The 111,749-nt window shown below is 69.5% G+C and carries 106 protein-coding genes and 4 tRNA genes (2 of these 110 running past the window's edge); 67 read left to right on the forward strand and 43 right to left on the reverse strand.

Annotated elements, in window-relative coordinates:
• Together ACYVKI_RS07005 and ACYVKI_RS07010 are read left to right on the forward strand one after the other, a co-directional pair.
• A protein-coding gene (locus tag ACYVKI_RS07005; RefSeq protein ID WP_460689627.1) for a histidine kinase crosses the window boundary here: on the forward strand, positions 1 to 1,326 show its 3' portion. Its footprint begins 105 nt before the window's first position; only the last 1,326 of its 1,431 coding nucleotides appear in the window; the start codon falls outside the window, past its left edge; it ends in the stop codon at positions 1,324 to 1,326.
• Between the two features lie 63 nt (positions 1,327 to 1,389).
• Complete coding sequence (locus ACYVKI_RS07010) at positions 1,390 to 2,193, forward strand: LytR/AlgR family response regulator transcription factor (RefSeq protein WP_460689628.1); 804 nt, start codon at positions 1,390 to 1,392, stop codon at positions 2,191 to 2,193.
• Between the two features lie 21 nt (positions 2,194 to 2,214).
• Here ACYVKI_RS07010 and ACYVKI_RS07015 read toward each other — a convergent pair whose 3' ends face one another.
• Positions 2,215 to 2,886, reverse strand: coding sequence for an ArsR/SmtB family transcription factor (locus ACYVKI_RS07015; protein WP_460689629.1), 672 nt, complete (start codon positions 2,884 to 2,886; stop codon positions 2,215 to 2,217).
• A gap of 74 nt (positions 2,887 to 2,960) precedes the next feature.
• Here ACYVKI_RS07015 and ACYVKI_RS07020 point away from each other — a divergent pair, with 74 nt between their 5' ends.
• The gene (locus ACYVKI_RS07020; protein WP_460689630.1) at positions 2,961 to 4,544 is read left to right on the forward strand and encodes an MFS transporter; all 1,584 of its coding nucleotides are present in this window, start codon (positions 2,961 to 2,963) and stop codon (positions 4,542 to 4,544) included.
• 195 nt (positions 4,545 to 4,739) lie between these two features.
• Here ACYVKI_RS07020 and ACYVKI_RS07025 read toward each other — a convergent pair whose 3' ends face one another.
• The 6 genes from ACYVKI_RS07025 to ACYVKI_RS07050 all read right to left on the reverse strand — a co-directional run bounded on the left by ACYVKI_RS07025 (position 4,740) and on the right by ACYVKI_RS07050 (position 9,705).
• Complete coding sequence (locus ACYVKI_RS07025) at positions 4,740 to 5,363, reverse strand: methylated-DNA--[protein]-cysteine S-methyltransferase (protein ID WP_460689631.1); 624 nt, start codon at positions 5,361 to 5,363, stop codon at positions 4,740 to 4,742.
• Positions 5,360 to 6,991 carry a DNA-3-methyladenine glycosylase 2 family protein gene (locus ACYVKI_RS07030; RefSeq protein WP_460689632.1) on the reverse strand — a complete coding sequence of 544 codons (1,632 nt, stop codon included), beginning with the start codon at positions 6,989 to 6,991 and terminating at the stop codon, positions 5,360 to 5,362. The genes ACYVKI_RS07025 and ACYVKI_RS07030 overlap by 4 nt, the downstream gene beginning before the upstream one ends.
• Positions 6,992 to 7,098: 107 nt before the next feature.
• On the reverse strand, positions 7,099 to 7,749 hold the full coding sequence (locus ACYVKI_RS07035; protein ID WP_460689633.1) for a hypothetical protein: 651 nt from the start codon (positions 7,747 to 7,749) through the stop codon (positions 7,099 to 7,101).
• A 136-nt stretch (positions 7,750 to 7,885) separates the two neighbouring features.
• Positions 7,886 to 8,335 carry a PTS sugar transporter subunit IIA gene (locus tag ACYVKI_RS07040; RefSeq protein ID WP_460689634.1) on the reverse strand — a complete coding sequence of 150 codons (450 nt, stop codon included), beginning with the start codon at positions 8,333 to 8,335 and terminating at the stop codon, positions 7,886 to 7,888.
• Positions 8,332 to 8,580 (reverse strand): glucose PTS transporter subunit EIIB, encoded by a 249-nt coding sequence (locus ACYVKI_RS07045; protein ID WP_460689635.1) that lies wholly within the window; start codon positions 8,578 to 8,580, stop codon positions 8,332 to 8,334. The genes ACYVKI_RS07040 and ACYVKI_RS07045 overlap by 4 nt, the downstream gene beginning before the upstream one ends.
• A 66-nt stretch (positions 8,581 to 8,646) precedes the next feature.
• Positions 8,647 to 9,705 (reverse strand): SIS domain-containing protein, encoded by a 1,059-nt coding sequence (locus ACYVKI_RS07050; RefSeq protein WP_460689636.1) that lies wholly within the window; start codon positions 9,703 to 9,705, stop codon positions 8,647 to 8,649.
• Between the two features lie 142 nt (positions 9,706 to 9,847).
• Here ACYVKI_RS07050 and ACYVKI_RS07055 point away from each other — a divergent pair, with 142 nt between their 5' ends.
• The 4 genes from ACYVKI_RS07055 (at position 9,848) to ACYVKI_RS07070 (ending at position 14,054) form a co-directional block, all read left to right on the forward strand.
• Positions 9,848 to 10,618: a GntR family transcriptional regulator gene (locus ACYVKI_RS07055; RefSeq protein WP_460689637.1), complete on the forward strand. Its 771-nt coding sequence runs from the start codon at positions 9,848 to 9,850 to the stop codon at positions 10,616 to 10,618.
• Between the two features lie 67 nt (positions 10,619 to 10,685).
• Positions 10,686 to 11,957, forward strand: coding sequence for a PTS transporter subunit EIIC (locus ACYVKI_RS07060; RefSeq protein ID WP_460689638.1), 1,272 nt, complete (start codon positions 10,686 to 10,688; stop codon positions 11,955 to 11,957).
• Positions 11,954 to 13,099 carry an N-acetylglucosamine-6-phosphate deacetylase gene (nagA, locus tag ACYVKI_RS07065; protein WP_460689639.1) on the forward strand — a complete coding sequence of 382 codons (1,146 nt, stop codon included), beginning with the start codon at positions 11,954 to 11,956 and terminating at the stop codon, positions 13,097 to 13,099. Before ACYVKI_RS07060 ends, nagA begins: the two co-directional genes overlap by 4 nt.
• Before the next feature lie 121 nt (positions 13,100 to 13,220).
• Positions 13,221 to 14,054, forward strand: a complete 834-nt coding sequence (locus ACYVKI_RS07070; RefSeq protein WP_460689640.1) for an aldo/keto reductase — start codon at positions 13,221 to 13,223, stop codon at positions 14,052 to 14,054.
• A 74-nt stretch (positions 14,055 to 14,128) separates the two neighbouring features.
• Here the strand turns inward: ACYVKI_RS07070 and ACYVKI_RS07075 are convergent, their stop codons facing one another.
• Complete coding sequence (locus ACYVKI_RS07075; RefSeq protein WP_460689641.1) at positions 14,129 to 16,225, reverse strand: BCCT family transporter; 2,097 nt, start codon at positions 16,223 to 16,225, stop codon at positions 14,129 to 14,131.
• A gap of 339 nt (positions 16,226 to 16,564) precedes the next feature.
• Here ACYVKI_RS07075 and ACYVKI_RS07080 point away from each other — a divergent pair, with 339 nt between their 5' ends.
• The 6 genes from ACYVKI_RS07080 to ACYVKI_RS07105 all read left to right on the forward strand — a co-directional run bounded on the left by ACYVKI_RS07080 (position 16,565) and on the right by ACYVKI_RS07105 (position 22,721).
• Positions 16,565 to 18,214 carry a sodium-dependent transporter gene (locus tag ACYVKI_RS07080; protein WP_460689642.1) on the forward strand — a complete coding sequence of 550 codons (1,650 nt, stop codon included), beginning with the start codon at positions 16,565 to 16,567 and terminating at the stop codon, positions 18,212 to 18,214.
• Entirely contained in the window at positions 18,214 to 18,318 is a 105-nt protein-coding gene (locus tag ACYVKI_RS07085) for a methionine/alanine import family NSS transporter small subunit (protein ID WP_460689643.1), read from the forward strand. The genes ACYVKI_RS07080 and ACYVKI_RS07085 overlap by 1 nt, the downstream gene beginning before the upstream one ends.
• A 205-nt stretch (positions 18,319 to 18,523) precedes the next feature.
• Entirely contained in the window at positions 18,524 to 19,861 is a 1,338-nt protein-coding gene (locus tag ACYVKI_RS07090) for an endonuclease/exonuclease/phosphatase family protein (protein WP_460689644.1), read from the forward strand.
• A gap of 117 nt (positions 19,862 to 19,978) precedes the next feature.
• Positions 19,979 to 21,118 carry a hypothetical protein gene (locus tag ACYVKI_RS07095; protein WP_460689645.1) on the forward strand — a complete coding sequence of 380 codons (1,140 nt, stop codon included), beginning with the start codon at positions 19,979 to 19,981 and terminating at the stop codon, positions 21,116 to 21,118.
• A gap of 125 nt (positions 21,119 to 21,243) precedes the next feature.
• Positions 21,244 to 22,401, forward strand: coding sequence for a glycerophosphodiester phosphodiesterase family protein (locus ACYVKI_RS07100; protein WP_460689646.1), 1,158 nt, complete (start codon positions 21,244 to 21,246; stop codon positions 22,399 to 22,401).
• A complete protein-coding gene (locus tag ACYVKI_RS07105) occupies positions 22,398 to 22,721 on the forward strand; it encodes a thiamine-binding protein (RefSeq protein WP_460689647.1) in 324 nt (107 codons plus the stop codon). The genes ACYVKI_RS07100 and ACYVKI_RS07105 overlap by 4 nt, the downstream gene beginning before the upstream one ends.
• A 53-nt stretch (positions 22,722 to 22,774) precedes the next feature.
• Here ACYVKI_RS07105 and ACYVKI_RS07110 read toward each other — a convergent pair whose 3' ends face one another.
• The 4 genes from ACYVKI_RS07110 to ACYVKI_RS07125 all read right to left on the reverse strand — a co-directional run bounded on the left by ACYVKI_RS07110 (position 22,775) and on the right by ACYVKI_RS07125 (position 29,403).
• Positions 22,775 to 23,848 carry a universal stress protein gene (locus ACYVKI_RS07110; RefSeq protein WP_460689648.1) on the reverse strand — a complete coding sequence of 358 codons (1,074 nt, stop codon included), beginning with the start codon at positions 23,846 to 23,848 and terminating at the stop codon, positions 22,775 to 22,777.
• A 183-nt stretch (positions 23,849 to 24,031) separates the two neighbouring features.
• Positions 24,032 to 25,534 (reverse strand): NupC/NupG family nucleoside CNT transporter, encoded by a 1,503-nt coding sequence (locus ACYVKI_RS07115; RefSeq protein ID WP_460689649.1) that lies wholly within the window; start codon positions 25,532 to 25,534, stop codon positions 24,032 to 24,034.
• Between the two features lie 224 nt (positions 25,535 to 25,758).
• Positions 25,759 to 28,488, reverse strand: a complete 2,730-nt coding sequence (locus tag ACYVKI_RS07120; RefSeq protein ID WP_460689650.1) for a C40 family peptidase — start codon at positions 28,486 to 28,488, stop codon at positions 25,759 to 25,761.
• Between the two features lie 549 nt (positions 28,489 to 29,037).
• Positions 29,038 to 29,403, reverse strand: a complete 366-nt coding sequence (locus ACYVKI_RS07125) for a metallopeptidase family protein (protein WP_460689651.1) — start codon at positions 29,401 to 29,403, stop codon at positions 29,038 to 29,040.
• 156 nt (positions 29,404 to 29,559) lie between these two features.
• On the opposite strand from ACYVKI_RS07125, the gene ACYVKI_RS07130 reads away from it, so the two are divergent.
• From ACYVKI_RS07130 to ACYVKI_RS07145, 4 genes are all read left to right on the forward strand, one after another.
• Positions 29,560 to 29,632 (forward strand) — tRNA-Glu (locus ACYVKI_RS07130).
• Positions 29,633 to 29,716: 84 nt separating this feature from the next.
• Positions 29,717 to 29,790: transfer RNA gene (locus tag ACYVKI_RS07135), tRNA-Asp, on the forward strand.
• Between the two features lie 48 nt (positions 29,791 to 29,838).
• Positions 29,839 to 29,914: transfer RNA gene (locus ACYVKI_RS07140), tRNA-Phe, on the forward strand.
• Between the two features lie 335 nt (positions 29,915 to 30,249).
• Complete coding sequence (locus ACYVKI_RS07145) at positions 30,250 to 31,236, forward strand: DUF4282 domain-containing protein (RefSeq protein ID WP_460689652.1); 987 nt, start codon at positions 30,250 to 30,252, stop codon at positions 31,234 to 31,236.
• 132 nt (positions 31,237 to 31,368) lie between these two features.
• Here ACYVKI_RS07145 and ACYVKI_RS07150 read toward each other — a convergent pair whose 3' ends face one another.
• From ACYVKI_RS07150 to nadE, 3 genes are all read right to left on the reverse strand, one after another.
• Entirely contained in the window at positions 31,369 to 32,172 is an 804-nt protein-coding gene (locus ACYVKI_RS07150; protein WP_460689653.1) for an exodeoxyribonuclease III, read from the reverse strand.
• Between the two features lie 13 nt (positions 32,173 to 32,185).
• Entirely contained in the window at positions 32,186 to 32,464 is a 279-nt protein-coding gene (locus tag ACYVKI_RS07155) for a superinfection immunity protein (protein WP_460689654.1), read from the reverse strand.
• Between the two features lie 70 nt (positions 32,465 to 32,534).
• The gene (nadE, locus tag ACYVKI_RS07160) at positions 32,535 to 33,359 is read right to left on the reverse strand and encodes an ammonia-dependent NAD(+) synthetase (protein WP_460689655.1); all 825 of its coding nucleotides are present in this window, start codon (positions 33,357 to 33,359) and stop codon (positions 32,535 to 32,537) included.
• Between the two features lie 439 nt (positions 33,360 to 33,798).
• Between nadE and ACYVKI_RS07165 the strand changes: the two genes are divergently transcribed.
• A complete protein-coding gene (locus tag ACYVKI_RS07165; RefSeq protein ID WP_460689656.1) occupies positions 33,799 to 34,752 on the forward strand; it encodes an arsenic resistance protein in 954 nt (317 codons plus the stop codon).
• 84 nt (positions 34,753 to 34,836) lie between these two features.
• Here ACYVKI_RS07165 and ACYVKI_RS07170 read toward each other — a convergent pair whose 3' ends face one another.
• Together ACYVKI_RS07170 and ACYVKI_RS07175 are read right to left on the reverse strand one after the other, a co-directional pair.
• Complete coding sequence (locus ACYVKI_RS07170; RefSeq protein WP_460689657.1) at positions 34,837 to 35,079, reverse strand: TrkA C-terminal domain-containing protein; 243 nt, start codon at positions 35,077 to 35,079, stop codon at positions 34,837 to 34,839.
• A 20-nt stretch (positions 35,080 to 35,099) separates the two neighbouring features.
• Positions 35,100 to 35,966 (reverse strand): cation:proton antiporter domain-containing protein, encoded by an 867-nt coding sequence (locus ACYVKI_RS07175; protein WP_460689658.1) that lies wholly within the window; start codon positions 35,964 to 35,966, stop codon positions 35,100 to 35,102.
• A 61-nt stretch (positions 35,967 to 36,027) separates the two neighbouring features.
• Between ACYVKI_RS07175 and pyrE the strand changes: the two genes are divergently transcribed.
• Together pyrE and ACYVKI_RS07185 are read left to right on the forward strand one after the other, a co-directional pair.
• Positions 36,028 to 36,624: an orotate phosphoribosyltransferase gene (pyrE, locus tag ACYVKI_RS07180; RefSeq protein ID WP_460689659.1), complete on the forward strand. Its 597-nt coding sequence runs from the start codon at positions 36,028 to 36,030 to the stop codon at positions 36,622 to 36,624.
• Between the two features lie 110 nt (positions 36,625 to 36,734).
• Positions 36,735 to 38,405, forward strand: coding sequence for a dihydroxyacetone kinase subunit DhaK (locus ACYVKI_RS07185; RefSeq protein ID WP_460689660.1), 1,671 nt, complete (start codon positions 36,735 to 36,737; stop codon positions 38,403 to 38,405).
• Positions 38,406 to 38,564: 159 nt separating this feature from the next.
• Here the strand turns inward: ACYVKI_RS07185 and ACYVKI_RS07190 are convergent, their stop codons facing one another.
• Positions 38,565 to 38,915, reverse strand: a complete 351-nt coding sequence (locus tag ACYVKI_RS07190) for an ArsR/SmtB family transcription factor (protein ID WP_460689661.1) — start codon at positions 38,913 to 38,915, stop codon at positions 38,565 to 38,567.
• A 125-nt stretch (positions 38,916 to 39,040) separates the two neighbouring features.
• Here ACYVKI_RS07190 and ACYVKI_RS07195 point away from each other — a divergent pair, with 125 nt between their 5' ends.
• Positions 39,041 to 40,402 (forward strand): FAD-dependent oxidoreductase, encoded by a 1,362-nt coding sequence (locus ACYVKI_RS07195; RefSeq protein WP_460689662.1) that lies wholly within the window; start codon positions 39,041 to 39,043, stop codon positions 40,400 to 40,402.
• A gap of 188 nt (positions 40,403 to 40,590) precedes the next feature.
• Here the strand turns inward: ACYVKI_RS07195 and ACYVKI_RS07200 are convergent, their stop codons facing one another.
• Entirely contained in the window at positions 40,591 to 40,941 is a 351-nt protein-coding gene (locus ACYVKI_RS07200; RefSeq protein WP_460689663.1) for a MerR family transcriptional regulator, read from the reverse strand.
• 270 nt (positions 40,942 to 41,211) lie between these two features.
• Here ACYVKI_RS07200 and ACYVKI_RS07205 point away from each other — a divergent pair, with 270 nt between their 5' ends.
• Positions 41,212 to 42,006 carry a class I SAM-dependent methyltransferase gene (locus ACYVKI_RS07205; protein WP_460689664.1) on the forward strand — a complete coding sequence of 265 codons (795 nt, stop codon included), beginning with the start codon at positions 41,212 to 41,214 and terminating at the stop codon, positions 42,004 to 42,006.
• A gap of 49 nt (positions 42,007 to 42,055) precedes the next feature.
• On the opposite strand, the gene ACYVKI_RS07210 is transcribed toward ACYVKI_RS07205, so the two are convergent.
• A complete protein-coding gene (locus ACYVKI_RS07210) occupies positions 42,056 to 43,339 on the reverse strand; it encodes a MalY/PatB family protein (RefSeq protein ID WP_460689665.1) in 1,284 nt (427 codons plus the stop codon).
• Between the two features lie 59 nt (positions 43,340 to 43,398).
• Here ACYVKI_RS07210 and ACYVKI_RS07215 point away from each other — a divergent pair, with 59 nt between their 5' ends.
• From ACYVKI_RS07215 to ACYVKI_RS07225, 3 genes are all read left to right on the forward strand, one after another.
• Positions 43,399 to 44,055 (forward strand): TrmH family RNA methyltransferase, encoded by a 657-nt coding sequence (locus ACYVKI_RS07215; protein ID WP_460689666.1) that lies wholly within the window; start codon positions 43,399 to 43,401, stop codon positions 44,053 to 44,055.
• 119 nt (positions 44,056 to 44,174) lie between these two features.
• Complete coding sequence (locus ACYVKI_RS07220) at positions 44,175 to 44,786, forward strand: hypothetical protein (RefSeq protein ID WP_460689667.1); 612 nt, start codon at positions 44,175 to 44,177, stop codon at positions 44,784 to 44,786.
• 226 nt (positions 44,787 to 45,012) lie between these two features.
• Positions 45,013 to 46,500: a PepSY-associated TM helix domain-containing protein gene (locus ACYVKI_RS07225; protein WP_460689668.1), complete on the forward strand. Its 1,488-nt coding sequence runs from the start codon at positions 45,013 to 45,015 to the stop codon at positions 46,498 to 46,500.
• A gap of 2 nt (positions 46,501 to 46,502) precedes the next feature.
• Here ACYVKI_RS07225 and ACYVKI_RS07230 read toward each other — a convergent pair whose 3' ends face one another.
• Positions 46,503 to 46,739 (reverse strand): hypothetical protein, encoded by a 237-nt coding sequence (locus ACYVKI_RS07230; protein WP_460689669.1) that lies wholly within the window; start codon positions 46,737 to 46,739, stop codon positions 46,503 to 46,505.
• 12 nt (positions 46,740 to 46,751) lie between these two features.
• Positions 46,752 to 47,606, reverse strand: a complete 855-nt coding sequence (locus ACYVKI_RS07235) for a Cof-type HAD-IIB family hydrolase (RefSeq protein WP_460689670.1) — start codon at positions 47,604 to 47,606, stop codon at positions 46,752 to 46,754.
• Positions 47,607 to 47,873: 267 nt separating this feature from the next.
• On the opposite strand from ACYVKI_RS07235, the gene ACYVKI_RS07240 reads away from it, so the two are divergent.
• From ACYVKI_RS07240 to ACYVKI_RS07270, 7 genes are all read left to right on the forward strand, one after another.
• A tRNA-Ala gene (locus ACYVKI_RS07240) sits at positions 47,874 to 47,946 on the forward strand.
• A gap of 246 nt (positions 47,947 to 48,192) precedes the next feature.
• Positions 48,193 to 48,468, forward strand: a complete 276-nt coding sequence (locus ACYVKI_RS07245; protein WP_460689671.1) for a hypothetical protein — start codon at positions 48,193 to 48,195, stop codon at positions 48,466 to 48,468.
• Positions 48,431 to 49,747 carry a DUF6895 family protein gene (locus tag ACYVKI_RS07250; protein ID WP_460689672.1) on the forward strand — a complete coding sequence of 439 codons (1,317 nt, stop codon included), beginning with the start codon at positions 48,431 to 48,433 and terminating at the stop codon, positions 49,745 to 49,747. Before ACYVKI_RS07245 ends, ACYVKI_RS07250 begins: the two co-directional genes overlap by 38 nt.
• An 87-nt stretch (positions 49,748 to 49,834) precedes the next feature.
• Positions 49,835 to 51,484, forward strand: coding sequence for a S8 family serine peptidase (locus tag ACYVKI_RS07255; protein ID WP_460689673.1), 1,650 nt, complete (start codon positions 49,835 to 49,837; stop codon positions 51,482 to 51,484).
• Positions 51,481 to 52,134 (forward strand): RNA polymerase sigma factor, encoded by a 654-nt coding sequence (locus tag ACYVKI_RS07260; RefSeq protein ID WP_460689674.1) that lies wholly within the window; start codon positions 51,481 to 51,483, stop codon positions 52,132 to 52,134. The genes ACYVKI_RS07255 and ACYVKI_RS07260 overlap by 4 nt, the downstream gene beginning before the upstream one ends.
• Positions 52,131 to 52,718: a hypothetical protein gene (locus ACYVKI_RS07265; protein ID WP_460689675.1), complete on the forward strand. Its 588-nt coding sequence runs from the start codon at positions 52,131 to 52,133 to the stop codon at positions 52,716 to 52,718. Before ACYVKI_RS07260 ends, ACYVKI_RS07265 begins: the two co-directional genes overlap by 4 nt.
• 157 nt (positions 52,719 to 52,875) lie before the next feature.
• Positions 52,876 to 55,404: a CHAT domain-containing protein gene (locus tag ACYVKI_RS07270; RefSeq protein ID WP_460689676.1), complete on the forward strand. Its 2,529-nt coding sequence runs from the start codon at positions 52,876 to 52,878 to the stop codon at positions 55,402 to 55,404.
• Between the two features lie 54 nt (positions 55,405 to 55,458).
• Here the strand turns inward: ACYVKI_RS07270 and ACYVKI_RS07275 are convergent, their stop codons facing one another.
• The 3 genes from ACYVKI_RS07275 to ACYVKI_RS07285 form a co-directional block, all read right to left on the reverse strand.
• Positions 55,459 to 56,235, reverse strand: coding sequence for a Pr6Pr family membrane protein (locus ACYVKI_RS07275; protein WP_460689677.1), 777 nt, complete (start codon positions 56,233 to 56,235; stop codon positions 55,459 to 55,461).
• A gap of 181 nt (positions 56,236 to 56,416) precedes the next feature.
• On the reverse strand, positions 56,417 to 56,680 hold the full coding sequence (locus ACYVKI_RS07280; RefSeq protein ID WP_460689678.1) for a glutaredoxin domain-containing protein: 264 nt from the start codon (positions 56,678 to 56,680) through the stop codon (positions 56,417 to 56,419).
• Positions 56,681 to 56,984: 304 nt separating this feature from the next.
• Positions 56,985 to 57,731: a LysE family translocator gene (locus ACYVKI_RS07285; protein ID WP_460689679.1), complete on the reverse strand. Its 747-nt coding sequence runs from the start codon at positions 57,729 to 57,731 to the stop codon at positions 56,985 to 56,987.
• Positions 57,732 to 57,840: 109 nt separating this feature from the next.
• Between ACYVKI_RS07285 and ACYVKI_RS07290 the strand changes: the two genes are divergently transcribed.
• The 9 genes from ACYVKI_RS07290 to ACYVKI_RS07330 all read left to right on the forward strand — a co-directional run bounded on the left by ACYVKI_RS07290 (position 57,841) and on the right by ACYVKI_RS07330 (position 64,697).
• Complete coding sequence (locus tag ACYVKI_RS07290; RefSeq protein WP_460689680.1) at positions 57,841 to 58,752, forward strand: LysR family transcriptional regulator; 912 nt, start codon at positions 57,841 to 57,843, stop codon at positions 58,750 to 58,752.
• A 116-nt stretch (positions 58,753 to 58,868) separates the two neighbouring features.
• Positions 58,869 to 59,690, forward strand: coding sequence for an SDR family NAD(P)-dependent oxidoreductase (locus tag ACYVKI_RS07295; protein ID WP_460689681.1), 822 nt, complete (start codon positions 58,869 to 58,871; stop codon positions 59,688 to 59,690).
• Positions 59,668 to 60,243 carry an RNA polymerase sigma factor gene (locus ACYVKI_RS07300; protein WP_460689682.1) on the forward strand — a complete coding sequence of 192 codons (576 nt, stop codon included), beginning with the start codon at positions 59,668 to 59,670 and terminating at the stop codon, positions 60,241 to 60,243. Before ACYVKI_RS07295 ends, ACYVKI_RS07300 begins: the two co-directional genes overlap by 23 nt.
• Positions 60,240 to 60,956: a hypothetical protein gene (locus ACYVKI_RS07305; protein ID WP_460689683.1), complete on the forward strand. Its 717-nt coding sequence runs from the start codon at positions 60,240 to 60,242 to the stop codon at positions 60,954 to 60,956. Before ACYVKI_RS07300 ends, ACYVKI_RS07305 begins: the two co-directional genes overlap by 4 nt.
• 39 nt (positions 60,957 to 60,995) lie before the next feature.
• Positions 60,996 to 61,487, forward strand: a complete 492-nt coding sequence (locus ACYVKI_RS07310; protein ID WP_460689684.1) for a cupredoxin domain-containing protein — start codon at positions 60,996 to 60,998, stop codon at positions 61,485 to 61,487.
• Between the two features lie 342 nt (positions 61,488 to 61,829).
• The gene (locus tag ACYVKI_RS07315) at positions 61,830 to 62,363 is read left to right on the forward strand and encodes a hypothetical protein (protein WP_460689685.1); all 534 of its coding nucleotides are present in this window, start codon (positions 61,830 to 61,832) and stop codon (positions 62,361 to 62,363) included.
• Positions 62,364 to 62,820: 457 nt separating this feature from the next.
• On the forward strand, positions 62,821 to 63,594 hold the full coding sequence (locus ACYVKI_RS07320) for a hypothetical protein (RefSeq protein WP_460689686.1): 774 nt from the start codon (positions 62,821 to 62,823) through the stop codon (positions 63,592 to 63,594).
• Entirely contained in the window at positions 63,594 to 63,797 is a 204-nt protein-coding gene (locus tag ACYVKI_RS07325) for a hypothetical protein (RefSeq protein ID WP_460689687.1), read from the forward strand. The genes ACYVKI_RS07320 and ACYVKI_RS07325 overlap by 1 nt, the downstream gene beginning before the upstream one ends.
• A 573-nt stretch (positions 63,798 to 64,370) precedes the next feature.
• Positions 64,371 to 64,697 carry a hypothetical protein gene (locus tag ACYVKI_RS07330; RefSeq protein WP_460689688.1) on the forward strand — a complete coding sequence of 109 codons (327 nt, stop codon included), beginning with the start codon at positions 64,371 to 64,373 and terminating at the stop codon, positions 64,695 to 64,697.
• 134 nt (positions 64,698 to 64,831) lie between these two features.
• On the opposite strand, the gene ACYVKI_RS07335 is transcribed toward ACYVKI_RS07330, so the two are convergent.
• A complete protein-coding gene (locus tag ACYVKI_RS07335) occupies positions 64,832 to 65,425 on the reverse strand; it encodes a hypothetical protein (RefSeq protein WP_460689689.1) in 594 nt (197 codons plus the stop codon).
• A gap of 192 nt (positions 65,426 to 65,617) precedes the next feature.
• Between ACYVKI_RS07335 and ACYVKI_RS07340 the strand changes: the two genes are divergently transcribed.
• Positions 65,618 to 66,220: a TetR/AcrR family transcriptional regulator gene (locus ACYVKI_RS07340; protein ID WP_460689690.1), complete on the forward strand. Its 603-nt coding sequence runs from the start codon at positions 65,618 to 65,620 to the stop codon at positions 66,218 to 66,220.
• Positions 66,221 to 66,247: 27 nt separating this feature from the next.
• Here ACYVKI_RS07340 and ACYVKI_RS07345 read toward each other — a convergent pair whose 3' ends face one another.
• On the reverse strand, positions 66,248 to 66,910 hold the full coding sequence (locus ACYVKI_RS07345; RefSeq protein WP_460689691.1) for a class I SAM-dependent methyltransferase: 663 nt from the start codon (positions 66,908 to 66,910) through the stop codon (positions 66,248 to 66,250).
• A 158-nt stretch (positions 66,911 to 67,068) separates the two neighbouring features.
• Here ACYVKI_RS07345 and ACYVKI_RS07350 point away from each other — a divergent pair, with 158 nt between their 5' ends.
• The gene (locus tag ACYVKI_RS07350; RefSeq protein WP_460689692.1) at positions 67,069 to 67,878 is read left to right on the forward strand and encodes a class I SAM-dependent methyltransferase; all 810 of its coding nucleotides are present in this window, start codon (positions 67,069 to 67,071) and stop codon (positions 67,876 to 67,878) included.
• Positions 67,879 to 67,951: 73 nt separating this feature from the next.
• Positions 67,952 to 68,350 (forward strand): YciI family protein, encoded by a 399-nt coding sequence (locus ACYVKI_RS07355; protein WP_460689693.1) that lies wholly within the window; start codon positions 67,952 to 67,954, stop codon positions 68,348 to 68,350.
• Positions 68,351 to 68,360: 10 nt separating this feature from the next.
• Here the strand turns inward: ACYVKI_RS07355 and ACYVKI_RS07360 are convergent, their stop codons facing one another.
• Positions 68,361 to 68,621, reverse strand: a complete 261-nt coding sequence (locus ACYVKI_RS07360; RefSeq protein ID WP_460689694.1) for a hypothetical protein — start codon at positions 68,619 to 68,621, stop codon at positions 68,361 to 68,363.
• Positions 68,622 to 68,895: 274 nt separating this feature from the next.
• The gene (locus ACYVKI_RS07365) at positions 68,896 to 69,549 is read right to left on the reverse strand and encodes an NAD(P)-dependent oxidoreductase (protein ID WP_460689695.1); all 654 of its coding nucleotides are present in this window, start codon (positions 69,547 to 69,549) and stop codon (positions 68,896 to 68,898) included.
• Between the two features lie 112 nt (positions 69,550 to 69,661).
• On the opposite strand from ACYVKI_RS07365, the gene ACYVKI_RS07370 reads away from it, so the two are divergent.
• Entirely contained in the window at positions 69,662 to 70,540 is an 879-nt protein-coding gene (locus tag ACYVKI_RS07370) for a helix-turn-helix transcriptional regulator (protein ID WP_460689696.1), read from the forward strand.
• Between the two features lie 128 nt (positions 70,541 to 70,668).
• Complete coding sequence (locus ACYVKI_RS07375) at positions 70,669 to 73,107, forward strand: ATP-binding cassette domain-containing protein (RefSeq protein ID WP_460689697.1); 2,439 nt, start codon at positions 70,669 to 70,671, stop codon at positions 73,105 to 73,107.
• A gap of 104 nt (positions 73,108 to 73,211) precedes the next feature.
• Here the strand turns inward: ACYVKI_RS07375 and ACYVKI_RS07380 are convergent, their stop codons facing one another.
• The 3 genes from ACYVKI_RS07380 to ACYVKI_RS07390 are packed head-to-tail and all read right to left on the reverse strand — an operon-like array spanning position 73,212 to position 77,448.
• On the reverse strand, positions 73,212 to 74,180 hold the full coding sequence (locus ACYVKI_RS07380) for a C-terminal binding protein (RefSeq protein WP_460689698.1): 969 nt from the start codon (positions 74,178 to 74,180) through the stop codon (positions 73,212 to 73,214).
• Positions 74,177 to 75,955 (reverse strand): thiamine pyrophosphate-binding protein, encoded by a 1,779-nt coding sequence (locus ACYVKI_RS07385; protein WP_460689699.1) that lies wholly within the window; start codon positions 75,953 to 75,955, stop codon positions 74,177 to 74,179. Before ACYVKI_RS07385 ends, ACYVKI_RS07380 begins: the two co-directional genes overlap by 4 nt.
• Positions 75,952 to 77,448 carry a sodium:solute symporter family protein gene (locus ACYVKI_RS07390; protein ID WP_460689700.1) on the reverse strand — a complete coding sequence of 499 codons (1,497 nt, stop codon included), beginning with the start codon at positions 77,446 to 77,448 and terminating at the stop codon, positions 75,952 to 75,954. The genes ACYVKI_RS07385 and ACYVKI_RS07390 overlap by 4 nt, the downstream gene beginning before the upstream one ends.
• Before the next feature lie 142 nt (positions 77,449 to 77,590).
• On the opposite strand from ACYVKI_RS07390, the gene ACYVKI_RS07395 reads away from it, so the two are divergent.
• Together ACYVKI_RS07395 and ACYVKI_RS07400 are read left to right on the forward strand one after the other, a co-directional pair.
• A complete protein-coding gene (locus ACYVKI_RS07395; RefSeq protein ID WP_460689701.1) occupies positions 77,591 to 79,387 on the forward strand; it encodes a PucR family transcriptional regulator in 1,797 nt (598 codons plus the stop codon).
• 157 nt (positions 79,388 to 79,544) lie between these two features.
• Entirely contained in the window at positions 79,545 to 80,837 is a 1,293-nt protein-coding gene (locus tag ACYVKI_RS07400; protein WP_460689702.1) for an MFS transporter, read from the forward strand.
• Positions 80,838 to 80,933: 96 nt separating this feature from the next.
• On the opposite strand, the gene ACYVKI_RS07405 is transcribed toward ACYVKI_RS07400, so the two are convergent.
• Positions 80,934 to 81,383, reverse strand: coding sequence for an Lrp/AsnC family transcriptional regulator (locus ACYVKI_RS07405; RefSeq protein ID WP_460689703.1), 450 nt, complete (start codon positions 81,381 to 81,383; stop codon positions 80,934 to 80,936).
• An 80-nt stretch (positions 81,384 to 81,463) separates the two neighbouring features.
• On the opposite strand from ACYVKI_RS07405, the gene ACYVKI_RS07410 reads away from it, so the two are divergent.
• Both ACYVKI_RS07410 and ACYVKI_RS07415 read left to right on the forward strand, forming a co-directional pair.
• Positions 81,464 to 82,234 (forward strand): AzlC family ABC transporter permease, encoded by a 771-nt coding sequence (locus ACYVKI_RS07410; protein ID WP_460689704.1) that lies wholly within the window; start codon positions 81,464 to 81,466, stop codon positions 82,232 to 82,234.
• Entirely contained in the window at positions 82,227 to 82,553 is a 327-nt protein-coding gene (locus tag ACYVKI_RS07415) for a branched-chain amino acid transporter permease (RefSeq protein ID WP_460689705.1), read from the forward strand. Before ACYVKI_RS07410 ends, ACYVKI_RS07415 begins: the two co-directional genes overlap by 8 nt.
• 77 nt (positions 82,554 to 82,630) lie before the next feature.
• On the opposite strand, the gene ACYVKI_RS07420 is transcribed toward ACYVKI_RS07415, so the two are convergent.
• Positions 82,631 to 83,401, reverse strand: coding sequence for a GntR family transcriptional regulator (locus ACYVKI_RS07420; protein WP_460689706.1), 771 nt, complete (start codon positions 83,399 to 83,401; stop codon positions 82,631 to 82,633).
• Positions 83,402 to 83,606: 205 nt separating this feature from the next.
• On the opposite strand from ACYVKI_RS07420, the gene fbaA reads away from it, so the two are divergent.
• A complete protein-coding gene (fbaA, locus tag ACYVKI_RS07425; protein WP_460689707.1) occupies positions 83,607 to 84,629 on the forward strand; it encodes a class II fructose-bisphosphate aldolase in 1,023 nt (340 codons plus the stop codon).
• A gap of 107 nt (positions 84,630 to 84,736) precedes the next feature.
• Here fbaA and ACYVKI_RS07430 read toward each other — a convergent pair whose 3' ends face one another.
• On the reverse strand, positions 84,737 to 85,954 hold the full coding sequence (locus ACYVKI_RS07430; RefSeq protein ID WP_460689708.1) for a LysR family transcriptional regulator: 1,218 nt from the start codon (positions 85,952 to 85,954) through the stop codon (positions 84,737 to 84,739).
• 248 nt (positions 85,955 to 86,202) lie between these two features.
• Between ACYVKI_RS07430 and ACYVKI_RS07435 the strand changes: the two genes are divergently transcribed.
• The 6 genes from ACYVKI_RS07435 to phnE (ACYVKI_RS07460) all read left to right on the forward strand — a co-directional run bounded on the left by ACYVKI_RS07435 (position 86,203) and on the right by phnE (ACYVKI_RS07460) (position 92,025).
• Positions 86,203 to 87,048, forward strand: coding sequence for an aspartate/glutamate racemase family protein (locus tag ACYVKI_RS07435; RefSeq protein WP_460689709.1), 846 nt, complete (start codon positions 86,203 to 86,205; stop codon positions 87,046 to 87,048).
• Between the two features lie 10 nt (positions 87,049 to 87,058).
• On the forward strand, positions 87,059 to 87,940 hold the full coding sequence (locus ACYVKI_RS07440) for an HAD family hydrolase (RefSeq protein ID WP_460689710.1): 882 nt from the start codon (positions 87,059 to 87,061) through the stop codon (positions 87,938 to 87,940).
• 207 nt (positions 87,941 to 88,147) lie between these two features.
• Entirely contained in the window at positions 88,148 to 89,137 is a 990-nt protein-coding gene (phnD, locus tag ACYVKI_RS07445; RefSeq protein ID WP_460689711.1) for a phosphate/phosphite/phosphonate ABC transporter substrate-binding protein, read from the forward strand.
• A gap of 43 nt (positions 89,138 to 89,180) precedes the next feature.
• Complete coding sequence (gene phnC / locus ACYVKI_RS07450) at positions 89,181 to 90,032, forward strand: phosphonate ABC transporter ATP-binding protein (protein WP_460689712.1); 852 nt, start codon at positions 89,181 to 89,183, stop codon at positions 90,030 to 90,032.
• Positions 90,029 to 91,051, forward strand: coding sequence for a phosphonate ABC transporter, permease protein PhnE (gene phnE / locus ACYVKI_RS07455; protein WP_460689713.1), 1,023 nt, complete (start codon positions 90,029 to 90,031; stop codon positions 91,049 to 91,051). The genes phnC and phnE (ACYVKI_RS07455) overlap by 4 nt, the downstream gene beginning before the upstream one ends.
• A complete protein-coding gene (phnE, locus tag ACYVKI_RS07460) occupies positions 91,048 to 92,025 on the forward strand; it encodes a phosphonate ABC transporter, permease protein PhnE (RefSeq protein ID WP_460689714.1) in 978 nt (325 codons plus the stop codon). Before phnE (ACYVKI_RS07455) ends, phnE (ACYVKI_RS07460) begins: the two co-directional genes overlap by 4 nt.
• Positions 92,026 to 92,049: 24 nt before the next feature.
• Here the strand turns inward: phnE (ACYVKI_RS07460) and ACYVKI_RS07465 are convergent, their stop codons facing one another.
• From ACYVKI_RS07465 to ACYVKI_RS07475, 3 genes are read right to left on the reverse strand one after another with little or no spacing between them, the layout of a single operon-like run.
• The gene (locus tag ACYVKI_RS07465; protein ID WP_460689715.1) at positions 92,050 to 92,418 is read right to left on the reverse strand and encodes a hypothetical protein; all 369 of its coding nucleotides are present in this window, start codon (positions 92,416 to 92,418) and stop codon (positions 92,050 to 92,052) included.
• A complete protein-coding gene (locus tag ACYVKI_RS07470) occupies positions 92,409 to 93,200 on the reverse strand; it encodes an ABC transporter ATP-binding protein (RefSeq protein ID WP_460689716.1) in 792 nt (263 codons plus the stop codon). Before ACYVKI_RS07470 ends, ACYVKI_RS07465 begins: the two co-directional genes overlap by 10 nt.
• A 46-nt stretch (positions 93,201 to 93,246) precedes the next feature.
• Positions 93,247 to 94,329 (reverse strand): ABC transporter permease, encoded by a 1,083-nt coding sequence (locus tag ACYVKI_RS07475; RefSeq protein WP_460689717.1) that lies wholly within the window; start codon positions 94,327 to 94,329, stop codon positions 93,247 to 93,249.
• Positions 94,330 to 94,532: 203 nt separating this feature from the next.
• Between ACYVKI_RS07475 and ACYVKI_RS07480 the strand changes: the two genes are divergently transcribed.
• The 10 genes from ACYVKI_RS07480 to ACYVKI_RS07525 all read left to right on the forward strand — a co-directional run bounded on the left by ACYVKI_RS07480 (position 94,533) and on the right by ACYVKI_RS07525 (position 107,369).
• Positions 94,533 to 95,873, forward strand: coding sequence for a sensor histidine kinase (locus tag ACYVKI_RS07480; RefSeq protein WP_460689718.1), 1,341 nt, complete (start codon positions 94,533 to 94,535; stop codon positions 95,871 to 95,873).
• A gap of 8 nt (positions 95,874 to 95,881) precedes the next feature.
• Positions 95,882 to 96,562: a response regulator gene (locus tag ACYVKI_RS07485; RefSeq protein ID WP_460689743.1), complete on the forward strand. Its 681-nt coding sequence runs from the start codon at positions 95,882 to 95,884 to the stop codon at positions 96,560 to 96,562.
• A gap of 29 nt (positions 96,563 to 96,591) precedes the next feature.
• Positions 96,592 to 97,017, forward strand: coding sequence for a DUF3151 domain-containing protein (locus ACYVKI_RS07490; protein WP_460689719.1), 426 nt, complete (start codon positions 96,592 to 96,594; stop codon positions 97,015 to 97,017).
• Between the two features lie 378 nt (positions 97,018 to 97,395).
• Positions 97,396 to 98,781, forward strand: a complete 1,386-nt coding sequence (locus ACYVKI_RS07495) for a lipase family protein (protein ID WP_460689720.1) — start codon at positions 97,396 to 97,398, stop codon at positions 98,779 to 98,781.
• 72 nt (positions 98,782 to 98,853) lie between these two features.
• A complete protein-coding gene (locus tag ACYVKI_RS07500; protein WP_460689721.1) occupies positions 98,854 to 99,507 on the forward strand; it encodes a thymidine kinase in 654 nt (217 codons plus the stop codon).
• 80 nt (positions 99,508 to 99,587) lie between these two features.
• Positions 99,588 to 100,142 (forward strand): DUF421 domain-containing protein, encoded by a 555-nt coding sequence (locus ACYVKI_RS07505; RefSeq protein ID WP_460689722.1) that lies wholly within the window; start codon positions 99,588 to 99,590, stop codon positions 100,140 to 100,142.
• A 126-nt stretch (positions 100,143 to 100,268) separates the two neighbouring features.
• Complete coding sequence (locus ACYVKI_RS07510) at positions 100,269 to 101,555, forward strand: adenylosuccinate synthase (RefSeq protein WP_460689723.1); 1,287 nt, start codon at positions 100,269 to 100,271, stop codon at positions 101,553 to 101,555.
• Between the two features lie 656 nt (positions 101,556 to 102,211).
• Positions 102,212 to 105,352, forward strand: a complete 3,141-nt coding sequence (locus ACYVKI_RS07515; protein ID WP_460689724.1) for a choice-of-anchor G family protein — start codon at positions 102,212 to 102,214, stop codon at positions 105,350 to 105,352.
• Between the two features lie 122 nt (positions 105,353 to 105,474).
• Positions 105,475 to 106,284, forward strand: a complete 810-nt coding sequence (locus tag ACYVKI_RS07520) for a DUF5819 family protein (RefSeq protein WP_460689725.1) — start codon at positions 105,475 to 105,477, stop codon at positions 106,282 to 106,284.
• A complete protein-coding gene (locus tag ACYVKI_RS07525) occupies positions 106,281 to 107,369 on the forward strand; it encodes a hypothetical protein (protein WP_460689726.1) in 1,089 nt (362 codons plus the stop codon). Before ACYVKI_RS07520 ends, ACYVKI_RS07525 begins: the two co-directional genes overlap by 4 nt.
• Positions 107,370 to 107,687: 318 nt before the next feature.
• Here the strand turns inward: ACYVKI_RS07525 and ACYVKI_RS07530 are convergent, their stop codons facing one another.
• The 5 genes from ACYVKI_RS07530 to ACYVKI_RS07550 all read right to left on the reverse strand — a co-directional run.
• Complete coding sequence (locus tag ACYVKI_RS07530) at positions 107,688 to 108,158, reverse strand: hypothetical protein (RefSeq protein WP_460689727.1); 471 nt, start codon at positions 108,156 to 108,158, stop codon at positions 107,688 to 107,690.
• Positions 108,155 to 109,510 carry a S26 family signal peptidase gene (locus tag ACYVKI_RS07535; RefSeq protein WP_460689728.1) on the reverse strand — a complete coding sequence of 452 codons (1,356 nt, stop codon included), beginning with the start codon at positions 109,508 to 109,510 and terminating at the stop codon, positions 108,155 to 108,157. Before ACYVKI_RS07535 ends, ACYVKI_RS07530 begins: the two co-directional genes overlap by 4 nt.
• Positions 109,511 to 109,515: 5 nt before the next feature.
• Positions 109,516 to 110,154 (reverse strand): SipW-dependent-type signal peptide-containing protein, encoded by a 639-nt coding sequence (locus ACYVKI_RS07540; RefSeq protein ID WP_460689729.1) that lies wholly within the window; start codon positions 110,152 to 110,154, stop codon positions 109,516 to 109,518.
• Entirely contained in the window at positions 110,151 to 110,783 is a 633-nt protein-coding gene (locus tag ACYVKI_RS07545; RefSeq protein WP_460689730.1) for a SipW-dependent-type signal peptide-containing protein, read from the reverse strand. Before ACYVKI_RS07545 ends, ACYVKI_RS07540 begins: the two co-directional genes overlap by 4 nt.
• Before the next feature lie 183 nt (positions 110,784 to 110,966).
• Positions 110,967 to 111,749, reverse strand: the 3' portion of a protein-coding gene (locus ACYVKI_RS07550) for an ApeA N-terminal domain 1-containing protein (protein ID WP_460689731.1). Its footprint extends 540 nt past the window's final position; 783 of the gene's 1,323 nt are visible here — the last part of the coding sequence; the start codon falls outside the window, past its right edge; the stop codon is at positions 110,967 to 110,969.

Here is a 111,749-nt window from a genome sequence, read left to right on the forward strand (position 1 = left end):
ATCGGCGCGGGGACGGTGCTGACCGTGGCCGTCGTGCTGGGCTACCCCTCGGCGCTGCGCGGCCCGCGTCGGCGGGGCCGGGCAGGCCTGGGCCGGTTCGGCGGTGGACGGTCGATGCCCCGCGACGAGCGGGATCGGCTTGAGGCGGCTCGCGGAGTGCGGGATCTGGCCGCCGCCGGGCGTTCGGTGCCGCTGCGTTCGGGGCTGACCCCTGAAGCGGCCCGCCGCACCACCGAGCTGCTGCGCCCGATGCTCTCCGGGGACGCGATCGCCATCACGGACCGGGAGGACATCCTCGCCTTCGTCGGCCCGGGAGCTGACCACCATCGGGTCGGTGGGCAGATGCAGACCCGGGCGGCGGTGCGCGCCATCGAGAAGGGCCGCACCGTCGTGGTCCGGGATCGGGCCGGACTGGGCTGCCAGGTCCCCGACTGCCCGCTGCAGTCCGCGGTGATCGCACCGCTGGCCATCGGCTCGCGAGTGGTGGGCTCCCTGGGGGTGTTCCAGGCGCGGACTGAGGTCCCGCCCAAGCAGCTGGTGGAGGACATGGCCACCATGCTGTCCCTGCACCTGGAGCTCGCTGAGCTGGACCGGGAGCGCCGGCTGGCCACCCACGCCCGGCTGGACGCCCTGCGCGCCCAGATCAACCCGCACTTCCTGTTCAACATCCTCAACACCATCGCCTCCAAGGCCCGCACCCGTCCGGAGGAGGCCCGGGAGCTGCTGCTGCGGCTCTCCGAGTTCTTCCGCTACGCCGTCCGTCAGGAGGGGCACTTCGCGGAGTTCGCCCAGGAGTACTACTTCGTGCGCACCTACCTGTCCCTGGAGCAGGCCCGGTTCGGGGACCGGCTGCAGGTCCGTTACGACATCGACCCGCAGGTGCTGACCTCGCGGGTGCCCGTGCTGACCATCCAGCCGCTGGTGGAGAACGCGGTCAAGCACGGCATCGCGGACAAGAAGGAGGGCGGTACGGTGCGGCTGCGGGCCCGGGTGGACCCGCTGACCCGCACCACGCATATCCGGATCTCCGACGACGGCGCAGGGATGGATCCGCAGGTGATGGCCCGGCTGATGGGCCGTCGCGGCGAGACCGGTGACCAAGCGGGCGAGGATGCGGGCGAGCATGCGGGCGAGGATGCGGGCGAGCATGACTCTGGGGGTGCGGGCGCCCCGCCGGCCGGCCTGGGCTCCGCGGCCCATGCCGGCGTGGGGCTGCGCAACATCACGGAGCGGCTGCAGACCCTGTTCGGTGATCGCTATGACCTCTCCCTGTCGACCCCGCGCGGGGGTGGGACGGTGGTGGACCTGCGGGTGCCGCTGACCTGAGGTGCCGTCGTCGGGCTGTGGCCTGTCTCATGGGGGCCTGGCTTCCCGGCCTATACTGAACGGATGATGCCCCGCGCGCTGATCGTGGACGACGAAGCCCCCGCCCGTGAGGAGCTGCGGTATCTGCTCGAAGAGGTCGGGCGGGTGCAGGTGGTCGGGGAGGCCACCAATGGGGAAGAGGCGCTGGTGCTGCTGAACTCTTTGGACTACGACCTCGTCTTCCTGGACATTCGCATGCCGGGGCTCTCCGGCCTGGAGATCGCCGAGCAGCTGCGCGAGAGGCCGCACCGTCCCCAGGTCATCTTCACCACCGCCTACCCGGATCACGCCGTGGAGGCCTTCGACCTCGCCGCGGCCGACTATCTGGTCAAGCCCTTCGACTCCGCTCGCCTGCAGCGCGCGGTGGGGCGTGCGCTCTCCACCGGGGTGGAGCGCCCTCAGGAGGTCCAGTCGGGTCAGCGGCACGACGACGGCGCAGCCGCCTCCGGAGAGGCGGCGCGGCAGGCGGTCCGGGTGCGGGCCGCGGAGCCGGAGCCGCTGGTGCGCATCCCCGTGCAGAAGGACGGACGCACCATGCTGGTGGATGGGGACTCGATCGTCTATGCCTCTGCCGCCCGGGGGTACTCCTCGCTGAAGCTGGGCGATGAGCGGGTGCTGGTCTCCTTCTCGCTGAACGAGCTGGAGCGCCGCCTGCAGGGTCATTTCTTCCGGGTCCACCGCTCGTATCTGGTGAACCTGCGCTATGTGCGGGAGCTGGTCCCGGACTTCCGGGGCGCGCTGGTGCTGGTGATGAACGACCGCCAGCGTAGCCGGGTGGAGGTCTCCCGGCGGCATGCGCCCGAGCTGCGCCGTCGCCTCGGAGTATGAGGCGGCCGGCGCGTGAGGGTGTCAGGCCTCGGGCGAGGGCAGCGGCAGCACGCTGAGGTAGACCCGGGCGCGGCGCTCGTCGTCGCTCGCTCCTGAGGCCTTCACCCGTTCGGAGGCGGCGCCGGTGTGGCGTTCGATGACCTCCATCAGCTCGTCGCGCATCGCGCGCATCTCCTCTGCCGTCATCGTCGCGGTCGAGCTCGAGTCCACGGAGGCCTCGATCCAGTGTTCCGGCTCCTCGTCGATGTGGGTCATCCACCGGCGCAGGGTCTGGAGGCGCTCCTGCATCTGGTGCTGGATGACGGTCTGGGCCACCGGCATCTGGTGCGGGTCCTGGCGCACCAGTTCGGCCCGCAGGCTGAACCCGGAGGCCTTCCACCACCGCTCGCGCCCGGTGCCGCGCTCCGGATCCTCCTCCACCAGGCCGTGCTTCTCCAGCTGCCGCAGGTGATAGCTCGTCTGCCCGGTGCTCTCGTCCAGATGCTTGGCCAGCTGGGTGGCGGTGGCTGAACCCTGGTCGGACAGGTAGGAGTACATCGCCATCCGCAGTGGATGGGCGAAGGCCTTCATGGTCTTCGCGTCCATCTGCAGGTCTGCCTCGCCGGGCATCTTCTCCGGGGCCTGGTCGGGCGCGTGGGCAGAACTTTCCGGACTGTCCGAGTTTTTCGGGGCTGGGGTCTTGTGTTCGCTCATATGCAGAGATACCTTTGCATAGAAGGTGTTGCAGAGGAATCTCTGCAAATCTTTCTCGGCACCAGTCTACGGAGATGATCACCATGGCGCACACCACCACAGCGGAGCAGAGGCCCGACGACGGCGTCAACGAGGAGGTCACCTCCGGAACCGAACCTCTCGGCCGCCGGTTCCAGGCTCACTGGGGCAGCGTGGCGTTGGCGAATCTCGCCGACGGCGTCCTGATGACGGGAATTCCGCTGATCGCCGTCTCACTGACCCGGTCTCCGCAGGAGATCTCCCTGCTCTCGGCGCTGTTCTGGCTGCCCTGGCTGCTGTTCGGCCTGTTCGCCGGGGTGGTGATCGACCGCTCCGACCGCCGCAGGGTCCGGATCGTGGCACTGAGTCTGCGGGTCGCCGTCCTGACGGGTCTGATCGCGGTCGTCCTGGCCGGGGCGCTGCGCATCGAGGTGCTGATCCTCTTCATGGGTCTCTACGGAGCAACCCAGGTCTTCGCGGACCTGGCCGGGCGCACCATGGTCCCGCAGGTGGCGCCGCGCTCCCGGCTGGCTGCCGCCAACGGGCGCACCATGGCCGCCGAGGAGATCTTCAACGATTTCATCGGCCGCCCCGTGGCCGGGCTGCTCGTGGTGCTCGGTGCCGGCTGGCTGCTGGGCTTCTCCGCGGCGGTCTGCGCGGCGGCGGTGCTGCTGATCATCCTCGGGCTGCGTGGGGACTACCGTGCGGGACGCACCGGACAGCCACGGGCTGCGGAGGAACCGAAGGCTCCCGCCGAGGGGGACGAGTCGCCGTCGGACGCCGGACTGCATGCGGTCTTCGAGGGGCTGCGTCTGGTGTGGCGCCACCCAGTGCTGCGGCCGCTGGTGATCATGTCCTGCGCCGCCAACCTCGCCTCCACCGCGTTCATGTCCGTGTTCGTCCTCTGGGCAGTGGGGCAGGGGTCGGCCATCGGTCTCACCGAGTCGCAGTACCCGTTCTTCGCCGTGGCCAGTGCGGTGGGCGCCGTCACCGCGTCCTTCCTGGTGGAGCGGATGACGCGGCGCGCTCCCGAGGTGCCGCTGATGCTCGGCGCCTTCCTGGCCCAGGCGCCGATCATGCTGCTGCCGGTGATCCTCCCCCGCTTCGACGTCCTCCTGCTGGCCGGACTCCTGCAGGGCTTCCTGAGCATGACCGGCAACGTCATCGCCTTCACGCTGTTTCAGCGCCTGGTCAGCGGCGAAATGCTGGGCCGAATGACCGGGGCCATCACCACTGTCGGATTCGGCCTCATGCCGCTGGGCGCGGTGCTGGGCGGTTTCATCGGCGAGCACTTCGGCCTGCCGACGGTGTTCGTCGTCGCCGCCGCGCTGCTCGGAGCGGCCGTGGTCTGGGCCATGACGCAGGTGCGGCAGTCGATGGTGGAGGCCGCCGAGCAGCGAGTGCGCGATGCCGAGGACGGCGGAGACGACCGCGGCGACCAAGACAGGGGAGACGGGCCGGGCGTGAGCCCGGCGGCGGCCCACCAGACGCCCCCGTGCCATGCCTGCCGGACCTCACGGCGCAGGGCTCGGGACACGGCCCGGCAGACGGCACGGCTCCGTGATCGGCTCCGCGCGGAGGCCGAACGCGATGCCCGTCGCCACGACCTCGGCGGCGGCGTCGAATTCCGCTGGGCCTGACCCCGGACGTCTCAGTCTGGCCTTGTCTGGCCTTGGCCGAGGTCGTCCGGCTTGGCTCGTCCCTCGACTGGGGAGCGGTGTCCAGCTGAGGGCCCTTCGAGGCGGCTCAGCTGGGCACAGATCTCCCAGCCGAGAAGCCTCCCCCTGAGAAGCCTCCCCCTGAGAAGCCTCCAGTCGAGAAGCCCCGTTCGAGATTCACCCGGTCGCGGGGAACAGCGGGTGTTCCCCGCGCTCCAGGGCCAGCAGATGCTCCTTCCGGGGAACGCCCCCGCCGTAGCCGGTCATCGAGCCGTCGGCGCCGATCACTCGGTGGCAGGGCACGATGATCGAGAGCGGGTTGCGGCCGTTGGCCAGCCCCACCGCTCGCGAGGCACCGGGACTCCCCAGGTGCGTGGCCAGCTGTCCGTAGCTCCAGGTCTCCCCGTAGGGGATCTCCCGCAGCGCCGCCCACACCCGCTGCTGGAACGCGGTGCCCTCCGGCGCCAGGCGCAGGTCGAAGGTCCGGCGGTCGCCGGCGAAGTACTCGCCCAGCTGCTCGGCGGCGCGGCGCACGACGGCGGCGGCGTCCTCAAGGGCCACCGCCTCGCCCCAGCGTTCCGCGGTGGTGTGGCGGTGCTCGGCCATGGAGACGCCGGTCAGCGCCTCTCCGTCGGTCACCAGGGCCAGCGGACCCACCGGGGAGTCGATCATGCTGTGGGACAGCGAGCGCTGTGCGGTGGGTGAGCGTTGTGCAGCGTCTGAGGTCTGTGCCGCCCGCGGATGCTCCGTGGCGTGCGTCGCTGGCGGAGCCTCCGCGGCCTGCGGGGTCGTCCGGCTCATGGGCTGCTCTCCTTCGTGGGGGTCGAGGGCTTCGGCAGGCGGGCGACAGCGTGGTCGCTGCTCGCCCACAGCAGGGCGGTGGCGTAGGAGCGCCAGGGTCGCCAGGCCTCGGCGCGTGCGGTCAGCGGGCGCGGGTCACCGGGCAAACCGAGCGCCTCCGCGGCCACGCGGGTTCCCAGGTCGGTGGCGGGGAAGGCGTCCGGATCTCCCAGCCCGCGCAGCGCGATCATCTCCACGCTCCACGGGCCGATCCCGCGCAGAGAGGCCAGCTGGGTGCGGACGTCCGCCCAGGGCGCTCCGACGTCGAGACGCAGACGCCCGGAGGTCAGAGCCTCCGCCAGTCGCTGGAGGGTCTCGCGGCGCGACGCCGGCATGCCCGGCCAGGCCGCTTCCTGTGGGGCCGCGCCGCCGTCGTCGTCGGAGGAGGCGCTGGACCTCGCTGAGGTGAGGGCGGCGGCCGTGGGGAACAGATGGGTGGGGCCGTCGGGCAGACGCAGGGCATCGGGCAGCGGGTCGCCGACGGCTCGGGCGAGGCGGGCGCCCGTGGTACCGGCGGCGGCGGTGGAGACCTGCTGGCCCAGCACCACACGGAAGGCCAGCTCTTCCGGGTCGGTGGTGCCGGGCAGCCGACAGCCGGGGGTGCTGGCCACCAGCTCGGCGAGGACCGGATCGGCGCGCAGCGCCTCGTCGATGCCGACCGGATCCGCATCCAGGTCCAGCAGACGGCGGCAGCGCTGCACCGCCGAGGTCAGGTCCCGCAGATCGGTGAGCCGCAGCTCGGTGTCGATCCAGCCGCGCTCGCCGTCGTCCGGGGTCAGGGAGGCGACCCCGAGGCCATGCGGCAGACGCAGCGCTCGATGGAAGGTCCCGGAGGCGGGGGACCAGGTCTCCACCCCGGGCACGGCGGTGGCGATGAGGTGCCCGAACAGACTCGGCACGTGCAGCGGGGACCGGTAGGCCAGGCGCAGTCTCAGCTGATGCGGGGTGCCGCCGTCGTCCTGGGGTGCCCGGTCAGCGCCCTGCCCCGGTCCGGTGACGGCCACGGATCGTCCGTTCCGGCGGGCAGCTCGCAGCTGGCTGGGGGAGGCGGCGAAGACGGCGCGCACCGTCTCGTTGAAGGACCGCACCGAGGCGAACCCGGCGGCGAAGGCGATCTCGGTGAAGCTCAGCGCGGTGCCTTCGATGAGCGTCCGCGCGGTGGAGGCCCGCTGGGCCCGCGCCAGGGAGATCGGCCCGGCCCCGAGCTCGGCGCGGAGCAGCCGTTCCACCTGCCGGGCACTGTAGCCCAGGGAGGCGGAGAGTCCTTCCACACCGGAGCGGTCCACCTCGCCGTCGCCGATCAGCCGCATCGCGCGGGCGGTCGTGTCCTGGCGGATGTTCCACTCCGGCGACCCGGGGGAGGCCTCCGGACGGCAGCGGCGGCAGGCCCGGAATCCGGCGCGCTGGGCCGCGGCGGCGGTCGGGTGGAAGGTCAGGTGCTCGGCCTTCGGCGGCGGGGCCGGGCAGCTGGGTCGGCAGTAGATCCCCGTGCTGGTCACACCCACGTAGAGCCGCCCGTCAAAGCGGGCGTCGCGGGTGCGCACGGCCTTGATGCAGGCCTCGGCGTCGGGGAGCAGAGAGGTGGTCACGGCACCAGCATGCTCCGGTGAGGTCGTCGGCGCCAGCAGGAATCCGACATCGCTGTGACGACGACGTCATCGTGCTCCGTGCTGACTTGGTCTGGAGGGGCTGCTGGTCAGCGGGAGGAGCGCGGCGGCCGAGGAATGCCGCCGGGTCCCTGGGAGTCACTGGGCCCCTGCGCGTCGCCGTCGTCGCCGGTGCCGGTTCCGGGGGCTCCGCGCCGTCCAGCATCGCCCGCGAGCGGGTCCGGCATGGGCTTGGTGGCCTCGAGCTGCTCCTGCGACGCCGCGCCCTGGGCCGGTGCGCCCTGGGTGCCCGACCCCTTGCGCGATGAGCCCTGGGAGGCCGGAATGTCAGCTGCGGCGTCCGTGGGGCGGGCGTGCCGCCAGGCGCGGTGGGAGCCCAGCAGCACATAGGCCACCAGCAACACCAAGGCCAGCAGGCCGTCGATGATCAGTGTGGCCCAGGCGCCGGCGGCGGTCTCCAGCTGGCTCCAAGCCATCAGGGCCAGGCCGAGCTTGTGCAGGAACGCCAGTTCAAGCACCCCGGGGTAGCCGGTGGGACGCCAGGCCACCAGCGCAAACAGCCCCGCGAAGACCACCAGCCCGAATCCGCGCCACGCGTCATGCAGCAGATGCTCAGAGCCCGCATCTCCCAGCTGAGCGATGCTCGCCCCCGCGGCGGCGGCCGCGGCCAGGGCCGCCACGATCAGCAGGGCTCGTCCAGCGACAGCGCGCTTGGCCGCCGCATCCGGGGTCGTGGTCATCGCAGCTCCTCTGCTCAGTGCCTGCTCCTCTGCCCGTGCCCGACATCTCGCGGACATGGTCCATGACTGTCAGAGTAAGGCAGGCGCGGCCCGCTGACCAGGGGGTGCTGGTGCGCCGTGGGGGAGGACGGGCCGCTCAGCCGGTGACGACGAAGAGGTCGTCACCGGCAGAGACCTGCGCGGCCCCGGTCGGGGTGACGGAGTCGGCAGGCTGGTCCAGGGCCACGATCGGGATGATCGTGGAGATGCTCTCGCCGCTGATGTCCCCGGGGGTCCACCGCACCATGGGGTCGCCCTGGGCCACGTGGCCGCCCTGCTGGGCCAGGACCTCGAAGCCCTCTCCTTCGAGCCTGACGGTGTTGATCCCCAGGTGGACCAGGATGCCCACCCCGTCCTCGCCCTGGATGACGAAGGCGTGGGGGTGGATCTTGACGACCTTCCCCGCGACGGGCGCGCACACAGTGGTCTCCTCCGGTGCCGGGTCCAGCGCGAGGCCAGGCCCCACCATGGCGGAGGAGAACACCGGGTCCGGTACCTCTGCCAGCGGCAGCACCTGGCCGGGACAGGGAGCGACGACCCGGGTCACCGCAGGTCCTCGATGTCCTCGGCGATGGTGTCCGCTTCGGGCCCGACGACGACCTGCACGACATTGCCGCTGATCATCACGCCATGGGCGCCGGCGGCCTTGAGCGCGGCCTCGTTGACCTGGGAAGCGTCCTCGACCTCGGTGCGCAGCCGGGTGATGCAGGGTTCGAGGTCGATGATGTTGTCCGATCCTCCGAGTGCGGCGAGGATCTGCTCTGCACGGTCAGCCATGATGGGCTCCTTCACTGGGTGTTCTTCGTGGATAGGTGGGTGATTCTGCCGGTGTGTGGTGTGGAGACGGTGGGGCGGTGGTCAGGTGTCGGTCCGGGTGACTTTCGCCAGACCCTGGGGGGCGTCCGGGGCGAGCCCCAGGGAGCGGGAGAGCTGCTCGACGACGACCTGCATGGGGATGATGTTCACGAGTGGGGAGAGTGTCTCAGGAAGGTCTGCGCCCGGAACATGGATGCCGACTGCCTGCTGGAACGCCGCTGAGCCGCCGACGCCGATGACGGTCGCCCCGCGGTTGGAGAGGTCCTGGGCCAGCTGCACCATGGGTTCGCAGAGCGGGCCGTCGGCGGCGGCGTGGACGACGGCGACGACACCCTCCCCGACGGCGGCGATCGGGCCGTGGCGCAGGTCGGCATAGGAGTATCCGCGCACCGGGCGCAGGCAGGTCTCCTCGATCTTCAGGGCCGTCTCCAAGGCGGTGCCCATCAGCAGGCCGCGGCCGGTGACGACGGTGGTGGTGTGGCGTCGCAGGGTCTCGACGGCGTCGTCCACCCCGGCCCGGGCCTGGAGGATCTGGGCGGCCTGCTCGGGCACGCGGCGCAGCTGCTCCTCCAACGCGGTGGCGGCGACGACGTCGCCGCTGTGCCGCAGGGCGGCGACGCAGAGGGTGGTCATGCCGGCCAGCTGGGCGGTGTAGGACTTCGTGGCCGGCACGGCGAGCTCCTCGCCGGCCTGGGTGATCAGGGCGACGTCGGCCTCCTGCGCCAGCGGCGACTCGGACCCGTTGGTGATGGCGACGGTGGCAGCCCCGTGTTCGCGTCCCCAGCGCTGGGTGGCCACGATCTCCTCGGTGCGACCGGACTGCGAGGCACTGACCAGCACGGTGTCTCGGAGGTCGAGGTCCGCCCGGTAGTGGGTGGCGACGCTCGGGGAGGCGAGGCCGCCGAGGATCCCGGCCTGGGTCTCCAGGAGGTACCGGCCGTAGACGGCGGCGTTGTCGCTGGTGCCGCGGGCGGCGAAGAGCACGCGCCGCCGACCGGCGAAGAGCTCGCCCAGGGTGTCCGGGGCGGCCAGGAGTGCATCGATCGTGCGTCGGAGGGATTCGGGCTGTTCAGCGGTCTCCTGCGCCATCTGTGTGGTCATCTCCACCTGCTTTCGGGGCGGTCCGGCGTGGAGCACCGGAGCGGTTGTGGCGGCCTTGACAATGAGTGTGATGACCGCCATAGTCAACTGGTACGTACCAGACCGTATCAATCGCGGACCGAGTTGTCGAGAGGTGAATCACGTGGCTGAGCCAGAAGCCCGGACAGAGCAGGCCGTCATCACCGACGGTCCTGAGCCCAAGCACATCCAGCTCAGCGCGGTGCTCGCCCGGATGGCCTCGGAGGAGCTGGGTCCGGGTGTCATGATCCCCTCGGAGCGCGCGCTGATGGGCGCCTATGGGGTCTCGCGGGCGACGGTCCGCAAAGCCGTGGACACGCTCATCGTCGACGGGCTGCTGCGCCGGGTGCAGGGCAAGGGGACCTTCGTTGCGCAGTCGCGGCTGGAGAGTCGACTTCATCTGGCCTCCTTCACCCAGGACATGCGCCGGCGCGGACTTCGCCCCACCACGCGGCTGATCAGCTGCGAAGCGGTGGAGCCGCCTCCGGAAGCGGCGGCCTCCCTCGGCATGCAGGGGGAAGGTCCGCGTGGGAAGGTCTGGGCGCTGACCCGCGTACGATGCGCCGATGACGAGCCCATCGCGGTGGAGACCGGCTGGTATCCGGTCGCGCTCTTCCCGGACCTGGACCGGCGCAACCTGACCGGCTCGCTCTACGAGATCTTCTCCACCGACTACGGCATCGGCATCGACTCCGCTGAGCAGACCCTCTGGGGAGAGTCGGCCGACGGCCCCACGGCTCGGCTCCTCGATGCCGACCTCGCCACCCCGCTGCTGGTCTTCCGCCGCGTCTCCCGCGCGGTCGGCCGACCGGCGGAACATGTGGTCTCCCGTTATCGCGGGGACCGTTATCAGGTCCACATGAGTCTCAGCCGGGACGACATGTCGGCCTCCTGAGCTGCCCGACTCCACAGAGAACCACCCCACCACCACCGATTCACTCGCCCCCGGAAGGAGCACTCCGATGAGTTCGCCCGAAACCGCCGACGGCGGCCCCGAGACCACGAAGAGATCGAAGATGCCTACGATCAATCTCGCCCCAGTGCAGAAGTTCGGCCGCAGCCTGCTGCTGCCCATCGCCTCCCTGCCCGCCGCGGCATTGCTGCTGCGCCTGGGTCAGCCCGACCTCCTCGGTGCCGAGGGGCTGGGCTGGAACCAGGTCGCCACCGTCGTCGGCAGTGCCGGTGAGGCGCTCTTCGCCCACCTGCCGCTGCTCTTCGCCCTCGGTGTGGCCATCGGGATGGCCAAGAAGGCGGACGGCTCCACCGCGCTCGCCGCACTGATCGGTTACCTGGTCTACGACGCCGTCACCGGGGCGATGTCACCACTGATCCTCGGTGCCCCCGCAGAGGGCGAGGAGCAGGTGATGATCAACTTCCATGTGCTCGGCGGCATCATCATCGGTCTGGTCGCCGCCTGGCTGTGGCAGCGCTATTACCGCATCAAACTGCCTCCGTATCTGGCCTTCTTCGGGGGGAGGCGTTTCGTGCCGATCATCACCGCCCTGGCGGCGATCATCATCGGTGTGCTGATGAGCTTCATCTATCCGCTCTTCGACGCCGGCATCACGGCGCTGGGCGAGTGGGTCGCGGCCAACGCGGTGCTCGGCGGATTCGTCTACGGCATGATGAACCGCCTGCTCATCCCGCTGGGTCTGCACCACATCCTGAACAACCCGCCGTGGTTCATCCTCGGCTCCTACGAGACCGCCGACGGTTCGGTCGTCCACGGAGACATCGCACGGTTCCTCAGCGGGGATCCGACGGCCGGAGCCTTCATGACCGGCTTCTTCCCGATCATGATGTTCGCCCTTCCGGCCGCAGCGCTGGCGATCTACCACGCGGCACGCCCGTCGCAGAAGAAGGTCGTCGGAGGTCTGATGGGCGCTGGGGCGCTGACCGCCTTCCTGACCGGAGTGACCGAGCCGTTGGAGTTCAGCTTCATGTTCGTGGCGTTCCCGCTCTATGTGCTGCACGCCTTCCTGACCGGCACGGCCATGGCGCTGGTGAACTTCCTGGAGATCAAACTGGGCTTCGGATTCTCCGCCGGCCTGTTCGACTTCGTGCTGAACTGGAACATCGGCACCGACCCATGGATGCTGATCCCGATCGGTCTGGCCTATGCCGTCCTGTACTACGTGCTGTTCCGCGCGGTGATCAGGCTCTGGAACCTCAAGACGCCCGGCCGTGAGGACGAGGACGCCGAATCCACCCCCGCCTCGGAGCAGCGCGGATGACGCTGATCCACGCGACGGCGGCCCTGACCCCCGCCGGCGACATCTCCCCCTGGTGGCTCCGCCTCCAGGGGGAGGTGATCGTCGATGCGGGTCCGGGGGAGCCGCCTGAGTCTGCCGACCTGACCATCGCCGACGGGGTGCTGTCCCCGGGTTTTGTGGACGTCCACGTCCACGGCGGGGGAGGGGCCTCCTTCCTCGACGGTGCTGACGCCGCCCGGACGGCCCGTGCTGCCCACCTGCATCACGGGACGACCACGATGCTCGCCTCTCTGGTCACCGACCCGTACCCCGCCTTGTGGGAGTCCTTGGAGGGGCTTCGCCCCCTGGTCGACTCCGGCGAGCTGGCCGGGGTCCACCTGGAAGGGCCGTGGCTGAATCCCCGGCGACGGGGTGCCCACCGTCACGAGCATCTGCGGAGTCCGGATCTGCAGGTGCTGGGGGAGTTCCTCGCCTCCGGTCTGGTGCGGATGGTCACTCTCGCCCCGGAGCTGGACGGCGGGATGCAGGCCGTGGCACAGATCGTCGACGCCGGCGTCGTCGCCGCCGTGGGACACACGGAGGCCAGCTATGAGCAGACCGGCCAGGCGCTGGCGGGCGGAGCCAGCGTGGGGACGCACCTGTTCAACGCGATGCCGTCGCTGCATCACCGGACGCCCGGTCCGATCGCCGCCCTGCTCGAGGACCCCCGGGCGTGGGTGGAGCTGATCGCCGACGGGATCCACGTGCATCCCTCGGTGCTGCGGCTCGCCTTCACGGCGAAGCCGCAGGGCTGTGTGCTGGTCTCGGATGCGATGTCGGCGGCTGCGGCGGCGGACGGTCGGTACCGGCTCGGAGACCTGCAGGTCCAGGTCGACGACGGCGAGGCCCGGGTGGTCGAGGACTCCGGCGAGCTGGGCTCGATCGCGGGTTCCACGCTGACCGTCTCGGCCGCGGTGCGGCACACGGTGCAGGCTGCGGACATCCCGCTGGCGCAAGCGCTGGTCGCGGCCACGGCCCATCCGGCTCGGATGGTCGGGTTGGAGGGCGTGGGGGTGCTGGCCCCGGGCCATCGCGCGGATCTGGTGCTCCTCGACGACGATCTGCAGGTCACCGGGGTCATGGTCGAAGGGGCATGGCTCTCGGGCTCCGCGCCGCCGTCGTGACACCTTTGTTGCATCGATGCAAGAAGGCGATTGGGTGGTGGAATGGACAAGCCCTCGCTGTGGTTCGCACCTGTCGTGAGCGTTCTGGCTCGCCTGTGAACCCGTGAGAGAGAAGGAAGCGATGACTGCAGTACCCACTGTCACACTCCACGACGGCACGGAGATCCCGCAGTTCGGCTTCGGCGTCTGGCAGGTCCCCGCCGAGGACGCTGAGCGTGTGGTCTCGAAGGCCCTCGAAGTCGGCTACCGGCACATCGACACCGCCGCGATCTACGGCAACGAGGAGGGGGTCGGACGCGCCATCGCCGCCTCCGGGATCCCGCGTGACGAGCTCTACGTGACCACCAAGCTCTGGGTCTCCGACTTCGGCCGCGCCGAGGCGAAGGCCGCCATGGAGACCTCCCTGGAGAAGCTCGGCCTGGACCGTGTGGACCTGTACCTGACCCACTGGCCCGCGCCGGCCACCGACCAGTACCTGCGTGCCTGGGAGGGCCTGGAGGACATCGCCGACGCCGGTCTCTCCACCTCGATCGGTGTGTCCAACCACCTGGAGGAGCATCTGGACCGGATCGTGGCCCTGGGCGGCCGCACCCCCGTGGTCAACCAGATCGAGATCCACCCCTACCTGCAGCAGCGCGAGGTCGTGGCGGCGAACCAGAAGCACGGCATCGCCACCGAGTCCTGGAGCCCGCTGGCGCAGGGACAGGTCTTCGGCGAGGCCCCGGTGGTCGCCGCCGCCGAGGCCCACGGAGTGACCCCGGCACAGGTGGTCATCCGCTGGCACCTGCAGCAGGGCCGCATCCTGTTCCCGAAGTCCGTCACCGACGAGCGCATCGCCGCCAACTTCGACGTCTTCGGCTTCGCGCTGACCGACCCTGAGCTGGAGGCCATCGACGCCCTCGAGAAGGAGGGGCGCCTCGGCCCGAACCCGGCCGAGTTCACCCCCGGCTCCTGAGACGCAGACGCAGCAGGGCCCCGCCCGGATCACCGGACGGGGCCCTGCTGCGTTCTCAGAGGCTGCTCACTGCCTCACCGCTGGGGTGAGTCGTCCTCGCCGGCGGGGGCGTCGTCGCTGGTGGCGTCGTCGCCGTTGCCGACCACCTCGTCGTAGATGTGCTCGGACTCCTGCTCCCAGCCCTCGGCAGACTCGGCGAACTCAGGGGTGCTGAACTGCTCATGGCCGATCGGGTCGTGGTAGTACGCCTCCTCGTCCAGGTTGAGCGTGCCGGTCTCGGGGTTGACCGAGGTGGCGTGGGCCGGCACATCATGGAGGGCGAAGACCATCGAGTCGGTCGTCGTCGGGACGGACTCCTTGGTGCCGTGACCGGTCTTCGACGGGAGACCGGACAGCGTGGAGGAGGTGCCGCCGAAGAAGCCGGAGACGGCACGTCCCTGGCCGGCGAGCATCTTGCGCAGGTTCCGTTCGACGGCGGGGCCTTCCTCGGCCCCGGCGACCTCGCGGGCGGTGTCCACCATGGAGGCCGGGGAGGCCTGCGGACGGATCCTCACGTACCGCGGCGCCGTGGCGCCCTCATAGTGCAGCATGCGGACCATGCCGATCACGGCGAGCACCAGCACGATCGACAGCGGCGCGGCCGCGGCGATGGAGCTGACCTGCAGCACGCGCAGGGCGGCGCCGGCCGCCTCCCCGGCCGCGGCGATCAGGATGATGGCCGCAGCACCTTCGACCAGCGCCCAGAAGACTCGCGTCAGGCGCGGGGTCTCGGCGCGGCCGCCGTGGGAGAGGATGTCGACCACGAGCGAGCCGGAGTCGGAGGAGGTGATGAAGAAGAACGCGATCACCAGGATCGCCACCACAGCGGTCAGCGAGGCCAGCGGCAGCTGCTCGAGCAGGGTGAACAGCGCCGCCTCAGTGCCGATGCTGCCGTCCTCACCGACCATGATGCCTTCGGTCAGCTGGTAGTAGATGCCCGAGGAGCCGAAGATGCTGAACCAGATGATGCCGATGATGGTGGGGGCGAGCAGCACGCCGAAGACGAACTCACGGATGGTGCGGCCCCGGGAGATGCGCGCGATGAACATGCCCACGAAGGGTGCCCAGCTCATCCACCAGCCCCAGTAGTAGATGGTCCAGTCGGCGGACCAGGCGCCGCCGTCGCCGCCGGCGTAGGAGGCGGCGGTCTCGAACATCAGCTGCGGGAAGGCCCAGGCGTATTCACCGGTGTTGGCCACCAGCTGCTGCAGCAGGAACAGGGTCGGGCCGGCCAGCAGCACGAACAGGGCCAGGGCGGCGGCCATGGACATGTTGATGTTGGACAGCCACTTCAGTCCCTTGTGCACGCCGGTGATCACCGAGATCGTGGCGACGGCGGTGATGCCGACGATGAGCCAGGTCAGCAGTCCGACGTTGGACTCCGCCCAGCCCATGAACTCCAGGCCGGCGCCGATCTGCTGGACGCCGAGGCCCAAGGAGGTCACCACGCCGAAGACGGTGCCGACGATGGCGACGACGTCGATGATGTGGCCCACCCACGACTCGATGAGCTTGCGGCCGAACACCGGCTCCAGCAGCCAGCGGATCGACAGCGGACGGCCGCGGCGGAAGGTCATGTAGGCCAGGCCCAGTCCGACGACGACGTAGATCGCCCAGGCGTGCAGGCCCCAGTGGAACAGGGACTGGCCGATGGCGGTGCCGGAGAGTTCCGCCTGGGTGGCCATGATGGTCTCCCCGGCGGCGTCGACGCCGACCTCACCGCTGATGTCCGGAGGGGCCACCAGGTGCCAGAGGGGTTCGGCGACGCCCCAGAAGACGAGGCCGATGCCCATGCCTGCGGAGAAGAGCATGGTGAACCAGGAGACCAAAGAGAACTCCGGCGTCTCGTCGTCCCGGCCGAGGCGGATGTTGCCGGCTTTGGAGAGTCCGGCCCAGATGGCGAAGACCACGAAGCCGGTGACGATGGCGATGTACCACCATCCGATGCCGTTGACGATGGTGCTGTTCAGCGCCTCGAAGGCCTCGGCGCCGTGCTCGCGGCCGTACCACGTCGCAAAGATCAGCGCCCCGGCGATGATCAGGACCGCCGGGATGAACACTGGCTTGCTGAGACTTCGCCAGACGCTCGTCACCGACCAATCGTTCACTTTCGCTTCGGTGTGCGAAGCCATGAACTCCTCCTTGGTTGTGAATACCTAGAAAACGGCCCCCTGCGAGGGCTCGTCAGTCGTCCTCTCCGATCATGGCGCGCACAAGAAAACGACGGCGCAACCCTGCCTGCCGCCGAGCCTTCCGCACAGGATGCGGTCAGGTCAGCAGGTCGCAGCGGCGTCGGCGCCGTCGTGGTCATGACGCTGCTCATTCTCGAATTCCTGACGTTCATCCTCCATTAGGCCTTAAGCCATCGCTCCAGAGCAACCCGTCCGGCCCTGACTGGTGACTATAGTCCGGAACGTCTGTCAAGATAAGGGGATTATCCATCCATTTCTTCTTTCGTCAGGAGAGAGACCATGAGCAGCTCTGTCGGCTCGTCACATTCGGCCGGCGGCGTGAGGGTCCGGGAATCGTTTGCGGGCCGCAAGGCCTTCATCCTCACCGCCATCGGTTCGGCGGTCGGGTTGGGCAACATCTGGCGCTTTCCATACATCACGTATGAGAACGGCGGCGGTGCCTTCCTGATCCCCTATCTGATCGCCCTGCTGACCGCAGGCATCCCGATCCTGCTCTTCGACTACGCCGTGGGCCACAAATTCCGGGGGTCGCCACCGATGGCCTTCAAACGCCTCCATCCGGGGGCTGAGGTCATCGGCTGGTTCCAGGTGGGCATCTGCTTCCTGATCTCCATCTATTACGCGGCCATCATCGCCTGGGCGGCCAGCTACACCTGGTTCTCGCTCTCCCAGGCATGGGGCGATGATCCGGAGGGGTTCTTCTTCGCCGAGTACCTGCAGTACGACGGCGGCGGCGCTGAGGGTGCCGGGCTGTCGGTGGACTTCGTGGCGCAGGTGGGGTGGCCGCTGATCGCCGTCTGGGTGGCGCTGCTGGCCTGCCTGGCCGTCGGTGTGCGGCGGGGGATCGCGACGGTCTCGCTGATCGGCATGCCGGTGCTGTTCGTGATGTTCGCGATCCTGGTGGCCTATTCGCTGACCCTCGAGGGGGCCGCTGACGGCCTGAACGCCCTGTTCACCCCGGACTGGGGCGCGCTGACCGATGCCACGGTGTGGATCCAGGCCTACGGGCAGATCTTCTTCACGCTGTCGGTCGGCTTCGGCATCATGATCACCTACGCCTCCTATCTGAAGCGTCGGTCGAACTCGACAGGTTCCGGTCTGGTGGTCGGTTTCGCGAACTCCTCGTTCGAGATGCTCGCGGCGATCGGTGTCTTCGCGGCGCTGGGCTTCCTGGCCCTGGCGGCCAACACGGGTGTGGACGGAGTCGTCTCCTCGGGGCTGGGCCTGGCATTCGTGGCGTTCCCGACGATCATCTCTCAGGCCCCTGCCTCCGCGCTGGTGGGGGTGCTGTTCTTCGGTTCGCTGACCATCGCAGGCTTCACCTCGCAGATCTCGATCCTGGAGGTCGTGATCTCGGCGGTGAAGGACAAGACCGGCTGGTCGCGGCCCGTGACGGTCGCCGTCGTCGGAGGCGCCAGCGCGATCGCCTCGATCGTGCTGATCGGCGGGGTCTCCGGTGTGACCATCCTGGACACGGTGGACGCCTTCTCCAACAACATCGGCATCGTCGGCGGTGCCTTCGTCGCCGTGCTGCTGGTGGCCTGGGTGTTCCGGAAGATGGATGTGCTGGCCGCCGGGCTCAACGCCTACGGCTCCTTCAAGGTGGGCATCGTCTGGAAGGGACTGATCGGCGTCGTGCTGCCGGTCGTGTTGGGCGTGCTGCTCTACATGGACATCGACGACAAGATCACCGAAGGCTACGGCGGTTTCGACACCTGGGTGGTCGCGACCTTCGGCTGGGGCTCTCTGGCGCTGGTGATCGTGCTCTCGGTGGCGCTGACGCTGACGCCGTGGAGTGGGCAGTCTGCCATGCACGCGGAGGATCCTGAGATCGACGAGGACAACTACGACGAGCTGGTGGGGGCCGACGGCGCAGGACGCGCGGGCGAGACCGGCTCGGCATCTGACGCGGAAGGAGGGGGTCGGTGATGGACACTGCAGCGATCCTGATGATGCTCGTCGCGCTGATCACCGTCTGGGGCGGTCTGATCGCGGCGATCGTGCATCTGGTCAAGAACCCTGATCCCGAGTGAGATGAGGCCGCTGGGCCCTGATCAGCAGTGATGCAGAGCACGCACACCGGATCCTCGATGTGGGGCTGATCACGAATGCATCGACGTTACACCAAGGTCACAATCATGAATCGATTCAGGTCGGGAGGATCACACCTCAGTAACTGTTCACGATGTGACGGGATCTGGGTTGGTTAGTGCAGTGCCCGCGGCTACGGTGGTCACCATGCCCACAGGACCAGATCAGGCCGCGCCCGGGATCCGGCGCGCTCTGTCGATCGGCGCCACCGTCGGTCTGATGGGGGGACTCCTCCTCGGAGGAGCCGTGCCGGCGCAGGCGACGCATGATCCGGGCGGCGATGACGCGTCCGCCCCGGCGATGCCGTCGTATCCGGCGCCGGGACAGCCGATCCTCGTGCCGGAGCCGGCACAGTCCGGCGACGCTGAGGACACCACTGTGGAGAAGGCCGAGGGCGATCTGCGCGTCGCGACCCTGCGTGCGGGACTGACGGGAGACTCTGCCGAATCTGTGCTGGAGGCGCTGCGCGGGGGGATGAACGCGCCGGCCCGCGTCGTGGCCCGCACCGCGCACCTGAACTCCCCGGACGTCCTGGTCCTCACCGGGATCACCCACGATGCTGAGGGCAGGATCGCCGAGACGCTCAACGCCCGGTACCTGGCCACTGCAGGCCTCGACTTCCCCTACGTCTACACCGCGCCGACGAACTCCGGCATCGACTCGGGCACTGACCTCGACGGCGACGGACGCATCGGCGGCCCTGCCGATGCCCTCGGCTACGGCGAGTTCCCCGGTCAGTACGGAATGGCGATCTTCTCTGCGCACCCGATAGTCGAGGATGAGGTGCGCACCTTCCAGGACTTCCTCTGGAGCGACATGCCGGAGAACTCCTTGCCGGATGCCGGTTACACCGATCTCGACAAGTCGGTGCTGCGCCTGGCCTCGACCTCCCTGTGGGACGTCCCCGTGGAGGTCGGTGACGAGGGCGAGACCCTGCACATCATCGCCAACAGCCAGCCACCAGAGGAGGAAGCCCGCGGCTTCGACGTCGAACGGGCGACCGACGAGCGCCAGCTGATCGCGGACTACGTCTCCGCAGACTCGTCGGACGGCTGGTACATCTACGACGACGACGGCGAGACCGGTGGTCTGACACCGGGGTCCTCCTTCGTGATCGCCGGAGAGCCCGGCTCCGCCCCCGGCGAGAGTCGCCCGCTCGGCTCCCAGGAGGACCGCGAGTCCGAGGAGACGCCGTCTCTGCTGGACTCCCCGGCGGTGCAGGATCCGCTCCCCGAAGCTGTGACCGAGCAGTCGCTGAGCGCCCGCCCCGGCGAGGCGGACGCCACGGATGAGCATGCCACCCGTGCTGTCGACGGTGCCGAGGACCGTCGGGTCTCCCTGGTGCTGCCTGACGCCGACGCCGAGGTGACCGACAGCGGCATCTTCTGGCCGGGCGAGGGCGAGTTCGGCTTCAACCTGGTGGACCCCGAGGACGGCGCGTCACTGCGTGACCGCCTGGTCTGGGTGGACCTGGCGACCTCGTGACCGGATCCCGTTCCGTCAGGTGAATGCGTTAGTCTCACCAGAGGACCGCGTCTTTCCCGCTCCCTGCGTCGTCGCACCTCTGACGGCGGGGAGCCGCCGAACCCCCGGAGCTGCAGAATGCCCTCTCACTCGCTGATTCCCCGCGGCGGCGACGTCGACCGCCCGCTGCCCTCTCCGATCGCGCCGGCAGCCTCGTCCCGCACGGAGGGCCCGCAGGCCGCCCCACCTCGGCCGGCGCCGGCCCGAGGGGCGAAGCGGAGCCGTCGCAGCACGGGCGGGTCCTTGATGCGGGGGGCCGCAGCAGGATTCTTCGGCAGGCAGGCGCTCAGCCTGGTCTCCCGGCAGACCTTCGACGACGACGGTCGCCTCACCCCCGCCGCGGAGAGTTTCCTCACCCGTGCCGTCACCGTGCAGCGGCCGCTGGTCATGGCGAACCTGCGCCACCTGCGCAAGAACCATCCGACGTTGAACAACCGTCAGCTGGCCCGCCAGCTGGACAAGGAGTTCGTCCGGGTGATGACCGGAACCGGCGCGGCGATCGGTGCCACGGCGGCGATCCCGTCGGTCGGCACAGTGGCGTCGCTGGGACTCTCTGCCGCCGCCACCGGCGGATTCCTGGAGACCAGCGCCCTCTACGCCCAGTCCGTGGCCGAACTCTCCGGAGTCTCGACGGAGGATCCGGAACGCGCTCAGCTGCTGGTCATGGGCATCATGCTCGGGGAGGAGGGTCGGCAGCTGCTCGGGGAGCTCTCCGAGCAGGTGGACGGCCGTGGTCTCGGACCGTTCGCGACGTTGGTGCCGATGCGGGCCCTGTCGAGCTCCTCCAGTGTGGGCGGACTCGTGGTCGATCAGATCAAGCGGCAGTTCGTGAAGCGGTTCTTCATCCGGCAAGGCACCACGATGGTGGCCCGGGCGATCCCCTTCGGCATCGGCGCGGTGGTCGGGGGGGCCGCGAACCACGTGCTGGCCAAGCAGATCGTGCGCACTGCGCACCGGACGTTCGGTGAGCTCCCGGAGGACACCCCGCCAGCCGTGGTGGAGGACATGCGCCGCGCGTTGGACCGTGAGAAGCACCGGGCCGACCGTCGAGAGCGTCGCCTGAAGAAGAAGGAGCTGCGGGCGGAGCGCCGGTCGGCGCAGAAGGAGCACCGGGGAGATCGTGCGGAGCGCCGGCGTGAGCTGAAGCGGGAGCGCGCCCGTCGGCGCATCGATCGGGCCGAGAAGGACCTGCAGAAGGCCCAGGACGAGACGCGCTGAGAGGACGACCCCGAAGGCCCCGCAGGCGGATCGGCGGCCGACGTCGCCTGCTGTTCACCGGAACTGTCAGGGAGTCTTCCTCAGCGGGCCTTCTCCGGTTCTTCTGCGCGGAATAGGCTGAGAACGTGCATGGTGAGACGACCGATGAGAACAGGCCCGTCACGGGCATCGGCTCCGTCGGGCCGCAGCGCCGGATCGCACGCGCCCAGCCGGTAGGCCGACTCGCGGATCCGGTGCGGCACCACCTGCCCGCAGACCTGGATCTGACGCCCCCGGCGGGACCGATGCGCTCGGCGAAGGTCTATGCCCATCGGGGTTCCTCCGGGCTGTTCCCTGAGCACACCCGGGCCGCGTACATGCGAGCCCTGGACGAAGGTGCTGACGGGATCGAGATCGATGTGCAGCTGACCCGCGACGGCGAAGTCATCTGCTTCCATGACCCCCTGGTGGACCGCACCACGGACGGTCACGGTGCCGTCGCCGAGATGACGCTGGCCCAGATGCGCCGCCTGGACGTCCACTCCTGGAAGACCCCCCGGCTGCCTGGGGAGTACGGGCGTCCGGGTCAGCAGCTGATGACCCTCCAGGAGCTGCTGGAGCTGCTGATGGAGGCGGGGCGGGACCTCGGCCTCGCCATCGAGCTGAAGCACCCCTCGCCCTATGGACACCAGCTGGAGGAGAAGGTCCTGCAGGTCCTGCTGCGTCTCGGCTGGGATCCGGAGACGTCGCTTCTGCCGAGCCGCGGGGAGGCCACCGGGATCGGCCACCGGCCGCCGCACAGCCGACAGGCTCAGCACACCCAGCAGGCGCGGCACGTCCGGGCGCCGCAGGTGGAGGTCTCCTTCATGAGCTTCCACCCGGGCTCCCTGCTCCATCTGGCGGACATGGTCCCTGCCGAGAAGCTCTGCGCTCTGTTCGACCAGGTCACCGAGGCGCAGATGACCCGTCGGCTGCAGCATCTGCGCTTCTCCTTCGCCGTGAAGCCGGTGGTCTCCGCCCTCGTGCGCGGTGCCGTCCGGGACGCTGAGGCCCTGGTGTGGAACTCGCAGGTGGGCCTGGCCGGCCCGGGGATGCGCTATGTGAGGGAGCACCGGGCCGATGTCACCGCCTGGCTGGCCAGCGGCATGGGGCTGCGTGTATGGACAGTGGACGAGCTGGCCGACGTGGAGCTGCTGCTGGCCCTGGGTGTGCAGGAGATGACCACGAACTTCCCTGCCCGAGTCATCGCCGCGGTGAGCAGCCCTGGCCAGGAGGCGGGGCGAGTTCCTACCCTGGTGCCATGATCGTGGCATTCTCAGTCGCACCATCCGGCACTCCGCAACCTGGTCATGAGGGACAGGCCGGGGACGGCTCCGTCCACGAGGCGGTCGCCGCCGCCGTCGCGGTGGTCCGTGAGTCCGGGTTGCCGAATCGCACCAGCTCGATGTTCACCGAGATCGAGGGTGAATGGGATGAGGTCTTCGACGTCGTCAAGCGCGCCACTGAGGCCGTGGCGCCCTTCGGCAACCGCATCTCACTGGTGATCAAGGCGGACATCCGCCCTGGGCGCAGCGGGGAGCTCGACGGCAAGGTCGCCCGACTGGAGTCCGCACTCGAGGACTGAACGCCCGGGGTGGACCGAACGCCCAGGGTGCCCGCACCGTGGTGCGCGCTGCCTCATTCGCCGAGGACCGGGCCGAACTCCGGCCGGTCGGCCAGGCGCCGGTCCTTCTTCTCCGGGACCACCATCAGGGGTCCCTCCGCGTGGTGCAGCACCCCCTGGGAGGTGGAGCCGAGCAGCATGCCGGCGAAGCCTCCGCGGCCGCGGGTGCCCAGCACGGTCAGCTGGGCGTGGCGCGTCTCTTCGACGAGTACGTCCACTGCGGTGCCGTCGATGACCTCGGCGTCGATCGTCAGGTTCGGATAGTGGCTGTGCAGCCAGCGGCGTCCGGCGTCGAGCTTCTCCTTCAGTTCAGCGACGGCCCGGCCGTCCTCCACGTGGGTGGGGATCCACACCAGCGTGGCGCCGAGCGGGGGCAACGCGCAGACGATCCGCAGCGAGGTCCCCCGTTCGCTGGCTTCGCGGGCGGCGATCAGGGCGGCCACACGTCCGTAGTCGGAGCCGTCGACGCCGGCCGCTACGGGGCGGGTGTCCTCGCTGCGTGTCCCTTCCGAGGAGGCATCCTGCGTCGCCGTGCCCGGGGTGATGACCGGGATGGCGCCGGTGGCGGTGGTCACCGCATTCGACTCCTGGCAGGAGAACTTCAGCGGCACCACCACAGTGGGGCATTTGGCGTGGGCGGGCAGCGCCGCGGACACCGACCCCAGCAGGCGGCCCAGGAATCCTCCCCGGCCGCGGCTGCCGACCACCAGGACCTCGGCCTGCTGCGAGTAGTCCAGCAGCACCCCGGCGGGATCTCCGGACTCGATGGCATAGTCGACCTGACCGGGGTAGTCCCGCAGGAACTCCTTGGCCTGGTCGATGACCTTCTCCGAGCCTTGACGCAGCGCGGACTCGTCCATCAGCGCGTAGCCGCCGTCCATGGAGGAGGCCGCGAAGGCCGGCAGGGAATAGGCGGTGACGACGGTCAGAGGCAGCTGCCGACGGTTGGCTTCGGCCGCCGCCCAGTGGGCCGCTCGCAGAGACTGTTCGGAGCCGTCGACGCCGACGACGACGCCGCGCGGTCGAGGCCCGCCGGGCCCCTGGCCCGAGGTGCCCGGTCCGGGTTTCTGATCTGGTGCAACGTTCATCCTGACCTCCAAGCCACGTCGGATCCCGCGTGGGGTGACCCCATGGTACAGCCAAGGTATCGCACGGCACGAGAGATGGAACACCCCAGCTCACCGGCCGATCAGCCGGTGAGCTGGGGTATCCGTCGAGGTGATGTGTCGACCCCTGACCTCACGGGTGAGGCGGTGGGTTCACCCGGTGGATCAGAAGATCATCATCCCCACGATGGAGGCGCTCATCAGGTTGGCCAGAGTGCCGGCCAGCACGGCGCGCAGGCCCAGCTGGGCGATGTCCGAGCGGCGGTTCTTCGCGATGCCTCCGAGCCCGCCGAGCAGGATCGCCATGGAGCTGAAGTTCGCGAAACCGGTCAGGGCGAAGGTGATGACCGCCTGGGACTTCACGGAGAACGCCTCGGCCTGGGGAGCGAAGTCGGCGAAGGCGACGAACTCGTTGAGCACGAGCTTCTGGCCCAGGAACGAGCCGGCGGCCACAGCGTCCTCCCACGGCACGCCCACGGCCCACATCAGCGGAGCGAACACGTAGCCCATGATCTGCTCGAAGGTCAGGTCAGGGGCGCCGAACCAGCCGCCGACCTGACCGATGCCCAGGTTGATCAGCGCGATCAGTGAGATGAACGCCAGCAGCATGGCTCCGACGTTCGCGGCCAGCCGCAGGCCGTCGCCGGCGCCCCGGGCAGCCGCATCGATGACGTTGCGGGGCTTCTCCTCGGCGCCGGCGGCGGCAGCGGCCGGGTCGACGACCGAGCGTCCGGGGCGAGAGGTGTTCTCCTCGGACGCCCTCTGGTGCCCGGCGTCGCCCGAGGATGTCGTGTCGGCGGAGGACGAGCTCACTGCGTGGCCGCTGGGGGTGACGTCGTCGCCGGGTCGCTCCTCAGTCAGCGTGGTGGCGCCGCCGGTGGTGCCGCTGGCGGCGTCGTCGGCGGACTCAGCGCCGGCTGCGGCGGTCTCGCGGCCCTTGACGTACCGGGTGCCGCCCAGGGTGGCCTCGTCGCCGGCCTGGCGTTCGGACTTGCCGGCGTCGATCTCGTCGAATGAGCCGGCGGGGATGATGATCTTGGCCATCAGCAGCGCGCCGGGGGCGGCCATGAAGCTCGCAGCGATCAAGTACTCCAGGTTGGCTCCCATGCCCGCGTAGCCCACCAGCACGGAACCCGCCACAGTGGAGAGCCCGCCGACCATGACAGCGAAGAGTTCGGACTTGGTCATCCCCGCGATGTAGGGACGGATGACCAGCGGGGCCTCGGTCTGACCGACGAAGATGTTCGCTGCGGCGCTCATCGACTCGGCTCGGGAGGTGCCCAGCAGCTTCTGCAGCGCACCGCCGATGACGCGGACCACGAACTGAAGGATCTTCAGGTGGTAGAGCACCGCGGTCAGTGAGGCGAAGAAGATGATCACCGGCAGCACCGCCAACGCGAAGGAGAACATCCCCTCTCCGGCGAGGTCCCCGAAGAGGAAGTCGATGCCTTCCCCAGAGACGTCGATGACGCTCTGCACGACGCGGGTGGCGCCGCCCAGGGCGGCCTGGCCCCAGGGGAGGTAGAGCACGAAGACAGCGAAGAACACCTGGATGGCCAGGGCGATCGCGACCGTGCGGATGTTGATCTTGCGCCTGTCGACGGAGAACAGGATGGCGATGGCGAGCACCACGGTCATGCCCATGATGCCCCACAGGATATGGATCACGAGAGCCCTTCCTCTCAGATGCGGAGTGATGACGTGCGGCGGACCGTCGGGTTGTCCGCGGGCCGCAGGATCAGCGGGGGATTCCCCCGAACATCAGGGCAAGTATGCCCAATGAGTGAGTTCTGCGCCACACAGGGGCGGGGAGCCGACGACGACGGCGGGCCCGGCCGGATGGAGATCCGACCGGGCCCGCCGTCGTCACCGGACGTCGTGCCGGCGTGTGATCACCAGTAGCGCTTCGCCACCGGGTGCGGGTCCTGGTAGGCGTAGTACACCGAGGTGATGCTCAGCCCGGCCTGCGGGTTGCGGGCGTGGGCCACCTGACCGTTGCCGATGTAGATGGCGTTGTGCGTGGCGCGGCCGCCGTTGACCCAGAAGACGATGTCACCGGGCTGCAGGTTGTCCAGCGAGACCGACTGGCCGCCCTGGAACTGCTGGTGGGCCGTGCGGGGCAGCGAGATGCCCGCCTGAGCGAAGGAGGCCTGCATCAGCGAGGAGCAGTCCCAGGCCTTCGGGCCGGTGGCTCCGAGCACGTAGTGGGTGCCCGGCTCGTTGACCTTGCCGACCGCGAAGTTCACGGCGATCTGCGCGGCACTGGCGCTGCCGGCCGCAGCCGACTGGCTGCCGGAGCTTGAGCTCGAGGACCCGGAGCTCGACGTTCCGGAGCTCGAGGACCCGGAGCTCGAGGACCCGGTGCTCGGCGCCGGTTCAGGCTCCGGTTCCGGGGTGAGGCGGTTGACCTCGCGCTGCAGAGCGGCGTGGTCGATGACGCCGTTGCTGCCCACCAGGGAGGAGTCGCCCAGGATGGAGCGGAAGGTCTCCTGCACGCCGTCACCGCGGAGGTCGGCGAGCTGCTCGACCAGCGCGCGGGTGCCCGGCAGGTACTGCTCCAGGCGCGGCCCGGTGGGCTCAGCGGAGCTGCTGCTTGAGGAGTTCGACTCTGAGGAGCTGCTGCTCTGCTCGGGCTCGGGCTCGGGCTCCGGCTCGGGGGTGAGTTCGTTGACCCGGGCACGGAGGGCGTCGTGGTCGAGCAGGCCCGAGGAGTCGGTGAAGTCAGAGTCGCCGATGAGCTTCTCGAACATCGCGGCCGGGGACTCGTCCTCCAGGTCGGCCAGCTGCTCGACCAGCGTGCGGGTGCCGGGCAGGTACTGGTCCAGGGTCGGGCCGGAGGGCTGCGCGGAGCTGGAGGCGGAGCTGGTGTTCGAGCTGGAGCTCGAGGAGCTGTTGCTCTGCTCCGGCTCGGGCTCCGGCTCGGGGGTGAGTTCGTTGACCCGGGCGCGGAGGGCCGCGTGGTCGAGCAGGCCGTCCGAGTCGGTGAAGTCAGAGTCGGCGATGAGCTTCTCGAACATCGCGGCCGGGGACTCGTCCTCCAGCTCGGCGAGCTCCTTCACCAGGCCCTGTGTGCCCGGAAGGTAGTGGTCCAGGCGGTGGGCCTGCTGGGCTGGCTCCTCGGAGTCCTCTGTGGCGGAGGAACTCTGCTCCTCGTCCTCGTCGGACTCCTCCGGCTCAGGCTGCGGCTCGAGCTCGTAGACCCGGGCGTGGACGGCGGGGTGGTCGAGGATGCCGTTCTCGTCGAGGAAGTCCTCGTCGTCGATGAGCTGCTGGAACATGGACTCGGTGTCGGTGTCCTCCAGCTCGGCGAGGCGCTCCACCAGGTTCTGGGTGCCGGGCAGGTAGTCGGCCAGGCTGTGGACGCTGCCCGCGTCGGTCTGCTCCTCGTCCTGTGTGGCCTCGTCAGACTCGTCAGACTCGTCAGACTCGTCAGCCTCGTCCTCATCCTGTGTGGCTTCGTCCTCGGCGGGAGCCTCGTCCTGCTCCTGGTCATCCTCGGGCTCGGGCGCGTCCCCGGGGGAGAGCTCGTAGACCCGAGACTGCAGGGCCGCATGGTCGAGCAGTCCGTCCTCGTCGAGGAAGTCCTCGTCCTCGACGAGCTTCTGGAACATCGCTTCGACGTCGGTCTCCTCCAGCTCAGCCAGGCGCGCGACCATGTCGCGGGTGCTGGCGAGGTACTGGTCCAGACTGTGGGCCGGCACCGTGGCGTCCGCGGCGTCAGGGCCCTCAGGTTCGTCGGACGATGAAGCTTCCCCTTCTCCATCGTCCGACGAACCCTCGGGGGTCTCATCGTCGTCAGACTCCGCAGAGTCCTCTGACATCAGCCCGCGCAGGAGATCGATGTGGTACGCGATCTTCTGCGGGTCCACGTTGCCGTCGGCGTCGTGGAAGTCGGAGTTCGCCGTGATCTGGGCCCGCAGGATCGAGGCGTCCATGCCCTTGAGGTCTGCGAGCTCGTCGATGAGCTCCAGGGCGCGCTCGCCGACCTCGGTGACCTCAGAGCTGTTCTGCTCGCTGTTCCGCTCGGCAGTCTCGCGGGCTTCGGCGGCGGCGGTGGACTGCTGGGAGGCCTGGTCGGCCAGGGCCTCGGCCTCGGCGGCCTGCTGCTCGGCATCGGCGGCGTCGGATTCGGCCTGCTCCTCAAGCTGCTGCTCGGTGGCGGCGTCGGCGAGGGTGTTGTCGTCCTCGGCGAGAAGCACGTCCTCGGCGGTGGTCTCACCGGCCTGGTACTGGTCGGCGGCGCCGGAGTCGGCGGTGTCGGCGGCTTCGCGGGCAGCTTCAGCGGCCTCAGCCGCTTCGGCGGCCTGCTGCTCGGCCTCCAGGGCGTTCTGGTGCTCGATCTGCATGGCAGCCTCGAGCTCGAGTGCCCGCTGGCTGGCCTGGGAGAGCCGTTCGTTGATCTCCCCGATCATCTGATCGGTGGCCTGGGAGGATTCCTTGGCGCTGGAGATCTCCTTGGCCGAGGGGACTTCCGGAAGCTCAGTCACCACGACGGAGTCGGGGGATCCCTCGGCATTCTGATTCTGCTGATGGACGGAGCTGGCGGCGCGGTCAGCCAGCAGGTCGGGAAGCGTGGTCCCGACCAGCGCAGTCGTCACGACGGCGGCAGTCACAGCTGCCACGCCGAGATTGCGGCGGTTCTTCACGGTAGTTCCTCACTTGTTCCTCACGGACGCAGCGCCACGCGCTCGGGCCGGCCGCCGTCTGCGGACGCCTGTGCCTTCCGGGTGGCTGACTCGACCGAGGAGCTCGGCGGACCGCGACGGTGCGCAGGGCTCCCGCGATGGGAGGGTCCAGTCAGTGCCCAGGGGCTTCAGCGGCGACACCGGCGGTCCCCGGCTCCAGCTCCTCCGGCGGCCCTGTCAGGGGCTCCGGTCCGCTCGGGCGTGTCACCGCCGTCGTGGTGTGAGTGGGGCCGACAACCGTCAGAGATGGGAATCGCATGACGGCCATGTGGCGCTACAGCGCTCACGATAGTTGCGGTTTCGTCACCTTGGCAACAGGTCGTGTCGTTCCTGTGATGAAGCTGTGAGCCCTCGATCCCTGTCATATCAGGGATGTAGGGTCACAGAACGGTATCGCTCAACCTTCAAGTAGGTTGAAGGTTGAGCCTCCGTGACTTCCGCTTGACGTTGTGTTATGAGTCCCTGTGGAGGTGGAGGTGTCGCGGTTCAGCCCCATCCGAGGCGGTGCAGGGTGGCGTCATCGATGCCGAAGAAATGGGCCACCTCGTGCACGACCGTGATGGTCACCTGACGGGTGACCTCTTCGCGGGTCTCGCACATCTGCAGGATCGGCTCCTTGTAGAGGGTGATCCGGTCCGGCATGGACCACGGCTCGCCGCCGCGCTCGGTGAGCGGGATGCCTTCATAGAGGCCGAGCAGCACAGTGTCCGGATGTTCGCCCGGCTGCGGCTCATAGCGGTCCTCCACGAAGACGGCGACGTTGTCGAGCTTGTTCCGCAGGGCTTCCGGGATCATCTCCAGGGCGCGGGCCGCCGCGTCGTCGAAGTCCTCGTCGCTCATCTGAACCGGCATGCCCACCAGTTTAGAGGTGACCCCCTGTCGCCCGTCGATCGCTGGGGTGGGGAAGGGTCGGGCCCGAGAGGGATCCGGTCGCCTGGCTGGTGCTGGCGTGATTTGCTGGTGGTGACGATGAGCGCCTAGACTTTCAAGAGTCCACCACGGGATCGCGCCCCCATCGTCTAGCGGCCTAGGACACCGCCCTTTCACGGCGGCGGCACGGGTTCGAATCCCGTTGGGGGTACTGCTCAGCTTCGATTTGGAGCCGAGCGAGAAGCTCTGCTAGAGTTTCTAACCGTGCCAAGCGGCACGGACAACTGAAAAGCAAGGCCCAGTGGCGCAGTTGGTTAGCGCGCCACCCTGTCACGGTGGAGGTCGCGGGTTCAAGTCCCGTCTGGGTCGCTCCAAGCTCTCGCAAGAGCAGCTTGAGTCATCATGTGATGGCGCCCCGGCTCTGTAGCTCAGTTGGTAGAGCGTTCGACTGAAAATCGAAAGGTCACCGGATCGACGCCGGTCGGAGCCACCACTGAAGAAACCCCCGCTTCCAGCGGGGGTTTCTTCGTCTCTGCCCAGGTATCGTCCCAGCAGCCCGTTGCCCACGCCCTGTCAGATGGTCGGCGGGGAACCCGCAGAATCGGGGGCCAATAGGTCAGAAACGCCCCGCGGGCACACGTGCCCCTCAGCCGCTGAGGGGAAGCGCGGCCGAACGTGCGGGACGGCGGTGAATCGGCTGCAGCACACACCTTCACCGCCCGCTCCACTGACGCACGTCAGCCCACGGGGCGTCGGGATCATCGACTGCTGAGGACCCCCTCGTATAGGTTGAGAGGTGATGATGGACCGCAGACCTCAGGAGGCGTCATGACGCAGCAGCCCGGCCACCCCGGCCCTGGCCCGGACGACGAGCACACCCACGAGAACATGGACCAGTCTTCGGCTCAGAGCCCCGCGGACGGAACCGGCGCTGCGGAGGCCCAGCCCTTCCAGTCTGAGTCGGGGGGCGGCTTCCCGGGAGCGCAGGCACCGACCCCTGAGCCTTACTCGGACCCCCTCGCTGACGCCGCCTCCGGATCCTCCGCCCCCTCGGCCGGTGATCTCGGCCAGCCCTATGGTCAGCAGCCCGCCGCGCAGCAGGAGTGGGGCGCACCCCAGCAGGGTCAGTACGGCCACCCCGGGCAGGCGCAGGGCCCTGCTCAGGGATCCCACCCCGCCCACCAGCAGGACCCCGCCGGTTACCCGCAGGGCCAGCCAGGGCCGGAGAGCCACGGCGCGCACGAACAGCCGCCGCAGGGGTACTTCGCCCCGCAGCCCGCGGACTACTCCGCCCAGTCAGCAGGCTCGGCACAGCCAGCCTATGGGTACGGCCACCAGGACCCGTATGCCGCGCAGCAGGCGACCTACGGACACCCGGGTCAGCCCTACGGCGGCCAGGCCTATGGCCAGCAGTACGAGCAGCAGTATCAGCAGCAGTACGCCCAGCAGCCGCACCCCGGTGCCCCCGGTGGGCACTCGGCGGTCAACGCAGTGGAGGGCAAGGGCTTCCTGGGGGCGCTCTTCGACTTCACCTTCCAGAGCTTCGTCACGGTGAAGTTCGCCAAGTTCATCTACATCATCTTCCTGGCGTTCCTGGTGCTGGGGTGGCTGTTCGCCATCATCGCCGGGTTCGTCGCCGATCCGCTCGTCGGGGTGATCGCCTTGCTGCTTGGCTGGATTCCCGCGGCGATCTACCTGATCCTCATCCGTATCAGCCTGGAGTTCTTCATCGCGATGGTCCGCACCTCGCAGAACACCGCCGGGGTGCGGGTGGAGATCGAGGAGCTGCGCCACGAGCTGCGGCAGAACTCCTGACCCGGCTGCGCTGAGGTCGACGACGGCGCCCGCTCCTCCGTGTAGAGGAACGGGCGCCGTCGTCGCCTGCAGGATGTGGTCTGCAGCAGCGCGCAGAGCCGATCGGCAGAGACCCCTGAGGGTCCGGACTGGTCAGTTCAGGTCCACCACCACGGGGGCGTGGTCCGAGGCGCCCTTGCCCTTGCGTTCCTCGCGGTCGATGAAGGCGTGGCCCACACGCTCGGCCAGCGCCGGGGTTGCCAGTACGAAGTCGATGCGCATGCCCTCCTTCTTCGGGAAGCGCAGCTTCGTGTAGTCCCAGTAGGTGTACACGCCCGGGCCCGGGGTGTGGGGGCGGACGACGTCGGCGTAGCCGGCCTCCAGGAAGCCGCGGAACGCCTCACGCTCAGGCTCGGAGACATGGGTCAGCCCCTCGGCGCGGAAGTGGTCGATGTCCCAGACGTCGTCGTCCTGCGGGGCGATGTTCCAATCGCCCATCAGCGCCACCTGGGCCTGCGGGTCGTCAGCCAGCCATGTCTCGGCATGCTCACGCAGCTGCCGAAGCCACGCGAGCTTGTAGACCATGTGCTCGTCCTCCAGGGCGCGGCCGTTGGGGACGTAGAGGCTCCAGATGCGCACCCCGTCACAGGTGGCGGCGATCGCCCGCGCCTCCTGGACGGGGTCCTTGCCGCCCTTGCCGAAGGCGGGCTGGTCCGGGAAGGTCCGTTCGACGTCGGCCATCCCCACCCGAGAGGCGATGGCCACCCCGTTCCACTGGTTCAGCCCGAAATGGGCGACGTCATAGCCGTTGTGCTCGAAGACCTCCCAGGGGAAGTTGTCATCCTTGCACTTGGTCTCCTGGATGGCGAGGACGTCCACGTCCGTACGGTCCAGCCAGGCCTCCACCCGGTCAGCCCGGGCACGCATCGAGTTCACATTCCAGGTCGCGATTCTCACGGAGGTCACGCTATCAGCCGCGCCAGCTCCCCTGCGGCGGATGCGGAACGTGCTGGTGCTGGACGTAGACCTGAGCGGGCTGGGGCTTCGAGCCGCATGCCATCACCAGAGCCACCACCCACCCGATGAACGACCATCCGAGCAGCAGATTCACCAGGAATACCCCGCCCACGTTATGGCTGCGGATCATGGCGATGAGGGCTGGCAGGAAATAGACGGCCAGGGCGACGAGCCCGACGACGACGATGACGATGCCCACGATGGCGCCTTCGGCACCGTTCATCCCGAACATGGCTGCCTCTCTATGGTGCGGATGATGTGAGTCCAGGGTACTCGGGCGCCAGCGGCCTGTCTCAACGGGATCAGCTGCGCCACCAGGTGTCCTGGATGGTCACCGGAAGGGCGCGCTTGTGCCGGGTGGCCAGGTAGCGGCGCTCGATCTGTTCGGCGAACTCCGCGGAGACCTCCCGGCCCTCCAGATAGTCGTCGATGTCGTCGTAGCTCATGCCCAGCTCGGCCTCGTCCAGCTGCCCCGGGGTGTCATCGAGCAGGTCCGCCGTCGGCGCCTTGGACCACAGCTCCTCCGCCGCGCCCAGGTGCTCGAGGACCTGCCGGACCTGGCGCTTGTCCAAGGTGAACAGCGGCAGCACATCGGCGCCGCCGTCGCCGTGCTTGGTGAAGAACCCGGTGACGGACTCCGCGGCATGGTCGGTGCCGATGACCAGCCCTTCGTGCTCCCCGGCGATCGCATACTGGGCGGTCATCCGGATCCGAGCCTTCACGTTGCCGCGGTGGTAATCGGCCATGGGCGCTCCCAGCGCTTCGGTGTAGGCGGCGTCCAGGCCGGCTACCGCCTGCTCGATGTTCACAGTGTGCACGTGGTCGGGAGCGATGAACTCCACCGCGCGGGCGGCGTCGTCCTCATCATGCTGAACGCCATGGGGGAGCCGGACCGCATGGAACTGTGCCTCCTGCCCGTCAGCCCGCAGCCGTTCCACAGCCAGCTGGGCCAGCCTCCCGGCCAGGCTGGAATCCACCCCGCCGGAGATCCCCAGCACCAGGGACCGTCCCCGGGCGCTGAGCAGATAGTCGGCCAGGAACCTGACCCGGCGCTCGACCTCCTCCGCGGGGTCGATCTCCGGGCGCACCCCCATCTCGTCGATGATCGAACTCTGCAGCTCACGCATGCCGCCGAGTCTACCGAGCCGCGTGTCACAGGCATATGACGCCAGCAGGAGGTCTCCGGGGTGTCGGAGGGGCTCTTGAGGATGGTGCTCGAGGGCCGGCCCAGATCGCCGTGACCGCTGAGGGGAGGGGCCAACGCCCCGCCGTGGGGCGCCGGACGCGCCCAGGACGACACAGCCATCCTCGGCGTCTCGGCGACCTCTGCGATCCTGGTGCTGGTGGCTGTTCGCGGTGTGCTCGATGCCGAACGGAACGCTCCGAGCACGACCATCCGGACCCTCGGCGATTCCGTCCGGTGGGCCGTGGTCAGCATCACCCCCGACGGCCGCAGGGGCCACCACCGCGTGACCAGCCTGGGCCGGAGGATCGTGGCCAGAAGGCCCCGGCCGTTCCCCGGAGCGCCGAGGCGGACAGCGGCAGACCCCCAGGAGAGGACCTCGGATGACCAGGATCGAGCGCTTCCAGGGTCTCCTGATGGCCGCGGCTGCGCTGCTCGGGCTGGCCCTCGGCGCCAGCACGGACCTCGGACGCCTCGGCGAGCATCTCGTGCTGCCCGCTCTGCTGGTGATGCTCACCGCCGTCTTCTTCCAGCTCGACCTCGCCCAGGTCGGTGAGGTCCGCCGTGCCCGTGCCCTGGTCGCCGCGAGCCTGGTGCTGAACTATCTGGTCACCCCCGCGCTGGCTTGGGCCCTGGGCGCGGGGCTGCTCGGCGACCAGCCGGACCTGCGGATCGGCCTGCTGCTCCTGCTGGTGACCCCCTGCACCGACTGGTACCTGGTCTTCACCGCGATGGCTCGCGGCCACACCGGCCTCGCCGTCGCGCTGCTGCCGGTCAATCTGGTGCTGCAGGTGCTGCTGCTGCCCGTCTACATCCTGTTGCTCGGCGGCGACGCGGCCGCCGGGTCCACCTCGTCCCTGGTCGCCGCGGTGCTGATGGTCCTGGTGCTGCCGCTGAGCGTCGGCTGCGGACTGCGGGTTGTCGTCGACCGGTGCTGCGGCATCGCCTGGCGTCAGCGGCACCTCGATGCCTGGGCCTCCCGGCTGCAGATTCCGCTGCTGTGCCTGGCGGTGGTTGCCATGTTCGCCGGGCAGGCGGAGGCACTCCTGACCAGCGGCGCGGAGCTGCTCCTGCTGCTGCCGCCCCTGGCGATATGGTTCACACTGCTGCCGCTGTTGGCCACCGGAGCCGCCGTGGTGCTGCGGCTTCCCGGCTCCCACCGGGTCACCCTGACCATGGTGACAGTGGCGCGGAACTCGCCGCTGGCCCTGGCGGTGGCCGTCGGGGCGTTCCCGGACCGGCCGCTGATCGCCGTGGCGCTGATCATCGGGCCGTTGATCGAGCTGCCGCTGCTGGCCGTGCTGGCGCGCATCGTCAGAGAGCGCGACCCCCGCTGACGCTCACGCGTCGGTGCCCTGGCGGTGCTTGCGCTGATTGCGGCCTTCGCCCTGATGGCGGTCCGTGCCCTGCAGTCCACGGAATTACGCCTCCACTGTCGACCGGTGTTCGGCCGGGGCGACGACGAGCAGTTCGTCATGAAGCTCAAGAGCGGTGCGCCCATCGGGGACGAAGGCCGAGCCCGCGCGGATGACCAGCGAGATGTCGGCGCTCTCAGGCAGGTCCAGGTGCTTCAGCGGCAGGCCTTCGAGCGCACAGCGGCCGGTCAGCTTCACCTTCACGAGGTCGGCCCGCTGCTCATCCAGAGGGGCTGGCTCCAACGTCACCGCAGTGGCCGCCGTGTCGTCTATGAGCCCCAGGCGTCTGGCGACCCATGGCAGCGACGGCGCCTGGATGGCGGTGTAGGCGATGACGAAGACCAGCACGACGTCGGAGAGCCTGTCCGCGTCGTCCATATGGGCGGCCATCGGCACTGTTGCGATAATGATGGGGACCGCCCCGCCACCAGGCCCAGCAGGACGACGTCCCAGGTGATCCGGCTGGGGCTGGCGAGCATGCTCAGCATCACGAACAGTCCGATCTGGGCCAGCCACCCGGTTCCTTCGGCGAAGGCCTGGGTCGCGTGCCGGTGCGGCAGGCGGCCGTTGTCCAGGAACATGGCACAGATGTAGACGGCGGCGAACCCGGAGACGTTGATCTGGGTGGCGACGCCGTAGGACAGCACGGCCCAGGCCGGTGCGGCCACGGGATAGAGGCCGGCGGCCGGAAGAGCGAAGCGACGCAGCACGAACACGCCCAGTGCGCCCAGCGAGACGCCGAGCACGACGCCGCCCACCAGCTGCCCCAGGATCAGCAGCGCCAGGACCAGCGGCAGCCCCAGGGCGTAGTGGCCGATCACCGTCATCAGTCCGATGGTCACCAGGATCCCGACAGTGGCCAGCACGGCGGCGAAGCCGATGGTGGGGCGGATGCTCTCCCATCTGGTGCTCAGACCACCCTCGGCGAGGATCAGGGTGAGCGCCGCGTAGCCGAGCCCCTGGGCGATGACGGCGTCGTCGAACTCCAGCCCGAAGCCGGACTCGCCCAGGATGATCCCCGCCAGCAGGAACAGCAGCAGCGCAGGCAGTCCCAACCTCGTCCCCACTCGCACACCTCCGACGGCGACCAGCATCACCAGGGGTGCCACGAGCATGAACAGGTTGATCAGGTCCATGCTCTTCATTCTTTCGGGGGGGACTGACGCCGCCGAGGTCCGTCACCAGTAGGATGGCCCCATGATCTCCAGCACCACCGGCAGCAGCACGGATGTGTCCACTCCCAGCGCCGAGCGCCGTCGGCTCAAGCAGCTCATCAGCGAGCTCGCCGTCGTCCGCGGGACGGTGACCCTCTCCTCCGGCAAGGAGGCCGACTACTACATCGACCTGCGCCGCATCACCCTCCACCACGAGGCCTCCCGGCTGGTGGGCCGGGTCATGATGCGTCTGCTCGACGACGCGGGCATCGACTACGTCGCTGCCGGCGGCCTCACCATGGGTGCGGACCCGGTCGCCACCGCCATCATGCACGCCGCCGGTGAGCAGGGGCGCGCCGTCGACGCCTTCGTGGTGCGCAAGGCCCAGAAGTCCTATGGCATGGGTCGGCAGGTGGAGGGTCCGAACGTGGAGGGCCGGAAGGTCGTGGTATTGGAGGACACCTCCACCACCGGCGGCTCCGCGCTGACCGCCGTGGAGGGTGTGCGCCACGCCGGCGGCCTGGTGCAGGCGGTGGCAGTCATCGTGGACCGCGACACCGGCGCCCGGGAACACATTGAGGACACCGCCGGGGTGCCCTACCTCTTCGCCTACTCCAAGTCCGACCTCGGACTCGACTGACCGCCTCCCGACGACGCCCCGGCTGCGGCGGCTCGTGAACGGGCCGCGGCCCAGCTGCGACGCGCGGGAGGCATGAGGAACTGACGGACCACTCTGGATGGAGGAAGACCGTGGCCTTCTACAACTCCCGCGCGCACCTGGTGCCTGAGATGCTCTCCGGCCTGCTGTCCACCGCCGAGATCGATCGGCTCGGCACCTCGGACGGCACCGCAGCGCTCGTCCGCCGAGGGCATGATCCGCAGGCCGGCGTCGCGGTGATCAGCGGCGGCGGCTCCGGGCACGAGCCGGCCCATGCCGGATTCCTCGGCGAAGGCATGCTCACCGCCGCCGTTCCGGGCGCCCTGTTCGCCTCCCCGCCGGTCAGTGCCGTCCTGGAGGCGATCCGGGCGGTCACCGGTCCGTCCGGCTGCGTGCTGATCATCAAGAACTACACCGGCGACCGGCTCAACTTCGGACTGGCCGCCGAGCGGGCGCGCGAGGAGGGCCTGGACGTGCGCACCGTCCTGGTGGCCGACGACGTCTCCCTGCCGGAGATCGAGCAGCCCCGCGGGCTGGCCGGCACCGTGCTGGTGCACAAGGTCGCCGGACACCTGGCGGCCACCGGGGCCTCCGTGGAGCAGGTGGCGGAGGCCGCGCAACGGACCGCCGACGGTCTGCGCACCATCGGCTTGGCACTCACTCCGGCGACGCTGCCCGGCGAGGACGCTGAGCCCACCCGCGGGGCTGAACTGGGGCTGGGCATCCATAATGAGCCGGGCGCCCGAGAGGTCGACGTCGACGGCGCCGCCGGTGCAGTGCAGCAGGTGCTCGACGCCCTCGATGCCGACGAGGTCGTCCGCGCGGCTGAGAACGGGGTCGTCGCGGTCCTCAACGACCTGGGCGGCTGCTCCCCGCAGGAGGGTCTGGTGCTCACCCATGAACTGCTCGACCGGCTCGGCCGTGACGCCGTCACCCGCCTGCTGGGACCGGCTCGACTGATGACCTCCCTTGACATGCACGGCTTCTCCGTGACCCTGGCGCCGGCCAGCGAAGAGCTCGTCGCCGCGTTGGACGCCCCGACGACGGCGCCCGGCTGGGTGCGGCCCAGCAGGCCGTGCGCCCCGCGGAGGGCCCCCGGAGTGGGTGTGGCCACCGGTGAGATGGTCGCGGTGGCCGCCGAGTCCACGCCGCGCACCCAGGATGGGCGCCTCGAGGACGCCGTGGCAGCGGGATGCCGGGCGTTGGAGTCCGCGCAGCGCGAGCTCGATGACCTGGACCGCGCCGCCGGTGACGCCGACGCCGGCACCACGTTCGCCGCCGGTGCGCAGGCGGTGCGTGGGCTGGTCGAGTCCGGCGACCTCGGCTTCGCGGACCCGGCCGCTGCGATGCGTCGGATCGCCCGCACCTTGGAGACTGCGATGGGCGGCTCCTCCGGGGTGCTGCTGGCCATCCTCGCGACCGCCGCCGGACGCAGCCTGGAGTCGGAGGGCGAGCCGGACTGGTCCGGCGCGCTCGCCGAGGGCATCGCCGCGGTGCAGCACCACGGCGGCGCGGCCGAAGGGGACCGGACCATGCTCGATGCGCTGATCCCCGCCCAGCGGGCGCTCGCCGAGGGGAATGGAACTGTGGCTCCCGCGGCGGTGGCTCAGGCGGCCGAATCAGGGACCGAGGCGACGTCGAGCCTCACCGCGCGCGCCGGCCGGGCCGCCTATGTGCCGGACTCGGCCACCCAGGGCTCCCCGGATGCGGGGGCCGCCGCCGTCGCGCGGCTGGTCCGAGCGCTGGCAGATTCGCTCAGCTGACCGGAACCGGAAGAGTCCCAGCGAACCGAGTCCCGCCGAATCGAGAGGTCATTCCCCCGTGTTTCGCCCCTGACGTGACGCGCGTCAGCGAGGGGTAATGTGCCCGAAAGTGACTCCTCGAAGGTCAGGCTCGCCGGTGGGCACAGGTCGGAGGTGGGGTCACGCGGCTTCCTGGCGCCTGCGCAGCAGGGCGCCGAACTCATCCAGTGCAGGGCGCTGCACGGCGTAGTAGGCCCAGCGGCCGCGCTGGGTGCGGGCGAGCAGCCCGGCCTCGACGAGGATCTTCAGGTGGTGGGACACCGTGGGCTGGGACAGGCCCAGCGGTTCGGTGAGGTCGCAGACGCAGGCCTCGCCGTCGTCGGTGTGTTCGATCAGGGACAGCAGGCGCAGCCGGACGGGGTCTGCCACGGCTTTGAATACGGCCGCGAGGGGTTCCGCCTCCTCGGCGGTCAGTGGGCCCTGGAAGGTGGGCAGGCAGCACGCGCGGTCGGCCGGCGTCGAAGGACTCATGAAGCCATCGTAGCTCACGTATTGACGAATTTCGATGGGTAGTCCTAGAGTCTCTCGTATCGAAGCGTGTCTATGTACCCTGGTGCCGTGTCGGCTCCAGGTGACGCCGACCCTGAGGAGACCTCATGCAGCACATGACCAGCGCCGCTCCCTCCGCTGCGGACGCCCTGCCGGTCGCGGTCATCGGGGCCGGCCCTGTGGGCCTCGCCGCCGCGGCCCACCTGCTGGAGCACGGACTCGAACCGGTGATCCTGGAGTCCGGCGACGATGTCGGCGCGGCCATCCGGCAGTGGGGCCACATCCGACTGTTCTCGCCGTGGCGCTACGACCTCGACGCGGCCTCCACCCGACTGCTGGAGGCCGCCGGGTGGGAGTCGCCGCGGCCCACCGCACTGCCCCGGGGGCGGGAGATCGTGGAGGACTACCTCGAGCCGCTGGCCCAGGTGCCGGCCATCCGAGACCGTCTGCACACACGCTCCCGTGTGGTGGGAGTGACCCGCGGTTTCCGCGACAAGACCCATGTGCGGGCTCGTGAGGGAGAACCCTTCCTGCTGCGAGTGGAGCGTCGCACCGACGCCGGCCCGCAGATCGAGGAGCTCCGCGCCCGCGCCGTCATCGATGCCAGCGGCACCTGGAGCGCCCCCAACCCGCTCGGCGCGACCGGGCTGCCGGCGCTCGGCGAGGGCGCCCCCGCCGTCGTGCCGCATCTGACAGGGTCTCTGCCCGACGTGCTCGGTGCGCAGCGCCAGCGCTTCGCCGGCCGCCGCACGCTCGTGGTCGGTGCCGGGCACAGTGCGACCAACACGCTGCTGAACCTCGCCCAGCTCGTCCGGGAGGAGCCCGACACCGAGGTGCACTGGGCGATCCGCGGGCAGGATCCGGCTCGGACCTACGGCGGGCGCGACGCCGACGGGCTGCCGGCCCGCGGGATGCTCGGCACCCGGCTGCAGCGGGCGGTGGGGTCCGGCGCCGTCCAGCTGCACACGCAGGCATCGGTCTCTGCGCTGCGCCCGGCCGAGGATGGGGAGGCGAGCGGCGTCGTCGTCGCCTTCGGGGCCGACTCCTCAGCCCCTGGCCTCACGGTCGACACCGTGGTGGCGGCCACCGGATTCCGCCCCGAGCTGGACATGCTGCGCGAGCTTCGCCTGGAGCTCGACCCCGCCGTGGAGGCGCCGGTGCGCCTGGCGCCGCTCATCGACCCGGAGATCCACTCCTGCGGCATGGTCCCCGCCCACGGGGCCGACGTGCTGGCACACCCCGAGGACAGCTTCTTCCTGGCCGGCATGAAGTCCTACGGGCGGGCGCCGACATTCCTGCTGGCCACGGGCTACGAGCAGGTCCGTTCCATCGCCGCGCACCTGGCCGGCGACGACGCCGCCGCTCGCGACCTGGCCCTTCCGGCGACCGGCGTCTGCTCGGCGACGGCGCCCGAGCCGGAGCTGATCGGTGTCCCCACAGGAGTGTCGCACGGCCGTACCGCGAGCTGACGGGGGGGAGGTTCGGGCGCCGCCTCGCCGAGGAGTCACTTTCCCGTGCATCATCCCCGACGTGACGCGCTTCAGCTGGGGCAGAAGCACGGGAATGTGACTCCTCGACGCCGGGTCTGCGAGCCCGCGCGTCCGACGAGGCTCCGCCCGATCAGGCGGAGACCGGCCGGGGCCCTGGTCCCCGAGTCTCACCTCTGGCGCAGAGACTCCAGCAGCTCGTCGGCCTGACGCAGATTCCGGGCCAGCTTCTCCCGGCGTTCGGCGAGCTCCTCCTGCAGCGCCGTCAGCCGTTCTCTGGCCTGGTCGTCCCCGGGGGAGGCGGCGACGGCGTCGATGGCCTCCAACACGCGGGTGATCTCGTCGAGCGAATAGCCCAGCGGCTTCAAGGTTCTCGCCACGATGAGGCGTTCCAGATCGGTGGCGGTGTAGACCCGGAAGCCACCCTCGGTGCGGGAGGCCGGCAGGAGGCCGACGTCGTCGTAGTGGCGGATGGTGCGATGGGACAGGCCGGTCTTCTCCGCCAGCTCACCGATGTGCATCGTCGACGGTGCAGATGATCCCGTGCCGACAGCGGGCACCTCCGCCTGTGGTGCGCCATCTCGTGTCCTGCTGCGGTCATGCATCGGGATCCGTCTCCGTCCGGCCAACTGTCAGGTCCTGTCACGGCGTGCTCCTCGCCGGCCCGCCGGATGCACCGTGTGACGGGGCTTTCGAAGGTCCAGTCTAAGTGCCCCGACTCGTGGTGCCCGGGTCTCGTTCGGCATGCCGAACCGCTGACGTCGGCAGCGCGGGTCCCGTACTCTCGTGCCATGCCTGATCAGCCCGACGCCCTGTTCGCTGATCCGCGCCTGGCCGCGGTCTATGACGCGCTCGACCCGGACCGTGGAGACCTTGACGCGTATGAGGCCGCCGTCGCCGCACTGGAGGCCCAGCGGGTCCTGGACATCGGCTGCGGCACCGGAGTGCTGGCACACCGACTGGCCCACCGGGGGATGCAGGTGATCGGCCTGGACCCTGCCGCGGCGTCGATCGCGGTGGCGCGCAGCCGCCCCGGAGCCGCACGGGTGCAATGGGTGACCGGTACGGTGGCCGCCCTGGAGGCGGATGATCTGCCGGCAGAGGCCGCCGCGATGCTCCCGGTGGACGCCGTGACCATGAGCGCCAATGTCGCCCAGGTGTTCCTCGACGACGCGGAGTGGTCCGCGGTGCTGGCGGGAGCGCACCGTGCGATGCCTCCCGGAGGGCTGCTGGTCTTCGAGGCTCGTCGGCGTGAGGCCCGTGCCTGGGAGGCCTGGACTCCGGAGCAGACTCGCACCCGGGCTGATGTGCCGGGGGTGGGTGTGGTGGAGCGCTGGGTGGAGGTGGTCGACGTCGTCGGCGATGGGGAGCTGGTCACCTTCGATCAGCCCACGGTGTTCCTCGATGACGAGGCAGGCGCCCAGCTCGACGACGGCACCCGGTGGGAGTCCCGCTCCACTCTGCGGTTCCGCACCCGGGAGGAGCTCGAGGAATCGCTGAAGACGGCAGGCTTCACCGTGGACGTGCTGGACCTGGCGTACGCACCTGGCCGGGGATGGCTGTATCTGGCTCGGCGCCGCCCGTGATCGGTGACGGAGCGTCGCCCGGTCGGACCCGGACTCGACGCCGGGGTCCTCAGCTCAACGCCCGCCCGATGCGTGCCACCGCCTCGGTGAGGATCGCCTGCGACGTCGCCATGTTCAGCCGGGCGTGGCCGGCCCCGCCGTCGCCGAAGGGGTTTCCCGCGGTCAGCGCGACGCCGGCTCGGGCCAGCAGCGCCTTGGCGGGGCCGCGGATCGGTGACTCGGCGCCTGCGGCCGCGATGTCGTCCTCGGCCCCGGCCAGCGCGGTCGCCCGGAAGTCCAGCCAGGCCAGATAGGTGGCCTGCGGGGCGGTCCAGCGCACCTGCGGCGCACGCTCGGCCAGCAGCTCATCCAGCAGCGCCCGGTTGGTTCGCAGCCCCTCCAACAGCGCGTCCAACCACGGCTCCCCGTGGGCGAAGGCCGCGGTATGGGCCAGCACGCCCACGTGGCTGGGTCCGTGCGCGACGATGCCTGGCAGGCGTCGCAGGTCGGCGACGGCGTCGGGCCCGGCGATCATCACCGCGGCCTTCAGCCCGGCCAGGTTCCAGCCCTTCGAGGCGGACATCAGGCTGATGCCGCGGGGGTCCACGGTCAGGTATGGGGTGAACCGGGCCGGGGCGTCGCCGTCGTCGCCGTCGCCTGCGGCATCTCCGGGGCTCTGCGACGAGCCGAGGACCAGCGGGGCGTGGATCTCATCGGCGACCACCCGGAGTCCGTGCCGGTCGGCCGACTCTGCCAGCTGCTCCAGCTCAGCGCGGGTGTGCACCACCCCGGTGGGATTGTGTGGGTTCGACAGCAGGAACACCGGGGAGATCGAGGTCCGGGCCGCTTCGGCGAACGACTCCTCCAGCGCGGCGGGGTCGAGCCGTCCCGCCGGGTTCAGCGGGGTCTGCACCACGCGCCGGCCCGCCTCGGCGGGGTACTGGTAGAACGGCGGGTACACCGGGGAGGCGACGACGACGGCGTCGCCGGGTGCGCTGATCAGCTTCAGCGCCTCGGTGATCCCCCGCATCACGTCCGGGACCGTGCTGGTGTGTGCGACATCCAGGCTCCACCCCCAGCGGCGCTCGGCGAACCCGGCCAGCGCCTCCGCATAGCCGCGGCCGGCGGGGTATCCGGTGTCGCCGCGATCGATGATGCCGCGCAGCGCGTCGGCGATCGGTTGGGCCAGCGGCACGTCCATCTCCGCCACCCAGAGTGGGAGGACATCGTCGCCGAAGGCCTGCCATTTGGCGCTGCGCCGGCCGCGTAGGGCATCCAGGCTGAGCTGCTCCAGGGGGTTGGAGGTGGAGCGGGCGGGGCCCGACGAGGGCGGGGTGTCCGTGCTTTCGACCATGGCCCCGAGCCTACGCCTCAGCTCGGGGGCGAGGGAGGTGCTCCGGTAGCCTCGAGCGCATGGAGTCAGCGCGTGGTGCCCAGCAGGACGAGACCCTTTCCCCCTCGGAGCGGGAGGTCGGCGTCGGACCCTGGGAGGGGCGCTGGCCCGAGGGGGAGCACTGGGACCCGGAGCTGCTGCGTGACGGTGACCGGCGCAACGTGGTGGACCGGTACCGGTACTGGCGGCACGAGGCGATCGTCGCCGATCTGGACACCCGCCGACACGGATTCCACGTGGCCATCGAGAACTGGCAGCACGACTTCAACATCGGCACAGTGGTGCGCACGGCCAACGCCTTCCTGGCCGCTGAGGTGCACATCATCGGCCGACGCCGCTGGAACCGCCGGGGCGCGATGGTCACCGACCGGTACCAGCACGTCCGTCACCACGCCACCGTGGAGGAGTTCGTCGCCTGGGCGAAGAAGGAAGGGCTGCCGGTGCTGGGCGTGGACCTCTTCCCCGAGTCCGTGCCGCTGGAGACCTACGACCTGCCGCGGGAGTGCGTGATGGTCTTCGGGCAGGAGGGGCCGGGGCTGAGTGAGGCGATGCGCGCCGCCGCCGCCGCGACGCTGTCCATCGCCCAGTTCGGCTCCACTCGGTCCATCAATGCCGGCACCGCCGCCGGCATCGCGATGCACGCCTGGATCCGCCAGCACGCGCAGGTGGAGTCGTGAGTCACTGCGCGCTGAGACCCTGACATCATGAGATCCAGCGGTCATGCTTCGCAATGGTCTGACCTCTGTGATGTGATGGCATCGGTCACGTCGACGGGGAGGCACTGGTGGTGCATGCGGTGAGAGGCACGGGAGCCCACCGGCTCTCTGCGCGCCCGCTGCCCGCGCTACCCCGCCTGGCCCGTGGTTCAGGGGCCTCCCTGATCTCAGTGGGCGGAGCCGCCCTGGCCCATGTGGCCGCCGGGCATCATGCCCCGCATGGGGTGGTGGTCCTCCTCGCGCTCGCGGTGAGCACTCCGCTCGGCGTCGCTCTGACATCGGTGCGGCACAGCCGGGTGCGCCTGGCGGCGGCCGTGCTGCTGAGCCACGCAATGCTGCATGGCCTATACGCACTGTCCCCTGCCCACTCCACTCTCCTGGCCGCCGGGGAGCTGCAGACCAGCACCCACGGTACGGACGTCTCGGTGGTACCGGACGCGTCGATGGCTGTCGCTCATCTGCTGGCGGCCGTGATCACCTATGCGCTCCTGCGCCGAGGCGAGATCCTGGTGACCTCGCTGCGAGAGCTCCTGGACGTCGCGCGGGTGCTCCTGCTGGTCGTCGCCGCACCTCTCGTCCCGGTCAGAACGATGCGGCGCATGCCGCTCACCTTCGATCGTCCGCGGCTGGCGGATCAGTGGTCGGGCCGCAGCTCACGGACCCTGCGCGGTCCGCCGGCTCTGGCTGCCTGACGCGTCTACGGTGCCCAGCCAGCCGGCAGCATCAGCCTGTGAGTCCGCCTGACCGGGGTGCAAGCGCGTGTTGAACCGGACGTCCAGTCGGTGGTCCAGCTCGGGCGCCGGCTGATTGAGCAGTCCCCGCTCACCGTTGCGTTCACGTGCTGTGCCCTGAGGAGCCCCTGTCACGAGGCGGCCACAGGTCTGACTGACCCGATCGACTTTCTTCCTGGAGACAGACATGACCTTGACGACTGAGAACCCGGAGACGGCGCGTCCTCCGGTCGGTGCGACGCGCGGCTGGCTGCCAGCCATGCTGCGCCGCCTGCATTTCTACGCAGGGATCCTCGTAGGGCCGTTCATCCTGGTCGTCGCCGTGACCGGGGCGCTCTACGCCTTCTCGCCGCAGCTGGAACGGGCCGTCTACGCAGATCTGCTGGAGGCGCCGTCGTCGAGCGAGGAGCGGCTGCCCCTGGAGGACCAGGTGGACGCCGCCCAGGTGGCACGGGGAGGAGACGCCGTCCCGTCCGCCGTGCGTCCCGCTCCGGAGCTCGGTGATACGACGCGCGTCATGTTCGCAGCCGATGACGGAGCCGACGGGCATGAGGCCGAGCCCGTGGCGGTCTTCGTCGATCCCGCCACCGGGGAGGTGCTGGGAGAGGACCACGTCTATGGCACCAGCGGCTCGCTGCCGCTGCGCACGGACATCGCCCAGGCGCATCGGCATCTCTTCCTCGGCGACTGGGGACGGATCTACAGCGAACTGGCGGCATCCTGGCTCGCCGTCGTTGTGCTGGCCGGTGTGGGCCTGTGGGCGGTGCGGTGGCGGGCGCTCCGCGCCTCCCGCAGATCGAGGCGGGATCTCCTGCTGCCCGGTCGCACGGGCCCCGGGTACCGTCGGACCCGCTCCTGGCATGCCGCCCTGGGGATCTGGTTTGCGGCAGGTGGGCTGTTCCTGGCCGTCACAGGGATCACCTGGTCCACCTACGGCGGGGCCAATGTGGCCGATATGCGGCAGGCGCTCAGCTGGCAGACCCCCGCCGTGGAGACGGACCTCAGTGATGGCGCGCCCGCCGAGGACGAGCATGCGGGCCATGAGCACCACGGTGGTCACCACAGCACATCGGAGGAGGTCGACGTCGACCCGGCCGCCATCGATCATGTCCTCCACGCCGCTCAGGAGGCCGGATTCACCTCGACGCATGTGGAGATCACCCTCCCGACCGGGGCGGATCAGGCCTGGAGCATGGAGGACGTGTCCATGCGTCTGCCGGCTCCGGAGCTGCAGGCCGTGGCCGTGGACGCCGGGTCCATGGAGGTCATCGATGCGCTGCGCTTCGACGACTACCCGTTCGTCGCGCAGTTGGCCCAGTGGGGCATCTGGCTCCACATGGGGACGCTGTTCGGACTGCCGAATCAGCTCATGCTCTTCGCCCTGTCCCTCGGCCTGGTGGTGATGGTGATCTGGGGCTACCTCATGTGGTGGCAACGGCGCCCCCGGCATGGTGGGCGCGCCATGGGTCCGGCGCCTGCTCCCGGGGCGCTGCGCCGAGCTCCCTGGTGGGGCGTGGGCCTCACCGTCGGCTCAGCGGGGCTGGTGGCCTGGTTCCTGCCGGTGTTGGGGGTGAGCCTGGTGGCGTTCGTCCTCGGAGACGTGTGCTGGCAGGTGCACCGTCGTCGCCAGTCTCGCCGGGAGGAGGCCCCGACAGCGTCAGCGGTGCGGGATTGAGGTCAGCGGCGCGTGCGTGAGCGCAGGTGCGCGATCCGCAGCCCCGACGCGACGGCGAACAGCACACCGGCGGCCAACAGCACCGCTCCGAAGAACGGGCTCTGCGGCACCGTGAGTGCGCCGAGTGGGACGTCTCCGGAGACGAGGGCGAGCCCCAGCAGACTGAGCGCGACGGCGGCGAGCAGGCTCTGGAGAGCCTGCGTCTTCTGGCGGGCGTTCACGGACGTGGCAGGGCGCATCTGGTCCTGGCCTCAGCCCAGCGAACGGGCCCAACGGCTGAGGAACTCGGCGCCGGCGTCGTCATGGATGGCGCCGGTGTCCGAGGTCAGCACCGGGTGCGCGGTCTCCGGGATGCCGTCGGCGGGGCGGACGTCCACATGGCTGACCCGGTGGCCGTGCTCGTGCAGCCAGGAGGCCATCGCGTAGTCGGTGCGGGAGTCGCCCATCGTGTACCAGGCCTGCGGGCTGATGCCGCGCTCGCGGAGCAGCTCCAGGGCCCGGGCGGCGCCGAGGTCCTTGCCGACGCGCTCGTGCTCGATATCGGTGGAGATGATGGTCGGGTCGACGCGGACGTCACGGACCTGGTGCTTCTCCAGCAGGGCGGGGACGGCGGCGTCGAACTCCGGCTGGACCGCCAGGTAGTCCTCATTGGCGACGTCGGTGCGCTGCTCCAGGGAGATCATCGCCCGCTTGGTCTGGTCGAAGAACATGTGCCCGCTGAACCGCTCGGCCACCAGGGTGCGGACATCCTCGGCCAGGGCGGCGGGCAGGCGCAGCTCCTCGTCGAGGTGGATCTCGCCGAGGCCCTCCGGGGTGACCTCGGCCCAGACCGCGCCCTTCTCGCTGATGGTGAAGACCGGGGCGCCCGCGCGCAGGCCTGCCTCGCGCAGCGGCGGGGCCACCTGACGGGCGATGAAGTCGTCGGAGCGCCCGGTGTTGAAGATGACCGGGATGCCCCGGTTGGCCATGGCGGCCAGGTCGCGGCCGATGGAGGTGATCGCCACCGTCCGGGAGACCGGCGAGGCGATGGGGCCGTCCACATCCAGCAGCAGCCCGAAGGCAGGCTCGGCGACGACGGTGGGGGAGGGCGCGGGGGAGGCGGTCATCCCACCAGTATCAGGGATTCAGGCCGGCTCAGCAGTGGTGGTGCTCACGCCCCGGATGCAGGGACGCCGGTCGACGTCGTGTGACGGGGCTCGCTGAGCGCCGGTGACCAGCGACGACGGCGGGGAGAGGCGGTTCCCGGCGTCATCTGTCGGCCAGGAATTTCTGTGAGCGGCTCCGCGGTTATATCCTGGTGTAGCCGCGCGCGGCGATCTGCGGAGATGATCTGCAGAAGGGTCGGCGCGGGGAACAGGACAGAAACTGCATACGGGGCTATAGCTCAGCTGGTAGAGCGCGTCGTTCGCATCGACGAGGTCAGGGGTTCGACTCCCCTTAGCTCCACCCATGTGATGCGTCGCGAGATGAGTCACTGCAGACCCCCGGACCATCGGTCCGGGGGTCTTTCTCGTGTGTCGTCCACAGCTGTGCTTCGCGTCCTCGAGATCGCCGCGGCGTGCCACGGGTTGCCCAGGCTGCATGTCGCTCGAGAGAGATTCTTCGCACCGAGATGTATCACCGGCGCACGTCGGTGCTCCTTATGGGCAGATCCACAGGTCGTGGATCCTCGGCTACATCAAGGAGGCTGCCATGCCGGAGAACACTCCCCGCAGAGCGGGGGCGAAGGAACTGGAGGTTCTGCAGGCGCTGCGCAAGAACGGCGCTGTGAACTTCGAACGCATCGGAGAGATGGTCAAAGACATGCCGGACACGGTGCTCGACCCGGACGTCGTTTCCGGCGACTACATCGCCACCGGCTACTCGTCTGTCATCCACGTCTGGAAGACCGGCATCGAGCAGCTCGGTCTGGACGAGGCCGCCGACGTGCGTGATCTCTCTGACCGACTCCGCCGCCCCGGGCGCTGACGTCATGATTCACCCCACTCCGGGTGCCGACTGGCGGCGAGGCGAGCTCATCAGCCGCCTCGTCGCCACGTTGGACTTCGCCCAGCAGGCTTCCGCCCACCTGCTCACCGCCCCCGAGTCGGACACCACCGACGACGACGCCAGCCCGGCCTTCCTCCGTCGGGCGAAGTTCGTCTGCGAGACAGCCCTGCTGCTGCACCTCGCCTCCAAGGTCCCGAACCCGCCCAGACGCCTGACGAGTCGCATCGACGAACTCGCCACAGTCCTGGCGCCCCACGCCCGTGACGAGAAGACGGCGCTGTGGATGCGGCTGCGCCCCGCCATGGCCGCTGAGCTCGGTGTGGCTCACCTATGCCTCACCACCCTGGGCCACCCTGATCAGCGGTTCCATGAGGAGTACTGTGCCGCGCTGAGCAGCACCAGCGTCGGGCCTGCCGAGCGCATGGCGTGGAAGGACCTCGAGGCCGCCTGGCACCGCGAACTCGGCGCTCCTCTGCCGGAGCTCGACCTCGACGCGGCCACTCGCCGGACGGCCTACAACCAGGGACAGGACGTCATCTCCGCCTCGCGGGAGGCCTGCTACGCCGTCACACACGGGCTCATCTACGCCTCGGGATTCGGGGCGCACCGACCGGCCCTGGTCCGTGCTGAGCCCGAGCTGCTGGCCGACATCGACGCGATGACGGCACGTTGCCTCGACGAGGACGACTTCGATCTCGGGGCCGAAGTGCTGCTCACGTGGCCCCTGATCCGCGGCACCTGGTCGCCGACCGCGACGTTCTCACTGCGCGTGCTCGACCACGTCACCGAAGCGTTCGGGATCCTCCCCTCGATGACTCTGCGCAGCAGCACCTGCGCAGAGCTGGATCCGGCGGCACAGGCGAGGTATTACTTCCGCGAGAGCTACCACACCGAATATGTGTGGGGACTGCTGATGGCGGCGATCCTGCGCACAGCCCGTCCGGTGCCCCAGCGGCCAGCGCCGGCACCACCGGGACGGGGCGCGATCGCGGACCGTCTGATCGGCCTGCTGCCGCCGCGCAGCCCGGAACCCCAGTGGCTGGACGTCCTGGCGGCCACGGAACCGGACGAGCGCGGCGCGTTGGTTCCGCTGCTCGCCGACGTCGGGGTCCGTCGTGCGGTGCTTGCGAAGGACTTCGCCCGAGCCCACGAGATCGTGCTGACCTTCCTCGAGGCTGAGGCGCCGCCGACCTCGATGATCATCCAGGCCGGGGAGCTGCTCACCCGTTTGGCGCGCTCCGCAGACCTGGCCGCCTGAGGCCTCTCGAGCGCCGGGCGCCTCTGGACGGTCGGCACGCCCTCCACATAAGCTCATCACACCCGCCACGTGCGAGAGAAGGGTCCGATGATGGACACTCACGACAACCGTCGGCACATCTCCCCACCGCCGTTGCCGGCGCTGCCCCCATCCGAGCTCGCCCGCCACGGTGCCCGAGTCCTTGACCCCGACACGGCGGTACAGACGCCCGGCGCCCACCTCGGGACCACGGTCTACCTCGCGCGACGGCTTCTGGTCCGGGGCCTGCCCGGCGGGTCAGCGGACCGTGTCATCAAGACGCTGCAGACATGGAGCGACGAACGGGGCCTGCGCCTGTTCTGGAGGGCCGCGCCACGTCACGCCGAGGCTGCCGAGGCCTGGGACCGCAGGGACCGGGAGCGACTGGACGGCACCCTCCATACCGCGGTCGACATCACCCCGGTGGGCGACGAGCCTGCTTCCCCTCCGGACGCCTGGGACCTGCTCCAGCGGCTTCGTTACGACTTCCGTGACGACGTCGAGCTGATCAACCAGGTGGCGCTGGACCACCTGATGGCCGCTGGTGGCCCCGCCGGGGGAACGACATGGGGCGGCGTCGGCGGGATCTGGGGTGGCGTCGGTGGCATCTGGGGTGGCGTCGGTGGCATCTGGGGTGGCGTCGGCGGGATCTGGGGCGGTGTCGGCGGACCTGCCGGACCGGCTGGCGGCGGCAGCGGCCGGACCCCAGTGGTGTGGAGCGCCCCTGACCCGCGGCTCACAGCTTCTGCTGCACGACACGTGCCGGTGGTCGCTGTCCTGGACACCGGTGTCGGCACGCACCCGTGGTTCGCCTCCGAGGGTGAGGGCTTCAGCCGCTATCGCGGCCCCGGAGCCGATCCCCGCGTGCTCGCCCGCTTCGATGACCCTGAGGCTGAGTTCACCGGGGTCGTGAGCGACCCGCTCAACGGGCTGCTCGACCGACTGGCCGGTCACGGCACCTTCGTCGCGGGCGTCGTCCGACAACGGTGCGCCCAGGCCCACCTGCTGGACGTGCCGGTGATGGGCCCCGACGGCGTGGTGGCCGAAAGCGACGTGCTGCTCGCCCTGGGTGAGCTGCTGCGCCTGCACCTCCGCCGTGAGATCCCCGTCAGGGCGGAGACCGAGTCCGTCGAACAGGCGCTGGACGTCGTCAACCTGTCGATGGGCTACTACCACGAGAGTCCGGATGATCCTTCCGCCGCAGCGCCGCTGGCGGCGGTGCTGAGGTCCCTCGCAGACGCCGGCGTGGCCGTCGTCGCCGCGGCGGGCAACGGAGCCACCTCGACGCCGTTCTTCCCGGCGGGGCTGAGCGGGCGGCTGCCCGGCCCGCCACCGCTGGTCAGCGTCGGTGCCCTCAATCCCGACGACCGCACGGTCGCAGCGTTCTCCAACAACGGTGATTGGGTGACCGCCCATGCCCCGGGCGCGGGGGTGGTCAGCACCGTGCCGGTCACACTGACAGGAAGCCGTGGCCGATGGCTGGAGGTCGACCGTGACGATCCGCTGACCCGCGGCACCGCCGACCCGGATGACTTCGGGTCGGGCTTCGCCACGTGGAGCGGCACATCGTTCGCCGCACCATGGGTCGCCGGCGACATCGCGGCGGGGACCGCAGAATCCGGCAGCGTGGCGGACGCAGTGGAGAAGGTCCTCGCCGAACGACGGGCACACCATGCGGCCACCGGGCGGCGCACGGACCGAGAGGATGACCCGCAGTGACAGGCTCATCGAGCACCGCAGACGGGACCCACGCGGCCGATCCGACGCACACCGCCGGCCCGACCGGCACCGCCGGCGCTCCCAGTATGGCTCGGCGGACCGCCGCGGCGTTCGCGGGTTTCCGCGCCGGGGAGATGGACCGGATGGACGAGTTGGTCGAGACGGTCACCCCGCTGCTGTGGCACACAGCCCGCGCTCAGGGCCTGGACCAAGACACGGCGCGCGACGTGGTGCAGACGGCATGGCTCAGGCTGGTTGAGCACGCTGACCAGATCGACGACCCGCAGGCCGTCCTGGGCTGGCTGATCACCACCACCCGCCGGGAATCCTGGCGCTTGGTCCGTCACGACCGTCGGACGTCGGGCGAGGAGCTGCGCTCCGAGGAACGGCTGCCGGACCCCGCCCCGGACCCTGCCGAGAACGCGGTCCTGACCAACGAACAGCGCACACTCTGGGCCCACGTCACCCGACTCTCCGCACGATGCCGCACCCTGCTCCGCGTGATCGCCTTCAGCGACCGTCCGGACTACGCAACCATCGCCGACGCGCTGCAGATGCCCGTCGGCAGCATCGGCCCGACCCGGGGCCGCTGTCTGGCCAAGCTGCGTGCGGCCCTGCTGGCCGACCCGACCTGGGAGGGACGCTCATGAGCGCCGATGACATGGACCCCGACGGCTCGCTGGATGGGACCGACGACCGCATCCTCTCCGATCTCGCCGAGCTGTGGTCCGCAGCCGATCCCGTCCCCGAGGACCTCGCCCTGGAGATCAGGTTTCAGCTGAGCGTCCAGGCGCTGCGTGCCGAGGTCGCCGAGCTGCAGTACGGCGAGAGCCAGGCGGACCCCACGGCCGACGGCCCCGTCCTGGTCGGCGTCGACGCGTTCCGCGACGGTGCTCCGATCCGGACGGACACGCTGACCTTCAGCTGTGATCGCCTCAGCACGATGATCACGGTCACGCCGGTGAGCCCTGAGGGAGAGCCGCACGGCGCCGGGGCTGCCAGGGGCGCGGACCGCACCGGGGCTGCCGTCCGCATCGACGGATGGGTGACCGTGCCGGAGTGCAGGATCGAACTGCGGGTCCTCACCACAGATCGTTCGGGGGCCAGCGCGGTGCGCCACCTTCGGGCCGACGATGACGGCCGCTTCACCGTCGACGCTGTCCCGGTGGGCCCGGCCCAGCTGATCCTCCGGCACCGCGACGACACGGTCATCACGCCCTACTTCGACCTGTGAGCCCAGATCCGACCCACGGAGGGAGGCCACGATCAGCGAACCTCACCGCGGGTCGCCCGCGCGCTCCGGCCGACCCGCGCACGCCGACCCGCCGCGACCACCTGAGGACAGGAGGGGAGCCGACCCCGATCAGCTGATCGCTCTGGTGGACCAGGCCGTGACGGCCAACGCGGATGGGCGTCCGACGCGCGCAGAAGAGCTCATCGGTGAGGTGCTGAGCCGCATCGGACCCGGACCGGTGCCCGACGACCTCGTCACCGTCGCAGGGCGTGCCCGGGTCACCCTGGCCCTCACCCGGTTCGAGACCGGGCACCGTGAGGAGGCCTTCAGCCTGCTGGACGAGGCGGACCAGCTGGCGGACTCGCCCGGTGGGAGCGCGGTACGGGTCCTTGCGGCGATCCAGCGTGCGGGGCTGCAGGGGCGCCTCGGCGACTGGGCGGCCTCCCTGGCCACGATGGAGTCCCTCGGGGACTCCGCCGTCGAGGTGAGTCCTCGGGCGGCCGCCGTCGTCGCCCTCAACGCCGGACTCGCGCGTCAGTTCCTCGGCGATGTGGCGGGCAGCGCGGCGGACCTCGACCGGGCCGAACGTCTGGCGAGCCGACACGGGATCGACGATGTCGCCGCGGCGGCGCTGCATAATCGCGGCCGGTTGGAGTTCGTCCGCGGGCACCTGAGCCGGGCGTTGGAGCTCATGGGCCAGGCCCGTGAGCTCGCCGGCGTCCGCGCCGCGCAGGCCGATCTCGACCGAGCCCGTGTCCTGCTCGAGGCCGGCCTGCTCGATGCCGCCGGCGACCTCCTGGCCACCTGTGAGGCGATCGCCGAGGACGAGAACCTGGTGCACGATCTGGGAGAGATCACGATGGAGTTCGCCCGCCTGGCCATGCTGCAGGGCGACTACCCCCTGGCTCGCCGTCGAGCCGAACGAGCGCGGCAGATCTTCGTCGAGCACGACGAGTCGGCCTGGCGGACCCAGGCGGAGCTCCTGGCGACCGAGGCCGATCTGTCCACGGAGCTCCCCTCCGACGAGATCGCGCGCCGTGCCTCCGTTCTCGCTGACGGACCCGCGGAGGCCAGCGGGGTCGGCACGACGGCGGCGCTGCTGGCGGCCGAGGCGCACGCCCGCAGCGGCGCCCTCGAGGAGGCACGGAGGCGCCTTGCGGCAGTCCGTGCGCGCCGACTCAGTCTGCCGGACAGCCTGCATCGCCACCTGGTGCGAGTCATGATCGCCGCGGCCGAGGGTGACGCCGCCACCGTGCGGGGCAGCGTCCTGGCCGGCGTGGCGACACTGGGTCGCGAGCAGGGTCGTCGCTCCGGGCTCGACACCAGGACCGCGATGGCGCTCCACGGACGGCGGCTGCAGGCCCTGGACATCGACCTGGCGATGGAGTCGGGATCGCCGGCGAAGATCTTCGATGCCTGCGAGAGGTGGCGGGGAGTCTCCCATCGGCTGCCCAACGTCACTCCGGTCGCAGACTCCGAACTGGCGCAGCTGCTGACCAGACTGCGGCAGGCCCGCCTGGCGCTGCGCGAGGATCGAGGTCCTGCCGAGGCTCTCCGCGATCAGATCGAGCGCCTGGAGGAGCACATCCAGCGGCGCGATTGGGGCACTGACGCTCCTGACGTCCCGGCCGACGAGTGGACGATGGCGCCTGCGATCGACGTCACTGCGATTCGGCGACGGCTCGTCGCGCGACACAGCACGGGTCTGATGAGCCTGTTCGTCCACCGGGACCGGCTCCGGGCGGTCACGGTGACATGTGAGGGTGCATGGCTCACCGACCTTGCGGCGGTCGATGACGTGACCGGGCTGATGCGCCGCCTCACTGCAGACCTCCGGGATCTGGGCCGGGCGACCGACCCACGTCTCCGTTCGGCGATTCGCCGGGCCGTCGACGCGGCCCTGGCCGATCTGGGCAGGGTGCTCGCCCCGGCGTCGCCGAGCACGGCACGGGTCGTGGTGCTCCCCACTCGTCTTCTCGCCTCGCTGCCGTGGGGAATGTTGCCCCAGCTGAGCGGCCGGGTGGTGACGGTCGCCCCGTCTGCGACATTCTGGGCCGGACCGGCCGGCCGAACGGACCAGACGGACCAGACGGACCAGACGGTCCCGGTGGGCCAGGAGCGGCCGGGCGTGGAACCGCTGCAGGTCGCCGCGATGGCGGGCCCAGGCCTCTGCCGCGCCACCGAGGAGGTGGAGGCGGTGGGGCGGGCGTGGCCACGGGGCCGGACAATGATCGACCAGGAGGCAGACGGGGCGGCGATGATCGAGGCCCTGCAGCGCAGCCGGCTGGTCCACGTCGCCGCACATGGCACGCATCATGAGCAGAGCCCCCTGTTCTCCTCGATCCTTCTGGCGGACGGGCCGGTGTTCGCCCACGAGCTCCAGAGCTCCGGAATCGGCGCCCGACACATCGTGCTGTCGGCCTGCGACGTCGGACGGGCCGTGATCCGGCCGGGTGAGGAGCCCCTCGGGCTGACAGCGGCCCTGTTGGCCTGCGGGGTCGACTCAGTGATCGCTGCCGTCGCTCCGGTCCGGGACGAGACCTCGGCCGAGGCGATGGTGGCCTACCATCGGCAGCTGGCGCGCGGGACGGATGCCGCTGCTGCTCTGGCGGAGATCGGGGAGGCGCACCCGGAGTCTCGACTGTTCTGCGCCTACGGTCGAGACTGGTCCGCCCTGCCGGGGTGAGGGTGGTCCGGCACGCCTGGCCGACAGCCTCTGGCCCAGGGTGCGTCCCGTCCGTTACAGCCCGGGCCCGCGGCGTCCGCACCAGACGACGACGGCGCTGACCGCGATCATGGCCACCGCGATGCCGGCCAGGTGCAGGATCACGCCGGGGTAGCCGGCCACCGGGGCCAGGTCCGGGCTGCCCGGATCCATGAAGGGATACGGGTACCAGAAGGGGGCGCCGGTGGCCGGATCGGTGACCAGCGGGCCCCGGACCATCGTGTAGATCGCCCACAGCAGCGGGAACGCCACCATCACCCACAGGGAACGCCAGGGCAGCGCCCGACGACGCGGCCCCACCAGCAGGTCGGCGAAGACGAACAGGGGCACCACCAGGTGCAGCACTTCGTTCGACCACGGCGGGGGATCGCTGCCTGGAGGCAGCGGAAGATGCCGCAGCAGGGTGTTGTACACCGCCCCGGTGATCAGCACGCAGCTGGTGATGCAGGCCAGCCCCAGGGAGAGCGCCGGTGGGTCCACCTGGGAACCGCGCCGACGGATCAGCGGGCGCAGTCCGGCCCAGGAGAGGAACACCGCTGCGGCTGAGTTGGAGAGGATCGTGAAGTAGCTGAAGAAGTTCCCCACGGTGGCGCCCAGGGGCCGGCCGTGTTCGAGGGCGCCGTACCAGGCGGCGACGAACTGCGCGATCACCGCTGTGGCCGCGAGCACGCCGACGAGCACCCGCAGGGCGGACCAGAGGATCAGGCTCGGCGGCAGTCGGCGCAGGGCGATCTGCGGCCCGGTCGGTGCGTGCGCACCTCCGTGCTGGGTCATCTTCTCGGCCTCGGCCACCCGGTGACGTCCTTCCCCCTCGCCGCACCCCGCCGACGCCGTCAGGCTCACCGCCGGACGGCCGACGCACGGGTGGTCATCCGACCATGTATAGCGCATCAGCATCTCGTGGGCCAGGACTGAGGGCTCGCCGTGGGGCCGTCAGGGGAGGTCGCGCTCCGCGGCAGTCCGCTGCGACCGCTCAGATGATCTGCAGCTCCCGCAGCTTGGCGGCGACGTCGTCGTTGCTGGGCTCCACGTGGTGGGAACCGTCCGGGTAGGCCACCACGGGGATGTTGGTGCGCCCGGAGATCTCCCGGGCGACGTCGGCGGCTGCCACATCCTGCTCCAGGTCGATGTACTGGTAGGCGATGCCGAGGCCGTCCAGCTGCGCCTTGGTGCGGCGGCAGTCGCCGCACCACTGGGCGCCGAACATGCGGATCGTGGCGGGGGTCGTCTCGGTCATGGCGGGTCCTCTCGGGCGATGCGATCGGTGGGATGCTGTGCCGACGTCCACTGCTGCAGCGACGTCCACAGGGGGAACCATCGGCGCTGCAGGAGGATTCCCGGGGCGGACAAGGGGCCGAGCACAGTCGCTGTCCCTGTTCCCGGGATACGACGCCGCACTGGGGCGGGCGCGCGTCATGGCGGGACCTGGCCCCTGAAACAGGGACACGGAGTTCTCCTTCGTCGTCGGAGGCGACGTCCGCGCGCGGAGCAAGGGCTACCTGGCCGCCGCCCTGGCCGGTATTGAGGGCGGGGCCTGAGGCTCAGATCAGCTGAGGCAGAGCCGTGGCGACCATGTAGACGCCCAGCCCGCCCAGGACTGCCCCGCTGACGGCCTGGATGCCGTGGGTGACCGCCGGTCGGGCCAGCCAGCGACGGGCGGCGTCGGCCAGCACCACGACGGCCACCAGATAGAGGAAGATGCACAGCGCCACCGTCCCGCCCAGGGCGAAGGTCACCTGCGGCACGCTCATCTCGGCCGAGGTGAACTGCGGGAACAGGGCGATGAAGAACAGCCCGGTCTTCGGATTCGTCAGGCACGTGGTCACCCCGGCCAGCAGTGCGGTCCGGTTCCGGGTCCTGGGCGGCGCGGCGACGGCGACCGATCCTGACCGGCCGACGGCATCCTCGTCGTCGGTCCTGGCTGGCCCGGCGTCGAGCCTCGGCCCGTGGGCATGGACGGCAGACGTGATCGGAACGGAGCCGGCCGGACGGGACGCCCAGGCCGCCCGCGCGGCGCGCAGCGCCCGGGCGCCCAGGATGATCAGGTAGGTGCCGCCGAGCAGCGTGAGTCCGTAGAAGGCGGTGGTGGAGCTGTGCAGCGCGGCCGCCACGCCGGCCGCCGCCAGCCCGGCCCAGGCGAAGATCGCCACGGAGGAGCCGGTGGCGGCCAGCAGGCCGGGGCGACGGCCAGCCATGGCGTAGCGCAGCGCCAGGAAGGTGTCCGGGCCCGGCGTGACCGCCAGGATCGCGGCGACGCCGAGAAAGGCCAGGTAGCTGCTCAGGGTCACGATGTCTCCTCGGGGGCGAACGTCCAGCCTCACCATTCCATCTCCTCCCATCGTTAGGGACAAGCACGTGTTCTTGAACGATTGTTTGCCAGCACCGTATAGTCATGGCATGCAGAATCCACACCGTCTCCAGATGCTGGAGGCCGTGATCGCCAGCGGCTCCATCCACGCGGCCGCCCGGAACCTGAATTACTCGCCGGCGACCGTCAGCCAGCACATGAAGCAGCTGGCCCACGAGACCGGGCTGGAGCTGTTCACCCGGGAGGGCCGGGGTATCGTGCCCACCGAGGCGGCCCGGGAACTCGTCGCCCACTCCTCAGGGGTGCTCACCGAGCTGCGTCGGCTGGACCGCACCATCGCCGACCTGCGGGAGTCGCCGGTGGAGCACCTGGCGGTGGCGTGCTTCTCGTCGGCCGCTCAGGTCTGGCTTCCGGAGGTCATCGAGGCGGTCCGCACCCACCACCCGCAGGTCACGGTGGAGGTCAGCCTCAACGAGCCCTACGGCGGACACGGTCGCCGCCACGCCGACCTCGACATCCGCAACGAGCCTCTCGATGAGTCGCCGGAGCAGGGGGCTGGCCTGCACCTGGACGGCTACGAGCGGCATCCGCTGGCGGTGGACGACTTCTTCGTGGTGCTGCCCGCGGGACATCGATTGGCCGACCGCGAGGTCATTCCGCTGCAGGAGCTGCAGGACGAGCCCTGGATCGACCACGACATCTACGACAGCCCCACGGGCCGGATCATCAGCACCGCCTGCCGTGCGGCGGGGTTCGCGCCGGGGTATGTGGCGCGGCTGGATGATCATCACGCGGCGCTTGCGTTGGTCGAGGCCGGAATCGGACTCACGGTCCTGCCGCGGCTGGCGCTCACCGGCGTGGGGGAGAGGCTCCCGGTCCGGGCGCTGACCGCTCCGGAAGTCCGCCGACGCATCGTGGTGCACGCCCGGCGGGCTCCGCAGCCGCGTCCCGTGGTGCAGCGCGCGCTGCGGACGCTGATGGAGCTGTCCGCGCGTGTCTGAGGGCGGCCCGGGGTGCAGGAGTGAGCGGTGAGGGATGCGGCAGTCGACGACGCCGAAGCCTCGCGCGGCGGGGGCTCCACTGACTATCCTGCGAGCACACCGGAAGGACCAGCTTCGTGGCAGGCATCCTCATCACCGGGGCCGCCGACGGGCTCGGACGCATCGCCGCGGAGAATCTGCAGGCGGCCGGCCACGACCTCACAGTCCATGCCCGTCACCACGACCGTCTCGACTCCCTGCGGCCACTGGTGGACGAGGGCGCGTCCGCGGTCGTCGGGGACCTGGCCGAGGTGGACCAGGTCCGGGGCATCGTCGCGCAGGCGAAGGCGATCGGCGGCTTCGACGCGGTCATCCACAACGCCGGAGTCCTCCGCGGCGCGCACCTGCTGCCGGTCAATGTGGTGGCCCCGTACCTCCTCACGGCGCTGCTGCCCCGACCTCGACGGCTGATCCACCTCTCCAGCGGGCTGCATCACGGCGGCCACCCCACACTCGAGGGACTGGACTGGGCGGGGGCGGAGGAGACCGCCACCTATGCGGACTCCAAGCTGATGGTCACCGCCCTGACCGTCGTCGTCGACCGCCTGTGGTCGGAGACCGCCTCACACGCCGTGGACCTCGGTTGGGTACCCACTCGTATGGGCGGCGCCGCAGCCACCGGCGACCTCCAGGAGGGAGCTCGGACCCAGGAGTGGATGGCCGTCACCGACGACGCCGCCGCCGACGTCGGCGGGTACTGGCACCACCGGCGTCGCGAAGAGCCCCATGGCCCCGTCCACGACGATCAGTTCCAGGAGCAGCTGCTGGCTGCGCTGGCCGAGTACACCGGCGTCGAGCTGGGTCGAAACCGGGGCCCGCTGCAGGGCGATGCTGACCCGAACCATCTCGGGACGGCCGTGACTCGTACCATGGACTATGGAAGGGTTGTCCCGGGCTGACCGGGCAGATGACGCCGCCTTGTTGGCGGGCCTCGCAGTGGGCGACGCCGCTGCGGCCACGGCCTTCGTGCGCCGATTCCAGCGCGCCGTGTTCGGGATGGCGGTCAGCATCACCCGCGACCCGGCCCTCGCCGAGGACGTCAGCCAGGAGGTGTTCCTGCGTGCCTGGCGGGCGGCCGAGAGCTATGACCTGCGACGCTCCTCCGTGCTGACCTGGCTGTTGGCGATCTCCCGCAACGCCGCCATCGACGCCGTGCGTGCCCGACGTGCCACTCCTCTGGAGGACGAGGTCCTGGACCGGCTCGTGCACGACTCCTTGGACCCAGCGCCGGACCAGGAGGAGACGGTGCTCAATCAGATGGAGTCGGAGCGGGCTGTCCGCAGGTTGCACGGCCTCTCACCGCCCCAGGCGCGGGCGGTGGTGCTGGCAGTGTTCTGCGGATGCACCGCCGCTGAGGTCGCCGACCGGGAGTCGATCCCCCTCGGCACGGCCAAGACACGCATCCGGGACGGACTGCGTCGCCTGCGGGACCGAGAGGAGGCCGGGCCATGACCCAGACCCACCCCGATCCGCACCTGCTGGTGGACCTCGCGCTGGGCACCGGTGACGTCGAGTCCACGGCGTCTCTGATGGAGCACATGGCGCAGTGTCCGAGCTGCCGCCGTTCCGTCAACGAGCTCCTCGACGGTGTGGAGGCTGTCCTCCCGGCGGCGCCGCGCGCCGCCCCGGCACCGGGGCTGGAGTCACGGGTGCTGGCCAGCCTGGGGATGGAGCCGCCGTCTGGCGTGTCCGACTCTGACCTCCGGGGCCGGCGCCGCGGGCGGCTGAGAAGGGTCCTGCTGCCGGCCGCGGCCGCGGCGGCGGGCCTGGCCGCCGGGATGGGCATCACCTGGGGCGTGCTCACAGGACAGCCGCCGGCGGGCCCGGAGGATTCAGGGCGGACCCCCCTCGTCACCGCCGACGTCGAGCAGGACGTCGGGCACGACATCGAGCAGGACGTCGAACGGGGCGTCGAGCAGGTCGGGGAGGTCACGCGTGCCTACGGGGAATCGGGGGCGCTGCTGGTCATCGATGTGGTGGAGCCCTCGGAGAGTCCGACCGTCACCTGTCTGGTGCGGCTGGCCGACGGCACTGTGCAGGAGATCGGCGAGTGGCCGGTGGGCGCGGACGGCGGCACCTGGGTGGTCCCCGACGACGCTCCTGGTGTGGTGGAGGTCGTGCTCGTCGACCAGGACGGGCAGCGGTGGGCCTCCGCGCGCCTGTGACCGACCAATCCCTCTGCGGCTCCCAGACGTATCTCCGGTATGAGACCACACCTGAGGAGAACTCCTGCACAGCCCGGGATCCGCCGGGCGAACACGCCCCTGGCCGTCCTGGCCGCCGCGGGGCTTCTGCTGGTCGGCTGTCAGGGCGACGATCCGACCGATGATCAGGGCGCCGAGGAGGAGGCGGAGAGCCCCCGGACCGGCTACGGCGCCCCTCGGGAGACCGAAGACACCGACGCCGAGGAGGTCGAAGAAGCTGACGGTGAGGAAGCTGACAGCGAAGCAGGGACCCACCTGACCATCACCGACCATGAGTTCGACGTCCCGGAGCCCGTGGCGCCTGGGGCCGAGATCACTGTCACCAACCACGACAGCGATGCCCACACCGTCACCTCCGACGAGGTCGGGCTCTTCGACGTCGACGTGGGCCCTGGGGAGACCGTCTCCTTCGTCGCGCCCGAGGAACCGGGCGACTACGGCCTGCACTGCGTGCCTCATCCGTATATGACCGGCACGCTCGTCGTCGAGTGACCGGCCCTCCAACAGTCCTCTGACAGGCGCCACGGCGTCCTCGCGGCCACGTGGTGGACGTGCCCGTCTGTGCGGATCGCATGAAGTTCACGGACACCCCGCTCACGCCGGGGTGAGGCAGGCCGGTCCGCGACCTTCGGGCGGGCACCCATGTCATCATCCGTCAGGGCGTCAGGGTAGCGGCAGGGTCAGTGGTCGCCGTCGGGCGCCGGTGTCTCACCTCGGGAGAAGGTGTGCGGATCTCTGGTGACTCGGTATGTCCAGCTGGTAGAACGGTGAGCACAGCCTCCAGGTGAGGCTTCCGAACGATCACCGTTGCGGTGCGGCGAGAAAGAGGCTGAGGTGGCAGGCGATCCGGGACGGGTGACGGGGGACGCGGCGGATGCTGGGAGCAGCTCGCCCTTGCTGATTCCGGTGCGCCTCGACGTCGCGGTGAACGTCACTGATCGGGAGGGTCTGCAGACCCCGCACCCGGACCTCGCCTCCGCGCTGGCCGCTGTGCGACGCGGACATCATAGACGCCTGTCCCCGGTCATCGGGCTCGACGTTGAGCAGGGTGCTGCCGATGTCATCGAGCCTGGGTGCTGGACGCTCGAATACATCGAACCGGAGCGGTGCGAACGGCCGCCTCGTCAGGCGGTGGACTTCCTGCTCAACTGCACGGAGTGGACGCTGACGGTCCCGGGAGGGGCACCGCGCCGCATCGACGGGGCGGAGCTGCGTCAGGAACTCGCGGCAGTGATCCGTGCCGCGGGACGTCCTGCCGAGGTGGTCGGGGACCTGTTGGGCATCCGCCCCACGGTCTTCACCCTTGACGCGCAGGGGGCATGCGGTCCCCGCGCCTGCGGCGCTGGCGACGCGCATCCGGACCGCTGAGCCGCCGCAGACGGACGCGGAGGACGAAGGCGCGGCTGGGCATGGGGACGGGGAGCATCCGTCAGGTGCGGCCGACGTCGCCTCGAAGCCCACGCCTGCTGGTCACGGTGCCGCCGAGGGGGAACCTCCCCTGGATACCGGCGAGTGTGAAGTGCTCAGCCGCAGCGCGCGCCGCGCGCAGGACCGAGAACGGCGGAAACGACGCCGTCGGAGGGGCGCGGTACTGGGCGTGATAGGGGCGGTGCTCGTCGGCGTCGTCGCCTGGTACGCCGTAACGGGTGAGGACGACGCGGCGAGAGAAACTCCCGTGACGACGGGTCCGGACCTCGTGGACTCCAGGGCTGACCTCCGGGACGAGTGCCCCATGCGGCTGTGGGATCTTCCGCCATCGGAGGCCAGGTAGCTCTCCGAGTTCTCGGCAGGGGTCCTGAGCATCGATGAGGAGGGCGACGCACTGGTGCTGAGGGCAGGGCTGACCGGTGAGCAGGTGGCGGAGATCCAGCTGGACTCGGAGCTGCAGTGGACGACGGAGCTGCGGCTGCTGGGGGAGGCCGAGGACGCCGTCGACGCCGTGGGCGTTCGGACCGAGAACGCGTTCACAGTGGTGACCGCCGCAGGGGAGGAGCAGAGGTGGGAGATCCCCGAGGGCGCCGAGGTCACGGCGATGGGAGAGATGCCACTGCTGCACGACCAGAACGGTGTCCACCTGTTGGCCCTGGACTCGGAGGAGCCGGAGCTGCTGGAGGTCAACCCCGAACTGATCACTGGGGCGGCGGACCGGTCAGGGGTCGTCCAGGCCAGGCCCGGCGAGCCTGAGGTCGTCCGGATTCCATGGACAGATGACGAGGACTCGACGGCTCTGGCGGCTCCTGAGGAAGGTTTCGTATTCAGCAAGCACCTGGCGGTGGGGTATGGGTACGGGCTGTCCCATTGGGCGGCCGAGGAGCAGAGCTACTACATGGTCCATGATCTCGAGGAGGGCGTGGCCCACGCTGTCCTGGAGACGCCGACCCCGGCCGCCGAGGCACCGGCCTGGGACGGAGCCGACTTCAGCGTGGCGTTGGGGCCTGCGGCCGTGGTCGAGGCCGAGAGCGGGCGCCACCTCGTGCTCGACCAGCACGTGTATAGGGAGACTGACAGAGTGATCGGGGTGTCCCCCGGGGGGGGCATGTGGGTGCGGCAGCCGGATGGTTTGGTGGTGGCGCTCTCCCGAGACCGAGGGGATGCTTGATGATGCCTGTGAATCGGCCTGTCGGAGTGCGTGCAGGACTTGCAGCCGCCGTGGTGGTGGGCCTCAGTGCACCGCTGAGCGCGCTGCCGGCCCATGCGGAGGCCGAGGAGTCGGTCCGTGACGTGCCTGCGGAGGTCAGGTCCGACGCGGTGCCCGCGTCTGACCCACACGACTCTCTGGACACCTCCGAAGACTCCGAGTAGGACGACGCCAGGCCTGTCGAACCTGATGAGCGCCCGGCGGATCCCGAAGGTACCCCGGAAGAGCGCCCGGTGCAGCCGGAGGAGCGTCCGGCCGATCCACAACCTCGCCCTGACGAGTCAGGTGGGCAGCAGGATCAGCGGCCCGACAATGGTGCTCGAGACCGTGACGACGACCGACCAGGCCAGCCCGGCGGCTCAGATCAGTCAGACCGCTCGGGCCGTGCAGGACAGGACCGCATGATCGAGCGATCCAGCTCCGAGCCGAGGCCGAACGGCGCAGACACGGTTCAGGGGCGACCGGACGCCACTCCTGCCCCGACATCCGACCCGTCTCCGAGGGGATCAGAGGAGACGCCGGAGCCGGACTCGGCCAGCCCCGTCTCCGAAGAAGTCCAAGAGACCCAAGAGACCCAGGAGGCTGAGGGGACCGCCGACTCCGTTGAAGCTTCCGAGGGAACGGCGCGTGCCGAGACACCCCGCGCATCCGGGGGTGACGATGGTGAGCTCCCGGTGGCGCGCGGTGACGAGCCGGTGACCTTCGACGCCAGACCCGCTCCCCGGAATGACGGATCCGTGAACGCCTTGGACCGGGGGCCTCCCACGGCCCTTGAGGACCGCTTCCCTGGATCCCCGGCCGAGTCTTCGGAGATCCCCGATGCGGGCGCGGAGGCCCTGGAGCGCGGCGAGGGCGGGCAGTCACCGACCGCCGTCGAGACAGAGTCTGCGGCGTCTGCCGAGGAGGCTGACGCCACAGACGACGCCGAGGCCGGCGAGGCGCGCGCCATGGAACGGATCGCCGGAGTGCCCACAGGTGCATGGGCCACCGTGGGACTGTTCCTGCTCGGTGCTCTCGGCTGGACTCTGTACTTCTTCGGCTGGCGCCCCGGCCGCAGCAGCTGATGCTGTGCCGCCGTCGAGGATGACCTCGCGCGGGCATGACCCGAGAGGCCTGTCGGCCCTGTCGCAGCTCCTGAAATGAAGCAACGACAGGGCCGACATATGTCGTCGTCAGCTCAATGCGCTGAGGTGGGGATCTACTCGCCGGTGACGAAGAGGACCTGCTGGTCGGCGCCGCCCAGGCGCTGCGACGGAATCCCGTCGATGTCGTCCAGGGGGTGCTCCACTCCGGTGAAGTCGACCTCCTCGCCCACCTCGACGGTGCCGTGCTCCGGCGTCGTCACGGAGGGTGCCCCGTCGCGGAAGGAGAACTCCGCGTCCTCGTCGAACACCAGCACCTGGGGCTGACCGTCCTGAGCCAGCGCCATGTAGCCGCCCGGGCCGATGATCAGCTCGCCGGAGACGTCCACTGCGGGGCCCTCCGGAGCCTGGCCGGACACGAAGGCGTGCGGGCTCTCGCCGACGGTCTCCACCGACACGTCGGAGGCGCCGTCGGCCTCTGCCTCCTCGGCCTCAGCTTCGGCGTCATCCTCAGCGTCGTCTTCGGTGCTGGTCTCGTCCTCGGGGGTCTCGACCTGCGCGGTGTCCTCGTCACCGGGGGCGTCCACGGCGGCGTCGTCTTCGGCGGCGCATCCGGTGGCGAGCAGTGACAGCACCATGGCCCCGGCGGCCAACGCGCTGCGCGGGCCGGGGGTCGTGGTCGCGGGGGACAGGGGTGATCCTGTGGGCATGGGGTGAACCTTTCTCCGCGGCGCGGTGCGCGGGCTTCGACAGAAAGCTGGTGGGATGTGGGTCCCCGGGGGATCCGGTTCTTCCGGGCGGGGCGGGCGCCCAGCCCTCGGGTGCACATCCTGCCGTAATGGCACAACGTGCCATCATGGCAACGTGTGCACAGTGGTGGTGATTCCCGTACTCTGCTGGATGTGACCAGTTCCACCACCCTGACACAGCGTCGCATGGAATCCACCCGGCTGGACATCGCCCGCTCCGCGGCTCGGCTCTTCGCCGCCGACGGCGTCTCGGCGGTCACTGCCGAGAAGATCGCCGACGGTGCGGGGGTCTCCCTGCGCACCTTCTACCGGTACTTCCGGACCAAGGAGGAGTCGGTGGCGCCGCTGCTGAGCGTCGGGGCCGACCAGTGGCGCCAGGCCCTCGCGCACACGGGGCCAGGTGATCCGCGGACCGCCGTCCCGCAGGTCATCAGGAAGCTCCTGGACGTCGACGATGGCGCACCCGACTCTTCGCGGCGGATCATGCGAGGTCTGCTGCGTGCGGCCGCCGAGGACAGCGCCCTCCTGGCAGTCTGGGACCGCGTCAACCGCGATTCCGAGGCACGTCTCCAGGAGGTCATCACCGGCCTCGTGCCGGACGCGGATCCGCTGGCGGCGCGTCTGATGGCCGCAGCAGCCACCGACGCCGTGCGGATCGGCTTCGAGCACTGGGCCGCCGAGACCGGATGCTCCGAGCCGCCCGCCGAGCTTGCCGTGCGGGCCTTCGAGCAGCTGTCCCAGGGGATCCGCCTTTAGGGCTGACGCGCACCGGATCTCAGCGGCTCAGCTCAGCCGGGTGGCCCTGACGATCACGTCGTGCAGCGTGATGCTCTCCTCGGCGCGCACCATCGTTCGGCTGGCCTCCTCCGCGGCGTCGACCCGCCACGAGGGCCCGTCCAGCAGGGCGACGACGTCGGCGGCCCGCACCTGCGCCTCCTGCGGTGGGTTCCCCCGGTGCCCGGGGGTGTCATGGGAGTGAGCCTCGCCGTGGCCGTGCAGGTGGCCGATGATCAGCAGTGTGCCTCCCGGCGCCACCCAGCCGGAGACGCGTCGGTAGAAGTCCAGCTGCGGAATCGTGGGGTGCGCATAGTGGGTGGTCACGAGGTCGTAGGGCTGCTCCGGCGCCCACGCCGTCAGATCCGCGGCGACGAGCTCGACGCGCGGTTCCATGCCGCGGGCGCGCAGGATCCGCGCGGCTCGGTCCAGGGCGGTCCGGGAGATGTCGACGCCGGTGACTCGCCAGCCCTGCTCCGCGAGCCACGCGGCCTCGATCCCGTGGCCGCAGCCGGCGTCCAGGGCCCTCCCCGGTGACAGCGGCGAGACCTCGCGCACCAGATGGGGGTTCGGCTCCCCCGGGCCGGGGGCCTCGGCGGCCATGGACGGGCGCGTCTCCGGAAGGGCGTGATAGTGCTGTTCCCAATACTCGGCGTCGAATTGTCGTGTCACGCTCTCTCCGCTCTCTCCGCGTCCCCGTGGCCGGGGCGGTTCTCGTGCTCCCCGGCTCTCCGATGCTTCCGGTGGCTGCCGGGAACAACAACGCTCAGGTGGGTCCGATTCCACCCGACGGCCGCCCGGCAGGGACTCCCCAGTTGAGAATGGTTAGCATGAAGCGCATGGATCCTCGTGAGCGTGTCACGCGCGCCTTCTCCGACGCCGACTCGACCTCCGACTTCGACCGGCTGGGTGAGCACCTCTGGAGGCCCATCGGCGCCACCACGGTGGAGCTCTCCGCGCCTCAGGAGGGGGAGCGGGTGCTCGATGCGTGCTGCGGCAATGGGGCATCTGCGCTGCCAGCGGCACGGCGCGTGGGGCCCGACGGGCACGTCGACGCCGTCGACCTCTCCGCTCCGCTGCTGGCCGACCTCGAACGGCAGGCCGACGGCTGGGAGAACGTCACCGCCGCGGCCGCGGATGCGACGTCCTGGGGCGGGGACGGATATGACCTCGTGCAGTGCGTGCTGGGGGTCTTCTTCTTCCCGGACATGACCGCCGGCACCGAGCATCTGGTGACGAGGCTCCGTCCCGGCGGTCGCGCCGCCATCACCATCTGGCGGCGCGGCTCCATGGAGGCCGCCGGTCGCCACCTGGGGCAGGCGATCACGGCCGTGACAGGAGAGGAGCTCCCGCCTCGGCCGCCTCATCTCCTGGACGAGATCAACACTTCCGAGACCTTCGGCCCCTGGCTCGCGGATCGAGGGCTCCGCGACGTCGAGGTGACCGAGTCGGAGCTGCGCCTCCCGCTCTCTGCGGATCTCGCATGGCTGGTGATCACCGGCTCCGGCTTCGCCGGCATGCTGACTCATCTCAGTGAGGATCAGATCGAGCGGGTCCGCCAGGAGTACCTGGTGTCCCTGCAGGAAGCAGGGGCTGCTGAGCTTGAGGCGACCACGCTGATCGGCGTGGGGCGGGCGTGAGATGTTCCCTGGGGCCGGTGCTCCTCCTAGTGTCGAGGTCACGCGTGACCTCACGGCTGGAGAGAGGATGACGATGAAGTATCTGCTGATCAAACACTATCGGGGTGCCCCGGCCGCGGCGAACGACGTCCCCATGCGGGAGTGGACTCCCCAAGAGGTCTCCGACCACGTCGAGTTCATGGAGAGGCTGGCCGAGCGCCTCCAGGAGACAGGCGAATACGTCAACAGCCTCGCTCTGGCACCCGAAGGCACATGGGTCAGCTCCGATGAGCAGGGGGCGCCGGTGCTCGGTGACGAGCTGTCCGAGGAGAAGGATCTCATCGCCGGGTGGATGCTGATCGACGTGGCCGACGAGCGCCGCGCCCGGGAGGTCGCCGCGGAGCTGGCCCAAGCGCCTGGTGCGGGTGGCCGGCCCGTCAGGGAGTGGCTCGAGCTGCGGCCGGCCCTCGGAGCTGCCGACGACGACGGCTGATCTGTCCGCCTCAGCAGCTGATCTGCGCGCCCGGCCCGAGTGCCCAGCCCCAGGCGGCGATGCCGAGAGTCGTCGGCAGGGCGAGTCCCGCGGCGGCCAGCAGCTTGATCACCGCCATGCCCTTCAGCGTGCCGGTGCCGAACATGTCCACCCAGTGCTGATTCTTCCCGAGCGCCCGGTAACGCTGACACGGCAGTGTCAGCAGCGCGAGGCCGCCGGCCAGGAATCCCCCGGTGAGGAAGCCGGTGACGATCCACAGTGCGATCTCCATGAGGTGTCCCTTCGTCCGTGGCCCGGGGTGCGGGCCTCCACTCTGAGGACGAAGGACGTCGTGGATCTGTGACATCCGCCGGGATCGACGCGTCGCAGCGGCTGTGGCGGGGACCGGCAATGAGCTGATCCTCGCCACCGTGGACCCGACCGTCGTGGAGTCCACGCACCAGGTGTTGCCCGTGCTGGAGAACGGCGCCCACGGGGAGAGGGCCGTCGGCCTCAGATCCGGGGATCCTGTGCGCAGCTGACCCTCTCTCTGCTGGCGGACTCGGTCAGTGTGCCGCGTGGAACCGGCGATTCTCATGGGCAGGGCGATCGATCTCGTCGACCAGGGCGAGGGCATAGTCGGCCCCGCTGATCTGGGAGCGGCCCTCCGGATCCGTCAGGAGGACCTCGTCCGAGGTGCGGTACGCACCCGTCGACGGGATCTGCAGCTCAGCACCGAACATCGCCCCGGGGGAGAGATAGAACCAGCGCGTCCCTGAGGTGTCCTGCTGCAGCACCTGCAGGGCCTCCCGATGGGCCGTCGCCTCGGGAAGGTACTCGGGCGGGAAGTCGGCCGTCTCCAGCAGGAGCGGCCCGTCGGGACTGACGCGAAGGCCGCCGGCCCCTCCGACGACGGCGACGCGGCTTCCTCCGCGTGCGGCGGCCGGCAGCACGGTGCGCAGGTGATCGGACAGGCCGGGCTTCCCGGCCGCCGGCAGGGCGAAGACGATGACGTCATGGTCGGTGGCCAGCCGGGACACCAGCTCAGTGTCGGAGGCGGAGCCGGCGATGTGGCGGATCTGGCCCGCGACGTCGGTGGGGGTGGCCCGGTCCGATCCATTGCGGGACACGGTGGTGACGTGGTGGCCTCGGCGGGCGGCCTCCGCGGCGATATGTGAGCCTGCGTGGCCGGTGCCTCCGATGACGGCGATGTGAGCCATGGTTCTCCTGTCCGGGTCGGTGTCTCTAACTCTGTCTCTGGCTCTGACTCTGGTGAATCTACTCCTCAGGAGATGGGAGGTCCCGGTGATCAGCCGACATATCATGGTGAATATGGGACAGGATGCCATCGAAGACGTGGCCTACCGGCCTCCTGCAGGCCAGGAGGGCGAGGTGGAGGTCCACGCCGTCGGTGACCTGCCGCGACGTGCCGTCCCGGGCCTGTTCGCCCGGCCGCAGCGGATGGGATTCCACCAGCTGATGCTCGTCGAAGACGGCTCCGCCCGGCACATGGTGGATTTCGCCGAGCACCGCCTCGCGCCCGGGACGGTGCTCTGGGTCCGTCCGGGGCAGGTCCAACGGTGGGAGGACCCTGCTCTGCTGGAGGGGACGGTGCTGCTCTTCCCTGTGGGGCTCCTCGACCCTGACACGGCCAGGCTCACCTCCGCCGATGCCCCGGAAGGGCCCCACTGGTGGGCCGCGGAGGACATCGACCCTGCCCGTCTCGCCGCGTTCAGCACTGCGGTCAGCGACCTCGCCTCAGACAGCGCGATGTCTCATCCCCTCAGGCGCGCCGCCCTTCGGCAGATGCTCTCGGCCCTGCTGATCCAGCTGGTGTCCTGGCACCGCGGCGAGGAGAACTTCGCCGAGCTTCCGCCGGCGTTCCGGGATTTCCGGAGACTGGTGGAACGACGGTTCGCCGACTGGCATGACGTCGCCGACTATGCCGACGCGCTGGGCTGGTCGCCCCGGACACTGGCTCGGGCGTCTCGGCAGGCGCGCGGCGTCACCCCCAAGAAGATCATCGACGAGCGACTCCTGTTGGAGGCACGGCGGCTCCTCGTCCAGACGGACCTCCCAGTGCACAGCATCGGAGGCCGTATCGGTTTCGAGGACCCCAGCAACTTCACGGCATGGTTCCGGCGGCAGGCGGGACACACGCCCGGCGAGTTCCGTGCGGGACACGGCCACACGTCGAGGGCGGACCGATGAAGCCGTCCTGATGAAGCCGTCATGATGAAGCCGTCATGGGAGCACTACACTGCTGTGCACCTGCCCATGATCGCGCGCCACCGGTGTTCATCCGGTCCGCGCGCGACCGGTGCTCCCCAGGAGACCCCATGACGACGACGTCGCCCACCACCGCCCGCACCACCACGCCCGGCTCCCCGCCCGCCTCCCAAGGAGCTGACGCGCTTGCGCCGTCGGACACCCACGACATCATCCGGGTCACCGGAGCCCGGGAGAACAACCTCCGCGACGTCTCCGTGGAGATCCCCAAGCGGCGGCTGACGGTGTTCACCGGGGTCTCCGGATCCGGCAAGAGCTCCCTGGTCTTCGGTACCATCGCGGCCGAGTCCCGGCGGCTCATCAATGAGACCTACAGCGCCTTCCTGCAGGGGCTCATGCCCTCCCAGGGGCGACCCGACGTGGACCACCTGGAGGGGCTGACCACCGCGATCATCGTGGACCAGGAACGCATGGGTGCCAACCCGCGCTCCACCGTGGGGACCGCCACCGACGCGAACACGCTGCTGCGCATCCTGTTCAGCCGGCTCGGCGAGCCCCACATCGGCTCCCCGCAGGCGTTCTCCTTCAACGTGGCCTCCATCAGCGGCGCCGGAGCCGTGACCTTCGAGAAGGAGGGCAAGAAGGTCAAGGAACGCCGCGACTTCCAGATCACCGGCGGGATGTGCCCGCAGTGCGAGGGCCGCGGGCAGGTCAGCGACATCGACGTCACCCAGCTGGTGGATGAGACGAAGTCCCTCCACGACGGCGCCATCACCGTACCCGGGTACAAGGTCGGCGGCTGGTCGGTGAAGTTCTACACCGAGTCCGGCTTCTTCGACCCGGACAAGCCGATCCGCGACTACACCGATCAGGAGCGTCACGACCTCCTGCACCGGGAGCCGGAGAAGGTCAAGATCAACGGGATCAACATGACCTACCAGGGGCTGGTGCCTCAGGTGCGCAAATCCATGCTCTCGAAGGACCGTGAGGCCATGCAGCCCCATATCCGGGCCTTCGTGGACCGGGTGGTCACCTTCACCACCTGCCCGTCCTGCGAGGGCACGCGGCTCACCGAGGCCGCCCGATCCTCGACGATCGCCGGTCTGAGCATCGCCGATGCCTGCGCCCTGCAGATCTCGGACCTGGCCGCCTGGGTGCGCGGCCTCGATGAGCCCTCAGTGGCTCCGCTGCTGACCACCCTGGGGGAGACGCTGGACTCCTTCGTCGAGATCGGACTCGGCTATCTGAGCCTGGACCGTCCCGCCGGCACGCTCTCCGGCGGTGAGGCCCAGCGGACCAAGATGATCCGCCACCTAGGATCCGCCCTGACCGATGTCACCTACGTCTTCGACGAGCCCACCATCGGGCTGCACCCGCATGACATCGCCCGGATGAACGACCTGCTGCTGCGCCTGCGGGACAAGGGCAACACCGTCCTGGTGGTGGAGCACAAGCCGGAGACCATCGCGGTGGCCGACCACGTCGTGGACCTGGGGCCGCGGGCCGGATCTGCTGGCGGCGAGATCGTCTACACCGGCGACGTGGCGGGGCTGCGTGCCTCCGACACGCTCACCGGTCGTCACCTGGACGACCGCGCCCGGGTCAAGGAGTCGGTCCGGCAGCGGAACGGCGTGCTGGAGATCCGCGGAGCCGAGCAGAACAACCTGACTGGCGTCGACGTCGACGTCCCTACGGGGATCCTCACCGTGGTCACCGGGGTGGCCGGCTCCGGCAAGAGCTCCCTGATCCACGGGAACCTGGCTGGCCGGGAGGGCGTGGTCGTCGTCGATCAGGCGGGGATCACAGGCTCCCGACGCTCCAACCCGGCCACCTACACGGGACTGCTCGAGCCCATCCGGAAGGCGTTCGCCAAGGCCAACGGGGTCAGACCGGCGCTGTTCAGCGCCAACTCGGAGGGAGCCTGCCCCAGCTGCAAGGGCGCCGGGGTGGTGTTCACCGAGCTCGGAGTCATGGAGACGGTGGAGACCCCCTGCGAGGAGTGCGAGGGCCGCCGGTACCAGGCGGCGGTGCTGGAGTACACGCTGGGCGGGCGGAACATCAGCGAGGTGCTGCACCTCTCCGTGGATGAGGCGCTGGAGCATTTCAGCGACGGCGAGGCGCGGCTGCCGGCCGCGCAGAAGATCCTGCGGCGCCTGGCCGACGTCGGGCTCGGCTATCTGACCCTGGGGCAGCCGCTGAACTCGCTCTCCGGCGGTGAGCGGCAGCGGCTGAAGCTGGCGGTGCACATGGCCGACGACGGGGGCACCTACATCCTGGACGAGCCCACCACCGGTCTGCATCTGGCCGATGTGGAGCAGCTGCTGGGGCTGCTGGACCGGCTGGTGGACTCCGGGCGGAGTGTGATCGTCATCGAGCACCACCAGGCGGTCATGGCGCATGCGGACTGGATCATCGACCTCGGGCCCGGGGCGGGCCACGACGGCGGGCGGGTGGTCTTCGAAGGCACTCCGACGCAGCTGGTGGCCGCCGCCAGGGACGGCCAGGCCACTCTCACCGGTCAGCATCTGGCCGACTATGTGGGGGACTGACCATGGCTCAGCCGGTCTGAAGGAGGGTCCTCCGCCCCACATTCGGGAGGGGCGGACCTCCCGCGCACCGTCGGGGCCGAGTTGTCCGGCGGGTCCGGAACGGGTCACAGCACCGCGTGAGCAGGGAGCCTCCCGGAGGTGAGGTGCTCCAGCACAGTGCGTGCTGGCTGCACCGCATAGGCCTCCAGCGCCCGATCTGACCAGAACGCCGTATGCGGGGTGCACACCACCTGTGGGTGTGTGCGCAACGGCGACGCCGGCGACGGCGGCTCCCCGGGCAGGACGTCCAGACCGGCGCCGCGGAGGTGCCCGGAGTCGAGGGCGGCCCGCAGGGCGTCAGGGTCCACCAGCTCACCGCGGGAACAGTTGACCACAGTGGCTCCCGGCGGGAGCTGGGCCAGTCGACCGGCATCGAGCAGGTGGTGCGTCTGCGGTGTGAGCGGCGCGTGCAGGGAGAGCACGTCACTGCGGCACAGCAGCTGGTCCAGGCTGACCTGCTCGATCTCGGGGCAGCCGCGATGGGGGTCATGGGCGATCACCGCACCGACCAGAGGCCGCAGCAGCTGCGCCAGCCTCTGGGCGATGCGCCCGCATCCCAGCAGGCCGACGGTCAGCTCGCTGAACCGGCGAGGGACGCGCTCAGCCCCACCGGTGATGTCCGCAGTCCAGCCTCCTTCGGCGACGACCTGAGTGGCCGGCAGCAGCTGACGCTCCACAGCCAGCATGAGCGAGAGGCTGTGTGCGGCGACCTCGTCGGTGGAGGCGTCCACCAGGGGCACCACTGGGATGCCGCGGGATCGTGCCGCCGCAGAGTCGACCATGTCGAGTCCCGCACTCGTGGTCGCGATGATCGTCAGCCCCGGCAGCGCGTCCAGCAGGACGGCGTCGACGTCGGCGAAACCCACCACCAGGCCCTGCACGGACAGCCCCTCCGCAGCGATGGCGCGGGCGGCCTCCACCGGGCCCTCAGGCCCGGCGATGCGGCTCATCAGCCCCTGCTTCGCAAGAAGGGTGCGGGCCGGGGTCAGGTCGATGTCGGTCTGATCGGTGAAGAGCACCAGCGGGGCGCTCATGCGTCGCGCCGGTCATCGCGCCGGTCATCGAGCCGGTCCAGGTGTGTGGGGGCGAACAGCCCCAGCCGGGCGGGAACCACGACCACACGGGGACCACCGGCGGTCAGCGCCCGGGCCACCGCATCCGGCGCCTCGTCGGTGGTGGCCCGTTCCGCCGGGATCCCGAAGGAGGCGGCCAGCTCACAGAAGTCCGGGCGGGCCAGCTCGGTGGCCGTGGCGGTCCCGAAGGTGGACTCCATGTACTCCCGCAGGATGCCGTAGCCGCCGTCGTCGACGATCAGCCAGGTGACGTCCAGCTGGTGCTGGGCCAGGGCGGCGAGCTCGGCGATGCCGTAGAGCGCCCCGCCGTCCCCGGAGACGGCCAGCACGGCCGAGGGCTCACCACGCAGCCGGCGCGCGAAGGAGGCCCCGGCCGCGGCGGGAAGCGCGTGGCCCAGGCCGCCGGCGCCCTGCGCGGAGACGAAGCGTCCGCCCCGCGGGTCCCAGGCCGACCAGGCCCAGTACCCGGCGATGGTCATGTCCCAGAACGTGTCGGTGCCCTCCGGAGTCGCCTGGCGGAGCCCGGACAGCAGTGCCCGTTCGCTCTCGAGCCCCTGGCTGTCGAGCCGACGGGCCACGGTCGCCAGCAGGGCGGTGACGCGCTCTTCGGCCCGAGCCCGCCGCCCCGGGTCCGGCGCACCGGAGTGCTCGACGACGGCGGCCATCCCGGCCAGGGCTGCGGAGGCGTCGGCGTGGACGCCGAGCCCCGGGTGGTTGGCGGTGACCTTGCCGAGGTCGGCCTCCACGTGGATGATCCGGCCGCGGGGTGCGAAGGTGTGGTAGTTGCTGGAGAGCTCCCCGAGGCCGCTGCCGACCACCAGCAGCACGTCGGCGTCCTCCAGGAACTCGGTGGTGGCGATGTCCTCCATCCAGCTGCGCGCGTGGAGCGGATGATCCCAGGCCAGGGCCTCCTTGCCGCTGAACGTGGTGACCACCGGGGCCGGCAGCGCCTCGGCGAGACGGCGCAGCGCCTCACCGGCGTCGGTGCGGACCACCCCGCCGCCGGCCAGGATCACCGGGTTCTCCGCGCCGCGCAGCAGGTTCGCCGCCTGCCGGACCAGTTCATCGCGGGCAGGAGGGGCGGTCGGCGTCGCGGTCAGGTCCACCACCGGCGGCACCGAGGGCTTGGCCGTCTCCAGCAGGACGTCCTGCGGAATCTCCACCAGCACGGGCCCCTGGGGGGCGGAGGCCGCCGTCGTCCAGGCCTCGGCCAGGGCCGAGGGGATCTGGGAGATCCGCCGGACCGTGAAGGTGCTCTTCACGACCCCTCGGAACGACGCCGACTGATCCGGCAGCTCGTGGAGGTACCCGTGGCGCCCGCCGCCCAGGCCCGCGACCGGGACCTGGGCGCTGATCGCCAGCACCGGCACCGAGGACGCCGCCGACTCCTGCAGAGCGGCCAATGACGTCAGTGCACCCGGGCCCGTGGAGAGCAGCAGCGGTGCGGGCTTCCCCGTGACGCGGGCCAGACCGTCAGCCATGAACCCGGCGTTGTTCTCGACTCGGGCCGCCAGGCAGGGCAGCTCGGAGCGGCGCAGCGCGTCGAAGAGCCCCAGGGCGTGCTGACCGGGCAGCCCGACCACGCCCTCGGCCCCGAGTGCCTGCAGGGACTCGAGGACGACGTCGCCCCCGAGGCGAGTGCCCAGCGTGCCCAGAGTGCCGGGAGTGCCGGGAGTGCCGGGAGTGCCGGCGTCGTGGGCGGCCGCGGCGCCGTCGGGAAGGTCCAGGGAGGTCATCGGGTCGGTGCTCCTTCGTCATAGGGCGGAATCTCGCTCATCGTGGTGGTGTCGCTGCGGCTGAGCCGGCGGGTCCACTCCTGGTGGACCTCCTCGGGGGTGGGCGGGGTCAGCAGGCTGACCACCACATAGGTCACCAGGCTGGATCCGAGGCCCACGTAGATCGGCTCGTTGGCGAGGATGTCGGTGAGGGCCATCGTGACGATGACCGCCGCAGTGCCGACCACCATGGACCAGGTGGCGCCCTGCCGGGTCCCGCGGCGCCAGACCAGGCCGCCCAGGATGGCGATGAGCAGACCGCCGACCAGCACGTTGTAGGCCATAGCCAGTGCTCCGACCACGGTGCTGACCATGGTGGCCACGAGGATGACGGCGGCTCCCAGCAGCAGGGTGGCGCCGCGGTACCCTCGCACGTCCTCCTGGTCCCGCTCCTCGGTCGGATCCGGGGCGGCTCCGCGTTGCAGCAGGTGGCGGGCGTAGGGGATGAGGTCGGTGGTCAGCACGGTGGAGGCGGCGATCAGCGCCCCCGAGGCCGTGGACATCAGTGCCGCCAGGGCGGCGGCGAGGACGAGGCCGCGCAGACCGGTGGGCAGCGCGTCCTGGACGATGGTGGCGAAGGCCTCGTCCGGGTTGGGCAGGTCTGGCCAGATGGCGCGGGCGGACATGCCGATCACGGCACCGGCTATCCCGTAGACGATGCAGTACACCCCGGTCAGGCTGCCGCCGATCATGGCGATGCGCGGGGTGCGGGCGGTGAACACCCGCTGCCAGATGTCCTGGCCGATCAGCAGTCCGAGCGTGTAGGTGATGATGTAGGTAACGATGGTGGCGCCGCCGATCGCGGTGGGGGAGAAGAAGGAGTCTCCCACGCGTTCGCGGATCTCGGCGAAGCCGCCGGCATGGATGACCGCCACCGGGGCGAGCAGCAGCAGGATGCCGACCGTCTTGATCACGAACTGGATCACATCGGTCATCGTGATCGACCACATGCCGCCCAGGGTGGAGTAGATGACCACGACGCTGCCGCCGATGAGGATCCCCACCCAGTTCGGCACGCCCAGCAGCACGTGGAAGATGGTGGCGTAGGCCAGCGTGGAGGTCACCGCGAGCATGAACGTGTAGAGGAACATGACCGCGGCCGGGACGACGCGGGAGGACGGCCCGTAGCGCAGGTCCAGCATCTCCATCACGGTGTAGACGCGGAGCTTGACGATGTGCCGGGCGAACAGCGCAGAGAGCAGCAGGATCCCCAGCCCGATGGCGGTGACCAGCCACGCACCGGAGAGACCGAAGCTGTACCCCAGGCCGATGCCGCCTACGGTGGAGGCTCCGCCGAGCACGATGGCGGACATCGCCGCGGAGTACATGAACGTCCCCAGGCGGCGCCCGGCCACCAGGTAGTCGCTCTTGGTGGTGGACCGGCGCAGGCCCCACCAGCCCACGCCGAGGATGGCGGCGGTGTAGACGGCGATCACCGCGATGTCGAGGATCATGAGGGTGTCTCCTGCAGCGTCTTGTGGCTGTGCGTCGCCGGGAGGCCCCGGCGGCATGGTCATCGCCATGCTAGTGGGGCATCTCACACGAAGGTTCGGTTGAAAAATCCTGATGTGTCCACTGTCGAGATAGAATAACCTGATGGCGCCCTCGGAGGAGCTCCCCTACATCGAGCAGCTGCGGTCTGAGGAGCATCGACGCGGCCGCGCCACTGTGGAGCTGGGGAAGCTCCTCGAGGAGGAGGAGCTGCGCATCCGGTGCCTCCATCCGCAGGACCCTGGACGCATCCGGCGCATCCCGGTGGCCTCTGCGCCGGTGATCGAGCTGGAGGACCCTCGTCGCTATCTGGCCGGCGACGAGCTGCTGCTGGTCACCGGACTCGGGCTGCCGGATGACCCGGCGGGCATGGACCGGTATGTCTCTCGGCTGCGCCAGGGCGGCGTGGCAGGACTGCTCTTCGGGGTCATGCCCGTCCACGATGAGGTCCCCGCGGCGCTGACCGCGGCCTGCCGAGCCCACGATCTGCCGCTGCTCGCCCTTCCTGAGGACGTGCCGTTCATCCGGCTGACCGTGGCGCTGACGTCGTGGCTGGAGTCAGAGCGGGTGGCCCAGGCCGCCGCAGTGAGCCGCAGCGCGGTCTCCATGGTCACCTCCGCCTTCAGCTCACGGCCGGTCCGGCAGATCCTGGGGCAGTTGGCGGAGGCTACCGGCACAGGAGTGCAGCTGCGTGGACGACGCCTGATCGAGCAGGCCGGGGCACTTCCCCCGGGCGTGGGAGAGGAGCAGCTGGAGCGCGCCGCCCGGCCCGACGCGGGGCGGGAACGGCTCCGCTTCACCGCGCTGTCTGAGGGACCGTCCGCGCGGTCCCATGACGCTCCGCCGGGAGCGAGCCCTGAAGCGGTGCGTCTGCGGCTCCGCGGCCGGGGGTCGACGGCGGCGGCCTCGACGGTGATTCTGGTGGTGGCTGCGCGTCCGCTGACTCAGCACGACCTGACGCTTCTCATGCTGGCGGGCGACCTCCTGGAGCTGATCCTGCGGGCCCCCGGGCGCCGCAGTGCGGCGATCGATCAGCTCACGATGCGGCTCATCCTGCAGCACGGGCGGGCCACCACGGGCCTGACCGACACGGCCCCGGACGGTGCACGGCGCTCTCCCGGAGCCGTCGAGAGGACGGCGGAGGAGAGCGCGGAGCTCCTCCGTGAGGTGCTCGGCGTCGGTGCCGACGGCTGCGCCCATGCGGTGGTCGCCATGCCCCGCACCGCCCCGCCCGATGCTCGGCATGAGGCGGAGGACCGTGCCGAGGGTTCTGCGGGGAAGGGCCCGGCCCCTGTGGCTCTCGACGCGCCGGAGGAGCTGGCCTGGTGGTCCCACCTGGTCGCGGCGGAGCTGGCTGACCGGGACGGGCCCTGGCTGCGCGCCCTGGTGTCCACCCCGCCGAGCCGCAGGCGGCTGCGGCTCTGCGAGGACCAGGGGTGGGTGGTGGCGGTCAGCCGCGCCCGGCCCGTGGGGCAACTGGGCGTCGCGATGGATGAGGCGGTGGCGCTGGTGCCCGTGGCCCAGAGCCGCGGCGCCTCTGTCACCGCCACAGAGTTCATGGATGAGCCGTCCGAGGAGAGTGCGCTGGGCCGGTGGGCGGCCGCCATGCCGCAGGAGGCCCGGGAGGCGTTGGCGGCCAGGATGCTCGGCCCGCTGGAGTCCCTCGATGAGCGACGTCGTCGGGAATGTCTGGACGTGCTGCACTGCTGGCTGCTCCACCACGGACGATGGGACGGTGCCGCGCGGGAGTTGGGACTCCACCGCAACACCGTGCGGCGGGTGATCGGCACGGCCGCTCGTCTGCTGCCCGTGGATTTCGACGACGCCCGTCATCGGGCGGACCTGCTCGCAGCCTTGGACATCCTGGGCCGGGGGCGCGACGGCTCTGATCCCCGCAGCTGAAGGGGAGCATGCGATCCTGTAGAATGATCTGTCGGCCTGCGCGGGAATCACCGTCGGCCCGACTCTGAACCAGTCTGTGTATCTACCTGGCGGCGCTCATCGAGGAGCGCGCCAAGGCGGCACTGCTCCATGTGTGCGCTGCAGGAGGTGCGCGACGATGACGACTCTCGACTCTGACCGCCGGGACGGCCCCCAGGCTGATGCGCCCGGGCATGCGGCTCCGGCCTTTCCTCACGACGACGGTCCCAGTCTGCTCCGTGCGGCCGGTCCGTCCTATTTCCCGATCGCCCTGATCGCGCGGTTCCCCTACGCGATGATGGTGGTCGGGGTGCTCACCCTGGTCGTCTCCGTCCGTGGGTCACTGGGCCTGGGCGGTCTGACCTCAGCGATGGTGGGCCTGGGTACGGTGCTCTGCGCCCCGCTGGTCGGTGCCGCCGCCGACCGCTGGGGGCAGCGGCTCGTGGTGCTCTGCGCGGGGCTGGCCAGCACCGTCACGCTGCTGGCCATGGCCTGGGTGGCCTACTCCCCGCTGCCGGACTGGGCCGTGCTGGTCTCGGCCCTGCTGATCGGCGCGACCACCCCGCAGATCCCGCCGATGTCGAGGACGCGCCTGGTGGGGATCATCCTGCGGCGGCTTCCGGCGGCCCGGCAGAACCGCACTCTGAGCCGCACTATGGCCTACGAGTCCGCCGCCGATGAGATCACCTTCGTCTTCGGACCGATGATCGTGGGCCTGCTGGCCGCACTGGTCAGCCCGGCGGCCCCTGTGGTGGGGGCGGCCCTGCTGACCCTGGTCTTCGTCACTTCCTTCGCCCTGCATCGCAGCGTCCGGGAGGTGGCCCCGGCCCAGGGTGATCGTGAGCTGGTGGCCCCGGCGCGTGAGCTGTTCCGGCCGTCCCTGCTGACGGTGCTGGTGGGTGCGCTCGGCATCGGGCTGTTCTTCGGATCGGTGCTGACCTCGCTGACCTCCTTCATGTCCGACTCCGGCCACGGTGAGAGCGCCGGTCTGGTCTATGGGGTGATGGGAATCGGGTCAGCGGCCTTCGCACTCGGTGCCGGGCTGTTCCCCGAGCGTTTCTCGCTGCGGGCGCGCTGGATGGTCTTCGCCGGGCTGATGGTCGCCGGGACGCTCATGCTGCCGTTCGTCACCGGCCTCGGCGGGATGCTCACTGCGCTCGGACTGCTGGGCATCGGGCTGGGTCCCACTCTGGTGACGGTGTTCAGCCTGGTCTCGGCGCGCAGTCCGCGGGGGCGTGCGGCCACGGCGATGACGGTGGCGACCACCGGCATCGTGGTCGGCCAGTCGGCCTCCTCGGCGCTGGTGGGTCAGGTCGGTGAGCATCTGGGCACCGGCGCGGCGCTGCTGGCTCCCGTGGTCGCGGCCTCGGTGGTGCTGGGTGCCGGTGCGGTCAACTGGCGGCTGGCCGCCGCTGAACGCGTCGCCCGCTGACGCCTCCGCCCGCCGACGCCTCCGCCCGCCGACGCCTCCGTCCGTTGAGGCATCCTCTCGCAGGGCAGGGGTCCGGTGGGCAGATCCGCGCGGCAGTCATCGGCCGGGACGCAGAGACTTCAGGATCTTCATCGGGAAGCGGGAGTTGACGTTCGCGATGCCGGGGATGGCCATGACCTTCTCGGTGAGGAAACGTTCGTAGGCCTCGAGGCTCTCCACGGCGATGCGGACGTGGTAGTCGGGTGAGCCGAAGAGCCGATGGAGCTCCAGCACCTCGCCGAAGGACTCCATGGTCTCTTCGAACTCGACCACGACAGGCCGCCGAAAGCCCTCGAGGTCCACGTCCAGCAGCACCTCGAAGTTCCGGCCGACGGCGTCGGGGCTGATCTCGGCCCGGTAGCCGAGGATGACGCCGTCGTTCTCCAGGCGCTGCACCCGCCGCAGGCAGGGTCCCGGGGTGAGTCCGATCGTCTCGGCGAGCTCGACGTTCGAGATTCGGCCGTTCTTCTCCAGCTCTGTGATGATTGCGCGATCCAGGGCCTCCATAGGAGAAGTATTGCATGCTGGGTGCCTCATCGTAGAGCTTTGGTCACCATATTCTGGGTGATGCGTGGAATCATCGAGGCATGGATATTGTGGAGGACGAGAGGCAGGTGGCGAGTTCGGTCCGCTCCAGCGTGCGACGTCGCCAGCTCGCCCACGGCCTGCGCGGTTCCCTGGCGGTGGGGCTGGGCCTGTTCCCCCTCGGCGTCGCACTGGGCATGCTGGTGGTCCAGTCCGGACTGCCGTGGTGGGTGGCCCCGCTGCTCTCCGTGGTCGTCTTCACGGGTTCATTGGAGCTGCTGCTGGTCGGAATGATCGCTGCGGCGACGCCGCTGGGCACCATCGCGCTGACGACGCTGCTGGTGAACTTCCGCCATGCCTTCTACGCGGTGAGCTTTCCGCTGCGCGCCGTGCGCTCCCCGCTGGGGAAGATCTACGCCATGCATGCGTTGGTGGACGAGGCCTACGCGGTCACGGCGGCGGAGCCGAAGCGCTGGTCAGGGCGCAGTCTGCTGGCGCTGCAGATGGCCTGCCATGCCTATTGGGTCGGCGGCGGGCTGGTCGGCGTCGCGATGGCCCAGCTGATGCCGCACCCGATCGTGGGCCTGGAGTTCGCGCTCTGCGCCCTGTTCATCACGCTGACCCTGGACAGCTGCCGGACCCGGGGTGACGTTCCGGCACTGCTGCTGGGTGGCCTGAGCGTCGCACTGGCGCTGGTCCTTCTCCCGGAGCATGGGCTGCTGCTGGGGATGCTGGGACTGCTCCTCGGGTTGGGTGTGCGGCATCTGGTGCGACGGCGCCCCGGTCGGGCGATGGTCAGGGGCCGGCGCGGGCAGGAGGTCCTCCATGCCTGAGTCGAGCGACATCGTCGCGGCGGTGGGAGTGGTCTTCGTCGTCACGTTCGCGCTGCGTGCGTTGCCATTCGCCCTGCTGACTCCGTTGCGCGAATCGGCGGTGCTGGGGGACCTGGCGCAGTGGATGCCTGCCGGGGTGATGGTGATCCTTGCGGGGGTCACGCTGCAGAAGTCCGCGGGGCAGGCTCTGGAGCATCTGCCGCATGCCCTGATCGCCGGCGCGGTTACGGTGGGCGTGCATCTGGGGTGCCGGCGAAGCACGGTGCTGAGCGTGGCGGTGGGGACGGCGACGTTTGTCGGGCTCGTCGCCGTGTGCTGAGTCTGTGTGCCGGCCCGGGTCGTGGCCGGGTCGTGGCCGGGTCGTGGCCGGATCGCGGCCCGGTCGTGGCCGGGCCGTCAGGCGGGGGAGTCGGCGATCGGGTCCTCAGGGGTGCGGTCGGCCTCGCGGATGATGCCCAAGAGGTCTTCGGTGAGTCTGCGGAACCGCGCGGAGGCCGCCCGACGGGCGTCGTGTGCCGAGGCACGGTTCGGCGCCGCGTGGAGGGCGTCCAGGTGGTGGGCCACCTCCTCCAGGGCCTCCTCCCAGGTGGGCAGCAGGGGCTCCACCGGGTACTGCCGAAACATGCTCAGCGTGCGGCGCAGAGCGGGGACGGCGACCCGGATGAGTTCGGTGTGGCCGGTGGCGCGGAACAGCGTGGTGGCGAAGATCCGGTAGGCCGGCTCGGCCGACTGGCGGGTGTGTGAGCGGCATGCCTCGGCCATGCGGCGCGCCGCGGCAGAGACCTCGCCGACAGCGGGGCGAGGAGCCGCGGGTTTCGGCACGTCATCTGGGCTCAGCGGAAGCCGTTCCACAGCTGAGGTCAGAAACATGCCCAGGAGGTCGCTGAGTTCCTCGGCCTGCCGCTGGGTCAGGACGGCGACGCGGCGTCGCTTGTTGGGGAGCGCTTCGACCAGTCCTTCGGCCATCAATGTGGCCACAGATTCTCGCACCGGGGTGATGCTGACTCCGAGCCGGGCGGCCAGCTCAGCGTCTCGCAGAGGCGCCCCCGGGGGGAGCTCGCCGGAGAGGATCTCGTGGCGCAGCCGTTGTGCCACCGCTTCCCCTCGGGTGATCGGGGCCGTGAAACCCGTGTCAGAGGTCGATTCTTCCGGAGGGGGGTGTGCCATGCGCCTCACTCTATCCAGGTTTCGTGTGAGGTTGCTTGGTCGGCGACGCATCGGGACATGGTGCGGGATTCGAGCGGACGATTCTGTCGGGTCGTAAAGCGATAAACTCGGGTGTCTCATGGTGGCGGCCCTCTCGGGAGGCCTCTGCTCGCCGCTAGGATGGGGGAGAGACCTCTCCCGACACCCGACTCGAAGGAGTTCGCCTGTGGCCATCGCAACCCCGGACAAGTACAACGAGATGATCGACGCCGCCAAGTCTGGCGGCTACGCGTTCCCTGCGGTCAACGTGACCAGCTCCCAGACCCTGAACGCGGCGATCCGCGGGTTCGCCGAGGCGGAGTCAGACGGCATCATCCAGGTCTCCACCGGTGGTGCCGCCTACTGGTCCGGCGCCAGCATCAAGGACATGGTCACCGGCTCGCTGGGCTTCGCGGCGTTTGCCAAGCAGGTGGCGAAGAGCTATGGGGTGAACATCGCCCTGCACACCGACCACTGCCCGAAGGACAAGCTGGACAGCTTCGTGCTGCCGCTGCTGGAGGCTTCTGAGGCGGAGGTGAAGGCCGGGCGTGACCCGATCTTCAACTCCCACATGTGGGACGGCTCGGCCGAGACGCTGGAGGAGAACCTGCGCATCGCCGCCGAGCTGCTGCCGCGCTCGGCTGCCGCCCAGCAGATCCTCGAGGTCGAGATCGGCGCCGTCGGCGGTGAGGAGGACGGCGTGGAGAACGAGATCAACGAGAAGCTCTACTCCACCGTTGAGGATGCCGTCGCCACGATCGAGGCCCTGGGCCTGGGTGAGAAGGGGCGTTACATCACCGCGCTGACCTTCGGCAACGTGCACGGAGTGTACAAGCCGGGGAACGTGAAGCTGCGTCCGGAGATCCTCAAGGAGATCCAGGACGAGACGGCGAAGAAGTACGGCAAGGAGAGCCCCTTCGACCTGGTGTTCCATGGCGGTTCCGGCTCCACGGAGCAGGAGATCTCCGATGCGGTGAGCTACGGCGTCATCAAGATGAACATCGACACTGACACCCAGTACGCCTTCACCCGCCCGGTGGCGGGTCACATGTTCGCCAACTACGACGGTGTGCTGAAGATCGACGGCGAGGTCGGCAACAAGAAGACCTATGACCCGCGCGTCTGGGGCGCGAAGGCTGAGGAGTCGATGGCCGCCCGCATCGTGGAGGCTTCCCAGCGGCTGGGTTCGGCCGGCAAGTCCATCAAGTGAGGCGCTGAGCAGCGCTGAGCACAGCCGGGTCCGCCCGGCGTACGCCCGGGGGCCCGTCACGGTCATGGTGGCGGGCCCCCGGGCGTACGCGTCGGCAGGTGAGGGACTCAGAGTCGGCGGTGCAGCGCGGTGAGGAGCTCATCGAGGCGAGCGGTGCCGGTCCAGCTCTTGGGGTGGACGGCAGTGATCTCGCGCGGGGCCAGATCGGGGAGGTCGACGACGTCGATCCGGTCGGCGTAGCCGGCCGCGCCCGGGGTCCGCAGGGCCAGGCGGGGGATGAGAGCCACGCCGAGCCCATGGGCGACCAGGGCCTGGATAGCCTGCGGATCATCAGTCACGTGACGGATGCGGGGGGTGAATCCGGCGTCGTGACAGACCCGAGTCAGGTGTTGGGCGCATTGGGCGCATCCGGCCACCCAGGGGAGGTCGGCGGCGTCGGCCAGTTCGCGGACATCCCGGTCCAGCCCCCAACGTCGGGGCAGCACGAGGCGGTGCCGGTCCACGCCCAGCGGGACGGCGCGGTGTCCGGACGGGATGGGGTCGCCGGCTCCGTGGCGGAAGATCAGGGCGACGTCGACCCGGCCGCGGCGCAGCAGGTCCAGGGCCTCTGGTGGCTCGTGCTCCAGGACTTCGAACCCGCCGCCACCGCCGGAGGCGAGCTGTTCCAAGGATTCGGCCAGAGCTCCGCCGACCAGTGAGGGGAAAGCGGCCAGGCGCAGTGTCTGGTCTGTGCTGGGAACGGCAGATCGCAGGTCCTCGAGCGCGGCGCGGGCCTGGGTGCGGATGGCCTCGGCTCGGCTGAGCATGATCCTCCCGGAGGGGGTGGGGACCACGCCGCGGGTGGTCCGGGTGAGCAGGCGGGTGCCGAGCGAGCGTTCCAGGGTGGAGAGCTGCTGGGAGACCGCCGGCTGGGACCAGCCGAGTTCGGCGGCCGCGGCGCTGAGGCTGCCGGCGGCCACGGCGCGCTCGAAGAGCAGGAGCTTGCGCAGATCCAGCTGCTCCTCCTCCCCTCGGCGGGGCGGGACGACTGCGGCATCGGCGCCCGACCCCTCAGAGTCCGGGGTGTCCCACACGGGAAGACGGTCATAGTCCGGACTCGGATCTCTGCGCAGTGTGAGGGGGTCGAGCTCAGCGTCTGTGAACTGATCGTCGGGGTCACCGCCGGGGTCACCGCCGGGGTCACCGCCGGGGTCGCCGTCGGGGTCACCGCCGGGGTCGCCGCCGGGGCCGCTGTCGGCGTCGCCGTCGGGGGCATCATGTGGGGGCCGTCTGCTTCCTCTGGCTGCGTACAGATTCTCCTCGGCAGTCATCTCGGAGTCACTCATAAGCACAGCTTATGGCAGGGGGCATGAGGATCAGGACTTCTGCGCACAGATCATAGATTCCATGATGGTCAGTGCAGAAGGAGAGACCGTTGTGCGGACAGATCGGCCCGACAGTGCAGGCACGGTTCGCACGGTTGGCACGGTTGGCACGGTTGGAACGGTTCGCACCGTTCGCACGGTTCGTCCACCGGGAAGGCAGTCTCCGAGCCCGATCGCAGACGCGGTCTCCAGACCCAGAGAGGACTCTCATGAGGCACAGGATCGGACTGCTCGGCGGGATGAGCTGGCATTCCACAGAGCAGTACTACCGTGGGATCAACACTGCCGTCGCCGACGCGCGCGGTGGGCACTCCTCCGCCTCGCTGCTCATCGACTCGGTCGACTTCGCTGCGATTCGGGCCCTGCAGATCGAGGAGGACTGGGACGCCGCTGGTGAAGCCCTCGCCGACTCGGCCCGGCGTCTCGTCGCGGGCGGTGCTGACGCAGTGGCCATCGCCACGAACCTGATGCACAAGGTCGCCCCTGCCGTGGAGGCGGCCGTGGAGGTCCCGCTGCTGCACATCGCCGATGCGATCGCCCAGCAGGCCCGCCAACAGCTCCAGGGCCACCAGCGCCGCCCCCTGACCCTCGGCGTCCTCGGCACTGCGCCCACGATGCAGGACACCTTCTATCGCAGTCGGCTCGAGGCGCACGGCATCGACGTCATCATCCCTGACCCGGAGACCTGCTCCCTGCTGCATCGACGCATCTTCTCCGAGCTCACCCTCGGAGACTTCGCCGAGAGGACTCGGGCCGAGTTCATCACCGCGATGAGGGACCTGCGTGACCGTGGCGCCGAGGCCGTCGTGCTCGGCTGCACAGAGATCGGGATCCTCGTGCCGCCGGCCACTGCGCCGGTGCCCGCGCTGGACTCCGTGGACGCGCACGTGGCCGCGCTCAGCAGATTCTGCCTGACCGGCGAGATTCCCGCCGCGCCCGGTCCCCGGCACCCCGCCGAGGCTGCGGCTCCCGAGGAGACTGGATCCCCCGCCGAGGCTCTGGCCCCCGCCGAGGCCGCCCGCGCGCGCGGGTCCAGCGGTGTCCCTGAGAGCTAAGCTGGATCCTGTGACCACCACCAGCTCCGACCCCCGCACCCGCCTGCTGCTCCTCGACTTCGACGGCACCGTCTGCCTGGGCGACGATCCCGTCCTGTCCTATGCCGCCCGGGTGGACGCCACGCTCGCCGAGCGCGGTCAGCCGATCTGGGTGCATGATGCCGTCACCCGTGCCCTGGCCACCGATGATCTGCTCGTCGACGAGATCGCCTACGACGACGCCGGCGCGCCCCTCGGTGTGGAGCAGGAGGTGCGACGGCAGACCACGGCCGAGGAGGTCGCGCACAGCGCCCACCCCGTCTCCTGGCCGGTGCAGGACGGCTATCAGCTCGTCCAACTGCTCGCCCGGCAGGCGGGGCTCAGCGACGTGGAGGCCGGCAGGGCCTTCCTCGGAGGGCGCGAGGATCTGCGCGCTCGAGGTCTGACGTCCACCGACATCCAGGCCCCGGAGGGGCTTGCCGAGCTGCTGGACGAGGTCCGGAGGGCCGCCGTCGTCGTGCTGGTGACCAATGCGCCGGCAGGCGCCTTCGCCCCCTGGCTTGAGGCGCTCGACCTCGTCGGCGCCTTCGATGCCGTCATCAATGACGCCCGCAAGCCGTTGGGCATGCCGGATGCGCTGCGGCGGGCCTGCGCAGTGGAGAACCAGGAGTCCCCGATCGCCCCGGGCCAGGTGCTCTCGGTAGGAGACATCTGGCGCAATGACCTGGAGCCCGTGGGGGATCTCGGTGGGACCACCCTGCTGATCGATCGCTTCCACACCGGACTGGGGGACCCGGACCACCGCGTAGGGAGCTTCATCGAGGCCGCGCAGATCATCCGCACCTGGGCGCGTCAGGAGAACCGGGACAGTGGCTGGGGTGCGCAGACGCTGGCGCGCCCGACGTCGAGCTGACCTGGGCTGATGGCTACTCGGGAGTCATGAGACGTGTCTCACGTCTGCGAAATGGCATGGCTCACGTGGAGCGGCAGAGTGGGTGAACAGTGTGTGACGACTCCTCAAACCTCATTGTTATGGCTTGTGAGGGCCATCTGCGCACTCTAGAGTGTGACCAGAATCAGCCTCCTGCACCGTGATTGAAGAGGGAATCCGCTTATGCGCATGAAGACCACGTCCGCTGTCGCACTGGGAGGCGTGTTCGCGCTCGCCCTGGCCGGCTGCGTCGCCGACACCGATGATGACGGCGGTGCCGAGGAGGCCGGTGGTGAGGCACTCGTCCTCGGTCTGGTCCCCTCTCAGGACATGGACCAGCTCGTCGAGGACGCTGACGCGCTGGCCGAGCTGCTGGCCGAGGAGCTGGACCGCGAAGTGGAGCCCTACATCACCGACAACTACGCCGGGCTGGTCACCGCCATGCAGACCGGGCAGGCCGACATCGGCATGTTCGGCCCCATCGCCCTGGTCCAGGCGATCGACCAGGCCGGTGCCGAGGCCGTGCTGCAGTCGATCCGCTACGGCTCCGACACCTACGTGACCCAGTGGTTCACCAACGACCCGGACACCTATTGTCTGGATGAGCCCGTCATGGCCGAGACCGGCCAGGGTTACGAGATGCTCTTCTGCAACGGCACCGACGCCGCGACGGAGGGCCCCGTCGGCGAGGAAGCCCTGGAGCTCATCGAAGAAGGCGCGACGATCTCCTTCGTGGACGAAGGGTCCGCCTCCGGGTACTACTACCCGGCCACCCAGCTCGAGGTGCTCAACGGGTTCGACCCCTTCAGCGACATCGACGCGCAGTTCGCCGGCGGCCACCCGAACTCCGTGCTCAACGTCTACAGCGGAGAGATCAGCGTCGGGGTCAGCTTCGACGACGCCCGCGAATCGGTCGTCGAGGAGCAGGAGGACGTCGGCGAGGAGGTCGTGGTCTTCGCCTGGAGTGAGGACATCCCCAATGACGGCATCGCCCTGGCCGCCGACCTCAGCGACGAGGAGAGGCAGCAGATCACTGACGGGTTCCTGGCGCTGACTGAGTCCGAGGCCGGTCAGGAGGTCCTCTTCGACGTCTACGAGATCGATGACCTGGTCGAGGCCAACATCGACGCCCTCGACGCCGCCCGCGACGTGGCTGCGAACTTCGGTGAGGACGAGTAGTCCCGACGCACCCGCCCGACCGACTCCATCGTCCGGACATCCCATGATCAGATTCGAGAACGTCGACGTCGTCTATCCTGGCGGATTCCAGGGGCTGAAGGACGTCAGCCTCACCGTGGAGGAAGGGGAGTTCGTCGTCATCGTCGGCCTCTCTGGGGCCGGCAAGTCCACCCTCATCCGCACCATCAATGGGCTGGTGCCCTACACCTCAGGCACGCTGACGGTGGGTGGCGACGTCGTCGACACCAGCTCCCGACGTCGACTGCGCCGCCTGCGCTCCCGGGTGGGGATGATCTTCCAGTCCTTCAACCTGGTCACCCGCATCACGGTGCTCGCCAACGTGCTGGTGGGCCGCTCCTCACAGACCCCTTCCTGGCGCTCGCTGCTGGGCTGGTACCGGGCCGAGGACAAGGAGATCGCCTTCCGCTCGCTGGAGCGGGTGGGGATCGTGGAGAAGGCTTACAATCGTGCCTCCGCCCTCTCGGGTGGGCAGCAGCAGCGAGTCGCCATCGCCAGGGTCCTCGCCCAGGATCCCGAGGTCATTCTGGCCGATGAGCCGGTGGCCTCCCTGGACCCGCCCACGGCGCACAAGGTCCTGCAGGACCTGCGACGGATCAACCGGGAGCTGGGCATCACGACGATTGTGAACCTGCACCATCTGGAGATGGCCCGCCGCTACGCGGACCGGGTGATCGGCATGCGCGGCGGCGAGGTCGTCTTCGACGGCCCGGTGGGGGAGGCCACCGACGCCGCCATCGAAGCGGTCTACCAACGTTCGCTCACCGCCGAGGACACTGTCGAAGGCACTGCTGAGGACACTGCTGAGGACACAGCTGGTGACACAGTTGGTGACACTGCCGCAGACGAGTCGCCGGTGGAGCGTGCGGGCCGTTGACCACCACTGTTCGCCCTGCCGCCTCGGACGGCGCGCCCGGCGCACCCGGCCCCGAACGTCCGGAGAAGCCACGCCCCAGCACCGCGGGCTACCTGGGTCTCGCCGCCGTCGCGGTGCTCCTGGTGCTGTTCTTCCGCTGGACCTCCGGGTCCACACTCGTGCTCGACCTCGGGATCGCCCGGCTGCCGTTGTCCACCAGCATCGGTGCCCTGGTGCTGGCCGGTGTGCTGGCGCTGGGGTGGCGGACCCGCACCGGGACGCTGCCGGTGCTGGGGGTGCTTGCCGTGGTCGGGGTCACCTGGTGGGGAGGCTCCGGCATCGACTTCACTCTGGCCCCGCTGTGGGAGGACGCCCACCGGGCCGAACCGGTGCTGCAGGGGTTCCTGAACCCGAACTGGGGGTTCATCTGGCGGGTCTCGGACGCCTGGCTGGTCACGATCGCAATGGCCGTGGTGGCCACCACGGTGGGCTGCTGCATCGGACTGCTGCTGGCCATGCTCGCGTCGCCGGTCTCGAGCCCGAACACGGGCGTCTCGCAGGTCGTGAAGGCGATGAATTCGGTGATCCGCTCCATCCCGGACATCGGCTACGGGCTGCTCTTCGTCGCGCTGCTGGGCGGCACCGCCGGGGGAGCCGGGCCGATGGCCGGGGTGATGGCGCTGGTGATGTTCAACATCGGCATCATCGCCAAGCTCACCGGTGAGACCATCGACGCCGTGGATCGGGGGCCGCTCGAAGCCGCCGACGCCTCCGGAGCGAACCTGCTGCAGCGGGACCGGATCGCTGTGGTCCCGCAGATCCTGCCCGGCTACCTCTCCTACAGCCTCTACGTCTTCGAGCTGAACATCCGCGCCTCGGTGGTGCTGGGAATCGTCGGCGCCGGAGGCATCGGCTCCACCATCAGCGTGCAGCTCTCCCGGTTCGCCTACGAGAACATCTCCGCGATCATGATCGCCCTGGTGGTCGTGGTGCTGGCCGTGGACTTCCTCTCGCTGACCATCCGCCGGAGGCTGACATGAACGACACCGTCGAACCTGGAGGACAGTCTCGGCCGGCCGTCGGCCCATCAGGCGAGCCCGGTGGGGCCCCGCGCCGCACTCCGGACCTGCTGGACCGGCGTCCGGTGAGGCCCTCCAAGCTCGGGTGGAACCTGGGGCTGCTGGCCTTCGGGATCCTGGTCATCGCCTCGGTCTCCGCCACGGGGGCGAACTTCGCGCGGCTGGCCGAATTCCCGGGCAATTTCGTCACCTACTCCGCCCTGATGGTGCAGGGTGTGTTCCAGCCGCTCACCCCGGAGGTGCAGGCCGCCTGGTCCACCGCCTTCTCCGACATGCTCGAGTCGGTGCAGATCGCTTGGATCGGCACAGTGGTGGGGGCGCTGTTCTCCCTGCCGATGGGGTTCCTGGCCGCACGGAACATGACCCCGCTGCCCATCTATGTGGTGGTCCGGTTCATCCTCTCGGTGATCCGCGCGGTCCCGGAGATCGTCTTCGCGATCGCGGTGATGCTGCCGATCTTCGGACTCGGCCCGCTGGCCGGGGCGCTCGCGCTGGGCGTGAGCTCCATCGGTACGCTGTCGAAGCTGATCTCTGAGGCGATCGAAGGGGTGGACCCCGGCCCGCTGGAGTCCGCCCGCGCCTCAGGGGCCACCAAGCTGCAGATGATCCGCTGGGCGGTGCTGCCGCAGGTGATGCCTGAGGTGATCGCCATCTGGCTCTACCGCTTCGAGGTCAACATCCGGGCCTCGGCCATCCTCGGGGTGCTCGGAGCCGGAGGCATCGGTTCGCTGCTCTCGGCCCTGTTCAACGTGCGTGCCTGGGATCGCATCGGCATCACCCTGGTGGTGATCATCGTGGTCACCATCATCATCGACCAGATCTCGGCCTGGATCCGTCACCGGGTCATCCACGGGGCGCCGCAGAAGCAGGTGAGGGCGTCGGTGTGTGCTGATGACACCGGTGACGGTCCTGTGGTCGGCGTTCCTCCGACCTGAGGGTCCGGAGACCCCGTCGGTGGTTCACCACAGCACAGCGACGGCGGCGGTTCCTGCGGAGATGAGGCTCAGGAGCCACAGGCGGACGTGTGCCTGATCAGGACGCCGGGCCAGATGGACGGTGAGGCCGCCCGCGACGAGCAGCAGGCCCAGCTTCACGGCGATCTTCGTGTGGTCCGCTGACGCCGCATCATCGATCTCTAGCAGCGCCGTCAGCGCCAGCCCGGTGACGAGCTGCAGGGCCGCCGCGGAGAGCAGCAGGCGGCGAACTCCCACGGCGAGGGTCGACCTGGGGGTTCCACCTGCGCCCGGTAGGGCGCCGAGCGGGCTGCCGATGAGCACGGCGAGGCCGAGCAGGTGGGCGAGGATCAGGATGGTGTGGGTCAGTTCCATGAGGTCTCTCCGGTGTCGGTCGGTTCGGGGCGGGACAGTGCGCCGTCACGCATCGTGGCCACGGCGTCGGCCATCGGCACGTACTCGGTGTCGTGGGTGACCATCACGGTGGCCACCTGATGCTCCGCCGTCAGCCTCGCGAGCAGCTGCACCACGGTCAGGGAGCGGTCGTGGTCCAGAGCGGCCGTCGGTTCGTCCACCAGCAGCACCGACGGCGAGCCGATCAGGGCGCGGGCGATGTTGACACGCTGGCGCATTCCTCCGGAGAGCTCATGAGGTCTCCGCCCGGCGGCGTCGGTCAGTCCGACCTCCTCCAACAGGGCGTCGGCCCTGGCCGCGGCCGACCGACGGGCACCTCCCCTCATGTCCTCCGCGATGATGAGCTGCTCACGCGCCGTCAGCGACGGCAGCAGGTTGGGCTGCTGAAAGATCATGCCGATCTCGTCGCGCCGCAGCCGGTCGCGGCCTCGGCGGCTGAGCTGGGCGGCATCGCGTCCGGCGATGCTCACTACGCCGTGCTGAGGCTGGACCAGAGTGGCCGCGACGGCGAGCAGACTGGACTTTCCGGAGCCGGAGGGACCGACGAGGGCGAGCATCTGACCCGCGCCGACGCGGAGCGAAATCTGGTCCAGAGCGGTGAGCGTCCCTGCGCCGTCCGGGTAGGTGAGGGTCACACCGTCCAGCTCGAGGGCCGTCGGCGCGTGTGCGGGGACGGTGTGGGAGCTGGTGTCAGAGGGAACGGCCGATGCCGTCTGGTCTGAGGTGAGTGGCGATGTGGGCATGGGTGCTCCTATGAGGTGGAAGGGCGATGGACAGTGCGGGCGCGGATCAGCTGCCGCCGAGTGCGAGGAGGGGGTCCACCCGGGTGACCCGGCGGACAGCGAGAACGGCGGCGGCGAGCCCGGTGAGGAGGACTCCGGCCGCGGGTGCGAGAGTCGTCAGCATGGTGAGTTCGACAGGCGCCGCCCCGCTGGCGGCGAGACCGCCGGCCCACCCGGCGAGACCACCGACGCTCGCACCGAGAGTGAGCACCACCGCAGCCTGCGCCAGAGCATCGCGCAGTACATAGCCGGTGGAGGCGCCGAGAGCCTTCAGCACCGCGATGTCGCGGGTGCGCTGGACGGTCCATACGGTGAGGAACGCTGCGATCACCAGCCCGGAGATCAGATAGAGCATGACCTGCATCAGCGTCAGGGATCCGTTCTCGGAGGAGTAGGACGCCAGTGCGTCGAAGCTCTCTGTGGGGGTCATGCTCCAGGTGCCGGCGGCGTCATCCACCGCCTGCTCATCGAGGGTCGGGGAGGTCCCATTCTGCGCGGTCACTGCCAGGACGGTGCCGACGGTATCGGGATCGCCACGCGGAGAGAGCTCCTGCCACTGCGTCAGTGCGGTCCACATCACCGGGGTGTGGCTGTACCACTGGGTCGGAGTCACGGCGCTGACCGTGAGCTCCTGGCCGTTGACCGTCACCGGATCGCCGATCGTCAGCCCCAGGTCCTCGCTGATCTCTTCGGAGACCACCGTCTGATCCGCACTCGGCGCCGCCTCGCCGTCTGGCGTCATTCGGGAGTCCTCGGCGAGTCCGAAGACGGCCACTGAGACCGCGTTCCCGGCCTCGGCCGTGGTCTGGCTGATACCCAGCGGCTCCGCGTGGGCCACGCCTTCGGCCTGCTGCCACGCCTCCAGCTGCTCAGCGTCGACGGAGGACTCTGTGTAGCTGGGATCGCGCTCGTCATTCCCGAAGGCGATCCGATCCGCCGGCAGCGAGTCGATCGCGGCGACATTCTGTCGCGCCAGTCCGGAGGTCAGCCCAGTGAGCATCACCAGCAGCAGCGTGATCAGGGCGACCACTGTGCCCATCAGTGCGAAGCGCCCGCGGGCGAAGCGGACTTCGCGAAGTGCCAGATACATCAGGATCTCCGATCATCGTCAGGGTTGTTCCGACCTCGCTGGTCGGTCGGGGCGGAGCGCATCCGCCGTGTCTTCCTCCACTCTCCTTCGCGAGTGCGGGTTCTCCATCGCCTGGGTGGTGGAGCCTCAGCCTCCGAACGGTGGAGGTGCCGGTCAACCGTTCGGTTGATGCCCTGATGTCTTCGCCCGCATACGATGGGGGGATGCTGAGGTCGGACGAGCATCCACGGGCAGAGCGTGGTGTGGTGATCCTGCGCAGCCTGCGCGTAGGTCTGCACACCAGCGTGGCGGTGCTCCTTCTCATCGGGCTCGTCCGGTTGCTGGACGGCCCTCACTCCGTCGAAATCCGCATCACCGGAGCCGCGCTGGCGCTGGTGTTCGCGGCGGTCTATGTGGCCGGCACGCTCGTGGAACGGCGCGTCTCGGAGTCGAGCATGTCGGCGTCGTCGAGCGCCGGACCTCTGCGGACGGCCTCAGCGCTCGGACAGGGCGGCACGCTGGTGTGGCTGTTCGTGGTCACCGGCCTGTGGGGCGGGCTGCTGGCCGTCAGCGCAGACTTCGCCTGGGTCGCCTTCCCGCTGTTCTTCCTGCACCTGCACCTGCTGCGCATCCCATGGGCCGTCGTCGCCGTCGCGGGTCTCACGGCTGCCGTCGTCCTCGCGCTCTGGAACCAGCCCGGAGGAGACCATCCCGCCACGGTGATCGGACCGATCATCGGAGCCGTCTGTGCCGGGCTGATGGCGCAGGCCTACCGAATCATGGATCAGGAGAACCGCGCGCTTCGGGAGACGATGGCAGACCTGCAGCGCGCTCGCCAGGAACTGGTCGCCGCCCAGCGGGAGGCGGGCGCGCTCGTTGAGCGGGAGCGGCTGGCCCGTGAGATCCATGACACGCTCGCCCAGGGGCTGGCGAGCATCGTCCTGATGAGTCGTGCCGCAGGTTCCAATCTCGACTCAGGCTCCGTTGCGCAGGCCCGGGACCAGTTGAGCACGGTGGTGCGCACCGCAGGGGAGAACCTGGATGAGGCTCGACGCTTCGTCGCCGTGCTGCAGTCCGGTGAGCAGCAGGATCCGGGCCTCCTCGACGAGCTGAGCCGTGCCTGCCGACAGATCGAAGCGCAGGCCGCCGCACAGGGACAGGGCTTGCGGTGTCGACTACGCGTCAGCGGAGGGCCCCGATCCGTCGCGGGAGGCCAGGCGATGCTGGTGCTGCGGGCCGTGCAGGCGAGCCTGGCCAATGTGTTGAAGCATGCACAGGCCGACACTGCCGCCGTCACTCTGACGTTCCTGCAGGACGCCTTGCTCGTCGACGTCGTCGACGACGGCGTGGGGTTCGATCCGCAGGAGACGGCTCAGGCGCGCAGCGTCGCCGGGCCAGGGGGCCCGGCGGGCACCGGCGTCGGGCTCGCCGCATTGCGAGACCGTCTGGCGATCCAGGGTGGCCAACTGCATGTGGAATCTGCCCTCGGGGAGGGGACGGCGGTGTCCATTCGCATCCCGTTGGAACAGCAGACCGAGGAGTCTCAGCAGGAGGCGACGCGATGAGTCGGGAGATGCGGAACCATGGTGCCGAGGATGGCGATCAGCTCTGTGAGGGACTCAGAGCTGTGTTGGTCGATGACCACCCGGTGGTCCGAGCCGGCCTGCGCGCGATGCTCGGTGAGGATCCCGGGATCCGAGTGGTGGCTGAAGCGGCGGACGGGAAGGCGGCCCTCGACGTCGTCGCACGGCTCATCGCGGAGAGGCACACACCCGACCTGGTGCTGATGGACATTCAGATGGGAGAGGGCATGGACGGCGTCGCGGCGACTCGTCGGTTGCGGCAGCAGTGTCCGAACGTTCCGGTGCTGATCCTGACGACCTACGACACGGAAGCCGATATCCTTGCCGCAGTGGAGGCGGGGGCGAGCGGATACATGCTCAAGGACGCCGCTCCGGAGGAGATCCATCGGGCGGTCCATGACGCTGCGGCGGGACGCACCGCCCTGGCCCCTGCTGTCGCCGCCCGGCTGATGGGCAGAATGCGGGATGAGAGCACGTCGCTGAGCACACGTGAGGTGGAGCTTCTCGAGCTGCTGGCCACAGGGCTGTCCAACCAGCAGATCGCGCGACAGCTGTTCATCTCGGTGGCCACCGTGAAGACTCATCTGGTGCACATCTACCAGAAGCTCGGGGCGGACAATCGGACAGCCGCGGTGCGGGAGGCGTCAGCGCGGGGAATCATCCGCGCGTGAGGGTGGATCAGCCGCGTAGGATGGCGGCCATGAGTATCGTCGGACGCAACCTGATGGAGCCGGAGCCCACGTTGCTGCCGGCTGAGCCCGAGGTCACCGAATCCCTCGCGGATGGCCAGGAACCTGTAGATCTCGCGGCGCAGCACCCTACGTCGTCGCTGGTGTGGGCGCTTTTGGCCGAGGAGGCCCTGTCCCAGGGGTACACCGTGGAGGGCTACGCCTATGCCCGAGTGGGGTATCACCGGGGGCTGGACGCGCTGCGCGGCTCCGGCTGGCGGGGCTCCGGGCCGGTGCCCTGGTCCCATGAGTCCAACCGGGGTTTCCTCCGGGCGCTCGCCGCCTTGGGGCAGGCTGCGGCTGCGATCGGGGAGACCGAGGAGGTCCACCGCATCTCGACGTTCCTGAACGACTGCGATCCCACTGCCCGGGAGCAGATCGCCGCCCTGCAGAGCTGAGGTGCCGGACGGAGAAGGGGAGGGCGAGCGCCAAGCTCGCCCTCCCCTTCGTCGTCGGGCGGGGCAGGCGGCCGAGAGCGCAGGGGTCTTCCCAGCGCGCGATCCTCAGACTATGGTGTGATCCGGGACACGTATTACTCGTAAGTCACACCGGTGAGTAATCAGTGTCCCTCCACTGATCACCCACCGAAGAGAAGCCCGATGATCCCACCTGAGACTCCCCGCAGACCCGATCACCGCCCCCGTCACCATGGCCCCTGCCGCCGCAGCGGCACCTGCAGCCAGGCACCCCTGGAGCCACCAGCCACGGGGAAACGGGGCAGGCGCTCCCGCCGGCTGGCTCAGGGGGCAGGGGCGGCAGTCTCCGCTGCGGCACTGGTGCTGACAGTGATGCCCGCCGCCTCCGCCACCCCGGAGGAGCCCTCGGACCTCGCTGTGGAGGAGGAGCTGGGCGAGCTGGAGCAGCTGCTGCAGGAACGTCACACCGACGGCGCCGGGCCGGAGGATCTCGACGCCGCCGATGTCCCGGATGACGTCTCGCTCGAGGAAGCGGAGGAAGTCCTGGAGGCCTCCGATGAGCTCACGGCAGAGGATCTGCGCTACGCCGCGGCCGCCGAGGAGCTGGCCGCCTCCACGGACTCGGACTTCTACACCACCCCGGCCACCCTGCCCGAGCAGGACGGAGCGCTGATCCGGCAGGAGCCGAGCACCTTCTACCTGGACCCGGTCGGGCTGATCGAGCATGACGCCGCCGTCACCCGGATCATGTACCGCACCACCGATGCCAACGGGGAGGCGCGGGCCGCCGTCGCCACGGTGCTGGAGCCGAGCCGCAGCGGCCAGGATCCGCAGCGGCCGCTGGTGGTCCACGCGCCGGGCACCCAGGGGTTGGGGGACCAGTGCGCGCCCAGCCGTCAGCTGGCCGCCGGCACCGAGTATGAAGGGCTGGGCATCGCTGCGACGCTGGAGGCGGGCTACGCCGTCGTCGTGCCGGACTACATCGGGCTGGGCACCGAAGGTGCGCACACCTACATGAACCGGGTGGACCAGGCCCACGCCGTGCTCGACGCCGCCCGGGCGGCCCAGCAGGCCGAGGGAGTGGACCTGGGGGAGGAGAACCCCGTCCACATCCGCGGCTACTCCCAGGGTGGAGGCGCCTCGGCCGCGGCCCTGGAGATCGCCCAGGAGTGGGCGCCGGAGCTGAACCTGATCTCGGGCGCGGCCGGGGCTGTCCCCGCCGACCTGTTCGAGGTGGCGGACATGATCGACAGCAGCCTCTACAACGCGTTCCTCCTCTTCGCCCTCGGCGGGCTGGTGGAGTCCGAGGGGCTGGACCCGGCGGAGTTCCTCAACGATGAGGGGCTGGCACGCCTGGAGCAGGCCTCAGGTCAGTGCACGATCTCCGCGCTGATCAGCCACATGTTCGTCGACACCTCCACGCTCACAGTGGACGGGCGGGGCTTCACCGAGCTGATCCAGGACGAGCCGTTCGCTTCGGCGCTGGCCGAGCAGCGCATCGGTCAGGGACGATCCCCGGACGTGCCGGTGCAGGTCAATCACAGCCTGCTCGATGATGTGATCCCCTATCGCACCGGACGCGGGCTGGCCCAGCGGTGGTGTGCAGAGGGCGCGCGTGTGGCCTTCGAATCGAATGTCGCACCGACCCATGTGGGCGGCTACGTGGCCGGAATGCCGGGGGTGGCCCTGTTCACCTCGCTGACGCTGAACGGGTGGAGCACGGCGAACAGCTGCTGGCGCCTCTGAGGTGAACCGCCGTGCCTGCGGGCTCCGCCCTCTACAATGAGCGGGGCCCGCACACGCGTGGAGAGGACGAGGGTGGCCAAGCTCTATTTCCGCTACGGAGCGATGAACTCCGGCAAGTCCACCGGTCTGCTCCAGGCGGCCTACAACTATGAGGAGCGCGGCCAGCGTGTGCTGCTGGCCAAACCGGAGCTGGACACCAAGGGGGCTGATGAGATCGTCTCCCGGCTCGGGGTCACCCGTGAGGTGGACTTTCTGGTCCCCACGGAGGCGAACCTGCGCGAGCTGTTCGCCCAGCACGCCGAGGGCAGCACCCCGGGGACGTTGTTGGACGGCGTCGACGCCGCGGACTCCCGGGCGCTGCGCCGCGGAGTGAAACCGGTGGCCTGCCTGCTGGTGGATGAGGCCCAGTTCTTCACCGAGGAGCAGATCGACGATCTGCTGCGCATCGCGGTGCTCGACGAGGTCCCGGTCCTCGCCTATGGGATCCGCACGGACTTCCGTACCCGTTCCTTCCCCGGCTCGGCCCGGCTGATGGACATCGCCCATTCGTTGGAGGAGCTGAAGACCATCTGCCGCTGCGGTGCCAAGGCGGTGTTCAACACCCGCCGGGCGGGGGAGCGGATCCTCTTCGACGGCGACCAGGTCGCCATCGACGGTGAGGACGTCTGGTACGAATCACTGTGCGCGGCCTGCTACCTGGAGGCCTCGGGCGGTCGGCTGGGCTGATCGCGCCACAGCGGTGCCCACCTGGTGCAGTGATCGCCGCACCTCTGGACGGGTGCGGGACCGCCTGCGAGGCTGAGCCCATGGATCTGACACAGTACTGGGACGGCTGGGAGCCGATCGTCCACACCCTGGTGACGGTGGTGGCCGGCTACCTGGCTCTGTTGGTGATGCTGCGCCTCTCGGGGCCGCGCACGATGGCGTCGATGACGCCCTTGGACTTCATCGTGGCGGTGACCATCGGGTCGGCCTTCGGACGCACGTTGACCGCTGTGGATGTGCCGCTGGCGCAGACGGTGCTGACTCTTGCGCTGCTGATCCTGCTGCAGTGGTTGCTCGCCTGGGTGCGGGGGCGCTCGCCGCGGGTCCGCCGCCTGTTGGACTCTCCGCCGGTGCTGATCCACTATCAGGGGGAGTTTCAGCGTCGGGCGATGCGCAGACACCAGCTGGTGGAGGAGGATGTGCACACCGCGGTGCGCAAGTCCGGGGCCGGGTCGCTGGAGGGTGTTGCGGCTGTGGTGTTGCAGCAGGACGGTGACCTCGGGGTGATCGCCGAGGGGCAGTTGGGGGACGGGTCGAGCCTGCGGCCCTTCGCCGAGGGTGACGACGGCGGCCCGCCCGTTGGTCCGCGCAGCTGACGTCGACGGCGTCACCGGTCTGTCACATCGGCGTTGATAGACTTGCCGTCGGTGTCGTCGGCGCAAGGAGACGGCATTGACGTCGAGACGTCCTGCGCGTATCCGCGGGACCGCTGAAGGAGCGACATGCCAGCCATTGTGATCGTCGGTGCCCAGTGGGGAGACGAGGGGAAGGGCAAGGCGACTGACCTGCTCGGCTCACGCGTCGACTATGTGGTCAAGCCCAACGGCGGCAACAACGCCGGCCATACGGTGGTCGTCGGTGGGGAGAAGTTCGAGCTGAAGCTGCTGCCGGCCGGGATCCTCTCCCCGAATGCGGTGCCGGTGATCGGCAACGGCGTGGTGGTGAACCTGGAGGCGCTGTTCGAGGAGATCGACGGCCTCGAGGCCCGCGGTGCGGACACCTCCCGGTTGCGGATCTCCGCCAACGCGCATCTGGTGGCGCCCTATCACCAGACCATGGACAAGGTGACCGAAAGGTTCCTGGGCAAGCGTGCGATCGGCACCACGGGGCGTGGCATCGGCCCGACCTACATGGACAAAGTGGGGCGGCTCGGCATCCGGGTCCAGGACATCTTCGACGAGTCGATCCTGCGGCAGAAGATCGACGGCGCGCTGCGACAGAAGAACGAACTGCTGATCAAGCTCTACAACCGGCGCTCCATCACTGTGGATGAGATCGCCGAGTACTTCCTCTCCTTCGCGGAGCGACTGCGGCCCATGGTGGTGGACACCACGATTCTGCTCAATGACGCGCTGGATGAGGGTGACGTGGTGCTGATGGAGGGTGGCCAGGCCACCTATCTCGACGTCGACCACGGCACCTACCCGTTCGTGACGTCGTCGAACCCGACGGCCGGCGGGGCGTCGGTGGGCTCCGGCATCGGGCCGACGCGGATCAACCGGTCGATCGGCGTGATCAAGGCCTACACCACCCGTGTGGGGGCGGGGCCGTTCCCCACGGAGCTGTTCGACGAGTGGGGCGAGTTCCTGCAGAAGACCGGCGGTGAGTTCGGAGTGAACACCGGCCGTCCGCGCCGGTGCGGCTGGTATGACGCGGTGATGGCGCGTCACGCCTCCCGCATCAACGGCTTCACCGACTACTTCCTGACCAAGCTGGACGTGTTGACCGGTATCGAGCGGATCCCGGTCTGTGTGGCCTACGACGTCGATGGTGTCCGGCATGATGAGATGCCGATGACTCAGACGGCGTTCCATCATGCGAAGCCGATCTTCGAGCACTTCGACGGCTGGACGGAGGACATCTCCGGTGCACGGAGCCTGGACGAGCTGCCGACCAATGCGCGGGACTATGTGCTGGCGCTGGAGAAGATGAGCGGCACCCGGATCTCGGGGGTGGGAGTCGGGCCTGGCCGTGATGAGGTCATCGCGGTCAGGGATCTGATCGACTGATCTCTCCGGGCCCCCGGGTTCCCGGGGTGGGCTCGTCAGATGTGTGCGACGACGGCGGCTCCCGAGGGGCCGCCGTCGTCGTGTCTGTGCCGATTTCGTGACCGAGGGGCGGTCCGGAGCGACGACGGAGTGACTCGCTCGTGATTACTGGCGAGTAGTTATTGCGATTGTGTGAAAGTTTCTCACAGGGTGTTCGAGATATCTGTCGACATTCTGTTCGATGCGACTAAATCGTGAAGCCTCGATGAACAGGTGCTCTCGGCGACCCTTGGGTGGGTGACGTGGAGTTTCATCACAGCTGGTCAGCCGATGGTGACGCGATTTGGTTCCAGTCGGCGGGCGCCGCGAGCCTGCGTAGATGAACAGCGCCTGGGAAATCTATGGCAGTAGCCTGGAGGGTGTGCTACGTTTGCTGACGGTTGCGTGACTCTCGTCATGCCCATACAAAGTTGAAATTACTGCGCGGCCACGATCATCACATTTCGGTGACGTGTTACCTCTTGGGGCTAGCGCGGATCAGCACAAGGCACAACAGGGAGACTTCCATGGGGAAGCCATTAGTTGCACCAGAACATCGACAAGGGCCGCCACCACGCGGACTGCTGAAGCGCTGTGCTTCGGCAGTCACTGCGACCATGGTGGCCGCAGGACTGGCATTGACTGGCGCAGCGCCGGCCAATGCCGCACCCAGCGACGTCTCCGAGGGATTGGGTAAGTTCCTCGGAGGCCAGGCGGCAGGGATCACCCTCGACGACATCGCCGAGATCAACGGTGCGTTCGCTGAGAACCCGAGCGGTGACCACCCGCTCGTGACCAACCCGCTGGGCGCTGAAGTGCTCAACGCCATCAGTGTGGACCTGGGCGACTCGCTCCAGCTCCTCGGCCCGAACGGCGTCATCCAGGTGGGTGCCGTCAACCAGTACGCCGAGGCCCAGGACAACGGAGACGCCCGCGCGGCCTCCGGCGCCGTCAGTGACCAGGGCGCGATCTCCGTCGGTGGCTCCGATCAGTTCCCGTCCGACGCCTCCATCGACCTGAGCGAACTCCTGACTCGGGTCAGTGGCGACGCGTCCGAGGATCTGATCAGCGATCTGAGCCTCACGGTGGGTGCGCTGTCCTCCAACATCGGGCAGATCGGCGGCAGCGAGCCCGTCTCCGACTACCAGATCGCTGGCGCGACGCTGAACCTCGAGAGCCCCGCCATCGGCGCGATCTACACGTCCCTGCTGGAGACTGTGGAGGAGCTGCAGGGCGGGCTTGACGGGCTCTCGGGCTCGATCTCTGACCTGTTGGACTCGGAGCTGAACCTGGGGCTCATCAACCTGAGCACGGACGTGGACTTCACTCCGCCGAACCTCTCCGAGCTGCTGCCGGCCGACGTGGTCGGTGAGAGCAGCGGTGTGACCGTTGACCTCACCGACGGTGCGGTCACGGTGGACCTGGAGACGCTGCTCGCAGCCAACCCGGAGCTGCCGAACCTCAACGACATGCCGGCGAACTCCGAGCTGCTCAGCGGCCCGGTCGTCGCGGCCATCGCAGATGGCATCACCCAGGCAGTGACCGACGTCGTGACGGAGATCGTCACCAACATCGAGGACACCGTTCGGGCCACTGCTCTCGCGGTGGACGTCAGCCTCAGCATCCCGCTGGCCGGCAGTGTCACCATTGCACTAGACACCAACCTCGGCGACCTCCTTGACGGCACCGTCGAAGACGGTCTCACGGTGGACTCTGATGGTGCGATCGGTCAGATCCTGTCGCTGCTCGGTATCGACAGTGTTGGAGAGCTCGGCGATCTGGTGCTGAACCTCGTCGGCGGGCTCGTGGGCGATGCCCTCGGCGAACTTGCTGACCTGGAGACGTTGATCGACAGCATCACTGGACCGCTGGCGACTGAGGTCGTCGGTCCCGTACTGGACATCGTCACCCAGGTGGCCTCCTTCACCGTGAACGCTCAGCCGGAGGTCGGCGACCTCGGCGAGGGCTCTTCCACGGTGCGTGCGCTGCAGGTCAGCCTGATCCCTGCGGCTGGTCCGCTGGCCCAGGTGAACCTGGCGTCCTCGACCGTGCGCGGTACTGAGGCTGCGGTCATCGATCCGGCTCTGTCGGTGGATCCGGACACTGTTGCTCCGGGTGGGTCGACGGACATCGTGGGGACGGGGTACACCCCGGACTCGACGGTGGACATCGTGATCACGGACGAGGGTGACGAGGTCATCGGCACGATCGAGGGCGTTGAGACGGATTCTGAGGGTGGTTTCACCACTGAGTGGACTGTTCCTGAGGGTACCGAGGCTGGCGACCTGATGGTTGTCGGTACTGATGTCACCACTGGTGAGGCTGCTGAGGCAGTGCTGACGGTGACCGAGGGTGACGACGATGATGATGCTGTCATCGATCCGGCGCTGTCGGTTGACCCGGAGGAGGTTGCTCCGGGTGGGTCGACCACGGTTGAGGGTTCGGGGTACACCCCGGACTCGACGGTGACGGTGGAGATCACTGACTCTGAGGACGAGGTCATCGAGACCATCCCTGGTGTGGAGACTGACTCTGAGGGTGGTTTCACCACTGAGTGGACGGTTCCTGAGGGTACTGACCCGGGTGAGTTGACGGTCGTCGGTACGGATGACACCACTGGTGAGGATGCTTCGGCGACTCTGACGGTGACTGATGATGAGGCGGTCATCGATCCGGCTCTGTCGGTGGATCCGGACACTGTTGCTCCGGGTGAGTCGACGGACATCGTGGGCACGGGGTACACCCCGGACTCGACGGTGAACATCGTGATCACCGACTCCGAGGGCATTGTCATCGACAGCATCCCTGGTGTGGAGACGGACTCTGAGGGTGGCTTCACTCAGGAGTGGACTGTTCCTGAGGGCACGGAGCCTGGCGACCTCACGGTTGTTGGTACTGATGACACCACTGGTGAGCCTGCTGAGGCAGTGCTGACGGTGATTGATGATGAGGCGGACATTGATCCGGCTCTGAGCGTCGACCCGGACACTGTTGCTCCGGGCGAGTCGACCGACATCGAGGGTACGGGGTACACCCCGGACTCGACGGTGAACATCGTGATCACCGACTCCGAGGGCATTGTCATCGACAGCATCCCTGGTGTGGAGACGGACTCTGAGGGTGGCTTCACTCAGGAGTGGACTGTTCCTGAGGGCACGGAGCCTGGCGACCTCACGGTTGTTGGTACTGATGACACCACTGGTGAGTCTGACGAGGCTGTTCTGACCGTCACTGAGGAGGAAGGCACCGAGGAAGGCACCGAGGAAGGCACCGAGGAAGGCACCGAGGAAGGCACCGACTACGACCCGTCGGTCACCGTTGACCCGGACACCGTGCAGCCCGGTGACGACATCACGGTCGAGGGCGACGGCTTCGTGCCGGACTCCACGGTCACCGTGGTCATCACCGACTCGGACGGCGACACCATCGACACCATCGAGGGCGTCGAGGTGGACTCGGACGGCAGCTTCACCGTGGACTGGACCGTGCCTGAGGGTACTGATCCCGGCGTGCTGACCGTCACGGCCACCGACGACGAGGGCAACTCGGCCTCTGACACGGTGACCGTGGCCAAGCCAGCTGCTGCCGGTGAGGACGGAACCGGGACGAAGGACCCCGGAAAGCCCGGTGACGATGGCAAGCCTGGCGTTGGCAAGCCCGGCGACGACCTGGCCTCCACCGGCGTCTCCGGCGCCTTCGGCCTGGGTCTCCTGGCCCTGCTGCTGGTAGTGGTCGGCTCCGGTGTGGTCGCGTTCACCAAGGTGCGCCGCACCAGCTGAGCAGTCATGAGCTGACCAGCTGATTGACAGACAGCTGGCGACGCCACCGCTTGACAGGCGGGGGCGTCGCCAGCTGATCTGTCTCCAAGAAGTTTCTCCACAGTGCAGAATGACGAGGCCAGGTGAGCACACCCGAAAAACCGGATCGGAGCAGCCCAGATTTGGAGCGCACCCGCCGGGAACTCAACAGGCTTCCTGAGGGCGTCCGAGGCCTCACGTGGCCTCTGCTGGCGATGGTGCTCATCCATACTCTGCTCATCGGCCTCTGGGTCGCTCCCGGCACCCCCGCACGGGACTGGGTCGGCGTCGACCGCGTCCGTGAGTACGTGCAGCCCTGGTTCGGTCAGAACTGGTCCATATTCGCTCCGAATCCCCGTCGTACCGCAGTGACCTTCGAGGTCCGGGCCACCATCCAGGACGAGACCGGCGAGGTGCAGGTGACCGACTGGGTCGACCTCATCGACAACGAAGACGGCATCGTCGCTGGAAACCCCGTCCCCTCCCGGGCTGCCAAGATCTCCCGCCGCACCGCAGACCGGCTGCACAGCGCCATCAGCGGCATGAACACCGAACAGCGAGACTGGTTGGAAGCGGACTACGTCGACACCCCCGTCGAGCAGCTCCGAGAGCGACTCTCCGAGGTCGACGGCGGCGTCGGTGTCTCTGACATCAACCGCTACATGACCGCCGACTCAGCGGCCACGGCCATCGCCACCGGCTTCGCAGAGAACGAATGGGGCGACGGCGCGGAGATCCTCTACGTCCAATACCGCACCAGTACCCGCCCCGCGCCTTCCTGGGACAGCGACATGACCATCGATGACACGACTCGCACTGACCGTGACTACGGATGGCGTGCCCCTGTGGAACTGACCGACCAGCAGATCGAGCACTTCGCTCCTTACCTCGAGTTGGGCGGTGACTGGAGATGAGCACGGTCCGCGAACTCGTCTACGCGCCGATCCAGGAATGGATCCTCCGCGGCCAAGGATGGCTGCTGCTGCGCAAGAACGCCCGATACGGGCTCTCGGCCACCCGCATCCTCGTCGGCATTGCGATGCTGGGGCTGCTCCTGTCCAACTTCACGGCCCGCCACGTGGTGTGGGGTGTCGGGTCCTTCTGGGCCGAACCGTACCGTGAGATTAACGCGTTCGGCGGCCTGGTCGACGTCTTCGGCGTCGAGTCTCCCGCACTGTTCACGCTGATCTACCTGGCCCTGATCGGACTCGCGATCGCCGTGATCATCGGCTGGCGCACCCGGCTGACGACTCTGCTGCTCGCCCTCGGCATGGCCGCCCTGGTGGAGCGCGCCTCACCCATGGGTGATCAGGGTGACAACATCGCCCGCATCGGCCTGCTGCTCATGGTACTGATGAGCACCGCAGAACACTGGTCCCTCGACGCCCGACGACGGCGCCGTGGCGAGCAACGCGCGACCCAGAGTCAGCTCTCGGTCGGACAGCGTCTGTGGCACTCCATGCCGGTTCTGCCGAGCTGGTGGACGAACCTCATCCACAATGTCGCGCTCATCGCCCTGGCCTGCCAGGTGTTCATCCTCTACACGGCCTCCGCCCTGTATAAGGTCCAGGGCTCCACCTGGCAGGCCGGCACAGCCCTGTTCTACCCGCTCAGTCTCCACGAATACGCAGTGTTCCCCTGGCTGAACAGCCTGGTCACCGGAAACCCCGTGCTGCTGACCGCGATGACCTACTTCTCCGTCTACGTCCAGCTGTTCTTCGCCGTCGGACTGCTGCACCCGGTCAGCCGCCGACTGGTCCTGATCGGGGTCGTCCTGCTCCACGGAGGCATCGCGGTGATGATGGGGCTTCCCTGGTTCTCCCTGGCGATGCTCGCATTCGACGCGATCTTCGTCTCTGACCGTGCCTACCGGTTCCTGGAGCGCCTCCTCGCAGCTTCCAGGACGCGGGTGAGACGCCGCCTGCCCGCATCCGTGACCGGGCCCCTCCCGCCCAGTGGGGAGCCTCATGCGGGGCGGGCCGCCCCCTCCCGCCCCTGACATACCGCTGGCCCGGAACCCTCGCCAGAGGGACGGTTCCGGGCCAGCGGCATGTGATCAGTCGGGCTGGGGCTCAGAGACCCAGACCGCTCAACAGTCCGAGAATCGTGTCGACCAGCCCGAGAATCGTCTCCAGCAATCCATCCATAGGGCACCACCCTTCCTTCACGTCGGGATTCCCCCTCCGTGACGAGTCATGATGTCCCCGTTTTCCGGGAACAGCGCCATACTCTCAAGGTTTCATTCGCCCAGACAACAGTTCCTGGTCAGGTTTTTTCGCAGATCTGGGCTGAGCGTTCCCCGCGTGCAACCCGTCCCTCAGCTCCGCGGCTCGGACTCCGGTGTGCAGTTCAGAGCCGTGGCCAGTTGGGTCACCTGCATCGCCCATGGTGCCGATACCCACTCACCAGGGCCCATCGTGCGCACTTCCCACCGGGAGGTGCTCAACAGGCTCAGGTTGCTGTTGACGTACTGGGTGGCGTTCGGCCCGACGGTGAATGTATGGGTCGGAGTGGTGGATGAGGCAGAGGCGAAGCGCTGGATCTGGTAGCCCTCGCGGGGAAGTGATCCCGAGGGGTGTGCCCAGTTGATCGTCAGTCTTCCCAGCAGGAGCGAGCCGGTGCAGCTCAGGCTCGCCACCGGGGGCACTGTCGCCGCGACCAGGTCCGCGGAGCGGGCCGGCTGCTCATGGGTCCAGGAAGCCTCCGTCTGCTCCACAGGGGCGGTGGCTGCCGACGCCCCGAGGGCGAGCACACCGAGCACCGTCAGGCTGGCCGACGAGCGTCTCACCGGAGCACCCCCTGGTCCCGGAGGAGCTGTTCCCGGCGGTCCCGTCGTGCGCGGGTAAGCAGCAGCATCCTGCCCACCACCATGGCCAGCAGTGCCACACACGCCAGCAGCAGGACGGAGGCCCCGGTGCTGGCCAGCCCCTCCTCCACGGGGCGCACCTCCCCTGTCGCCGGGTCCTGGCCCGGCGCGGAAGGCGGGGGAGCAGTGGAGAGCTCCTCGCCTTCAGCCTGCGCGTGGACCCGCAGTCTGGACAGCGCCCCCGGAGCCGCCGGGCCAGCGTCGGGTGGCAGGGAGACCGCCAGACGCAGCCACCGGTCCTCGTCCGTGCTGTGCTCCAGCAGCCATTCCATGGACCCGTCGTGGACCACCGGCCCACTGGGGCGCAGCATCTGACGCCCCTCCGCGCAGGTGGAAGCCTCGCCGGCATCCGCAGCATCGTCACCGGCAGGCTGCTGCCAGGGCTGGAGGCAGGACTCCACCTGCACGTGCAGCGGGACGTCCCCGGAGCCGCTGATCGCGGCCCGCACCAGCCCCGGATCCGGGGCGTCCACGGAGATGCCCACCTCCCACAGCGTCGAATCTCCGGGGGTCAGATTCCGTGACGACGCCGGACGGTAGGCAGAGGTCAGCCGCAGATGTTCCCCCTGGATCACCTCGACGACGGGCTCCTGCTGGTCAGCCGCCGCAGCGTCGGCGGCAGGCGCTCCCGGAGACGCACCGGCCATCCCGACACCCAGCGCTGAAGCCAGCAACATCGAGGCGCCCGCCGTGCTGGCTCGGCCGGCGTGGCGCGGCCGATGATGGCAGCTGGTCGCCGCGTCGTCGGTCGCCTCGGCATTATGGCGGTGCGCTCCCGCGACCGCACTGTCGTCCCGCGGCCAGAACGCCCAGCCCACGAGCAGGGCTGCGGCCACCGTGATGGTGCCCATCATCCAGGGATCGCCCATCCGGTGGATAGGCTGGGCCAGCCCTGGCATCGACCACAGCACTTCGCGGACCTCCGTCACCGTGTAGGGGTGCGGGTCCTCGGAGTCGTTGGCATCGCCCTGCATGGTGATCACCCGCTCGGCGTCGGTCTCGCCGGGGCCTACTGAGGTCACTCGGTGAGTCACTGGCATCGCACCGGGCCGGTCCACCGTGACGACGTCGCCCACTGAGACCTCCTCGGCCGGAATCTCACGCACCACGGCAGCGGAGCCCTGCGGGATCGTCGGATCCATGGAGCCGGTGCGGAACAGGATCAGTGAGACGCTGAAGAGATGCGCGCAGATGACCAGCACGATCGCACCCAGGCCCGCCAATGAGGCGAGCCACAGGAGGGCCTCCAGCAACACATGCCGTACTTTGGCCATCGGGGTCACTCGCTTGAACTGGCGCCCACCGCGTGCCACTGCGGGGTGGCCGTGGTGCCTTGGACGGAGTTCGGCGCCTCCGAGGACATGGTCAGCTCCAGGCAGTAATGGACCACTGAGCCCTGGTCCGCGGCCACCGGCTGCTCCGCGTCCGCATCACCGGTCAGGGGAGTTCCTCGCGGCACCACCGGGGAGCCTTCTCCGAAGGCCGATGCGGTGCAGGTCGGACCTGTGACGGCCCGGACCCCGTAGGTCAGCGCCGAGGACAGGGTCCCGGTGTTGCCGTCGTCGCCCTGCAGCTGGACGGTCCCACCGATGGAACCTGAGGTGGTCCGCACACTGAACAGGGCGTAGGTGCGTGCCCCCGGGATGAGGTCGCTCGTGGTGGTGAAGCTCAGCTGGTGGGGAGCCTCCGAAGTCGTGGACGAGAAGGCCGTTCCGTCCGTGGAGCCCTCCAGGGTGAAGTGCCCGGCAGAGACCGCTCCGCCGGCATGCTCGGAGTCGTTCCACGCCGCCAGGGTGACTGAGGCGCCGACGCCGAGGACCAGCCCTCCGGCCATCAGGGCGCGGAGCCTTCGGGAGAGGACATGCCGACTGCGGCGACGGCGGCGCTCCCGGCGAGTGGTGAGCGCCCGGTCTGTCATGCGTCGTCGGCGGAGGTCGCAGTGACCTCCCAGGTCACCTCGGTGGTGTCATCCTGGGCGAAGTCCTCGGCGCTGGCCGAGACCTCGAAGCACAGCAGCACCGGGTCACCTGCGGTGCCGTCGCCGGCCTCGAGACTGAAGGTCGTCGTGCTGCCGAGGCCGGTGCTCAGGTCCGCGCCGGAGGCTACCGAGGTCCCCAAGGAGGCCCCCGCGGCGTCACAGGTGTCAGGGTCTGCGAAGACTTCATAGGAGAGGTTCTCCGCGTTCTCCCCGCTGGAGGAGACCACACTGATCCCGTCGGCGGCCTCCACGGTCCCATCGATCGTGGTGTCCGCGTCCAGACGGAGCCAGAAGGGGGCATAGACCGTCTGTCCCGGAGTCATGTTGTCCGCGGCGAAGCTCAGTGTGGCGGCCTCGGCGGTGGTGGCGTGGTCGTCGTAGGTGTTCCCGTCAGTGGAACCCTCCAAGTTGAACGATGCTGAGCCGAACAGTCCTTCGGCGAACTCGGAGTCGTTCCACGCGGCCAGGGTGACAGCGGCTCCTACGCCGAGGACCAGCCCCCCGGCGAGCACGGCCTGGACCTTGCGGCGGCGAGTGGTGTTCTGGTCGGCAACGCGGTTCTGAGTCATGGGGTTCCCCTCATCGTGGCGATGTGCGGGGCCTCAGTCATCGATGAACTCGACCCCAGCAGTCCTGCCGAATGTAATGCGCTTAACTGCTTTCAGGCAAGGGTTCGCGAGAAGTTTTGCGGAGACATCTGTTCTGCGTGGCCAGTTCTCCCTGTCGCTGGGCCTTCGGGCGGATCGCCGGACTCAGCTCGGGACATGCTGGGCAGGGCAGAGACGGCGCAGCAGGGGGTTGTGGGACAGGCCACGGTGCCAGGCGCTGGCGGGAATCCCCAGGTCACGCAGCAGATTGAGTACTACGACGGTCACGGAGATGCCGATCAGCTCCCGCAGCTGCGAGGGGGAGTATCCGGCGGCCTCCCCCGTGTGGGTGAAGGAGTTCCGCGCGCGGGCGGCGCGGTCTGCCCACTCCTGGGAAGGCAGGCTCATGCCGACGATCCCATCCAGAGACACCCGATCGGCCATGGCCGCCAGCTTGATCCGCAGTGTGGAGTCCTTCCGCTGGCGTGTCGAGCGGTCGTCAGTGGTTGCGAAGAGCGCCTCAGCTGAGGCGATGAGCACCAGCAGGTTCATCTCCGTGAAGCGGTGAGGTGTGCGCAGCACCCCCATGAGCAGGTCAACGGCGACTCGGTGCTGCCTGTACAGCGGGTACCACCGGGGGAGGGCGGTCTGGAAGGGAATGTCCGCAGAGGAGAACACTAGGGATCGTCCCGCGGCGTTCGGAGCGGCGCTGGTGAGGCTCTGTCGCCAGTAGAGGGTCGCCCCAGAGGGGCCGTCGCCCGGCTGGAGCCGGACTTCCAGCGGGGCGGGAGGGGCCAGCGTCGCCAAGGTGATCAGATCCTGCAAGGCGTGGAAATGCCGCCGGATCTCTTTCACAGACAGGCCCGAGTCCTCGGCGCTCAGGCGAACTGACATTCTCGGTGGAGCGGGGGGATGCGCGGCGGGGGCCTCCGCAGCACCGCTCCGGGG

It is taken from the genome of Nesterenkonia suensis (genome assembly GCF_054782935.1).

Excerpts from the sequence above, each read along its gene's own strand:
- nagA (WP_460689639.1), top strand. The coding sequence starts at position 11,954 with ATGACGCTGATCCACGCGACGGCGGCCCTGACCCCCGCCGGCGACATC.
- ACYVKI_RS07020 (WP_460689630.1), top strand. The coding sequence starts at position 2,961 with ATGATCACCATGGCGCACACCACCACAGCGGAGCAGAGGCCCGACGAC.
- ACYVKI_RS07395 (WP_460689701.1), top strand. The coding sequence starts at position 77,591 with ATGGCGCCCTCGGAGGAGCTCCCCTACATCGAGCAGCTGCGGTCTGAG.
- ACYVKI_RS07470 (WP_460689716.1), bottom strand. The coding sequence starts at position 93,200 with ATGCCCACATCGCCACTCACCTCAGACCAGACGGCATCGGCCGTTCCC.
- ACYVKI_RS07490 (WP_460689719.1), top strand. The coding sequence starts at position 96,592 with ATGAGTATCGTCGGACGCAACCTGATGGAGCCGGAGCCCACGTTGCTG.
- ACYVKI_RS07525 (WP_460689726.1), top strand. The coding sequence starts at position 106,281 with ATGAGCACGGTCCGCGAACTCGTCTACGCGCCGATCCAGGAATGGATC.
- ACYVKI_RS07410 (WP_460689704.1), top strand. The coding sequence starts at position 81,464 with ATGGATATTGTGGAGGACGAGAGGCAGGTGGCGAGTTCGGTCCGCTCC.
- ACYVKI_RS07380 (WP_460689698.1), bottom strand. The coding sequence starts at position 74,180 with ATGAGCGCCCCGCTGGTGCTCTTCACCGATCAGACCGACATCGACCTG.
- ACYVKI_RS07415 (WP_460689705.1), top strand. The coding sequence starts at position 82,227 with ATGCCTGAGTCGAGCGACATCGTCGCGGCGGTGGGAGTGGTCTTCGTC.
- ACYVKI_RS07305 (WP_460689683.1), top strand. The coding sequence starts at position 60,240 with ATGACCCAGACCCACCCCGATCCGCACCTGCTGGTGGACCTCGCGCTG.
- ACYVKI_RS07290 (WP_460689680.1), top strand. The coding sequence starts at position 57,841 with ATGCAGAATCCACACCGTCTCCAGATGCTGGAGGCCGTGATCGCCAGC.
- ACYVKI_RS07155 (WP_460689654.1), bottom strand. The coding sequence starts at position 32,464 with ATGTTCGGGATGAACGGTGCCGAAGGCGCCATCGTGGGCATCGTCATC.
- ACYVKI_RS07375 (WP_460689697.1), top strand. The coding sequence starts at position 70,669 with ATGACGACGACGTCGCCCACCACCGCCCGCACCACCACGCCCGGCTCC.
- ACYVKI_RS07050 (WP_460689636.1), bottom strand. The coding sequence starts at position 9,705 with ATGACCACACAGATGGCGCAGGAGACCGCTGAACAGCCCGAATCCCTC.
- ACYVKI_RS07225 (WP_460689668.1), top strand. The coding sequence starts at position 45,013 with ATGACCTTGACGACTGAGAACCCGGAGACGGCGCGTCCTCCGGTCGGT.
- ACYVKI_RS07190 (WP_460689661.1), bottom strand. The coding sequence starts at position 38,915 with ATGAGTCCTTCGACGCCGGCCGACCGCGCGTGCTGCCTGCCCACCTTC.
- phnC (WP_460689712.1), top strand. The coding sequence starts at position 89,181 with ATGATCAGATTCGAGAACGTCGACGTCGTCTATCCTGGCGGATTCCAG.
- ACYVKI_RS07105 (WP_460689647.1), top strand. The coding sequence starts at position 22,398 with ATGATCGTGGCATTCTCAGTCGCACCATCCGGCACTCCGCAACCTGGT.
- ACYVKI_RS07175 (WP_460689658.1), bottom strand. The coding sequence starts at position 35,966 with ATGGACCTGATCAACCTGTTCATGCTCGTGGCACCCCTGGTGATGCTG.
- ACYVKI_RS07405 (WP_460689703.1), bottom strand. The coding sequence starts at position 81,383 with ATGGAGGCCCTGGATCGCGCAATCATCACAGAGCTGGAGAAGAACGGC.
- ACYVKI_RS07535 (WP_460689728.1), bottom strand. The coding sequence starts at position 109,510 with ATGGCCAAAGTACGGCATGTGTTGCTGGAGGCCCTCCTGTGGCTCGCC.
- ACYVKI_RS07080 (WP_460689642.1), top strand. The coding sequence starts at position 16,565 with ATGAGCAGCTCTGTCGGCTCGTCACATTCGGCCGGCGGCGTGAGGGTC.
- ACYVKI_RS07475 (WP_460689717.1), bottom strand. The coding sequence starts at position 94,329 with ATGTATCTGGCACTTCGCGAAGTCCGCTTCGCCCGCGGGCGCTTCGCA.
- ACYVKI_RS07355 (WP_460689693.1), top strand. The coding sequence starts at position 67,952 with ATGAAGTATCTGCTGATCAAACACTATCGGGGTGCCCCGGCCGCGGCG.
- ACYVKI_RS07265 (WP_460689675.1), top strand. The coding sequence starts at position 52,131 with ATGAGCGCCGATGACATGGACCCCGACGGCTCGCTGGATGGGACCGAC.
- ACYVKI_RS07230 (WP_460689669.1), bottom strand. The coding sequence starts at position 46,739 with ATGCGCCCTGCCACGTCCGTGAACGCCCGCCAGAAGACGCAGGCTCTC.
- ACYVKI_RS07070 (WP_460689640.1), top strand. The coding sequence starts at position 13,221 with ATGACTGCAGTACCCACTGTCACACTCCACGACGGCACGGAGATCCCG.
- nadE (WP_460689655.1), bottom strand. The coding sequence starts at position 33,359 with ATGCGTGAGCTGCAGAGTTCGATCATCGACGAGATGGGGGTGCGCCCG.
- ACYVKI_RS07125 (WP_460689651.1), bottom strand. The coding sequence starts at position 29,403 with ATGCCGGTTCAGATGAGCGACGAGGACTTCGACGACGCGGCGGCCCGC.
- ACYVKI_RS07280 (WP_460689678.1), bottom strand. The coding sequence starts at position 56,680 with ATGACCGAGACGACCCCCGCCACGATCCGCATGTTCGGCGCCCAGTGG.
- ACYVKI_RS07010 (WP_460689628.1), top strand. The coding sequence starts at position 1,390 with ATGATGCCCCGCGCGCTGATCGTGGACGACGAAGCCCCCGCCCGTGAG.
- ACYVKI_RS07075 (WP_460689641.1), bottom strand. The coding sequence starts at position 16,225 with ATGGCTTCGCACACCGAAGCGAAAGTGAACGATTGGTCGGTGACGAGC.
- ACYVKI_RS07245 (WP_460689671.1), top strand. The coding sequence starts at position 48,193 with ATGCCGGAGAACACTCCCCGCAGAGCGGGGGCGAAGGAACTGGAGGTT.
- ACYVKI_RS07360 (WP_460689694.1), bottom strand. The coding sequence starts at position 68,621 with ATGGAGATCGCACTGTGGATCGTCACCGGCTTCCTCACCGGGGGATTC.
- ACYVKI_RS07465 (WP_460689715.1), bottom strand. The coding sequence starts at position 92,418 with ATGGAACTGACCCACACCATCCTGATCCTCGCCCACCTGCTCGGCCTC.
- ACYVKI_RS07480 (WP_460689718.1), top strand. The coding sequence starts at position 94,533 with ATGCTGAGGTCGGACGAGCATCCACGGGCAGAGCGTGGTGTGGTGATC.
- ACYVKI_RS07325 (WP_460689687.1), top strand. The coding sequence starts at position 63,594 with ATGATGCCTGTGAATCGGCCTGTCGGAGTGCGTGCAGGACTTGCAGCC.
- ACYVKI_RS07430 (WP_460689708.1), bottom strand. The coding sequence starts at position 85,954 with ATGAGTGACTCCGAGATGACTGCCGAGGAGAATCTGTACGCAGCCAGA.
- ACYVKI_RS07090 (WP_460689644.1), top strand. The coding sequence starts at position 18,524 with ATGCCCACAGGACCAGATCAGGCCGCGCCCGGGATCCGGCGCGCTCTG.
- ACYVKI_RS07545 (WP_460689730.1), bottom strand. The coding sequence starts at position 110,783 with ATGACTCAGAACCGCGTTGCCGACCAGAACACCACTCGCCGCCGCAAG.
- ACYVKI_RS07510 (WP_460689723.1), top strand. The coding sequence starts at position 100,269 with ATGCCAGCCATTGTGATCGTCGGTGCCCAGTGGGGAGACGAGGGGAAG.
- ACYVKI_RS07390 (WP_460689700.1), bottom strand. The coding sequence starts at position 77,448 with ATGATCCTCGACATCGCGGTGATCGCCGTCTACACCGCCGCCATCCTC.
- ACYVKI_RS07420 (WP_460689706.1), bottom strand. The coding sequence starts at position 83,401 with ATGGCACACCCCCCTCCGGAAGAATCGACCTCTGACACGGGTTTCACG.
- ACYVKI_RS07400 (WP_460689702.1), top strand. The coding sequence starts at position 79,545 with ATGACGACTCTCGACTCTGACCGCCGGGACGGCCCCCAGGCTGATGCG.
- ACYVKI_RS07110 (WP_460689648.1), bottom strand. The coding sequence starts at position 23,848 with ATGAACGTTGCACCAGATCAGAAACCCGGACCGGGCACCTCGGGCCAG.
- ACYVKI_RS07540 (WP_460689729.1), bottom strand. The coding sequence starts at position 110,154 with ATGACAGACCGGGCGCTCACCACTCGCCGGGAGCGCCGCCGTCGCCGC.
- ACYVKI_RS07205 (WP_460689664.1), top strand. The coding sequence starts at position 41,212 with ATGCCTGATCAGCCCGACGCCCTGTTCGCTGATCCGCGCCTGGCCGCG.
- ACYVKI_RS07300 (WP_460689682.1), top strand. The coding sequence starts at position 59,668 with ATGGAAGGGTTGTCCCGGGCTGACCGGGCAGATGACGCCGCCTTGTTG.
- ACYVKI_RS07505 (WP_460689722.1), top strand. The coding sequence starts at position 99,588 with ATGGATCTGACACAGTACTGGGACGGCTGGGAGCCGATCGTCCACACC.
- ACYVKI_RS07210 (WP_460689665.1), bottom strand. The coding sequence starts at position 43,339 with ATGGTCGAAAGCACGGACACCCCGCCCTCGTCGGGCCCCGCCCGCTCC.
- ACYVKI_RS07025 (WP_460689631.1), bottom strand. The coding sequence starts at position 5,363 with ATGAGCCGGACGACCCCGCAGGCCGCGGAGGCTCCGCCAGCGACGCAC.
- ACYVKI_RS07310 (WP_460689684.1), top strand. The coding sequence starts at position 60,996 with ATGAGACCACACCTGAGGAGAACTCCTGCACAGCCCGGGATCCGCCGG.
- ACYVKI_RS07370 (WP_460689696.1), top strand. The coding sequence starts at position 69,662 with ATGGGACAGGATGCCATCGAAGACGTGGCCTACCGGCCTCCTGCAGGC.
- ACYVKI_RS07165 (WP_460689656.1), top strand. The coding sequence starts at position 33,799 with ATGACCAGGATCGAGCGCTTCCAGGGTCTCCTGATGGCCGCGGCTGCG.
- ACYVKI_RS07385 (WP_460689699.1), bottom strand. The coding sequence starts at position 75,955 with ATGACCTCCCTGGACCTTCCCGACGGCGCCGCGGCCGCCCACGACGCC.
- ACYVKI_RS07015 (WP_460689629.1), bottom strand. The coding sequence starts at position 2,886 with ATGAGCGAACACAAGACCCCAGCCCCGAAAAACTCGGACAGTCCGGAA.
- ACYVKI_RS07255 (WP_460689673.1), top strand. The coding sequence starts at position 49,835 with ATGATGGACACTCACGACAACCGTCGGCACATCTCCCCACCGCCGTTG.
- ACYVKI_RS07365 (WP_460689695.1), bottom strand. The coding sequence starts at position 69,549 with ATGGCTCACATCGCCGTCATCGGAGGCACCGGCCACGCAGGCTCACAT.
- ACYVKI_RS07200 (WP_460689663.1), bottom strand. The coding sequence starts at position 40,941 with ATGCACATCGGTGAGCTGGCGGAGAAGACCGGCCTGTCCCATCGCACC.
- ACYVKI_RS07095 (WP_460689645.1), top strand. The coding sequence starts at position 19,979 with ATGCCCTCTCACTCGCTGATTCCCCGCGGCGGCGACGTCGACCGCCCG.
- ACYVKI_RS07435 (WP_460689709.1), top strand. The coding sequence starts at position 86,203 with ATGAGGCACAGGATCGGACTGCTCGGCGGGATGAGCTGGCATTCCACA.
- ACYVKI_RS07195 (WP_460689662.1), top strand. The coding sequence starts at position 39,041 with ATGCAGCACATGACCAGCGCCGCTCCCTCCGCTGCGGACGCCCTGCCG.
- ACYVKI_RS07215 (WP_460689666.1), top strand. The coding sequence starts at position 43,399 with ATGGAGTCAGCGCGTGGTGCCCAGCAGGACGAGACCCTTTCCCCCTCG.
- ACYVKI_RS07235 (WP_460689670.1), bottom strand. The coding sequence starts at position 47,606 with ATGACCGCCTCCCCCGCGCCCTCCCCCACCGTCGTCGCCGAGCCTGCC.
- ACYVKI_RS07350 (WP_460689692.1), top strand. The coding sequence starts at position 67,069 with ATGAAGCGCATGGATCCTCGTGAGCGTGTCACGCGCGCCTTCTCCGAC.
- phnE (WP_460689714.1), top strand. The coding sequence starts at position 91,048 with ATGAACGACACCGTCGAACCTGGAGGACAGTCTCGGCCGGCCGTCGGC.
- ACYVKI_RS07035 (WP_460689633.1), bottom strand. The coding sequence starts at position 7,749 with ATGACCACGACCCCGGATGCGGCGGCCAAGCGCGCTGTCGCTGGACGA.
- ACYVKI_RS07485 (WP_460689743.1), top strand. The coding sequence starts at position 95,882 with ATGCGGAACCATGGTGCCGAGGATGGCGATCAGCTCTGTGAGGGACTC.
- ACYVKI_RS07335 (WP_460689689.1), bottom strand. The coding sequence starts at position 65,425 with ATGCCCACAGGATCACCCCTGTCCCCCGCGACCACGACCCCCGGCCCG.
- ACYVKI_RS07060 (WP_460689638.1), top strand. The coding sequence starts at position 10,686 with ATGAGTTCGCCCGAAACCGCCGACGGCGGCCCCGAGACCACGAAGAGA.
- ACYVKI_RS07085 (WP_460689643.1), top strand. The coding sequence starts at position 18,214 with ATGGACACTGCAGCGATCCTGATGATGCTCGTCGCGCTGATCACCGTC.
- ACYVKI_RS07145 (WP_460689652.1), top strand. The coding sequence starts at position 30,250 with ATGACGCAGCAGCCCGGCCACCCCGGCCCTGGCCCGGACGACGAGCAC.
- phnD (WP_460689711.1), top strand. The coding sequence starts at position 88,148 with ATGAAGACCACGTCCGCTGTCGCACTGGGAGGCGTGTTCGCGCTCGCC.
- pyrE (WP_460689659.1), top strand. The coding sequence starts at position 36,028 with ATGATCTCCAGCACCACCGGCAGCAGCACGGATGTGTCCACTCCCAGC.